Annotated in this window: 85 protein-coding genes and 1 tRNA gene (1 of these 86 cut by a window edge); 60 read left to right on the top strand and 26 right to left on the bottom strand. The window is 58.3% G+C overall.

The window, feature by feature from the left end; genetic code table 11:
- Positions 1-324 precede the first annotated feature (324 nt).
- The 3 genes from ispH to Q1A75_RS07960 form a co-directional block, all read right to left on the bottom strand.
- Positions 325-1,275, bottom strand: coding sequence for a 4-hydroxy-3-methylbut-2-enyl diphosphate reductase (gene ispH / locus Q1A75_RS07970; protein ID WP_299551883.1), 951 nt, complete (start codon positions 1,273-1,275; stop codon positions 325-327).
- Between the two features lie 60 nt (positions 1,276-1,335).
- Complete coding sequence (locus tag Q1A75_RS07965) at positions 1,336-2,076, bottom strand: LuxR family transcriptional regulator (RefSeq protein WP_299551886.1); 741 nt, start codon at positions 2,074-2,076, stop codon at positions 1,336-1,338.
- A 165-nt stretch (positions 2,077-2,241) separates the two neighbouring features.
- Positions 2,242-2,814 carry an NYN domain-containing protein gene (locus tag Q1A75_RS07960; protein WP_299551889.1) on the bottom strand — a complete coding sequence of 191 codons (573 nt, stop codon included), beginning with the start codon at positions 2,812-2,814 and terminating at the stop codon, positions 2,242-2,244.
- A 98-nt stretch (positions 2,815-2,912) separates the two neighbouring features.
- Between Q1A75_RS07960 and folK the strand changes: the two genes are divergently transcribed.
- The 13 genes from folK (at position 2,913) to recO (ending at position 12,438) form a co-directional block, all read left to right on the top strand.
- Positions 2,913-3,524: a 2-amino-4-hydroxy-6-hydroxymethyldihydropteridine diphosphokinase gene (gene folK / locus Q1A75_RS07955; RefSeq protein WP_366142186.1), complete on the top strand. Its 612-nt coding sequence runs from the start codon at positions 2,913-2,915 to the stop codon at positions 3,522-3,524.
- A 72-nt stretch (positions 3,525-3,596) separates the two neighbouring features.
- Complete coding sequence (gene rpoZ, locus Q1A75_RS07950; protein ID WP_299551895.1) at positions 3,597-3,950, top strand: DNA-directed RNA polymerase subunit omega; 354 nt, start codon at positions 3,597-3,599, stop codon at positions 3,948-3,950.
- A gap of 21 nt (positions 3,951-3,971) precedes the next feature.
- On the top strand, positions 3,972-6,113 hold the full coding sequence (locus tag Q1A75_RS07945; protein WP_299551898.1) for a bifunctional (p)ppGpp synthetase/guanosine-3',5'-bis(diphosphate) 3'-pyrophosphohydrolase: 2,142 nt from the start codon (positions 3,972-3,974) through the stop codon (positions 6,111-6,113).
- A 24-nt stretch (positions 6,114-6,137) separates the two neighbouring features.
- A complete protein-coding gene (locus Q1A75_RS07940; protein ID WP_299551901.1) occupies positions 6,138-6,797 on the top strand; it encodes a DUF2062 domain-containing protein in 660 nt (219 codons plus the stop codon).
- A gap of 91 nt (positions 6,798-6,888) precedes the next feature.
- A complete protein-coding gene (locus Q1A75_RS07935; protein WP_299551904.1) occupies positions 6,889-7,650 on the top strand; it encodes a pyridoxine 5'-phosphate synthase in 762 nt (253 codons plus the stop codon).
- A complete protein-coding gene (locus Q1A75_RS07930) occupies positions 7,650-8,093 on the top strand; it encodes a hypothetical protein (RefSeq protein WP_299551907.1) in 444 nt (147 codons plus the stop codon). Before Q1A75_RS07935 ends, Q1A75_RS07930 begins: the two co-directional genes overlap by 1 nt.
- A gap of 33 nt (positions 8,094-8,126) precedes the next feature.
- Positions 8,127-8,441 (top strand): Dabb family protein, encoded by a 315-nt coding sequence (locus Q1A75_RS07925; protein ID WP_299551910.1) that lies wholly within the window; start codon positions 8,127-8,129, stop codon positions 8,439-8,441.
- Positions 8,438-8,854 (top strand): holo-ACP synthase, encoded by a 417-nt coding sequence (gene acpS / locus Q1A75_RS07920; RefSeq protein WP_299551913.1) that lies wholly within the window; start codon positions 8,438-8,440, stop codon positions 8,852-8,854. The genes Q1A75_RS07925 and acpS overlap by 4 nt, the downstream gene beginning before the upstream one ends.
- Before the next feature lie 54 nt (positions 8,855-8,908).
- Positions 8,909-9,733, top strand: coding sequence for a signal peptidase I (gene lepB, locus Q1A75_RS07915; RefSeq protein ID WP_299551916.1), 825 nt, complete (start codon positions 8,909-8,911; stop codon positions 9,731-9,733).
- On the top strand, positions 9,730-10,416 hold the full coding sequence (gene rnc / locus Q1A75_RS07910) for a ribonuclease III (protein WP_299551920.1): 687 nt from the start codon (positions 9,730-9,732) through the stop codon (positions 10,414-10,416). The genes lepB and rnc overlap by 4 nt, the downstream gene beginning before the upstream one ends.
- Positions 10,413-11,321: a GTPase Era gene (era, locus tag Q1A75_RS07905; RefSeq protein ID WP_299551923.1), complete on the top strand. Its 909-nt coding sequence runs from the start codon at positions 10,413-10,415 to the stop codon at positions 11,319-11,321. The genes rnc and era overlap by 4 nt, the downstream gene beginning before the upstream one ends.
- A gap of 51 nt (positions 11,322-11,372) precedes the next feature.
- A complete protein-coding gene (locus Q1A75_RS07900; protein WP_299551926.1) occupies positions 11,373-11,711 on the top strand; it encodes a DUF1491 family protein in 339 nt (112 codons plus the stop codon).
- Between the two features lies 1 nt (position 11,712).
- A complete protein-coding gene (gene recO / locus Q1A75_RS07895; protein WP_299551929.1) occupies positions 11,713-12,438 on the top strand; it encodes a DNA repair protein RecO in 726 nt (241 codons plus the stop codon).
- Here the strand turns inward: recO and Q1A75_RS07890 are convergent.
- The 5 genes from Q1A75_RS07890 to Q1A75_RS07870 all read right to left on the bottom strand — a co-directional run bounded on the left by Q1A75_RS07890 (position 12,422) and on the right by Q1A75_RS07870 (position 16,585).
- Entirely contained in the window at positions 12,422-12,814 is a 393-nt protein-coding gene (locus Q1A75_RS07890) for an META domain-containing protein (RefSeq protein WP_299551932.1), read from the bottom strand. The two genes, recO and Q1A75_RS07890, sit on opposite strands and share 17 nt — an antisense overlap.
- Entirely contained in the window at positions 12,811-13,335 is a 525-nt protein-coding gene (locus Q1A75_RS07885) for a TetR/AcrR family transcriptional regulator (RefSeq protein WP_299551935.1), read from the bottom strand. Before Q1A75_RS07885 ends, Q1A75_RS07890 begins: the two co-directional genes overlap by 4 nt.
- A 131-nt stretch (positions 13,336-13,466) precedes the next feature.
- Positions 13,467-14,057, bottom strand: coding sequence for a LysE family translocator (locus Q1A75_RS07880; protein ID WP_299551938.1), 591 nt, complete (start codon positions 14,055-14,057; stop codon positions 13,467-13,469).
- 92 nt (positions 14,058-14,149) lie between these two features.
- The gene (locus Q1A75_RS07875; RefSeq protein ID WP_299551941.1) at positions 14,150-15,838 is read right to left on the bottom strand and encodes an acyl-CoA dehydrogenase family protein; all 1,689 of its coding nucleotides are present in this window, start codon (positions 15,836-15,838) and stop codon (positions 14,150-14,152) included.
- A 384-nt stretch (positions 15,839-16,222) separates the two neighbouring features.
- Positions 16,223-16,585 carry a helix-turn-helix transcriptional regulator gene (locus tag Q1A75_RS07870; RefSeq protein WP_299551944.1) on the bottom strand — a complete coding sequence of 121 codons (363 nt, stop codon included), beginning with the start codon at positions 16,583-16,585 and terminating at the stop codon, positions 16,223-16,225.
- Positions 16,586-16,739: 154 nt separating this feature from the next.
- Between Q1A75_RS07870 and Q1A75_RS07865 the strand changes: the two genes are divergently transcribed.
- Entirely contained in the window at positions 16,740-17,663 is a 924-nt protein-coding gene (locus Q1A75_RS07865) for a LysR family transcriptional regulator (protein ID WP_299551947.1), read from the top strand.
- 88 nt (positions 17,664-17,751) lie between these two features.
- Positions 17,752-18,468, top strand: coding sequence for a hypothetical protein (locus Q1A75_RS07860; protein ID WP_299551950.1), 717 nt, complete (start codon positions 17,752-17,754; stop codon positions 18,466-18,468).
- Positions 18,469-18,483: 15 nt separating this feature from the next.
- On the opposite strand, the gene Q1A75_RS07855 is transcribed toward Q1A75_RS07860, so the two are convergent.
- Positions 18,484-20,082, bottom strand: a complete 1,599-nt coding sequence (locus Q1A75_RS07855) for a phosphoenolpyruvate carboxykinase (RefSeq protein ID WP_299551953.1) — start codon at positions 20,080-20,082, stop codon at positions 18,484-18,486.
- A 347-nt stretch (positions 20,083-20,429) separates the two neighbouring features.
- Between Q1A75_RS07855 and Q1A75_RS07850 the strand changes: the two genes are divergently transcribed.
- The 7 genes from Q1A75_RS07850 to Q1A75_RS07820 all read left to right on the top strand — a co-directional run bounded on the left by Q1A75_RS07850 (position 20,430) and on the right by Q1A75_RS07820 (position 25,791).
- On the top strand, positions 20,430-21,131 hold the full coding sequence (locus Q1A75_RS07850) for a response regulator transcription factor (protein WP_299551956.1): 702 nt from the start codon (positions 20,430-20,432) through the stop codon (positions 21,129-21,131).
- Positions 21,132-21,179: 48 nt separating this feature from the next.
- A complete protein-coding gene (locus Q1A75_RS07845) occupies positions 21,180-22,871 on the top strand; it encodes a sensor histidine kinase (RefSeq protein ID WP_299551959.1) in 1,692 nt (563 codons plus the stop codon).
- A gap of 18 nt (positions 22,872-22,889) precedes the next feature.
- Positions 22,890-23,303, top strand: coding sequence for a serine kinase (locus Q1A75_RS07840; protein WP_299639441.1), 414 nt, complete (start codon positions 22,890-22,892; stop codon positions 23,301-23,303).
- Between the two features lie 8 nt (positions 23,304-23,311).
- Positions 23,312-24,193, top strand: coding sequence for an RNase adapter RapZ (gene rapZ / locus Q1A75_RS07835; RefSeq protein WP_299551965.1), 882 nt, complete (start codon positions 23,312-23,314; stop codon positions 24,191-24,193).
- Complete coding sequence (locus tag Q1A75_RS07830) at positions 24,190-24,585, top strand: PTS fructose transporter subunit IIA (protein WP_299551968.1); 396 nt, start codon at positions 24,190-24,192, stop codon at positions 24,583-24,585. Before rapZ ends, Q1A75_RS07830 begins: the two co-directional genes overlap by 4 nt.
- 2 nt (positions 24,586-24,587) lie before the next feature.
- Positions 24,588-24,857: an HPr family phosphocarrier protein gene (locus Q1A75_RS07825; RefSeq protein WP_299551971.1), complete on the top strand. Its 270-nt coding sequence runs from the start codon at positions 24,588-24,590 to the stop codon at positions 24,855-24,857.
- Between the two features lie 70 nt (positions 24,858-24,927).
- Complete coding sequence (locus tag Q1A75_RS07820; protein WP_299551973.1) at positions 24,928-25,791, top strand: lysophospholipid acyltransferase family protein; 864 nt, start codon at positions 24,928-24,930, stop codon at positions 25,789-25,791.
- Between the two features lie 49 nt (positions 25,792-25,840).
- On the opposite strand, the gene Q1A75_RS07815 is transcribed toward Q1A75_RS07820, so the two are convergent.
- Positions 25,841-26,716 (bottom strand): 3-hydroxybutyryl-CoA dehydrogenase, encoded by an 876-nt coding sequence (locus Q1A75_RS07815; RefSeq protein ID WP_299551976.1) that lies wholly within the window; start codon positions 26,714-26,716, stop codon positions 25,841-25,843.
- Between the two features lie 151 nt (positions 26,717-26,867).
- On the opposite strand from Q1A75_RS07815, the gene Q1A75_RS07810 reads away from it, so the two are divergent.
- Positions 26,868-27,680: a DUF6473 family protein gene (locus tag Q1A75_RS07810; RefSeq protein WP_299551979.1), complete on the top strand. Its 813-nt coding sequence runs from the start codon at positions 26,868-26,870 to the stop codon at positions 27,678-27,680.
- A 57-nt stretch (positions 27,681-27,737) separates the two neighbouring features.
- On the opposite strand, the gene Q1A75_RS07805 is transcribed toward Q1A75_RS07810, so the two are convergent.
- Together Q1A75_RS07805 and Q1A75_RS07800 are read right to left on the bottom strand one after the other, a co-directional pair.
- The gene (locus Q1A75_RS07805; protein ID WP_299551982.1) at positions 27,738-28,664 is read right to left on the bottom strand and encodes an FAD-binding protein; all 927 of its coding nucleotides are present in this window, start codon (positions 28,662-28,664) and stop codon (positions 27,738-27,740) included.
- Entirely contained in the window at positions 28,664-29,422 is a 759-nt protein-coding gene (locus Q1A75_RS07800) for an electron transfer flavoprotein subunit beta/FixA family protein (protein WP_299551985.1), read from the bottom strand. The genes Q1A75_RS07805 and Q1A75_RS07800 overlap by 1 nt, the downstream gene beginning before the upstream one ends.
- 186 nt (positions 29,423-29,608) lie before the next feature.
- Between Q1A75_RS07800 and Q1A75_RS07795 the strand changes: the two genes are divergently transcribed.
- Positions 29,609-29,974 carry a VOC family protein gene (locus Q1A75_RS07795; protein WP_299551988.1) on the top strand — a complete coding sequence of 122 codons (366 nt, stop codon included), beginning with the start codon at positions 29,609-29,611 and terminating at the stop codon, positions 29,972-29,974.
- Positions 29,975-30,039: 65 nt separating this feature from the next.
- On the opposite strand, the gene Q1A75_RS07790 is transcribed toward Q1A75_RS07795, so the two are convergent.
- The 4 genes from Q1A75_RS07790 to Q1A75_RS07775 all read right to left on the bottom strand — a co-directional run bounded on the left by Q1A75_RS07790 (position 30,040) and on the right by Q1A75_RS07775 (position 32,388).
- Positions 30,040-30,615, bottom strand: coding sequence for a cob(I)yrinic acid a,c-diamide adenosyltransferase (locus tag Q1A75_RS07790; protein WP_299551991.1), 576 nt, complete (start codon positions 30,613-30,615; stop codon positions 30,040-30,042).
- Positions 30,616-30,617: 2 nt separating this feature from the next.
- Positions 30,618-30,824: a twin transmembrane helix small protein gene (locus tag Q1A75_RS07785; RefSeq protein WP_299208286.1), complete on the bottom strand. Its 207-nt coding sequence runs from the start codon at positions 30,822-30,824 to the stop codon at positions 30,618-30,620.
- Positions 30,825-30,896: 72 nt separating this feature from the next.
- Positions 30,897-31,727 carry an SDR family oxidoreductase gene (locus Q1A75_RS07780; protein WP_299551994.1) on the bottom strand — a complete coding sequence of 277 codons (831 nt, stop codon included), beginning with the start codon at positions 31,725-31,727 and terminating at the stop codon, positions 30,897-30,899.
- 55 nt (positions 31,728-31,782) lie between these two features.
- Positions 31,783-32,388 carry an SH3 domain-containing protein gene (locus tag Q1A75_RS07775; RefSeq protein ID WP_299551997.1) on the bottom strand — a complete coding sequence of 202 codons (606 nt, stop codon included), beginning with the start codon at positions 32,386-32,388 and terminating at the stop codon, positions 31,783-31,785.
- 229 nt (positions 32,389-32,617) lie between these two features.
- On the opposite strand from Q1A75_RS07775, the gene Q1A75_RS07770 reads away from it, so the two are divergent.
- From Q1A75_RS07770 to Q1A75_RS07760, 3 genes are read left to right on the top strand one after another with little or no spacing between them, the layout of a single operon-like run.
- Positions 32,618-34,912 carry a DNA topoisomerase IV subunit A gene (locus tag Q1A75_RS07770; RefSeq protein ID WP_299552000.1) on the top strand — a complete coding sequence of 765 codons (2,295 nt, stop codon included), beginning with the start codon at positions 32,618-32,620 and terminating at the stop codon, positions 34,910-34,912.
- Positions 34,833-36,191, top strand: coding sequence for a DUF898 family protein (locus Q1A75_RS07765; protein ID WP_299552003.1), 1,359 nt, complete (start codon positions 34,833-34,835; stop codon positions 36,189-36,191). The genes Q1A75_RS07770 and Q1A75_RS07765 overlap by 80 nt, the downstream gene beginning before the upstream one ends.
- Positions 36,188-37,270 carry a M48 family metallopeptidase gene (locus Q1A75_RS07760; RefSeq protein ID WP_299552006.1) on the top strand — a complete coding sequence of 361 codons (1,083 nt, stop codon included), beginning with the start codon at positions 36,188-36,190 and terminating at the stop codon, positions 37,268-37,270. The genes Q1A75_RS07765 and Q1A75_RS07760 overlap by 4 nt, the downstream gene beginning before the upstream one ends.
- On the opposite strand, the gene Q1A75_RS07755 is transcribed toward Q1A75_RS07760, so the two are convergent.
- On the bottom strand, positions 37,252-38,631 hold the full coding sequence (locus tag Q1A75_RS07755; protein WP_299552010.1) for a cytochrome P450: 1,380 nt from the start codon (positions 38,629-38,631) through the stop codon (positions 37,252-37,254). The two genes, Q1A75_RS07760 and Q1A75_RS07755, sit on opposite strands and share 19 nt — an antisense overlap.
- A 110-nt stretch (positions 38,632-38,741) precedes the next feature.
- Between Q1A75_RS07755 and Q1A75_RS07750 the strand changes: the two genes are divergently transcribed.
- The 19 genes from Q1A75_RS07750 (at position 38,742) to rpoC (ending at position 64,577) form a co-directional block, all read left to right on the top strand.
- Entirely contained in the window at positions 38,742-39,356 is a 615-nt protein-coding gene (locus Q1A75_RS07750) for a hypothetical protein (protein ID WP_299552013.1), read from the top strand.
- A 33-nt stretch (positions 39,357-39,389) separates the two neighbouring features.
- A complete protein-coding gene (locus Q1A75_RS07745; RefSeq protein WP_299552016.1) occupies positions 39,390-39,923 on the top strand; it encodes a hypothetical protein in 534 nt (177 codons plus the stop codon).
- A gap of 92 nt (positions 39,924-40,015) precedes the next feature.
- Positions 40,016-41,191: an elongation factor Tu gene (tuf, locus tag Q1A75_RS07740; RefSeq protein ID WP_299591955.1), complete on the top strand. Its 1,176-nt coding sequence runs from the start codon at positions 40,016-40,018 to the stop codon at positions 41,189-41,191.
- A gap of 413 nt (positions 41,192-41,604) precedes the next feature.
- Entirely contained in the window at positions 41,605-42,444 is an 840-nt protein-coding gene (locus Q1A75_RS07735; protein WP_299591957.1) for a MaoC family dehydratase N-terminal domain-containing protein, read from the top strand.
- On the top strand, positions 42,441-43,679 hold the full coding sequence (locus Q1A75_RS07730; protein ID WP_299591959.1) for a CoA transferase: 1,239 nt from the start codon (positions 42,441-42,443) through the stop codon (positions 43,677-43,679). The genes Q1A75_RS07735 and Q1A75_RS07730 overlap by 4 nt, the downstream gene beginning before the upstream one ends.
- A 49-nt stretch (positions 43,680-43,728) precedes the next feature.
- Positions 43,729-43,804, top strand: a tRNA-Trp gene (locus Q1A75_RS07725).
- 438 nt (positions 43,805-44,242) lie between these two features.
- Positions 44,243-44,950, top strand: coding sequence for a hypothetical protein (locus Q1A75_RS07720; protein ID WP_299591961.1), 708 nt, complete (start codon positions 44,243-44,245; stop codon positions 44,948-44,950).
- Between the two features lie 103 nt (positions 44,951-45,053).
- Entirely contained in the window at positions 45,054-45,251 is a 198-nt protein-coding gene (gene secE, locus Q1A75_RS07715) for a preprotein translocase subunit SecE (protein WP_299591963.1), read from the top strand.
- 168 nt (positions 45,252-45,419) lie between these two features.
- On the top strand, positions 45,420-45,953 hold the full coding sequence (gene nusG, locus Q1A75_RS07710; RefSeq protein ID WP_299591965.1) for a transcription termination/antitermination protein NusG: 534 nt from the start codon (positions 45,420-45,422) through the stop codon (positions 45,951-45,953).
- 205 nt (positions 45,954-46,158) lie between these two features.
- Complete coding sequence (locus tag Q1A75_RS07705) at positions 46,159-47,337, top strand: OmpA family protein (protein ID WP_299591967.1); 1,179 nt, start codon at positions 46,159-46,161, stop codon at positions 47,335-47,337.
- Positions 47,338-47,524: 187 nt separating this feature from the next.
- Positions 47,525-47,950: a 50S ribosomal protein L11 gene (gene rplK, locus Q1A75_RS07700; protein WP_299591969.1), complete on the top strand. Its 426-nt coding sequence runs from the start codon at positions 47,525-47,527 to the stop codon at positions 47,948-47,950.
- Position 47,951: 1 nt separating this feature from the next.
- The gene (gene rplA / locus Q1A75_RS07695; protein ID WP_299591971.1) at positions 47,952-48,650 is read left to right on the top strand and encodes a 50S ribosomal protein L1; all 699 of its coding nucleotides are present in this window, start codon (positions 47,952-47,954) and stop codon (positions 48,648-48,650) included.
- A gap of 518 nt (positions 48,651-49,168) precedes the next feature.
- Positions 49,169-50,137, top strand: a complete 969-nt coding sequence (locus tag Q1A75_RS07690) for an LLM class oxidoreductase (protein WP_299591973.1) — start codon at positions 49,169-49,171, stop codon at positions 50,135-50,137.
- Positions 50,138-50,433: 296 nt separating this feature from the next.
- Positions 50,434-52,131, top strand: coding sequence for an AMP-binding protein (locus Q1A75_RS07685; RefSeq protein ID WP_299591975.1), 1,698 nt, complete (start codon positions 50,434-50,436; stop codon positions 52,129-52,131).
- 593 nt (positions 52,132-52,724) lie between these two features.
- Entirely contained in the window at positions 52,725-54,434 is a 1,710-nt protein-coding gene (locus Q1A75_RS07680) for a hypothetical protein (RefSeq protein WP_299591978.1), read from the top strand.
- A gap of 432 nt (positions 54,435-54,866) precedes the next feature.
- The gene (rplJ, locus tag Q1A75_RS07675; RefSeq protein WP_299211411.1) at positions 54,867-55,379 is read left to right on the top strand and encodes a 50S ribosomal protein L10; all 513 of its coding nucleotides are present in this window, start codon (positions 54,867-54,869) and stop codon (positions 55,377-55,379) included.
- Positions 55,380-55,448: 69 nt separating this feature from the next.
- On the top strand, positions 55,449-55,826 hold the full coding sequence (gene rplL / locus Q1A75_RS07670) for a 50S ribosomal protein L7/L12 (RefSeq protein WP_189371927.1): 378 nt from the start codon (positions 55,449-55,451) through the stop codon (positions 55,824-55,826).
- A 292-nt stretch (positions 55,827-56,118) separates the two neighbouring features.
- Positions 56,119-60,255 (top strand): DNA-directed RNA polymerase subunit beta, encoded by a 4,137-nt coding sequence (gene rpoB / locus Q1A75_RS07665; protein WP_299591981.1) that lies wholly within the window; start codon positions 56,119-56,121, stop codon positions 60,253-60,255.
- Positions 60,256-60,332: 77 nt separating this feature from the next.
- Positions 60,333-64,577: a DNA-directed RNA polymerase subunit beta' gene (gene rpoC / locus Q1A75_RS07660; RefSeq protein WP_299591983.1), complete on the top strand. Its 4,245-nt coding sequence runs from the start codon at positions 60,333-60,335 to the stop codon at positions 64,575-64,577.
- Between the two features lie 143 nt (positions 64,578-64,720).
- Here the strand turns inward: rpoC and Q1A75_RS07655 are convergent, their stop codons facing one another.
- The 6 genes from Q1A75_RS07655 to Q1A75_RS07630 form a co-directional block, all read right to left on the bottom strand.
- Complete coding sequence (locus Q1A75_RS07655; protein WP_299591985.1) at positions 64,721-65,857, bottom strand: aminodeoxychorismate synthase component I; 1,137 nt, start codon at positions 65,855-65,857, stop codon at positions 64,721-64,723.
- The gene (locus Q1A75_RS07650) at positions 65,858-66,241 is read right to left on the bottom strand and encodes a Dabb family protein (RefSeq protein ID WP_366142185.1); all 384 of its coding nucleotides are present in this window, start codon (positions 66,239-66,241) and stop codon (positions 65,858-65,860) included.
- 111 nt (positions 66,242-66,352) lie between these two features.
- Complete coding sequence (locus Q1A75_RS07645; RefSeq protein WP_299591989.1) at positions 66,353-67,303, bottom strand: glycine betaine ABC transporter substrate-binding protein; 951 nt, start codon at positions 67,301-67,303, stop codon at positions 66,353-66,355.
- A gap of 30 nt (positions 67,304-67,333) precedes the next feature.
- Entirely contained in the window at positions 67,334-68,920 is a 1,587-nt protein-coding gene (locus Q1A75_RS07640) for an ABC transporter permease subunit (RefSeq protein WP_299591991.1), read from the bottom strand.
- 1 nt (position 68,921) lies between these two features.
- Positions 68,922-69,980: a betaine/proline/choline family ABC transporter ATP-binding protein gene (locus tag Q1A75_RS07635; RefSeq protein ID WP_299591993.1), complete on the bottom strand. Its 1,059-nt coding sequence runs from the start codon at positions 69,978-69,980 to the stop codon at positions 68,922-68,924.
- A complete protein-coding gene (locus Q1A75_RS07630; RefSeq protein WP_299591995.1) occupies positions 69,977-72,301 on the bottom strand; it encodes an aminomethyltransferase family protein in 2,325 nt (774 codons plus the stop codon). The genes Q1A75_RS07635 and Q1A75_RS07630 overlap by 4 nt, the downstream gene beginning before the upstream one ends.
- A gap of 116 nt (positions 72,302-72,417) precedes the next feature.
- Between Q1A75_RS07630 and Q1A75_RS07625 the strand changes: the two genes are divergently transcribed.
- Complete coding sequence (locus tag Q1A75_RS07625) at positions 72,418-73,419, top strand: LacI family DNA-binding transcriptional regulator (RefSeq protein WP_299591997.1); 1,002 nt, start codon at positions 72,418-72,420, stop codon at positions 73,417-73,419.
- A gap of 23 nt (positions 73,420-73,442) precedes the next feature.
- Here the strand turns inward: Q1A75_RS07625 and Q1A75_RS07620 are convergent, their stop codons facing one another.
- Positions 73,443-74,750 carry an MFS transporter gene (locus Q1A75_RS07620; RefSeq protein ID WP_299639425.1) on the bottom strand — a complete coding sequence of 436 codons (1,308 nt, stop codon included), beginning with the start codon at positions 74,748-74,750 and terminating at the stop codon, positions 73,443-73,445.
- A gap of 237 nt (positions 74,751-74,987) precedes the next feature.
- Between Q1A75_RS07620 and Q1A75_RS07615 the strand changes: the two genes are divergently transcribed.
- Positions 74,988-75,854 carry a DMT family transporter gene (locus tag Q1A75_RS07615; protein ID WP_299592002.1) on the top strand — a complete coding sequence of 289 codons (867 nt, stop codon included), beginning with the start codon at positions 74,988-74,990 and terminating at the stop codon, positions 75,852-75,854.
- Here Q1A75_RS07615 and Q1A75_RS07610 read toward each other — a convergent pair.
- Positions 75,843-76,649: a putative rhamnosyl transferase gene (locus Q1A75_RS07610; protein WP_299592004.1), complete on the bottom strand. Its 807-nt coding sequence runs from the start codon at positions 76,647-76,649 to the stop codon at positions 75,843-75,845. The two genes, Q1A75_RS07615 and Q1A75_RS07610, sit on opposite strands and share 12 nt — an antisense overlap.
- A 336-nt stretch (positions 76,650-76,985) precedes the next feature.
- Here Q1A75_RS07610 and rpsL point away from each other — a divergent pair, with 336 nt between their 5' ends.
- The 8 genes from rpsL (at position 76,986) to Q1A75_RS07570 (ending at position 83,364) form a co-directional block, all read left to right on the top strand.
- Complete coding sequence (gene rpsL, locus Q1A75_RS07605; RefSeq protein ID WP_109385713.1) at positions 76,986-77,357, top strand: 30S ribosomal protein S12; 372 nt, start codon at positions 76,986-76,988, stop codon at positions 77,355-77,357.
- A 12-nt stretch (positions 77,358-77,369) separates the two neighbouring features.
- Positions 77,370-77,840 carry a 30S ribosomal protein S7 gene (gene rpsG, locus Q1A75_RS07600; protein ID WP_189371941.1) on the top strand — a complete coding sequence of 157 codons (471 nt, stop codon included), beginning with the start codon at positions 77,370-77,372 and terminating at the stop codon, positions 77,838-77,840.
- 26 nt (positions 77,841-77,866) lie between these two features.
- Positions 77,867-79,984 (top strand): elongation factor G, encoded by a 2,118-nt coding sequence (gene fusA / locus Q1A75_RS07595; RefSeq protein ID WP_299592007.1) that lies wholly within the window; start codon positions 77,867-77,869, stop codon positions 79,982-79,984.
- Between the two features lie 86 nt (positions 79,985-80,070).
- Complete coding sequence (gene tuf / locus Q1A75_RS07590; protein WP_299591955.1) at positions 80,071-81,246, top strand: elongation factor Tu; 1,176 nt, start codon at positions 80,071-80,073, stop codon at positions 81,244-81,246.
- Positions 81,247-81,400: 154 nt separating this feature from the next.
- Positions 81,401-81,715 carry a 30S ribosomal protein S10 gene (gene rpsJ / locus Q1A75_RS07585; protein ID WP_108838874.1) on the top strand — a complete coding sequence of 105 codons (315 nt, stop codon included), beginning with the start codon at positions 81,401-81,403 and terminating at the stop codon, positions 81,713-81,715.
- Between the two features lie 13 nt (positions 81,716-81,728).
- Positions 81,729-82,457, top strand: coding sequence for a 50S ribosomal protein L3 (gene rplC / locus Q1A75_RS07580; RefSeq protein ID WP_299548493.1), 729 nt, complete (start codon positions 81,729-81,731; stop codon positions 82,455-82,457).
- On the top strand, positions 82,454-83,071 hold the full coding sequence (gene rplD, locus Q1A75_RS07575; protein ID WP_299548496.1) for a 50S ribosomal protein L4: 618 nt from the start codon (positions 82,454-82,456) through the stop codon (positions 83,069-83,071). The genes rplC and rplD overlap by 4 nt, the downstream gene beginning before the upstream one ends.
- Positions 83,068-83,364, top strand: a complete 297-nt coding sequence (locus tag Q1A75_RS07570) for a 50S ribosomal protein L23 (RefSeq protein WP_223421331.1) — start codon at positions 83,068-83,070, stop codon at positions 83,362-83,364. Before rplD ends, Q1A75_RS07570 begins: the two co-directional genes overlap by 4 nt.
- 286 nt (positions 83,365-83,650) lie before the next feature.
- On the opposite strand, the gene Q1A75_RS07565 is transcribed toward Q1A75_RS07570, so the two are convergent.
- A complete protein-coding gene (locus Q1A75_RS07565) occupies positions 83,651-83,992 on the bottom strand; it encodes a phasin family protein (RefSeq protein WP_299548533.1) in 342 nt (113 codons plus the stop codon).
- Positions 83,993-84,644: 652 nt separating this feature from the next.
- Here Q1A75_RS07565 and Q1A75_RS07560 point away from each other — a divergent pair.
- The 4 genes from Q1A75_RS07560 to rplV form a co-directional block, all read left to right on the top strand.
- Positions 84,645-85,667 carry a hypothetical protein gene (locus tag Q1A75_RS07560; RefSeq protein WP_299548536.1) on the top strand — a complete coding sequence of 341 codons (1,023 nt, stop codon included), beginning with the start codon at positions 84,645-84,647 and terminating at the stop codon, positions 85,665-85,667.
- Positions 85,668-85,943: 276 nt separating this feature from the next.
- Positions 85,944-86,786: a 50S ribosomal protein L2 gene (gene rplB, locus Q1A75_RS07555; RefSeq protein WP_299210805.1), complete on the top strand. Its 843-nt coding sequence runs from the start codon at positions 85,944-85,946 to the stop codon at positions 86,784-86,786.
- A 3-nt stretch (positions 86,787-86,789) separates the two neighbouring features.
- Positions 86,790-87,068: a 30S ribosomal protein S19 gene (rpsS, locus tag Q1A75_RS07550; RefSeq protein WP_108838857.1), complete on the top strand. Its 279-nt coding sequence runs from the start codon at positions 86,790-86,792 to the stop codon at positions 87,066-87,068.
- Positions 87,065-87,377 carry the 5' portion of a 50S ribosomal protein L22 gene (rplV, locus tag Q1A75_RS07545; protein ID WP_299210808.1) on the top strand. 68 nt of this gene lie beyond the right edge of the window, so 313 of the gene's 381 nt are visible here — the first part of the coding sequence; the start codon lies at positions 87,065-87,067; its stop codon lies off the right edge, out of view. Before rpsS ends, rplV begins: the two co-directional genes overlap by 4 nt.

Here is an 87,377-nt window from a genome sequence, read left to right as displayed (position 1 = left end):
TTGGTGGCCACGATGAGCAACAAACCCTCTCTTAGCAAATACCGCTATTTGGACCCATAGGCGCTGACGTCAGACACATAGCCCGCAAAGCAGTTAGGAACCTGATCTGCGGATCCCATCCACTGCCCGGCAGGGCATTGCGCAGCAATGTCCCGAGAGGGAGGGCCAGCGGCCAGAGCCGCGCAAATAGGCCGGACACAAGACCGCTTCTGAAAAGGTACACGCAATCCCATTTAACCCTTGCTATGCGGGTGCCATCCACACAAGTCATATCGGTGATATTGCAGCATTCGACGCTTTGGGTCAAAAGCGGCCATTGGCTTGTTATGCAGGCTCTCGCAAAACCCGTGGCACTTTGAATTCCACATTCTCGACCGCTGTTTCGACCATCTCGACCGTCAAGTCATATCTGTCGCGGAAGGCGTTGATGACTTCGTTGATCAGCACTTCCGGCGCGGATGCGCCGGCTGTGATACCCATGCTTTTGATCCCGTCCAGTGCGCGCCAATCGATATCTGTCGCCCGTTGTACCAATTGCGCGTAGGTGCAGCCCGCGCGCGCGCCGACTTCGACCAGCCGTTTGGAATTTGACGAATTGGGGGCACCGACCACCAGCATCGCGTCGCATTTGGGGGCCATCGCCTTGACCGCGTCCTGCCGGTTGGTGGTGGCGTAGCAGATGTCTTCCTTGTGCGGACCAACGATGCTGGGAAAACGTGTTTGAAGGGCCGCGACGATATCGGCCGTGTCATCCACTGACAGGGTGGTTTGGGTCACGAAGGCCAGCTTTTCGGCGTCGCGGACGTGCACCTGCGCCACGTCTTTAACCGTTTCCACAAGCAGCACTTCACCGTCAGGCAGCTGGCCCATCGTCCCGACCGTTTCGGGGTGGCCCGCATGACCGATCATGATCATCTGCAGCCCATTGTCCGCATGCCGCTGTGCTTCGATGTGCACCTTGCTGACAAGCGGGCAGGTGGCGTCGACGAAGATCATCTCGCGGGCCCGGGCGGCCTGTGGGACCGACTTGGGCACGCCGTGCGCAGAAAAGATCACCGGTCGATCGTCCGGACAGTCCGTCAACTCTTCGACAAAGACGGCACCCTTGTCGCGCAGGCTGTCCACGACGAACTTGTTGTGCACGATCTCGTGCCTGACAAAAACGGGTGCCCCCCACTTGTCCAAAGCCATTTCAACGATCTTGATGGCGCGGTCCACGCCGGCGCAGAACCCGCGCGGAGCGGCGAGATATAGGGTCAATGCTGGCTTGGTCATGGCCGCTCCTGTTGTTGTCACAGACGTAAGCCCTGGAGGCGTTGTGGTAAAGAGCGTGAGCTAGACCACGCTATCGGTACTGCCAAAGACAAGGCGCGCTGCCTCGGCGCGGTTGTGGATGCCAAGCTTGCGATAGGCTGTCTTGGCGTATTCCGCGACGGTGTTCATGCTGATGCCGCACAGGCGCGCCGCCTCCTTTCGGCTCAGTCCGCGAGCGAGCATGTAGATGATCTCGGCCTCGCGAGGACTGAGCGCGCTGAGTGCGGTTGGCATGTTTGGTGCAATCAGGGCCGGGTCGTGATCGGTCTGTGCCCCCGAGAGCTCTTCGATCCTGCGGTGCACAAGCAGACAGAACAAGCGAAACTGCTCGGCCTGTGGCCACATACGCTCCATGAACGTTTCGCGATCCAGTTTGGTCCCAAGGTTGAAGCCACCGTAACGTTCTGCTCCGCGCAGACGGGTGGGAATGCCGAAACCGGTCAGGAAACCTTCGGCCCGGGCGGTTTTGATGAATGCTTTCGCCGCATCGGGAAGGTAGGCATGTTGCGGCAGAAACTCGGGACCGGTCGGAGTGATCTGATAGCTGTCGCAACAATGGCTGAGGAACGGGTCATTGTCCGGGTGAGCGTCGGCATAAAGGTCTGGACATGTCGTCAGGAGCCTGCTGGCCTGCGGTGGCGAACCTTCGGCTGTGATGTAGATAACGTGGTGAATTCCACGCGCACGCAACCTTTGGACAACACCGTCCCAAAGTGCATCTACCGTTGTCAAATGCTCCAGCGCTTCGGCGTCACGATACACAGTCAGATTCCCCCCCAAACAGGGGGATACTGGCACAGTGATTTTCGTTTTAAAACACTGTGGTGCGTTCTATCCAATGGCGCGCAGCACTATTTTAGAACCAAACACTTTATGAACGGACAGCCAGCGGCAGCACAATGCCGCTGGCCGTCTTTATCTGTGAGCTTAGCCTTGTGCCTGAACCCGCTCTTCGCGCTCGGGCATTGGTTCGCGCGGAGGGCGGCCTATGACATCTTTCAGTTCGTCCAACTCGATGAAGTTGTCTGCCTGACGACGCAGGTCGTCGGAAATCATCGGGGTTTGGCTGCGGATTGTCGATACGACGGAAACGCGAACGCCCTGCCGCTGAAGGCTTTCCACAAGTGGGCGAAAGTCGCCGTCGCCGGAAAACAGAACGATATGGTCGACACGCGGCGCAAGTTCCATGGCGTCCACCGCTAATTCGATGTCCATGTTCCCTTTTACCTTACGGCGCCCCATCGAGTCGGTGTATTCCTTGGCCGGCTTGGTCACCATGGTAAAACCGTTGTAGTTCAACCAATCGACCAAAGGCCGGATCGGCGAATACTCGTCATTTTCCAACAGCGCAGTGTAGTAGAAAGCGCGAAGCAACTTGCCTCGACGCATGAACTCCTGTCGCAGTAACTTGTAGTCGATATCGAACCCAAGCGCTTTGGCCGCAGCGTATAGGTTCGAACCGTCGATGAACAGCGCCAGCCGTTCGTCTTTGTAAAACATAAAATGTCCTTCCGAAAATTCGGGTACCGCCTGTGATTTCCGTGAGTGAGTGCGTAAAAACGCGAGCGACGGTTCTCGGAAAATAGGTGATTTTAAATATGTCGCAAGTCACTGATGGGCTCAAAATAAGCGAAACTATGCCTTATAATAGATCAAAGTTGCTAATTGCCCTAGGGTCAAACATGCAATCAGTGGTCGGATCACCGACCGAAACACTTCAAAACGCCATCGATTCGATTGAAAAAGCAGGTGCAGTGGTTCGCGCTCAAAGTCGCTTTTTCCGCACACCGGCAGTACCGGCCAACAGTGGTCCGGACTTTGTGAACGCCGCGATTGTCGTGAGCGCCCCTTGGTCATCGTCAGAAGCGATTGCCCGTTTGCACGAGATCGAAGCCAGTCTGGGGCGCCGTCGCAAAGCACGCTGGGAACAGCGCGCCATAGATCTGGATTTATTGGCACAGGACGATGTTATCCGCCCGAGTGTCGCGGTGTTGCGTACATGGATGGACTTGCCATTGGATAAGCAGAAGGAAATGGCCCCGGGGCAGTTGCTGTTGCCGCATCCCCGCATGCACGAGCGGGCCTTTGTGCTTGTGCCCTTGGCGGATGTCGCACCTGATTGGGTACATCCGATCACGCGCGAGTCCGTAACTCAGATGCGGGATGCCCTGTCGGCTGCTGATCTTGAGGCCATCGTGCCAATGGAATAGGCGCTTGTCATTCCCTGCAATCGGGCCTAGATAACACCCTTCTATCTAACCCGCCTGATCTGGAGCACACCCATGGCCCGCGTGACCGTTGAAGACTGCGTTGACAAGGTTCCGAACCGTTTCGAACTGGTAATGCTGGCTGCACATCGCGCCCGCGAGATTTCGTCAGGTGCACCCATTACCGTGGATCGTGACAACGACAAGAACCCCGTTGTGTCCCTGCGTGAGATTGCGGACGAGACCCAAAGTTCTGAGGAACTGCGCGAGCGTCTGATCGAATCGAACCAAAGTCAGATCGAAGTGGACGAGGCCGAAGAAGACGCAATGGCACTTCTTATGGGCGCCGAGCAGGACAAGCCGGAAGAAGACAGCATGTCCGAAGAGATGCTTCTGCGTCAGTTGATGGCCGCGCAAGGCCAGGGCTGACCCCAGTCAGGTGCGGACCGGATGATCTCTGACGACGATCTGATCGCGCTGGTCCGCAACTACAACCCCAAGACAAACGAAGACCTGATCCGCCGGGCCTATGCCTTTGGTGGGCAGATGCATGATGGCCAATTCCGCCATTCGGGCGAGCCGTATTTCACGCACCCTGTTGCCGTCGCTGCCATCCTGACCGAGCAGCAGCTGGACGATGCAACCATCGTCACCGCCCTTCTGCACGACACAATCGAGGACACCAAGGCGAGCTATGCCATGGTTGCGGAAGAGTTTGGGGATGAGGTCGCCAAGCTTGTTGATGGCGTCACCAAGTTGACCAATCTGCAGCTGTCATCGGTCGAGACCAAGCAGGCCGAGAATTTCCGCAAGCTGTTCATGGCCATGTCAAAAGACATGCGCGTTATCCTTGTCAAACTCAGTGACCGTCTGCACAACATGCGCACGATCAAGTCCATGCGGTCGGACAAGCAGGTTCAAAAGGCCCGCGAGACCATGGACATCTTTGCGCCGCTTGCCGGTCGCATGGGTATGCAGTGGATGCGTGAAGAGCTTGAGGATCTTGCGTTCAAGGTACTCAACCCAGAGGCCAGATCGTCTATCATTCGCCGCTTCATTACCATGCAACGTGAAACGGGCGATGTTATTCAGCGCATTACGGGAGATATGCGGTTCGAATTGGAAAAGGTGCACATTGAGGCCGAAGTATTTGGCCGCGCCAAGAAACCATATTCCATCTGGCGCAAGATGCAGGAAAAGGATCAATCCTTTTCCCGTCTGTCCGACATATACGGCTTCCGCGTCATCACTGGGTCTGAGGAAGACTGCTATCGCGCGCTCGGTGCCATTCATCAGCGCTGGCGTGCAGTGCCGGGGCGCTTCAAGGATTACATCAGCCAGCCGAAGACCAACGGATATCGGTCCATTCACACCACCGTGTCTGGGCGCGACGGCAAGCGGGTCGAGGTACAGATCCGCACACGCCAGATGCATGATGTGGCAGAAACTGGTGTGGCCGCCCACTGGTCCTATCGTGATGGCGTGCGGTCACAGAACCCGTTTGCAGTGGATCCGGCCAAGTGGATTTCCCAACTGACTGAGCAATTCGACAGTGAGGAAGATCACGAAGATTTCCTCGAAGCGGTAAAGCTCGAGATGTATTCGGACCAGGTGTTCTGCTTTACCCCCAAGGGTGAGGTGGTGAAATTGCCAAAAGGTGCCACACCCATCGATTTCGCCTATGCGATCCACACAAGGATCGGGAACGCCTGTGTCGGCGCCAAGGTGGATGGCATGCGCGTGCCGCTTTGGACTCGGGTCAAGAATGGTCAATCGGTCGAAATCATCACCGCCGAAGGTCAGACACCCCAGGCGACATGGCTGGAGATTGCCACGACCGGCAAGGCCAAGACGGCGATCCGTCGGTCCTTGCGCGAGGCGGATCGTGATCGCTTTATCACGTTGGGGCGCGAGTTGGCCCGCTCAGCATTTGCCCATGTGCGCAAGAAAGCCACGGACAAGGCATTGGATGCTGCAGCCAAGCGACTGCGTTTGAAGGATGCCGACGAAGTGCTGGCCCGCTTGGGGTCTGCGGAACTGACGGGACGCGAGGTGGTGCAAGCCATCTATCCCGATTTGACACCGAAATCCGGCAAGCAGGTTGATGCCCGCCGCGCCGTGATCGGCCTTTTGCCGGGCCAGTCGTTCAAACGCGCGACATGCTGCGAGCCTTTGCCGGGTGAGCGCATCGTCGGAATCACCTTTCGCGGGGAGGGTGTGGTTGTGCACGCCATTGATTGCGCGCGCCTTGCCGAATACGAAAACCAGCCCGACCGCTGGCTCGACCTGCACTGGCACGATGGCAGCCATCCGGCTGTGTACGGCGTGACGCTTGATCTGACCATCGGCAATGACGCGGGTGTCCTGGGACGTATTTGCACATTGATTGGTGAGAGCAGGGCCAATATTTCCAACCTGGAATTCATGGATCGTAAACCTGACTTTTTCAGACTTATGATCTACGTAGAGCTTCGGGATGCCCAGCATTTGCATACGCTGATGGGGGCGCTCCAGGCAGAAAGTGATGTGGCCGCCATCGACCGCTTCCGTCGTCCCGAGCCATCAGCCGGGCAAACGATGATCGCGGGCTAAGGCGCAACGAAGGGCGACAAGACATTGGTGTTCAAGCGCCGCGACCCCAAGCCATTTCTGCGCGCCGTGCTGGAATTTCTCTGGCCGCGCGGCGGATGGAGTCGTGCGTTTCAGTACGTCAAACACCGTGTTCGCAGGCTGCCCGACCGGCCAGAGAAGATCGCGCGTGGCATCTGGGCGGGGGTGTTCACCACCTTCACCCCATTCTATGGCCTGCATTTCGTCGTCGCCGCCTTTATCGCGACAGCGATGCGCGGGAATATCGTTGCATCCTTGATGGCGACCTTTTTTGGCAATCCTCTCACCTATGTCCCAATCGGTCTGGTGTCCCTGCAGACCGGGCACTGGTTGCTCGGGGCTGAAATGAAGGAAGAAACGGAACGGTCTTTTGGCGGCAAGTTCGTTGATGCGGGCGCTGACCTGTGGCTCAACCTGAAGCATGTGCTTATGGGTGAGCCACGCGACTGGACCAAGCTGAGCATTTTTTATGACGAGATTTTCTTTCCCTACCTTATCGGTGGGATCGTGCCTGGTGTCATCGCGGCCACCATTTGCTACTACGTCTCTGTACCGGTCATTCGCGCTTATCAGAAACGGCGCAAAGGTGCGATCAAGGCCAAGTTCGAGGCTTTGAAGGCCAAGGCCGCAAGCAAGGCCGCTGCGGCCAAGCAGAAAATCGACTAGGCTCTTGGTACAATTTTACGGCTTTGTCCGTATTTCCAGGCATTTGCATCCGCACTAGGTTGCGCGTGAAGACATTGGAAGGACAACCCCGATGACAGATCCCTTGGGAAGACTTCGCCTTGGTGTGAATATCGACCACGTCGCCACCGTGCGCAATGCACGCGGAGGCGACACCCCTGATCCTTTGCGGGCGGCAAAGCTTGCAGAAGCCGCCGGAGCCGACGGCATCACGGCGCATCTGAGGGAGGACCGCAGGCACATTTCCGATGCGGATATCGAGGGCTTGATGGACGTACTGTCAGTCCCCTTGAACTTTGAGATGGCAGCGACAGAAGAAATGCAGACCATTGCGCTGCGTCACAAACCTCATGCCGTGTGCATCGTTCCAGAAAAGCGTGAAGAGCGGACAACGGAAGGGGGCCTTGAGGTTGCACGGGAAGAAAATCGCCTGGCGCATTTCATTGCGCCGCTGCGTGAGGCCGGCTGCCGTGTGTCCATCTTCATAGCCGCGGACAAGCGTCAGATCGAGGCGGCCCACCGCATCGGGGCGCAGGTGATCGAACTGCACTCGGGTGCCTATTGCGATGCGCACCATGAGGGGCGCATCGCAGATCGCGATCGCGAGCTGGAAGCGATGCGCGACATGTCGAGCTTCGCGCATTCGCTGGGTCTTGAAGTGCATGTGGGCCATGGTTTGACATATGAGACCGTGTCACCTGTCGCGGCCTTTCCCGAGGTGATGGAGCTGAACATCGGGCATTTTCTGATAGGCGAGGCCGTCTTTCTTGGATTGGACCCGGCCATCCGGGAAATGCGCCGTCTGATGGATGAGGCACGGAAGGTATTGGCGTAATGCGTTTGGGGGCATTCATTCTGGCACTGGCCATCTCGGCATCGTCAACCACGGCGCAACAAGGTGCCTGGCCTGATCTGGACAGGCTGTTGTTCTCTACGTTGACGGCGTCCGGCACGGCTGAGGCCTCGTTCTGGTTGCCCGATCAAACGAATCCGGCGACGGCAACACGCGCGCTTGGTATCGTCTATGAATACGTTCCGGGTTCAGCCGGAAACACATCGATCGCCGTGGGAGTTTATCAGCGCACGACCGCCGGTTGGACGTTTGCGGGGCCGGTTGAAGGTCTCTTTGGTCAATCACCCCGTGATGCTTCGTTTGGTCCCGCCCATGTTGACCTGACGACAATCATGCTGGGGCCGGATGAACCGCGCTGCTGCCCGACAATGCCGGTGCGGTGGCGGGTCAGTCTTGCATCTCGGACGGCACAGCGATTGAATTGAACGAGTTTTGGCCAGAAGAGAGGGGACTCGTTGATGATCCGCCACTGTGTGTTTCTAAGTCTGTCACCCAAGGCTGATACAGCTGAACTGGACAAGATCATGCTGGATCTCGAGGACTTGGTACGCCGATTAGACGGCTGTTCAGGATTCCGGGCCGGTCCGAATCGCGACTACGAGGGAAAGACCCCCGATTACCCCTATGGCTTCACGCTTGATGCAGAGAATGCAAAGGCACTCGCGGCTTACGCTGTGGATCCCGAGCATCAAGCGTTGGGTGGGCGGCTCGTTGCGCTGTGCGAGGGCGGCGCGGACGGCATTATCGTCTATGATATCGAGGCCCCGGCATGATCCTTGGTGTTGGCACCGATCTGGCCAATATCGACCGGATCGCTGGCACGCTTGAACGGTTCGGAGACCGGTTCCGCAACCGCGTGTTCACTGACATCGAACAGGCCAAGGCCGAACGACGGGCCGATACGCCCGGCACCTATGCCAAGCGCTGGGCCGCGAAAGAGGCGTGCTCAAAAGCGCTGGGCACCGGATTGCGCATGGGGATCTCTTGGAAAGACATGGCCGTGACCAATCTGCGGACTGGTCAGCCCATTATGCATGTCACAGGTTGGGCGGAGGAACGCCTTGCCAGCATGACCCCCTCGGGGCATGAGGCGATCATCCACGTCACGCTGACCGATGACCACCCTTGGGCGCAAGCATTTGTGGTGATCGAGGCCCGCCCGCTTCAATCTGATCCTGCGCCTTGACACCCCCGGGCCGCGCCCGCATGTAGCCCTGAACCTACCCCGAAGGAGCGTGCGATGGCCGCCAAGGAAAAGTCCCAGAACGGCGTGATCGAGACGATCAAGACCATCGTGTATGCGCTGCTGATTGCCGGGGTGTTCCGCACGCTGTTCTTTCAACCGTTCTGGATTCCGTCCGGGTCGATGAAAGAAACACTGCTGATCGGTGATTTTCTGTTCGTGAACAAGATGGCGTACGGTTATTCCTATGCGTCCTGCCCGTCGATCCCGGCCATTGGTTTGAATGCGCAAAGGCTGTGTGGCTTCATTGATGGCGACAACACCCGCATCTGGGTGGGCGAGCCCGAGCGCGGTGACGTCGTGGTTTTCCGCCACCCCGTGTCCGGTGCCGATTTCATCAAGCGCGTTGTAGGCTTGCCCGGCGACACTGTTCAGGTCCGGAACGGTCAGATCATTCTGAATGGCGAACCGGTGTCACAAGAACCTGCCGGCACATTCTCGGAAGTGTTCGATCGCCAGGGGCCGCAGGGCTTGTTGCCGCGTTGCGAGAGCGGGGCTGTAGGGCAGGGGGCCGATTGCACAAAGTCCCGGTTCCTCGAGACGTTCCCCAACGGCGAACAGCACATCGTTCTCAATGTCGGGGTACAGCAATCGGACAACACGCCGATCTATCGGGTACCCGAAGGCCATTACTTCTTTATGGGTGACAACCGCGACAACTCGTCCGACAGTCGGTTGGCGCAGGTTGCAGGTGGCGTTGGATACGTGCCCTTCGAAAACCTCATCGGTCGTGCGGATCGCATCATGTTTTCGTCTGCCGGGCGATCGATGCTGTTTTTCTGGACGTGGCGTGGCGACCGCTACTTCAAGGGAATCGAGTGAAGCTGGGAGCAGAGCTGACGGCCTTCGAAGGCCGTATCGGGCACAGCTTTGCCGCGCCTGATCTGCTGGTCGAGGCGGTGACCCATGCGTCCATGTCTTCGTCCACCCGGTCCGACAATCAACGTTTGGAGTTTCTGGGTGACCGCGTGCTGGGGCTGGTGATGGCCCAGGCGCTGCTTGAGGCCGATCCCGGCGCCGCGGAAGGGGCGTTGGCCCCTCGGTTTAACGCCTTGGTGCGCAAGGAAACCTGTGCTGATGTGGCCCGTGATGTCGATCTGGGGGCTGTGTTGCGCCTTGGGCGGTCCGAGATGCTGTCAGGTGGTCGGCGAAAGCAGGCATTGTTGGGTGACGCGGTCGAGGCGGTCATCGCCGCCGTGTATCTGGATGGCGGGTTTGATGCGGCAAAGGCTTTGATCCTGCGCCTTTGGGGTGATCGGATCGCCCGTGTCGATGCTGATGCGCGCGACGCCAAGACAGCGCTGCAGGAATGGGCGCAGGCCCGGGGCCTTACCCCGCCGCAATATGTGGAAACGGCCCGTTCAGGCCCTGATCACCAACCGATTTTCACCATCGCCGCCCGTCTGTCGACGGGTGCAGAGGCAACTGCGACCGCCGGGTCGAAACGCGAAGCGCAGCAAGCGGCAGCGCAGGCGCTTTTGCAGGAACTGGAGGGACAGACATGACCACCCGCGCGGGCTTTGTCGCCCTGATCGGAGAACCCAATGCAGGCAAATCCACCCTGCTGAACACCATGGTGGGGGCCAAGGTCAGCATTGTCACCCACAAGGTGCAGACCACCCGCGCCCGCATTCGCGGTGTAGCGATGGAAGGGGACAGCCAGATCGTCTTTGTCGACACACCCGGCCTGTTCCAGCCGCGCCGTCGTCTGGATCGTGCGATGGTCGCCGCTGCGTGGGGCGGCGCTGCGGATGCTGATGTGGTTGTCCTTATGATTGAGGCGCATCGCGGCGTTACCGCCGGGGTGGAGCGCATTCTGGAAGGTATGGCCGAGATTGGGCAAGGCCGCACGGTGGCGCTTGCCATCAACAAGATCGACCGGGTCGAGGCGCCGGTTCTGTTGGGCCTGACCAAGGATCTGAACGAGCGGTTTGAGTTCGCTGAAACCTTCATGATCTCGGCCGAGAAAGGGCATGGCGTGGATGCGCTGCGCCAGTGGCTCGCAGTGCAGATGCCCGAGGGCCCGTGGCTTTACCCGGAGGACCAGATCGCTGACTTGCCGATGCGCATGATCGCAGCTGAGATGACCCGTGAAAAACTGACCCTGCGCCTGCATCAGGAATTGCCGTACCAGCTGACGGTCGAAACCGAGGCCTGGGAAGAGCGTAAGGACGGATCGGCCAAGGTGGACCAGATCATCTATGTCAGCCGAGACGGACACAAGGGTATCGTCCTTGGCCATCGGGGCGAGACGATCAAGGCGGTCAGCCGCGCGGCACGCGAGGAATTGACTGAGTTCCTTGGCCGAAAGGTGCATTTGTTCCTGCAGGTCAAAGTGCGCGAGAAATGGCTGGATGAAGCGGAGCGCTACGACCAGATGGGTCTGGATTTCAAAGATGGCAATGCCTGAGAGATTTGCCACCCGACCCTTCGGGGAGGATTTTTTTGAAACAGGGAAGGGATGGATGTGGCGCCCAAGCTGACCTCCCGGTTCTGGGTTGATGCCTATCTGGCGCGGCTGCGCTTTCAGGATATTCCCGGATTTGTTGTTGCCCATGGGGATGACACGGGTGGAGCGGTGCTGGTGAAGCTGAACACGTTGGATGGTCAGGCTGTGCTTTACCAACGATCCTTCGATCTGATGTCCGACACCCGTGTTTGGGCCGAGCTGTCGTCTGGTGCCGAGGGCGATGTGGACGCGGCGGTTGCCCGGCAACGTGGGTTTGATCCGGACCTTTGGGTGATTGAGGTGGAGGACCGTGCGGGACGCCATCTGCTGGATCAGGATGGGCTGACCTGAGATGGACTGGCGCGGCACGGGCATATTGCTGAGCGTGCGCCGTCATGGTGAAGCCAGTGCCATTATTGATGTTTTTACCGAAGATCGTGGGCGGCATGCGGGTGTTGTACGCGGCGGCACAAGCCGCAAGATTGCTCCGATCCTGCAACCGGGTGCTCAATTGGACGTGGCGTGGCGCGCGCGCCTTGAAGAGCATATCGGCACCTTCGCGGTCGAGCCCGTGCGCAGCCGTGCCGCCTTGGTCATGGGCAATCGGTTGGCCTTGGCTGGGTTGAATGCGGTCACGGGCCTGCTGGTCTTTTGCCTGCCAGAGCGCGAGGCACATGGTCCCCTGTATCGCCGGACCGAAGCGCTTCTTGACCTGCTGGGTCAGGATGACCTGTGGCCGTTGGCTTACCTGCAATGGGAGTTGGCGCTGTTACAAGAGATGGGCTTTGGTCTTGATCTCAGCACATGCGCAGTCACAGGTGCAACCGAAGGGTTGATCTATGTCTCGCCAAAATCCGGGCGCGCGGTGTCAAAGGAGGGCGCGGGTGAATGGGCGGATCGCCTGTTACCTCTTCCGGCTGTGCTGCGTCGCGAAGGGGACGCGCCGAATGCCGAGATCGCACAGGGCCTCGAGACCACTGGATACTTTCTGGCGCACCACCTGGCCCCCGATCGGGGTTCAAAACCGTTGCCAGAGGCGCGGGCGCGTTTTGTTGATGCGCTCAATCGGTTGTTGTGAACACCAGTTCCTCGTCTTCGTCGTTGCGTAAGAACAACGTGCCTTGGCGGACTTCGGACTGGGTCATCCGGGCCATCGCCTCCAGATAAGCCGCCTCGGACTCGAGGTCTGGACAGGCCGTGCGCGTGGCCGCGATGGGGGTGAGTTCAAACCAAGGATACGGAACCGTGTTGGTCGTTGTGAAGCGGTTGCACGGTGCGAAACCCGAGACGGGCCCGCCTGCCTCGAATTCCAGCGTTGCGCGCGCAGGAAATGCGGTGCCGTTTAGAGTTTGCAATTCCCACACGCGACCAGCGGCACCATAGCGTGCAACGGTTTCATCAGCCTGGCATGCCGGGATTGACGCCAAAAGCGTCAGCGCGGCGGCGCGGATCATTTAAGGGCCATCACCAAGTCAACAAGTGCCGCGAACGCCACCAAGGCATCGCCATCGTCCGAGTGCATTTGTTTCAAACCAACCAGGGAACCATAGGCCGCCTTTGAAAACTCCTCGTTCGTGACACCGATATCGGACATCAGATCGGTGAGGCGCGTCAGCCGTGTCTTGTCGACTTCGGACAATGCCTTTGCGACTGCTTTGTCCTGCTGTGCCCACGCGCGAAGCGCCGGGCCAGCGGCATCTTCCTGCACGCTCTGACCGAAGCGGATCATCTTGTCGGTTGCCGTGCCATTCTGGGCACTGTCTTCCCTCAAGGTGTGCAGGGCGCGAGATTTCCATTCAGCCAGTAAGGCCTTCTGAAAGGCTGGCACATCCTTGAAATGCCAATAAAATGAACCCTTTGACGTCTTTAAGTGGCGCGAAAGGGGCTCTGCTCGCAGGGCCAGTGGCCCTTGAGCGGTGAGCTGTTCCAGCCCGGCATCAATCCAGGCAGCGGGGGAGAGGGGAGCTTTTGCCATGGCCTTGCGATACGTCCGGGTATGCGGGGGTGCAAGCGAAAGCGGCCACAACTTGCGGTATGAGCGTTTTGCCGCACACGCCACGAAGAAATTTGCCTATCTTGCGAGCAAAGGCCTGTGAGGCGTCTGCGTCAAATCTCAGCGATTACAGCCAGTCCGACCACCAGCAGCATCGAGGCTGCCATGCCGTAGTTGACCCGCCGTTGCAGCTGTGCGGGCAAATCAAGCTGTTTCAATCGCACGCCGAACCAGACCCAGACGAAGTGGATCGGAACCCAGATTGCATTCACGATCAGCAGTTTCCAAACGGCTTCTGTCAGGACGGCGTCAGGCATCACTGCGAAGCCCGAGAAGAGGGCAGTGTTGACGGCATAGGCCTTGGGATTGATCGGTTGCAGCAGGATTCCGTTAAGCACGCCGGGTTCAGTTGTGGCAGGCGCGAAGGCAAGCTCTGATCCGGCAAAGGCGATCCGCAACGCCAAATAGAGAAGGTAGAATGTAGACAATGCAAAAAGCACGGTTCGGACAATCGGGTTCGCAAGGATCAGTGCGGCGAGGCCGGTGATCACCGCAAGGATGACGAGATTGTTGCCGATAAAAAGGCCGAGAACGTACCGCATGCCAGAACGTACGCCGTAGGCAGCCCCAACACCCGCCGCCGACAAAACGCCCGGGCCGGGTGTAATGATCAAGAAGAAAACGGCGGCAGCAAATGTGAGCATGCTGCCACCTTGAAGGTTTTGCACAGACGGTCAATCACGGCGACCCGAGATCAACACAGTTTCCGGTGTCGGTTTCTGCGTCGGAAAGCGGTCTACCCCAGAAGTCTGCGTGCAATGACCTGGGCCTGAATCTCGGCCGCGCCTTCAAAGATGTTAAGAATACGTGCGTCGCACAGAACCCTGGAAATTTTGTATTCCAGGGCAAAACCGTTGCCGCCATGGATTTGCAGCCCATTGTCGGCTGCAGCCCATGCGACACGCGCGCCAAGCAGTTTCGCCATGCCTGCTTCGACATCGCAGCGGCGGCCCTCGTCTTTCTCGAAGGCCGAGAAATATGTGAGCTGGCGGGCAATCATGATCTCAACTGCCATCATCGCCAGTTTATTTGCGACACGGGGGAAGTTGATCAGGGATTTGCCGAACTGCTTGCGGTCCTGCGCGTATTGCATCGAAATATCGAGCGCAGACTGTGCCACGCCGATGGCACGGGCCGCAGTCTGGATGCGCGCGGATTCGAAGGTCTCCATCAGCTGTTTGAAGCCTTTGCCTTCTTCGCCACCAAGCAGGTTTTCGCCCTTCACGTGGAAGTCGTCGAAGCCCAGCTCGTATTCCTTCATGCCGCGATAACCCAGCACTTCGATCTCACCACCGGTCATGCCATTCGTGGGGAAGGGGTTTTCATCGGTACCTGGTGTCTTTTCGGCCAGGAACATCGACAGGCCCTTGTAGTCCTTGGTGTTTGGGTCGGTGCGCGCAAGCAGTGTCATGATCTGCGTGCGCGTGGCATGCGTAATCCATGTCTTGTTGCCCGTGATCTTGTAGTCACCATTGTCGTCTTTGACCGCGCGCGTGCGCAGCGAGCCGAGGTCAGAACCGGTATTTGGTTCGGTAAACACCGCTGTGGGCAACGTTTCAGCGCTGGCCAATTGTGGCAGCCACTTCTGTTTCTGTTCCTCGGTGCCGCCCGCAATGATCAACTCAGCCGCAATTTCAGACCGCGTCCCAAGTGAACCGACGCCGATGTAACCACGGCTCAACTCTTCGGAAACCACGCACATGGACGCTTTCGACAGGCCAAAACCGCCATACTCCTCGGGGATGGTGAGGCCGAAGACGCCCATTTCGGCCAACTCTTCGATCACCTCCATAGGAATTAATTCGTCCTTGAGGTGCCAGTCGTGGGCAAAAGGTTCCACCTTCTCCACAGCGTACCGGCGGAATTGTTCCCGAATCATCTCCAGCTCTTCGTCGAGGCCAGAGGTGCCAACCGTGATCTCGGCACTGCGTTCCTGCATCAACTCGACAAGTCGGACGCGGGCCGCTTGGGTGTTTCCGCTTTGGGTCAGCGTCTGGATTGCGGGTTCCATCATTCCGCGCATGTCGTCTTGGGACAAACCAAGGTCTTGCAAGCGCAGAACCTCGCCCTGGTTCATTTGAATGCCGCCGTAGATCTGCCACAGGTATTCGCCAAAGGCGATTTGGTGGATCAGTGCTTCGACTTCGCCGAATTTGGACTGCGCGTGTACCGCTTCAGCCCATTTTTGCATTTGACGGAGGGCTTCGCTGTATGTCGCAAGCCAGGCAAGGCCATGTGCTGCAGTCTGGTGTTGTTCAACCAGGGCACCGGACACTCGCCCGTCAACACTCAGTTGATCGCGTAGGCGTGTCCGGGCCAGTTCAGTGATCTCTTCAACCGGCTTAATCGCAGCGCGGGTCAGCGCCAGCAAATCATCGAGTAGAATCGGCGTTGCCGTCCCCATATCCTGTCCGTCATGTGCCATGGCGTGGCTCCTCGTATTTTGCGTCGTCACCGCTTATCTAGTTTGCAGGTGCAGCGCAACAAATATTCATTTTGACACGGCTATTTGTTCAAATGTTGCGTGGCACTATACTGCAGTGCGGCGAGAGCTTGGCAAAAAATGTGATCAGGGTGAGCGTACTGATCGATAACAAAGCCTAACACTGATGATCGGACGACCAAAGCATCATCTATTTCCGCACTTTTGGGGCGAATCACACCGGGCCAAAAAGTGAAATTCTTGCGGATTGCGGCCTGCGCCGTGGATTTGCGGATCCAAAAAAAATTCGGACCGGCTGCCGCTAGGCAAGCCGGTCCGAGTAAAATACTAAAAATGTACTAGTAAATGGCTTTGTGAAATGCCGTGTTACGAAGCGCGGCGCGTGACCGTCAGTCCCGAAACATCTTCTATGAAGGTGACGATGCGCGACTTGATCTTGTCGTCTTCAATCGCTGCGAGAGCGTTGACGATATCAAGCCCACGATCGCTGCGGGGCGCTGTATTGCTTACCTCCGCAAGACCTTCGAAGAAATATGACGTAGGCACGTCGAGGATGCGCGAAAGTTCAAAAAGACGGCTCGCAGCGATTCGATTCGAACCGATTTCGTATTTCTGGATTTGTTGAAAAGAGAGCTCCAAACGCTTTGCCACATCTGTTTGTGACATCCGGCGCAAGGTGCGGATTTGTTTTAAGCGCTTACCAACGTGTACGTCGACAGGATGCGACATGACTGATTACCTCCGGTTGTTCTATGGAAGTGATCGCCCAGTACACGCTACGGTTCAATTGAGTAGATTTGTACCGTAAACCACACGTAAATGTTGCATTAATGTATGATTTGTTTAACGTAGATGTATTGTTGATCATCCATCAGGCTGAAATGTGAACGCACCTACGCCCAATCTGAGTGAATTGAACCAACCACTGTTGTTCGAGATGATCCGCTCGTTCACCACGTTGGCCGAAACACTGAACCTGTCCCACGCCGTGACCCAGCTGAACAGCACGCGTCAAACGGTTCGTCGGCATATCTCGCAACTTGAGGCGATGCGGGGCGAAGAGCTGTTTCGGACCAAGGATCGGCGGTACGAACTGACCGAGGCGGGAGAGGCCGCATTACCCGAGGCTCGCGAACTCCTCATGCACGCCCGGGTATGGTCGCGGGGTCAGACCGGCGTGCGCGGCGCGCTACAATATCTGCAGGCCCAAGAGGGAGATTGGGTCTTTTATCAACAGCAACGGCCGCTGGGAGATATCTGGCGGGACGAGTCGGTCCTTCTGCGTGAAACCTATCGCGCCTGGGTGATGGCGTCGGGTGAAATTGAAAGCTCTCATCTGTCTCACGTGCGTCCATATCTCATGGTTTATCGCAATTCTGATTCGGGTTGGATTTGCGTGGAGTTCGGAAATTGCTCGGCATACGTGAATTGGTTCGGTCAGGATTACGCCCGCTCCAGCATTGGTCGTCCGATTGCCCGCCTTCCGGCTGGCGAAGAATTTGGCCGGATGCTGGATCAATCGTTTCTGGATATTGAGACAACACAGATGGCGCGGCTTGATCACGTTTACACCCGTATGCCACAGCGCAGCGATCAGAAACAGGCGACGATGGCTTACCAACGCCTTATGATGGCAGGGTTTTTTCCAGATCGGTCCCCGGCGGTAATGACCCTTGTCGTCCCGACCATCAATGTGAAGATAGCCGCGCTTGATGAAGTGCAGCGGGCAGCAATGACGAACATCAATCAACCCGACTTCGATCCGGTCGACGCGAAGTTCGAAAGGATGGCCACAATGCCGACGTAAATCGACTTACACCTATTCGGCGAGTTTTTCGGGTATTTTGACATAAATTGTCTTAGCTTTGACGTAGTGCGTCAAAGGAGAGACTTTTATGACCATTCAATTCCCGGGTAACGCGGCGCCGTTCATTGCAACAAGTCGCGATATCTTGATCTCGCAAGGGATCACTCTGACGATCGGCACAGACTTTGACGAATACAAAGACATCGTTGCTGAAGAAAGGCCGATGCAGAAGCTCGGCGCACCCTTCGACCCCGAACTGCACGGGCTGAATCAGTCCAACGCATTCTGGCTGATTGGCCGAAACGAAGACGGGGAATTGATCCATACACAGGCCGCAAAGCGGGTCCGTCTTTCTGGGAAACCACTGAGCAGTTATCTGCTGCGCCAGTTCCGCGCTTTCCCCCCGCCGTTGAAGGGCGTGGACCTGACCCGGTCGCGTTTCCGAGCGACACCCGGCACGCACCGGATCGCTGGTATGGCCGCGTATCACGGAGAGTTCTGGGTCGCGCCCGAACGCGGCAAGTATCGCGGCGTGGGCCTTGCACCCGTACTGGGACGTACGGGTATGCTTGAGATGATGCAGCGCTGGGACCCGGACTGGATCTACGGCTTTATCCTCAACATCGTGGCATACAAGGGATTCGCGGCGCGAATCGGTTATCTGCACCTTGAGCCAAGCGTGCTTAAGTGGGTGGTGGATGGTCGTGACGCACCGATTGACACATTTCTCGCCTACAACAGTAGAGAGGACTTGGAGTACCTGCTTGATATTCCACTGGCAGAGGTTGTGCCCGAGGCCGCGTAAGCCCCGGGGCGGGCCCTAGCTGATGGCGGCGGCTTTCACGTCGTCGTCAATATACGGCAGGTATTGCTCGAAATTGTTCGAGAACATGTCGACCAGTTTGCTTGCCTGCGCGTCATACGCATCGACGTCGTCCCACGTGCGGCGCGGATCAAGCAGAATGTCTGCCACACCCGGCACAGCAACCGGAACGTCAAACCCGAAATTCGGATCCTTTCGGAACTCGCCTTTGGCCATGGTACCATCAAGTGCTGCGGTCAACAGGGCCCGCGTGGCGCGGATCGGCATTCTGCTGCCGGTTCCATACGCACCGCCTGTCCAGCCCGTGTTGACCAACCAGCACGTTGCGCCGTGCTTGGCGATCTTTTCTTGCAGCAACTTGCCGTAGGTTTCGGGCCGGCGCGGCATGAAAGGCGCACCGAAACAGGTCGAGAATGTGGGCTCGGGTTCGGTCACACCGCGTTCCGTGCCTGCAACCTTGGATGTGAAGCCCGACAGGAAGTGGTACATGGCCTGCGCAGGCGTCAAACGCGCGATGGGGGGCAGCACACCGAACGCGTCACATGTGAGCATAATGATGTTCTTCGGGTGACCGCCAAGTGCGCTGGAAGATGCGTTCGAGATGTAGTGGAGAGGATACGCGCAGCGCATGTTGGCCGTCAGGCTGTCATCTTCGAAATCCAAGTCCTTGGTGTCGGCATCAAACACCATGTTTTCGATGACGGTTCCGAATTTCTCGGTGGTTGCGTAGATCTCTGGCTCGGCTTCTTCGCTCAGATTGATGGTCTTGGCGTAACACCCGCCTTCAAAGTTGAAGGTGCCACGATCCGACCAGCCGTGCTCATCATCTCCGATCAATACGCGGCCTGGATCCGCGGACAGCGTTGTTTTGCCCGTGCCGGACAGTCCAAAGAAGATGGCTGTATCGACCGGGTTGCCCTGCGCGTGGTTGGCTGAGCAGTGCATCGGCATGACGCCACGCCCGGGCAGCAGGTAGTTCAGCAGCGTGAATACGGATTTCTTGTTTTCGCCGGCATATTCGGTGCCGCCGATCAGGATCATCTTGCGGTCGAAGTTCATCGCAATGACGGTTTCGGAGCGGCAGTTGTGACGCTCGGGATCCGCTTGGAAAGAGGGGCAGTTGATAACCGTAAAATCGGCAATGAAGTCTTTCAGGTCTTCTGCATCCGGCCGACGCAGCATGTGGCGGATGAACAGGCCATGCCAAGCAAGTTCGGTGATCATGCGCACGTTGATCGAATAGCTTGGGTCTGCGCCGCCCGTCAGGTCCTGCACGAAGTATTCGCGCCCCTTCATGTGCTCGAGCATGTCATTGTAAAGGGCATCGAAACCTTCCGGCGACATCGCAGCGTTGTTTTCCCACCAGATGCTGTCCGCCACGCTTTCGGTGTTGACCACGTGCTTGTCCTTGGGGGACCGGCCCGTGAACTTCCCGGTGGTGACAAGGAACGTGCCGCCCTTGCCAAGGGTGCCCTCTTTGCGTTCGAGGGCATGTTCGATCAGAACGGGCTCGATCAGGTTGTAATAGACATCGCCCAGCCCTTCGATCCCTTGATCTTCCAGGCGGAACTGCGGGTTTACCCGTCCAAATGTCATATGAGCTCTCCTGATGCCGTGCTGCGGCGTTATTGGGTCAGAGGATGCCAAAAGGCCCAGAACCGACGTCGCGCCGACCTGTTCCGGCGTCTTAACATGCAGATTCACTTGGTGAATAGGCCAACGGCTCAGGTTAGCGCCACCATCAGGGCCGGTTGCGCAAACAGTGACTCAACGACATGCACCCGACGCGGGAATGTGAGGCAATTTAGCCATTACTAACCACTTTCCGACCAGTCTGATGCCGAATTCACCCCCTGATTCGCACTTATGGATTGATTCGAAAGGCCAAAACCGAGACAATGTCCGAAAAAACAATGAGTACGAGCAGTATAAGGAAACAGGCAATGTCAAAGATTGCATTGGTGGATGACGACCGGAATATCCTGACGTCCGTCTCCATGACGCTCGAGGCTGAGGGGTTCGAGGTCGAAACATATAATGATGGTCAGGCGGCGCTTGATGCTTTTAACAAGCGCCTGCCGGACATGGCGGTTCTTGATATCAAGATGCCGCGCATGGACGGGATGGATCTACTGCAGCGGTTGCGCCAAAAAACAACCATGCCGGTGATCTTCCTGACGTCCAAGGATGATGAGATTGACGAGGTGCTGGGTCTGCGTATGGGGGCAGATGACTACGTCAAGAAACCGTTTTCGCAGCGTTTGTTGGTCGAACGAATTCGTGCACTTCTGCGCCGTCAGGATGCAGTTGCGGGCGATATCGTCGGCGATACAGAAGAAACCAAAGTCATGGAGCGCGGCGATCTTCGGATGGACCCGTTGCGTCATGCTGTAAGTTGGAGGGGCAAGGACGTGTCACTTACGGTGACAGAGTTCCTTTTGTTGCAAGCGCTTGCCCAACGCCCCGGATTTGTGAAGTCGCGCGACCAGCTTATGGACGTGGCCTATGACGATCAGGTCTATGTCGATGACCGCACGATCGACAGTCACATCAAACGCTTGCGCAAGAAAATGCGCAGCGCGGACAATGAGTTCTCGGCGATTGAGACGCTGTATGGCATCGGGTATCGTTACAACGAAGAATAAGAGGCGCGCCCAGAACAGGCGCAGGCCGAGAGGAAAAATGTGCGAGACATGAGCAACCCTCCGTCCCGGGACGGTGACGTCGTTCTCGGCGAAGACTGGGTCGCACCGGAAACCTCCGCTGCAACCGAGTTGCGAGACGGGCGTGCCCGCCGCGGTCTCATGTCTCTGCGCGCCTCACCTCTGGCCCGCAAGATCATCACGTTCAACCTGATTGCGCTCAATGTTCTTGTTGCAGGGATCCTGTATCTGAACTCAACGCGCGAAAGCTTGGCTGTGCAAAGGCTTTCCGGCTTGGTGGCGCAAGCCGAACTGGTGGCGGATGTGTTGGAAGCGCAATTGCCCGCAGACGCGCCAGTCAGTCTCGCCACGGGCGATGGTGCGAATGTTCCTGAAACACTTGCGCGCCTTGATCTGCGCGTTGGCCACCAAGTCTATGTGTTCGATGAGGCAGAGACACTGGTCGGCCAAAGCGAAGGCACACTTGCCCCCCTGTCAAATCAGACAACAGAAACAGAAAACGTTGCTGTCCTGACGGATGGTCTAAGCTGGCTTTGGGATCAGGTGTCGCGCCCGTTCTCCGGAGCCGACGCAACCGCACCTGTGCCGATCAAAGATCAGTTGCGTCCTTTGGTTGCGCGCAGCCTGACGGGTGACACGCAGATCAGTGAGAATCTGACAGTCGCGGGCGGCGCTGTGTTCAGCGTCGTCACACCAATCCAACACGCCGGTTCTGCCGTGGGCGTCATCGCGCTGACAAGCGCATCTGGCGAAATTGATGCTTTGGTCCGGGGGGAACGTGAGCGCGTTTTGCAGATGTTTGTTATTGCAACGCTCGTATCTATCGGCCTCAGCCTCGTATTGGCGTCGACCATTGCCAATCCGCTGGCCGACCTGGCTGCAGCCGCCGAACTGGGACGGGACAAGAATGCGCGCAAGGTGAATCCAGGGCGCATTCGCATTCCTGACCTGACCGCGCGGCCGGATGAAATTGGCCGTTTGTCAGGCGCATTGCGCGGTATGATCGCTGCGCTCTACAACCGGATTGATGGCAATGAACAGTTTGCCGCGGATGTCGCGCACGAGATCAAGAACCCGCTTGCGTCTCTTCGGTCAGCGGTGGGCACGTTGCGCATGATCAAACGCGATGATCAGCGCGAGAAGCTGCTGGATGTGATCGACCACGACGTCCGCCGCCTCGACCGTCTCGTGAGCGACATCTCGAACGCGTCGCGACTTGACAGTGAACTGGTCAAGGAAGAGGAAGAGGCGTTCAACCTCCTCCAGATGCTCGGAAATCTGAGCCAGTACCTTGGCGAAGACGCGCGCGGCAAGGGTATCGAATTCATTACAGATCTGCCGGCACATCCCATCGAAGTACAGGGGCTGGAAGCGCGGTTGGCACAGGTTTTCGTCAACCTGATCACGAACGCGATTTCCTTCTGCGAAGATGGCGACGCCATTCGCGTCTGGGCCCGCAAGCGCGAAAATCGCGTTCTCGTCGTGGTCGAGGATACCGGTCCGGGTATTCCGGATCAGGCGCTGACCAAGATTTTCAAACGCTTCTACTCGCAGCGCCCCGAAGAGCATTTTGGCAACAACTCGGGCCTTGGCCTTGCAATCTCGAAGCAGATTGTCGAAGCGCATGGCGGCGTCATCTGGGCAGAGAACATTCGCCCGACGGATGCCGACATCACTTCGGAACCGCTCGGAGCGCGTTTTGTTGTTGGTCTGCCGGTCTAGTCTCTGATGACAAAATCAATGCGCCTGCATGCAAACGCGGTGACCGCTCATGGGCGTGGTGTGCTGATCATCGGCGCATCCGGCAGTGGCAAGTCGGGTCTTGCGCTCCAGCTTATGGGATTGGGGGCGATGCTTGTATCGGATGATCAGACGAACCTCACACTGGTCAATGATGCGATCCAAATGACTGCACCGGACAGCATTGCCGGTCTTGTCGAGGCACGTGGTATCGGCATTCTGCGCGCCGATGTCACCGTCGCCTCGTTGCATCTTGTTATCGATATGGACCAAGTTGAAACCAACCGATTGCCGGACTTGCACACAAAGACCGTAATGGGGCAACCATTGCCATGCCTTCACAAAGTGAACAGCCCGGCTTGGCCCTCGGCAGTTATGCAATATTTGAAAGGCGGGCTTAGATATCCGGAATGACTGCTGCCATGACTGTTCCACGCCGCTTTGTACTTGTGACCGGTCCATCCGGCGCCGGACGATCCAGCGCCATCCGGGTGCTTGAGGACCTGGGATACGAGGCGATTGACAACATGCCGGTGCGCCTCATCCGGGCTTTGCTGAACGACCCGACGCCCGACAAACCTGTGGCGCTGGGAATTGATCCGCGCAACCGGGACTTTTCGAGCACGGCGATTACCGATGCGCTTGGACAGATTGCGGGCGTGCCAGGGTTGGTGCCTGAACTATTGTATCTGGATTGCCGGACAGACGTGTTGCTCAATCGGTTTTCCGAGACGCGCCGCCGACACCCTTTGGCAGAGGCCGATAGGGTTGAAGCGGGAATCCTTAGGGAAAAAGAACTTCTTGCACCGGTACGCGAACGCGCAGATGTCCTGTTGGACACATCTGACTTGAATGTGCACCAGCTGCGCGCTGAGGTGGAGCACTGGTTCTCGCCCGGTGAGCAAACCCAGCTGGCCGTGTCGGTTCAAAGTTTCAGCTATAAACGTGGTCTTCCACGGTCGGTCGACATGGTGTTCGACTGCCGTTTTCTAAAGAACCCGTATTGGGAACCGGCATTGCGCAGCAAGACGGGGCTTGATGCGGACGTCAAAACCCACATCTGGGCCGATCCGCGCGCGACCGAGTTTGAAGCGCGTTTGCGTGATCTCTTGTTGTGGCAATTGCCCAGTGTTCTTGAAGAGGGGAAATCTCATCTCTCGGTTGCATTCGGATGTACGGGCGGCCAACACCGATCCGTTGCGATTGCGGAAACCTTGGCGGCAGCCCTTGCAGAGGCAGGCTGGCAAGTGTCTGTTCGGCATCGGGAACTGGATCGCCGCAAACGCGAAGAGGCATCAGCTTGATCGGGATCGTGATTGTCGCACATGGCGGGCTCGCTGCTGAGTATTTGCGGGCGATTGAGCATGTCGTGGGTAAGCAGGCAGGGGTGCGTGCCATCGCGATTGAAGCCGACCACGACCGCAAGGCCAAGGAAAACGAAATCTGCGCTGCAGCAGACGAGGTTGATACCGGCGACGGCGTTGTCGTCGTGACCGATCTTTTCGGAGGATCGCCGTCAAACCTCAGCCTGCTTGCCTGCAAACCGCAAAATCGGCGCATCCTTTACGGCGCCAATTTGCCCATGCTGATCAAATTGGCAAAAAGCCGGAAAATGCACGTAACGGATGCCGTGCAGGCGGCTTTGAGTGCTGGTAAGAAGTACATCGATAGCCAAAATATAGGCGCAGATACTTGACGATGACTCAACGCAAACTGGAAATTGTGAACATAAAGGGACTGCACGCACGTGCATCTGCCAAACTGGTCGAAGTCGTCGAAGCCTTTGATGCGCGCGCCATGGTCACTCAGAATGGTATGTCTGCATCAGGCGACAGCATTATGGGTCTTTTGATGTTGGCAGCGCCAATGGGAAGTTTTATTGACGTTGAAACGTCCGGCCCGGATGCTGAGCCTTTGGCGGATGCCCTAAGCGCACTGATCGCGGACAAGTTCGGAGAAGAGGCCTGAGCCGATGAAGGTTTGAGAGGTCCACACGTCGAGAGAAGGTGACGCTCGTTTGGTCGATAGCACACATAACATGACGAAGGTCGCAAAGCCCGAGACGGAGAAAGTCTCCTTCAACACGTATGACCGTCGCAGCTTGTCCTATGCTTCGACTTTTGACGATCCGTGGAAGGCGACGTTCATCCGCGTGATGGAAGCCTTCACAGGCAAGCTGACGATCCTCCGTTTGATCCGGAAATTTGAACGGCAAGGTGCGCCATCGGGCCAAGCCTTTTGGCGGGCGTGTTTGGACGTGATGGGAATCGACCTTACGACCCCACAAAGACAGCTGGACCGTATCCCGAAAGAAGGCCCCGTTATCGTCGTCGCCAATCACCCGCACGGGATGGTGGACGGTATGATTTTTGCGGATCTCATCGGACGCGTGCGCCCGGATTATCGCATCCTGACGCGGTCCTTGCTCACGGTCATTGATGAGGTTGCAGGCAGCTATATGATACCGGTGCCTTTCCCGCACGATCCTGACGCGCAACGCAAAGGGGTTGAGATGCGCGCCAAGGCCATGGCCCATCTGAAAGAAGGCGGCGTGGTTGCATTGTTCCCATCCGGCGTCGTGGCCACATCCGAAACGTGGTGGGGGCCCGCGATCGAGGCCGAATGGAACGTCTTTACTGCACAGCTTATCCGCCGGTCCGGAGCCACCGTAGTACCAATGCGCTTCCCGGGTGCGAACAGTCGCGCATACCACATCGCTGACAAGGTGTCTCCGATGCTGCGGCAGGGCCTGCTGCTGCATGAAATCGTGCGATCCTGCAACAAACCGCAGGGCCCTGTTGTGGGACACCCGTTGGACCCTGATATCGTGACGGGCTTCAAGGATGATCCGCGTGGGTTCATGGCTTGGCTGCGCGAGCATACGATGGCCTTGAAAGGCTGACGTCGCCGGAAGGTATGAAATTCAGGTTCGGTTGCTGTGTGAGAAGACGCTACCGCGTTGGAACTGGTGTATCACCACGATAGTCATAGAAGCCGCGCTGCGTCTTGCGGCCCAGCCATCCGGCCTCAACGTATTTCGTCAGAAGTGGGCAGGGCCGGTACTTGGTGTCTGCCAGCCCGTCATGCAGTACGTTCATGATGGCGAGGCACGTATCCAATCCGATGAAATCTGCGAGTTCCAGTGGGCCCATCGGATGATTGGCTCCCAGTTTCATCGATGAGTCTATGGATTTGACCGATCCGACCCCTTCATACAGGGTATAAACCGCCTCGTTGATCATGGGCATCAGAATGCGGTTGACGATAAAGGCCGGGAAATCCTCTGCCGTGGCCGCTGTCTTGCCAAGCTTGTCCACCACGGCGGCACAGGCTTCGAATGTCTCGGCGTCCGTTGCGATTCCCCGGATCAGTTCGACGAGCTGCATCACGGGAACCGGGTTCATGAAGTGGAAACCCATGAACTTTTCAGGCCGGTCCGTGCGGCTGGCCAGCCGTGTGATGGAAATGGAAGAAGTGTTCGACGTCAGGATGGTATGCGGTTGCAGATGCGGCAGCAGGTCCTCGAAGATGGCCTGTTTGACCGTTTCGCGTTCGGTCGCCGCTTCGATCACCAGGTCGGTCTGACCCAGATCAGTCAGGGTTTGCGTCGTTTGAATGCGGGCAATCGCCGCTAACTTGTCATCAACACTGATCTTTTCGCGGCTGACCTGCCGTTCCAAGTTCCGGTCAATGGTTGCCATGGCTGCAGCCAATGCATCGCCCGAGATATCGTTGAGCATGACATCGTAACCCGCAAGCGACATCACGTGTGCGATGCCGTTTCCCATTTGCCCCGCACCAACAATTCCGACTGTCTTGATGACCATTTCCGACCTCATGCCACGCCATCGCACCATATGGTCACGGGGCTGCCGGGGGCAAGGGGACGCGATGCCTTAATGATGCCCATGCGCGTTAGGGGTTCTTCAATAAACTGCTGTCAGTGTTGTAGCGGGTAAATTAGTGAGAGTGGGTCTCATGAGTATTGAATCGTTGGGTCCTGGCGGGCTCGATTACTTGCCGTGTAGATACGGCAATTCCAAAGTGTTGTTTCGTGGGCCAAGGCGGTGTCTGGATGGTCCGTTCATTGCCTTTTTTGGTGGGTCGATCACATATGGAAAGTTCGTACCAACGCCGTTTCCGGATCTGATCGAACAGTCGGTCGGGATGGTATGTGTGAACTTCGGATCGCTCAACGGCGGCGTGGATGTTTTTGCGACAGATCCCTACCTCCGAAAGGTGTCTGGCATGGCGCAAACAACGGTGATCCAGATCACCAGCCCGCGCAACATGTCCAATCGGTTTTACCGGGTGCATCCTCGCCGCAATGACCGTTTTGTCGAGGCATCATCACTTTTGCGCGCAATCTATCGCGAGGTCGACTTTGCCGAGTTCAATTTTACCAACCACATGTTGAATCGGCTGTACCTTGTGTCACCCGATCGCTTCGAAGCGGTGGTGGAAGAGTTACAAACCGCGTGGATTGCGCGGATGCGGCTGGTGCTCAGCCAGATACCGGGTCGGACGGTGTTGTTGTGGGCTGGTCGTCAAACGCCTGAGGATTCGGCGAATGATCTTGATGCAGACCTTGCCCTGGTGTCGAGGCGGATGATCGAAAAGGTGTCCGAGTTGGCGACCGAGTATGTCGAGGTGGTTATTTCGGAAGAGGCCGTTCAAGCCGGAACAGAAGGCATGGTGTTCAATGAACTGGATGCGCCAGCGGCGCGTACCATGCCGGGGCCAGTGGCACATCTTGAAATCGCCCAAGCGCTTGTGCCGATCCTGACTTGAAACAAGAAAGCCCGCCGCGTGGGCGCGGCGGGCTTTTGATCTTTCAGAAAATGCTGCTTACAGCTTTTCGATCATCTCAGGTACGGCGTCGAACAGGTCGGCGACCAGTCCGAAATCTGCAACCTGGAAGATTGGCGCTTCTTCGTCCTTGTTGATGGCAACGATGACCTTGGAGTCTTTCATGCCAGCCAGGTGCTGGATCGCACCCGAGATGCCGACCGCGACATAAAGGTCCGGGGCAACAACCTTGCCCGTTTGACCGACCTGCCAGTCGTTCGGCGCGTAGCCCGAGTCGACCGCAGCGCGCGATGCACCAACGGCAGCGCCCAGCTTGTCGGCAAGTTTCTCGATCAGCGCAAAATCGTCTTCGGAGCCAACACCACGGCCACCGGACACAACAACGCCAGCCGATGTCAGTTCGGGGCGGTCGCTTGCGGCAACCTTGTCTTCGACCCAGCTGGATAGAGCCGGATCAGCCGCAGCGCCGATGTTCTCGACCGATGCTGAACCGCCTGTGCCCGCCGCGTCAAAGGTCGACGTGCGGAAGGTGATGACTTTCTTGCCGTCGGCCGCTTTCACGGTCTGGATCGCGTTACCGGCATAGATGGGGCGTTCGAACGTGCTTCCGTCGACAACGGCTGTTGCGTCCGAAATCACCATGGCGTCCAGCAGGGCTGCAACGCGGGGCATGATGTTCTTGGCGTCGGTTGTGGCGGGGGCGACGATGTGCTCGTAGTCGCCAGCCAGCGACACGATCAGGTCGGCCACGGGCTCGGCCAGACGCTTGCCGTACAGCGCATCCTCGGCGCATAGCACCTTGGCAACACCGTCGATGGTGGCTGCGGTGGCGGCTGCGTCGGCGCAGGTTGCACCGGTTGCAAGAACGGTGACGTCACCCAGCGCCTTGGCGGCGGTCACGGCCTTGGCCGTGGCGTCCATCGCCAGTTCGCCATCATTGATCTCTGCGAGAAGAAGAACAGCCATTACACAGCCCCCGCTTCTTTGAGTTTCGCCACAAGCTCTTCGACCGAGCTCACCTTAATGCCTGCAGCACGCGCTTCGGGCTCTGCCGTGCTCACGATCTCGAGCCGCGGTGCGGTGTCGACGCCGTAGTCAGCGGCTGTCTTTTCATCCAGCGGCTTCTTCTTGGCTTTCATGATGTTGGGCAGCGACGCATAGCGCGGCTCGTTCAGGCGCAGGTCGACCGAGATGACGGTCGGCATGCTCACTTCGATGGTCTGCAGACCACCATCGACTTCGCGTGTGACCTTGGCTTTGTCACCGGCAATCTCGACTTCTGATGCGAAGGTCGCCTGGCTCCAGCCCATCAGGGCCGACAGCATTTGGCCGGTGGCGTTCATGTCGTTGTCGATGGCCTGCTTGCCGCACAGGACCAGACCGGGTTGCTCTTCCTCGACCACTTTGGCGAGGATTTTGGCAACCGTCAGCGGCTCGATGTCCGTGTGGACGTCATCAGCTGCAATGACGAGGATTGCGCGATCCGCGCCCATCGCCAGCGCTGTACGCAGTGTTTCCTGAGCTTGCTTGACGCCGATGGAGACAGCAACGACTTCTTCAGCCTGGCCCGCTTCTTTCAGGCGGATGGCCTGTTCGACGGCAATCTCGTCAAACGGGTTCATCGACATTTTCACATTGGCGAGATCCACACCCGATCCGTCCGCTTTCACGCGTACCTTCACGTTGTAGTCGATCACGCGTTTGACGGGCACAAGCACCTTCATGAGCGTTCCTCTCCTTCAAATAACGACTCAGCTTCGATAGCCGAGATAGTTGGTCCCGAGTGGTTTACCCAAGACGCCGCCACGGAAACAGGACAAAATCGTCACGTCACGGCAAATGAACGCCGCGTTTTCAGTGCGATGCGGTGGAACGGAAACTTTGATACACTGTGGGAAAGGGGGATTGCCATGGAACGTGTTCAAGGCTTCGGCGGGTTTTTCTTCCGGTCCAAGGATCCGGCTGCACTGTCCGCATGGTATCGTGACAGGCTTGGGATCGATCTGGTGCCGACCGCTGCGGATCAAACACCGTGGATGGCCGACGGGGGTGCAACCGTTTTTGCCCCCTTTGCCGCCGATACCGACTATTTTGCCGCTGATAAGAGCTTTATGCTGAACTTCCGCGTCAGTAACCTCGATGCGATGGTGGCACAGCTTGAGGATGCCGGTGTCTCAGTGAAGATGGTTGGGGACATGCCCGGGATCGGGCGCTTCGCGCATCTTTCCGATCCCGAGGGGACACCGATCGAGTTGTGGGAACCCGAGCCGGGCTGAGTGCGAGTGGACAACCGGGGGCTCCACCCTTCCGATAGCCAAACCTTCCACCTGAGGTTTGGCCGCTAGTCGCGGTTCGCCCCCGGAACCCAAAGCACGTCATCCTTACCGCCATCGTTGGCAATGCGCGCCGCGACAAAGAACCAGTCGCTGAGACGGTTCAGGTATTTGACAGCCGCAGGGTTCACCGCCTCCATGGTTGCCAGTTCTACCGCCAAGCGCTCGGCACGCCGCGCCACGGTTCGGCAGACGTGCAGATGCGCGGACAAGGTTGAACCGCCGGGCAGAATGAAGCTGCGCAAGGGTTCAAGATTGCCGTTCATGGCATCAATCTCTGCTTCCAGTCGCGTCACCTGAGCATCGGTCATGCGCAGCGGTGGGTATTCGGAGTCGGCATCCTTTTCCATATCCCGCCGACACAGGTCTGCGCCCAGATCAAAAAGATCGTTCTGGATGCGGCTCAGGGCAGTATCGGCGTCGCCGGTCGCTGCCAACCGGGCCACACCCAGAAACGCATTCAACTCGTCGGCTGTGCCATAGGCGGTGACACGCATCGCGTGTTTGGCCACTCGCGCACCATTGCCAAGGGCCGTTTCGCCCGCATCACCCGTCTTTGTGTAAATCTTGTTCAGAACAACCATGTTCAGTTCCCCGTTCCACGCAATGCGACATAGACAAGTATTAAAAGGACAGCCACGAACTGCGCACCGATCCGGTAGCGCATCAGGCGGTTCGAGTTGTTCTTGGCCCAGCCAGACCCCTTAGCGAAACCACCAAGGCCCAGCATCAGCACCACAACGACCGCCAGACAAGCCAGAACGATCAAGATGAATAACGGGTCAAAGCCCATGTTCTTTTGTCCCTTTTCCTAACGCTTGAACCATGTAGGCTACACACGCGCAAAAGCGAACGCGTCGTTCGGTCACCCGCGGGATAAAATCCGATCCAGACCGCGTGTTGTTAGTATCCTTCGGAACGCCGCCATGAGGAATGTAGGTGTCGTGACCATGTAAACAGGACGTGGTTTGCGGGCCTCCAAGGCATGCTTCAGTTTCTTGGCCACCGCCTCTGCTGGCAGTTCAAAGGTGTCGGGGCCGTTGTCCTGATACAGCCTCTTGCGCAGCTTTGTGCGGTAATGCTCAACACGCGCAGAGTTTTCCCAATCGATCCACTTTTCGAAATGCGGGATCGAGTTGGCGCGGATCTTGCTGGTGATCGGTCCGGGTTCGATCAGGATTACGTCGATCGGGGTGTCGCGCATCTCGATCCGGAGTGTATGGGTTAGCCCCTCAAGGGCGAACTTGGTCGAATTGTAGGCACCGCGCCAGGGCATGGTCACAAATCCCAGCACGGACGAACACTGCACGATCCGTCCGTGTCCCTGCTTACGCATCGCGGGGATGACTTGGCGCGTCAAGTCATGCCAGCCAAAAAAGTTGGCTTCAAAGATGGCGCGCAGTGCATCCGTCGGCAAATCTTCGACCGCGCCCGGTGTGCCGAACGCACCATTGTTGAACAGCGCATCAAGCGTGCCACCGGTGGCCTCGAATACCTCTTTCAGACCATTCGTGATGGTGGTCGTGTCGGCATAGTCGATCAGCGGGCTTTCGAAGCCTTCGCCTTGCAGTCGTGCGCAGTCTTCGAGCTTGCGGCAAGAGGCAAAAACGCGCCAGCCCGTATCACGCAAACCATGTGCGGATGCGTATCCGATACCGGACGAACAGCCGGTAATTAGAATTGATTTTTGCGCCATGCTTTGCCCCGCTCTGCCTCCGGCGGGACAATAGTGTGTTCAACGCCTTGCGCAATCAGCCTTCGCCCAGCAGGTAGTCTGCCATCCAACCAATCTGAGTGCCATTGAGAGGGCGGAGTTTGACCCAGCCATTTCCGGGGTCCTCCAGGACTTCAACCTTGTCACCGCGCGCCAAGCGATTGACGACCGAATAATCCGTGCCAGGGCCACCGCGCACGTTCACGCTGCGGGCAGACACGGCGCGCACGTCAAAAGGTGTTTCATCGGTTGTGTCAGGTGCATTGAAATCGACAGGTGTAATGATGGCATTGTCAACAATAAGGCTGGGAAGAATGATCGTTGGCTCTTCCTCGTTCAAGGCGATGTCCGTTTCACTTTCCGGCTCAACGGCGCGGAGTCGTGCTGCGGTTGTCCGAACAGTCCGCTGCGGACGCAGGACATCACTCACGCTGTTGAGATTCAATGAAACGCGGGTCACATTTTCCGGCAGCGTCTCAGCGGCGGGGGCTGCTGCGACATCCACCAGTGGTTCCTCTTCGACGGGTGCGGGTAGCTCGATACGCGACAAACGTGTCTGTTCCGGATCAAAGTCCGCGCCTCCGCTCATCTCGTAAAAGGCGAAAGCTAGAAAACCAAATGCAATGATAATGAACCGCATCATACTATGCGTCTCCCCCAACGTACTTTGTGTGCCACTCCAGCAGCTTGATGACACATGACAAACATTAACAAATGGAGTGATTCCCAGCACGGGTAAAAGCGGGCCAGTCTTCCCCGTACTGTCGCGCTGTGGTGTCGCGGCAACGCAGCACGGGCATCAAGCTTTCCCGAACGGAAGATCGCGCACCTGACCGCTTGTTCCCGGCAAGGTGGGCGGCTACACATCATCTATGTCAGATCAGACCGATAACCCCAATATGAACCTGTCCGAACCGCTGCGCCGTGCGCTGGGCGAAAGGTATCTGACCTATGCCCTGTCCACTATCATGCACCGTGCGCTTCCCGATGCGCGGGATGGTCTGAAACCGGTGCACCGCAGGATTCTGTTCGCTATGCGGGAATTGCGGCTGTCGTCCTCGGGTGGATTCCGCAAGTCGGCCAAGATCTCGGGCGACGTGATGGGCAACTATCACCCCCACGGGGACGCCGCGATCTACGATGCGATGGCCCGCCTCGCGCAGGATTTCAACGTGCGCTACCCGCTGGTCGATGGGCAGGGGAACTTCGGCAACATCGACGGCGATAACCCTGCTGCTTCGCGCTACACCGAGGCGCGGATGACCGCCGTAGCCGAAGCGCTGCTTGAGGGGCTCAACGAGAACGCAGTCGATTTCCGCGAAAACTACGACGGCACCCTGACCGAACCTGTCGTGCTGCCTGCCCAGTTTCCGAACCTGCTGGCCAATGGCTCCTCCGGGATTGCCGTGGGCATGGCCACAAATATCCCGCCCCATAACATTGCCGAGCTGTGCGACGCCTGCCTGCACCTGATCAAGACACCGGACGCTCGCGACGATACGCTTCTTAATTACGTGCCCGGCCCCGACTTCCCGACAGGCGGTATCATTGTCGAACCGCCCGAGGCGATCGCGCAAGCCTACCGCACGGGCAAGGGTGGGTTCCGCCTGCGCTGCCGTTACGAGGTCGAGGATCTGGGTCGTGGTCAGTGGCAGATCGTCGTCACCGAAATTCCCTACCAGGTCCAGAAATCCAAACTGATCGAGAAACTGGCCGAGGTCATCCAGACCAAGAAAGTTCCGATCCTCGCCGATGTGCGGGACGAATCCGCCGACGACATCCGCCTGATCCTCGAACCCCGGTCCAAGAATGTGGACCCGGACGTACTGATGGGGATGCTTTACCGCAATTCCGATCTCGAAGTGCGGTTCTCGCTCAACATGAACGTGCTGATCGAAGGGGTCACGCCCAAGGTTTGCTCAATGAAGGAAGTGCTGCGCGCCTTCCTTGATTTCCGGCGCGAGGTGCTGATCCGCCGCAGCCAGCACCGTATGGAAAAGATCGACCACCGGCTCGAGGTGCTCGAGGGTCTGATCGTTGCCTTCCTCAACCTTGATCGTGTGATAGACATCATCCGCTATGATGACGATCCCAAGGCCGCGCTGATGCGCGAGGACTGGGGCAAGGATCATCCCCGCGCGATGACCGAGGCCGACTATGTCTCGCCACCCGCGGGCGATGGTGAACTGAGCGAAGTTCAGGTCGAAGCGATCCTGAACATGCGCCTGCGGTCTCTGCGCCGTCTCGAAGAGATGGAACTGTTGCGCGAGCAATCCGAACTGATGGAAGAGCGTGCCGGGCTCGAAGACCTGCTCGAAAGCGAAGATCTGCAATGGCAGGCCATCTCTGACCAGATGCGCGAGACCAGGAAGAAATTCGGCAAGGACTATGAGGGTGGCGCGCGCCGCACCACGTTCGCAGAAGCAGGTCAGATCGAGGATGTGCCGCTTGAGGCGATGATCGACCGCGAACCGATCACTGTCGTGTGCAGTCAAATGGGCTGGATCCGCGCCATGACGGGCCATATCGATCTGAGCCGCGAGCTGAAATTCAAGGACGGTGATGGTCCGCGCTTTATCTTCCACGCGGAAACCACGGATCGTCTGGTGGTGGTCGGGTCAAATGGGCGGTTCTACACACTGTCCGCATCGAACCTGCCGGGCGGGCGTGGCATGGGCGAGCCGTTGCGCCTGATGGTCGATCTGCCGAACGAAGTGCAGATTCATTCGCTGCTGACCCATAAACCGGGCCGTAATCTTTTGGTCGCATCCTCGGCGGGGGACGGTTTTATCGTGCCCGAGGACGAAGTGATCGCGCAGACCCGGACGGGCAAACAGGTGCTGAATGTGCGCGGCGATGTCACTTTGGCAGTGTGCAAGCCCGCCGAAGGCGACTGCGTTGCCGTTGTCGGTGAGAACCGCAAGGTTCTGGTCTTTGGCCTTGAAGAGCTGCCAGAGATGGCGCGTGGCAAAGGCGTGCGCCTGCAAAAGTACAAGGACGGGGGCCTGAGCGATGCAACCACCTTCACCCTGGCAGACGGGCTCAGCTGGCTCGACCCCGCAGGACGAACAAGAACAGAAACCGACCTTGCCGAGTGGCGCGGAAAACGCGCAGGGGCAGGGCGGATGGCCCCCCGCGGCTTCCCAAGAGACAACAAGTTCACCTGACGGCGCGCTCACGGTCGGCTTTGTCGGTCGTCGTGGTGCGGTCTTTTGGCTGGCTTTGACGACCGGGTTCTGGTCGATCCTGACGCTGGGCTTCTATCGCTTCTGGATGAAGACCCGACTGCGCCGCTATTTCTGGGGTTCGATCCGGCCGGGTGGGCACCCGATGGAATATGTGGGCGACCCTTGGGAAAAGCTGCTGGGCTTCTTCATCGCCGTTGTGATCCTGACGTTCTACATCGGCGTGGTGAACTTGCTGTTGATGTTCGCCAGCTTCACCCTGTTTGACGGCAACGTGGCGGGGTATTTCCTCAGTTTCCTGGGTGTGATCCCGCTGTGGTTCTATGCCCGATATCGTGCCCGCCGGTATGTTCTGGGACGCACGCGCTGGCGCGGTGTACGCTTCGGGCTGGAACCCGGCGCATGGGGCTACGCCTGGCGCGCGTGCTTACACTGGTTGGTGACGATCTGTAGCCTTGGCATTCTCTGGCCGCGCATGACGTTCTATCTTGAAAAATACCGCACCGACCGCACGTTTTTCGGCTCATCCAGGCTGACACAGGGCGGTACATGGACAATGCTCTACCGCGCCGCCGTGCCGCTGATCGTTGCCCTGGTGCTTTGCGGCCTATGGACGCTCTGGGTCATCGTGCTGCAACCGCTCGGGCCCGCGCTCGATCTCTTTGCCCGCGGTGTCGTGGCTGGCGCCACCGGCATTGAACTCGACACATCAGGGGTCGAGGGCCGCCAAACAATGGCGCTTTGGCGGATGTGGCTCCTTATCCCGCTGATGCTCTCTGTGTACTACGGTGTGGTGCACTACATCTTCGGCGCGCGCCGTGCGATGGCGAACCACAAGACCGCGCCGGGCGTCACCTTTGCCTCGCAGCTAAGAACGGGGCGTGTTGCCTGGATCTACGCGGGTGGTACCGTGCTTGCCTATCTGGTGCTGACCCTTGGGATCGTGCTGATTGGTCTTGTCCTCTTGCCTGTCTTTGGCTTTGATCTCCTGACCGACATGGTCGGCGCGGATCGGGACCTGACATTCGATGTACCCCGCTGGTTTTCCATCGCTGCGTCGGTCATTCTGTATTTCGCCGTCTTCCTGCTCTGGTCTGTTGTCTACAACACCTTCGTGACGTTCCCGCTGATGCGGCACATGGCAACAACCACCGTGTTGCAAGAACACGCAGGCCTGCAGCGCGTCAGCCAGGCCGCGCGTGATGAGTTTGCCGAGGCAGAAGGGTTCGCCGAGGCGCTTGATCTGGGGGCAGCGATATGACCCACGCGTCTTACTTCGATGGCGAAACGCCAACCCCGGTTCCGGTCTATGTCACGCCAAGCGATGACGGTGCGCACATCATTCTCACGCGTCAGAATGCGGATGACGTGATATGGCGGGCGTCTGACATTCGAACGGTCTCGGATCTGCCCAGCGGAATTGATGCGGTTTTGCGGCTGACGGGCGATCCGATTGCACGGCTGTACGTTCCCAATGCAGAAGCGTTGCCAAGGCTGCCACAGCTCACCCGGCGCGCACCGCCCAAGGGGCGTGGACGCCTCGCCTTGTGGGCGGCCGGTGCTGTCGCGGCGGTTGCGTTACAGATCGGAATCCTGATCCCGCTGATGGCCGACCAGCTTGCTAATTTCATCCCACCCCGCGCCGAACGCGCGCTGGGCGAGGCAACATTTGAACAGATCCGTGGTGCGCTGGGCAGTGACACTCTGGGCCCGCTGCGGGTCTGCGAAAATCCGGAGGGACGGGCGGCACTGAATGAAATGGCCGCGACCTTTGCCCCGTCGATGCCAGACAACGCCGAAGTATCCGTGTTCGTTCTGAACCATCCCATGATCAACGCCTTTGCCTTGCCGGGTGGATATGTCGTGTTCTTCCGTGGCCTGATCGACGCCGCCGAAAAGCCCGAGGAAGTGGCAGCCGTCTTCGCGCATGAACTTGGCCATGTCGCCAGCCGCGATCCAACGCGCCACGCCCTCCGGTCCGCAGGCAGCATCGGCGTTCTGGGTCTGCTCTTTGGTGATTTTGCCGGCGGCGCTGTCGTCCTGTTCCTGACGGAACGTCTGATAGATGCGAACTACACCCAAGCCGCCGAAGAGGCTGCGGACACCTTCGCGCACAAGGTGCTTGAGCAGGCCGGGGTATCTCCCGCCGCTCTCGGTGACATGTTTGAACGGTTGCGCAAGAAACATGGGGACAATGACGGTGTCATCTCACACTTCCTGTCCCATCCGACACTGTCCGATCGGATTGGAAAGGCGCGGGCGGCAGCCCCCGACAATGGCGATTGGTCCCCGGTACTCACCGAACAGCAGTGGGTTGACCTTCAGGCCATCTGTGGCTGAACAGGTTCCGCCATCAGCCACACACCGCCCTCGGGGCGCAGCGTCAGGATCATCACCGGTTCCGGTTCTTTCCCCGGAACGGGCGAGAACTTGAACCGGCTGAGCATCGTGGCAAGGATGATGACGGCCTCTTGCAAGGCGAAAGAGGCGCCAATGCAGATCCGTGGGCCGTCGCCAAAAGGCAGATATGCATAGCGATCCACCGATTTGCGGTCGGCAAAACGGTCGGGGCGGAACGTATCCGGATCATCCCACAAAAGCTTGGATCGGTGGACGGCATAGATCGGGATGATGCAGGTGTCGCCCTTCCTGATCTCGCGTCCGCACAGCACGTCATCTGCCATGGCCGTGCGCGACACCATCCCGGCGGGCGGGTAAAGACGCAGCGCCTCGTCAATGATCTGACGAATGAAAGGCAGATTCCGAATATCGTCCCCGCAGGCCGGACGGCCTTGCAGGACCGAGTGCGCTTCGGCCCGTGCGCGATCCTGCACGGCCGGGTCGAATGCAACGAGGTACATGGACCACGCCAATGTCAGCGCCGTGGTTTCATGCCCTGCCACGATGAAGGTCAGCAGGTTGTCCCGCAATTCTGCCGTGGTCATCTTGCGCCCGGTCTCCGGGTCTTCGCCCGCCATCAACAGATCCAGCAGATCCGGCACGCCGTCATGGGGCCGTGCGGCGCGGGCTTCGATGGCCCGGTCAGCAATTGCCTTGGTGTCGCGCATGGCCGCGCCCTGCACGATGCGCCCGGGGCGGGGCACCCAATCCGGTGCGCCCATGATATCAAAAAGAGAGATTTTTCCAGCATTTGAGATATAGTCATCGATCGCGCGGTGGATAGACGACCGGTCAAATGTCCCATCGCCGGAAAAGGTGACATCGGCAATGATGTCAAAGGTCGTGCTCACCATCTCGTCCAGCAGGTTTACGGCTCTTGGTCCTGCTGCCGAAATGCGGTTTGCGCAGCGTTCCGCGGCGGCGGTCATGATCGGGGCCAGGTTCATCATGTTGCGGTGGGTGAACACCGGGGCAGCCGTGCGGCGCTGCCAACGCCAGTTCGCCCCTTCTGCAATGAACAGGGACTCGCCAATGGCAGGCTGCAACAGGTTCTTTGTGACGATGGATTTGGGGTAGGTGTCCAGACGGTCCAGCAGCATCTGCCGAATGCCACCCGGATCCATGATCATGTGCCACCGCTTGCCCGTTTTGCCCGACACGATGGGCAGTGTCGTGGCAACCTCGGGGATAATGGCCAGCACGTTCTTGCGCGCCATCTGCAGGCTTTTCCAGATGCCGGTTTCTTCTCGCACCAGCGGAACGCGCACTGGCAGCGCCTCGGACAGGGCCGTGTTAGACATGTCATCCTCCGTGGATACGTTATGATATATGCGCCGCTTCGCACCCGACAATTGCGCCGTCGTCGCAGCTGGGGTATCCGATATGCAATAAAAACGGGGAGAGTGCAGGAATGATACGTTGGGTTTTGGGCCTTGTGTTGCTGGCTGGACTGTCGGCATGCGCCAGCAGTCGCGATCTCGGTGATGCTCCGGTGCCGCTGGGGGACTTCCGGCTCGAGCATAACATCGTGATTGCCGACAAGGCACAGCGTGGGCCGCTGAGTCGTGAAGCAACCGATGAACAGCTTGCCGCGGCAGTCAAAGACGCGATGGCGGAACGTTTCGGGCGCTATGACGGGCCAAGCCGCTATCACTTCGGCATTTCCGTCGAAGGGTACGTCCTTGCCCAACCGGGAATCCCGCTTGTTCTGGCGCCCAAGTCCGCGCTGATCTTGAATGTCACGGTCTGGGATGATGCCGCCGGGGACAAGCTGAACGACGAACCCGAACAGATCACGGTGCTGGAAACATTTGGAACCGCGCCGGTCATCGGGACAGGCTACACAATGACAGCCGAAGAACAACTCAAGGAATTGAGCCAGAACGCCGCCAAGGCCGTCGAGCGTTACCTGGTAAAACAGCGGAATGAGGAGGGTTGGTTTGCGCCGGACGCTCCGTCGACAGACGCGCTTGATTCTGAAGAAAACGCAATAATCGAAAATACGGACGTCCCCACCGAGGCTTAGGATGGCGCATCACAATGAGAGGAGTGCGCTACAATGAAACGGGTCTTACATCTTGCCTTCTGTCTGAACGTAGCCTTTGCCTTGGCTGCGTGCATGACCACGGCACCGGCAACTGGATCGCGCGTCGGCCCTGCTGATATTGTGGCCAATGTGGTTCGGGTGGATACCTCATCGTTTATTGGTGTCGAAGGGCGAACACTGGATATCCCACCAGAGAAAATCGCCAGCGATATCATGCGTGCGCTGGGGCGTCGCATGGGGGCAGGCGGGCCGTCCAATGCGAACATCGACATAGCTTTGCAGCGTGTGCGTTTGACCTCTCCCGGATCAGCTTTTGCATTTGGGGGTCCCAGCTCGATCAAGGCCGAGGTGGCGGTGACGGATGCGCAAACAGGTACATTGCTGTTCGGACCCGAAGTGGTTCTGGGGACATCCGAGTTTGTACGTCTGCCCGGCGTGATCGGCGTTGCGACCAGCCCGTCGCCGGAACGGGACTATGACCAGACGGTCGAGGGTTTTGCCGTTGCGGTCACCGCCGCCATCAAAGGACCCGCGAACGGCGCCTAACCCCGCTTGATTTTCCTGCTCATTCACAATACATGCCGCGCGGAGTGAACCACGGGTTCCGACCCACAACTTAACAAAGGGCGTCTTGAGAGATGGCAAAGGAAAAGTTTGAACGTACGAAGCCGCACGTTAACATTGGCACGATTGGTCACGTTGACCACGGCAAGACGACGCTGACGGCGGCGATCACGAAGTATTTCGGTGATTTCCAGGCGTATGACCAGATTGACGGGGCGCCCGAAGAGAAAGCGCGCGGGATCACGATCTCGACCGCGCACGTGGAATACGAGACCGACGCGCGCCACTACGCCCACGTCGACTGCCCCGGCCACGCCGACTACGTCAAGAACATGATCACCGGTGCCGCTCAGATGGACGGCGCGATCCTGGTTGTGAACGCGGCTGACGGCCCGATGCCCCAGACGCGCGAGCACATCTTGCTGGGCCGCCAGGTTGGCATCCCGAAGATCGTCGTGTTCATGAACAAGGTGGACCAGGTCGACGACGAAGAGCTGCTGGAACTGGTGGAAATGGAAGTCCGCGAACTGCTGGACACCTATGAATACCCCGGCGACGACACGCCCATCATCGCGGGTTCCGCGCTGGCGGCGATGGAAGGCCGTGACAACGCGATCGGCGAGGACAAGATCCGCGAACTGATGGCGGCTGTGGACGAATACATCCCGACGCCCGAGCGTGCGATTGACCAGCCCTTCCTGATGCCAGTCGAGGACGTGTTCTCGATCTCCGGCCGTGGTACGGTTGTGACCGGTCGTGTCGAGCGTGGCGTGATCAACGTGGGCGACGAGATCGAGATCGTCGGCATCAAGGACACCCAGAAAACGACCTGCACGGGCGTGGAAATGTTCCGCAAGCTCTTGGATCGTGGTGAAGCGGGCGACAACATCGGCGCGCTGCTGCGTGGTATCGACCGTGAAGCGGTTGAGCGCGGCCAGGTGCTGTGCAAGCCCGGTTCGGTGAACCCGCACACGAAGTTCGAGGCCGAAGCCTACATCCTGACCAAGGACGAGGGTGGCCGTCACACGCCGTTCTTTGCGAACTACCGTCCGCAATTCTACTTCCGGACGACGGATGTGACGGGCACGGTTCAGCTGGCCGAGGGCACCGAGATGGTGATGCCGGGCGACAACGTGTCGTTTGGGGTTGAGCTGATCGCGCCGATCGCGATGGAGCAGGGCCTGCGGTTCGCGATCCGCGAAGGCGGCCGCACCGTCGGCGCCGGCGTCGTGTCCAAGATCACTGATTAAAATCAGCGGCAGGGGCGGAAGGTTCATACTGGATGCCACCAGCCTGAGGCTTTGAAAGGGGCGGCCACATGGTCGCCCTTTTTCACGCAGTACCACGCGCCGATGGTTTCCAAGCGGGGGGAATCATTTTGGTTTGATCGACGCTGATACGCGTGTCTCGATTGCCGTGAGGTTCGGCGGGTGCGAGACATTAAGTTACAAATTTCCCGCCCTGGACGAAATTTTTTGGATGCCGGCATCTCGGTGCTGCATCAGCAAACTCAACCGTAAACCCCTTGATATTGCACAATCCTCCAAATGCTGCGTCTGCGAAGATGCCGCTTTGGTATACGACGGTATTCATCTAAGTCATTAAAATATATTGATTTTTTCTTCCATCTCTCCACCCTTAGTGAAGAGCAAGGGAGGGCATCATGGACCAGGTGAACGTAGATGCGTGGGTCGGACGAAGCCTGTCGGACGTTGGCGGCATCGACCAATCGATGGCCGCAAAGCTGCACGCCACACTTGGCAGGTCCGATGACCTATTACCCCGTGCCGGTGATCTGCTTCCCGCCCTCTGGCACTGGAGTGCTTTCGTGCCCGTGGCCCATACGGACCATCTCGGCGCTGACGGGCATCCTGCGCCAGGCGCATTGCTGCCGCCGCTTGGTCTGCCGCGCAGGATGTGGGCTGGGGGTGCTCTGAGCTTCCACGCACCGATCCGCGTGGGCGACATATTGCACCGGCATACGGCCGTTAGTTCGGTAGATACAAAAACCACGGCGTCCGGTCCCATGGCGTTCGTGACCCTCGATCACAGAATTGTCGGGCCGCAAGGATTGGCCATCGAAGAACGTCAGGACATCGTGTATCTGCCAATGCCCGAGCGCTTCACGCCACCAAAGAAGCGACCAATGCCCGCGGAAACGACCGAACGTGCCGACATGTCTGCGACGCTGCTGTTCCGGTACTCGGCCGTCACCTTCAACGCGCACCGGATCCACTATGATCTGGACTATGCCCGGTCTGTCGAAAAGTACCCCGGTCTGGTCATTCATGGCCCGTTGCAAGCCGCGCTGCTGATGCGGCACGCCATCGAGACAAGACAGCGCCCACCAAGTTACTTCGACTTCCGGGCCGTGCACCCCCTGTTTGTGGGCACGTCGCTCGACATCTGCACAACAGAAGAAGATGGCGTTCTGTCCCTCTTCACAGGCCAGCGCGGGCATCAGGGCATGCAAGCCACCGCGATGTGGGAGGACACGCAATGACAATCTTGTCCGGTATGCGCGTTGTCGAACACTCCGCCTTCGTGGCGGTACCACTCGCGGGCATGACGTTGGCCCAAATGGGGGCCGAGGTGATCCGGGTCGACCGGATCGGCGGTGGTCTCGATGCAGGGCGCTGGCCTCTTGCGCCCTCTGGCCAAAGCCTGTTCTGGGCTGGTCTGAACAAGGGTAAGAAATCCATTGCCGTCGACACCCGCCACCCCAGCGGCCGCGAATTGGTGCAGCAGCTGGTTGCTGCACCGGAGGATGACGCGGGGCTGTTTCTCACCAACCTGCCTGCGCACGGCTGGCTGGATCATGATACGCTGCGCGGCCTTCGGGATGATATTGTCACGGTCACCCTGTCCGGGGATCGGCACGGCAGGCCTCAGGTCGATTACACCGTCAACCCGGCACTTGGTGTGCCACATATGACCGGGCCGGAAGGGTCACATGACCCGGTGGCGCATGCCTTGCCCGCATGGGATTTGATCGCTGGCAACATGTGCGTGTCTGCCTTGCTGGCCTCTGAACGGCATCGTTTGCGGGGCGGGGGTGGGCAGCAGGTTCGGCTTGCACTCAAGGATGTTGCTGCAGCCGCGATCGGCCATCTTGGCATGATCGGCGATGCAGCCCTGAACCCCTGCGACCGCACAAGGGCGGGCAATGCGCTGTACGGAGCCTATGGCCAGGATTTCGTCTGCGCCGATGGCCGCCGTGTCATGGTGATCGGGCTGACTGACCGGCAATGGCGTGGTTTGGTCAAGGCCACCGGCACGCAGAATGCCATGGACGCGCTGGAACGCCGCTATGGTGTGTCGCTGCAGAATGAGGGCGAGCGGTGGCGGCGACGGGCAGAGATCACCGACATCTTACGCCCATGGTTCGCTGCGCGGCGGGTGTCGGACTTCCGTGATAACTTCGACCGTGCAGGGCTGACATGGTCCGAATTCCGCACGGTCCGCGAAGCCTTGGCCGAGGATCCCGACCTCGGACCGGACAATCCGATGTTCGAAATGCTGAACCAGCCGGGCCTTGGCCGCTTCCCGGTGCCCAGGCACCCTGCCAGCTTCGGCGTGATGGAACGACACCCGGCGGTGCCGGCACCAGCCCTCGGGGCACATACCGAAGAGTTGCTGGGTGACGTGGCCCGCCTGTCGGACACGGAAATCGCCCATCTCTTCGATGCCGGCATCGTCCAATCCAGCCGTTACCATACTTCGCGAACAGCAGCCTGAATTCACCCTTGCAAACCGCGAACGTGCCGCGTAATTCAGTCCAGCGCGAAGGGGTATAGCTCAGCTGGTAGAGCGACGGTCTCCAAAACCGTAGGTCGCGGGTTCGAACCCTGCTGCCCCTGCCACCACAACACACTCTTCCACCACTCACAGGAAAACGTCCCCAGGATCGTGTGTTTTTCGCATGGTATGCTTGGCTGTTGCCGGGGCAGCCTGTTCTGAGACCACGCGCCATGGCCCTGCCAATACCCCAACGTCCGACCGGGATACGATTGTGGCGCGCGGTTCGGACCTGAAACCGACTCACCTAAATGCGCCCAAACTGTGGTCGAGGTGTGAAAACACCGACGCTGTAGGGCGCGTTTCAGAAACAGTCAGGGCTGCGAAACAGCGTTGTTCCGGTTCCCGCCCCAGTGCCTTTTTTCGCCACATCTCTGACACGTGCGCCGCACATTCCAGCCCTAGCTTTGCCTCATCCGCACCGCGCGGATTAGTAAAAAATGCCCGATCTGCCCGGGCTGATAAATGGAGCCCCAATTGGTGTCGGGGCAAGGAAGCTGTCGATGAAATACACGTTGATCCCCGGTCAACCTCACACCGCAAGTGAGGAAGAGACGATGTCGATGATCCGTTCGGTCCTGACGGACGAAGGTGGCCCATCCAAGCCGCAGCCGCGCAAGACCAAAGCGATACAAAAGGTGGCGCAGCGCGGCGGTATAGGCCAGCACGCCGCCGATCGGACAGACGCGCCACGTGCATTTGACCAGCGTGCATCGGAAGCTGCACCGCACCGTCGTGCAACAGATCTGCCAGAATTGGCACCCGACGTGCAGGTCCAGAAACGTGCGCGCATATTCCGCCCCTTGGCAAACGTGATCGCGCAGGTTCGTGGATTTCAGCCCAGAACACGCCACGTCGCGCTTGCCAGCGCCGCATTGCTTTTTGTTCTGCGTCCGCACTGGTTCGTGATCGGAGCCGCCATTGCCCTTGCCCTGGTTGCGGGGGCGTTCCTCACCTTGGGGACAGATCGTATCTGGACTGCTATCATGGGCTGGCTGAACCAGGTCGAGGCAAAAGACACGGCACGTGCTGAAGAATTGCGCGTGAAACTCGATGCATTTGCCTATCGTTGGGACAGCGTGCTTGATCTGTTCCCGGACGGTATGGTTGACGGCCTCTATATGCCTGACTTCCAGGCCCTGCAGATGGCCGAGGCCGAGCATCAGGAAGTTGTGGCCGACCGTTTGCATAGGATGGCACAGGAAAGCTGACACCGCGCAACACGCGTGGTCGGGCAAGGCGGGCGCAATCCCGCCTTGAATTCATTCTTGACTGCCGTTACATGCGGTCCATCCGCAGCAAAGGACATGATCCATGGCCACAACCAACCCACTTCAGTTCATCCAGCAGGTTCGCTCGGAAGTCGCGAAAGTGGTGTGGCCGACCCGGCGCGAGGTACTCCTGACCACTGTCATGGTCTTTATTCTCGCGGCTCTGACGGCTGTGTTTTTCGCCCTTGTTGACATCTTGATCCGTGGTGGGCTCGAGATGGTGTTGACGACCTTCGGGTAACGCGTAACCCGCGCGACCCTCTTGCACTTTGATATGGTGCGGAGTATTTCCCGATCCTGATCTGAAACAGGCGCGCGGCGATTCGAGCCCCGCGCCGCTTTTTATTCAGGGCGGTGGCACGAGCTGCTGCACGACACGTAACAAATCGGGCGAGGGGCCAGAAACAAAATGGCGAAACGGTGGTATTCGGTCAGTGTTCTTTCGAATTTCGAAAAGAAGATTGCCGAGCAAATCCGAACCTCGGTCGAGGAAAACGGCCTTGAGGATCAGATCGACGAAGTGCTGGTCCCGACCGAAGAGGTGATCGAAATCCGTCGCGGCAAGAAAGTGACGACCGAACGCCGCTTCATGCCCGGCTATGTGCTCGTGCACATGGAAATGTCGGACCAAGGGTATCACCTGATCAACTCGATCAACCGCGTCACCGGCTTTCTGGGTCCGCAGGGCCGTCCGATGCCGATGCGCGACGCCGAAGTGAACCAGATTCTGAACCGTGTTCAGGAAGGTGAAGAAGCGCCGAAGCTGATGATCAGCTTCGAGGTGGGCGAAAAGGTCAAGGTCAACGATGGTCCGTTCGAGGATTTCGACGGCATGGTCGAAGAGGTCGACGAGGACAACCAGCGCCTGAAAGTTACCGTTTCGATCTTTGGCCGCGAAACGCCAGTCGAACTTGAATACACGCAAGTCACCAAACAGATCTGACCGGATCGCTGAACTATTTGAAAGGGCGCACGCAAGGGCGCCTTTTTTGATTCTGTGCATGAAAAAATTCAGAAATTGAAAATTATCCACAGGATAATCCACAGGCCCTGTTGACGAAGGTGGCGGATTGTCGCCTACTGGTTGATGCAGACACACGATGTAGATGTGCCATTGAAGGCCGAGCAGCGTATCTGGGGGATATTCTATGGCATTGACGTATTTGCGGGACAGCCTGCCGTGGCTGGTCCCATCTGCCGCAATTGTGTTTGCAGCATCCGGATTTCTGGAACTGGGCGGAGGGGATGCTGACGCGCCGATAGGTGAACAGACATTTACAAGCGCAGCAGCTACATCGGCTGTGCAGCCCCAATCCACGCAAACCACCGCCGTGTTGCCCGCGGCCGTGACCGAGGTAGAAGAGGTTGTTGCGCGTCAGGCCGGACCCGAAGCAACACTGACCACCGTCGGCACATCCAGTGCCCAGGCACAGCCTCTGGCCGGGGCAACATTCCCTCAGTCTGCGCCTGCCGTGCAAGCGGTGCCCCAGCGGACTGCCGCATTGGCCCCGGCCCCGGCTGCCCCGTTCTTCAATGCCAACACGTTTGGGGTAGGGGCGCAGCAGCAGTGCATGGAGGATCTGCGAACCATGGCTGGTCAGGCGCGCGTCTACTTCCCAAGTGGTGGTTTGAACGCGGACCAAGGAGGGATCGAGCAGGGCCGCCTTTTGGGTCTGATCGCACAAACCTGCCCGGGCGTGCAGATTCAGGTTGAAGGACATTCGGATCCGTCTGGTGATCCGGCCGCGAACCTGCGTCTCAGCCGGGCCCGCGCGGAGCAGGTCATCAAACTGATCGGTGCGTCCGGTATCGACACCAGCATGTTCGTTGCGGAAGGTCTCGGGGATCGCCAGCCGTCGGGCGTTGTTGGGGCACAGCCCAGCTCTTACTACGATCGCCGTGTCGAGTTCTCGATTGTTGACAACGTCACCCGGGTTGCGGTGCGCACGCCTGCGGTCAGGCAACCCTGGGCGACCGCATCCTGCGTGACAGAGTTGCAGCGCGCCGTTGACAGCACCACGCTGTTCTATGCGCCACGCTCCGTCTCGCTTGGGTCGGGTGATCTGGACACTGCCATGGGGCTGGCCACCCTGGCCATGGAATGTCCGCATGCCCGCCTGCGCGTGATTGGCCACCATGCAGGTGATCTGCAAGCCGGTGAGGGTGTGGCAACAGGCCTGCTGCGTGCCAAGGCGCTGATGGCAATGCTGGTGGGCCGTGGGGTCGCTGCGGAAGAGATCATCATCGCCGCACCGTCCCGCCCCCTGAACGACGCCGGTCTGCCCGGTAGCCGCGTGCGCTTCGACGTGATCCTCGAAGAGGGCTGACAGCCTGTCCCCGCGGCGACAAACGTGAAAACACACTTGTAATTTGGACAGGAGCGCTGTACCCGGCGCTCTTGTTGCATTTGCAGCATCCCATGTGGGAGGCGCGGCGGTCGCGACCGCCAGACCAGACCACATCAACATAGGCCAAGGAACGCGTTCTGCGGCTGTTTGAAAAGGAGATTGGCACATGGCCAAGAAACTTGCCGGCACCATGAAATTGCAGGTGCCCGCCGGTCAGGCAAACCCATCCCCGCCGGTTGGTCCGGCCCTGGGTCAGCGCGGCATCAACATCATGGAATTCTGCAAGGCGTTCAACGCCAAGACCGCAGATCTGGAGCCCGGTGCGCCGTGCCCGACCGTGATCACCTACTACCAGGACAAATCCTTCGCCATGGATATCAAGACGCCCCCGGCGTCCTACTATCTGAAAAGGGCGGCCAAGGTGAAATCTGGCGCGAACAACCCGTCGCGTGAAACCGTGGGCACCGTGACAGCGGCCCAGGTCAAGGAAATCGCCGAAGCGAAAATGAAAGATCTGAACGCCAACGACATCGAAGGCGCAATGCAGATCATCCTGGGCTCCGCCCGCTCCATGGGCATCGAGGTGAAGTAAGATGGCAAAGCTTGGAAAACGCACAACAGCGGCCCGCGAAGCCTTCGCCGGCAAAGAGAACCTGACCGTCGAAGACGCGGTGGCCCTGGTCAAAGGCAACGCCAAGGCAAAGTTCGACGAGACCATTGAAATCTCGATGAACCTGGGCGTCGATCCCCGCCACGCGGACCAGATGGTGCGCGGCGTGGTTGGCCTGCCCAACGGCACGGGCAAAGATGTCCGCGTCGCTGTCTTCGCCCGCGGCCCCAAGGCCGAGGAAGCGCAAGCAGCCGGTGCAGATATCGTCGGCGCCGAGGATTTGATGGAAACCGTCCAGGGCGGCACCATCGACTTTGATCGATGCATCGCGACCCCTGACATGATGCCCATCGTGGGTCGTCTGGGTAAAGTGCTGGGCCCCCGTAACCTGATGCCGAACCCCAAGGTTGGCACCGTGACCATGGACGTCGCAGACGCCGTGAAAGCGGCCAAAGGTGGCGAAGTTCAGTTCAAGGCCGAGAAGGCTGGCGTCGTGCACGCAGGTGTTGGCAAAGCGTCCTTTGACGAAGCCAAACTGGTCGAAAACATCCGCGCCTTTGTTGGTGCCGTGGCCAAGGCAAAGCCTGCCGGTGCCAAGGGGACTTACATGATGAAAGTCTCGCTCAGCTCGACCATGGGTCCGGGCGTAAGCGTCGATGTTGAGAACGCCGTTACCGAGTAATCGGACGGAAAGATGATGTGGAATGGCGCGTACCCGGTGGGTGCGCGCCATTTTTCTTGTGTTTGTCCCCGCGGGGACAAACCCTTCGGCCAAGTCACTGAATATTAGTGATTTTGCAAAAGCCCCAGACGATCAGAGGCTTGACCCACCGGACGGTGCCTTTGCCGGATTTTTACCACTTGCGAGGTAGCCTGCCCCCCGAAACGGGGCGGCTTCGGGGTTCCGTGCAAACATCATGTGCTGCTCAGGCTGCCGTCGATGCGAAGACGCGTCTTTGAATACCCGGTTTTGAGCCCGCAATATCGATGGCTGCGCGTGGCATGAATGTCAGTGCAGCGCGGAAGGCGGACTTTGAAACCGCCCAGGTATGTTTGGTTCATCTTCTTGTTGCCCGGGCAACAGGACATTGCTTCACAGTCATTGCGTCCAGCGTAGTAACGACCTGCCGTGCCAATTGGGTTTCCTTGCTCAGCGATTTGTGACCATCTGTGGGACAACAAGTTCGATGACACAGTAAGATGCACGGAAGTACCCACACCAAACCCCCTTTCCCACAATTCAACCGGGCTTATGCCTCTGCCTTCCAGCCGGGGCGGTTGACTATCGGACTGATCACGCCTCTGGAAGCCTGTCTGGATGGGGACGTCCCCACACTTGAGCGTCATATCGAGCGTGTCAAGATGGCCGAGGCATTGGGGTTTTCTGCGCTCTGGCTTCGGGATGTGCCGTTTCACGTTCCGTCTTTCGGCGATGTCGGACAGATGCTGGACCCGTTTGTCTATCTCGGAACCCTGGCGGCGATGACCAATACCATTGGGTTGGGTATCGCCAGCACAATCCTGCCACTGCGCCACCCCGCACATGTTGCCAAGGGTGCGGCATCCGTGGACGTTCTATCGAATGGGCGCATGCTGCTTGGGGTGGCCTCTGGCGACAGGCCCGAGGAGTATCCGGCGCTGGCCATGGATTACGATACCCGCGGGGCGCGGTTCAGGGACAGCGTGGATTATATCCGCGCGACCTTTGACAGCTTTCCGAACCATGAAAGTGGACAGGGACGACTGAACGGACACATGGACATGCTGCCCAAACCGACCTCGGGCCGTGTCCCGATGTTCATCACCGGCGGCGCGCAGCAATCCCCGGTGTGGGGGGCGGAAAATGGCGATGGGTGGATCACCTATCCCCGCAAGCTAGAGGCACAAGAGCGCGCCGTGGCCGAATATCGCGACCGCGTCTCGGCTGTCTGCGATGTGAGTAAACCCGTCATTCAATCGCTTTATGTCGACGTGATGGCCAAATCCACGATGCCTGCGCGGCCCATCGCGCTTGGATACGCTGCAGGCACGGATTTCCTACGTGACCACTTGAAGGCGCTTGAGGCGATCGGCGTGAACCATGTCGCGCTGAACCTGCGTTACAACAACGCCGATATCGAACAGACGCTCGAACAGATCGCCAAGGAAATTCTGCCTGCTTTTGCATAGGAACAGCTGCCGCAGCGCCACTATGACGCCAGACAAGCTGACGTGGTTCGATTGAGAAAAAGCGTTGCGTCTCGGGCGCGAGGTTCCTTTCTATCCTGTAGAGATGAGACACGAAAAGCGGCCGTTCATCCGAAAGGTGTATGGGCTGTGTTGCGCGTTTGACCCCGTGCAAAAAGAACTTTGCACCGGGGCGCGAGCGGCGCCTTTGGGCCGGCGGATCGCGTATCTCTATGCTGGTTGTACATTTGGCGTATAGTGGCCTGACATCACCTTAAGACGGCGGCTATGGGGGACATATGACAGAACCAATGCAACACCCGTTCGGAAAGCAGGCAGCAGGCTTTGCGCTTGACCAGCTTGAGATTGGAACGTTGGCCGACGCGCTGGATCGGGCGGTGGAGACGTATGGCACCAGGCCCGCGTTGACCACGATCCTGCCCACGGGGGCAGAGACCACCGTTACCTTTGCTGAGTTGAAGGCGCAGGCGGAGGCCTTTGCCGTTTATCTGCGGGAAGAGTTGGGGCTGTCGGGCGGGGACACCGTGGCGATCATGTCGCCCAACTGCATCGGGTTTTGTGTGGCGTCGCTGGGCATCGCGAAAGCCGGGTGTATCGGTACAAATGTGAACCCGCTTTATACCCCGCACGAGTTGGAGCACCAGCTGACCCACAGCAAGGCCAAGGCGATCGTCATCATCGATCTGTTTGGCGACAAGCTGGACGAGGTTGTGGCCCGCACGGGCGTGCAGCATGTGATCACGTTGTCCGTCGCCGATTTCTTTCCAACGCTCAAGAAAACCCTGCTGAAATTCGTGCTGAAGCGCGTGCGCAAGGTGATCCCGAACATGACCACCCCCGCGACGCCGATGGCTGCCGCGCTGGCCAAGGGGCGCGGGCACATGCCGTCTGCGGATATCCCGGCCTATACGCGTGATGTCACCCGGGCTTCTCCTGCGCTGTATCAATACACCAGCGGCACCACGGGACGGAGCAAGGGGGCCGTCCTGTCCCATCAGGCGATCCTGTCCAATGCCGAACAGGGGCGCTTGATGACTGTGGGTCTGTTCCGAGACGGAGAAGAGGTCGCGCTGGTCGCTTTGCCCCTGTATCACATCACCGCGTTCAGTCTTATCTTTGTCTCTGGCATGACCGTGGGCGCGCACGGCATTCTGGCGCCCAGCCCGCGCCCGCCCTCGAACCTGAAGGTGGCGTTCGAGAAGTACAGGATCACGTGGTTCACCGGGATCAACACGCTGTTTGCGGCCCTCATGGCCGAGCCGTGGTTCGACAAGTCCCTGTTCTCGGGCATCCGGTTCTGTGGTTCCGGCGGGGCGGCACAGCAGACGGGGGTTGCACAGAAGTGGCAGGAGATGACCGGGGTCGAGATATTGCAAGGCTACGGCATGACCGAGGTGTCGGGTATTCTGACCTTCAACCCGCCGGGATCAAACCGACTTGGCATGGTGGGCGTGCCTGCACCCGGCGCGGAAGTGCGGATCGTGGATGATGAGGGCAATGATGTCCCTGCGGGGTCGCCGGGCGAGGTGATCGGGCGCAGTCCGGGCATGATGGATGGATATCTTGACAACACCGAGGCCACGGACGACGCCATTCGGGATGGCTGGTACCATTCTGGTGACATCGGGGTGATGGACGCCGACGGCTATCTGGAGATCGTGGACCGCAAGAAGGACATGATCCTTGTGTCGGGCTTCAACGTGTCCCCGAACGAGATCGAGGACGCCATCTCGACCGTGCCGGGGGTGGTGCAGGTGGGGGTCATCGGGATCAAGGATGACAAGACTGCCGAAGCGCCTGCGGCCTTTGTGGTCCGGTCGGATGACAGCGTGGGCGAAGAGGATGTCCTTGAGGCGTGCCGGACGCGGTTGACCAATTACAAGGTGCCCAAGGTGGTGCGCTTTGTGGATGACGTGCCGGTGACTTTGTCGGGCAAGGTGCTGCGGCGGCAGTTGCGCGAGGACTATGTGGTTTGAGACTGGGCCTCGCCCGGTTTGTCCCTGCGAGGACAGGTCGTTCGATGGGGTTGCGAGATTTTTAAGGGACTATGAAATACGTGGAAGATCAGTGGGTAGTCCGTCTCATGATCGGTTTTTTGGGTTTTAATGGGTTGGGTCGTGGCCTGCCTCTCGAAGCGGGGCCGGTCTCTTGATTTTGCGCTGGGTCGGCCATGTGTCCAACGGTGAATGGTGGGGAGATTGCCCACTCTATGGGCGGTGTAATGGGTGTCATTGGAGCGCCATTGGTCTGGGCGGCAATGGCGACGTGGCTTCATCCCAGACTGCTACCTTTTGCCTGTGGCTATCAACTACATTTATGTGACAGCAAATGTCGTTCGAGCGCGTGTGCTGCCGATACAAGTTCGCGACACACCCAGGTAGTACATGTCAACGCCTGTTGTGCCAAACTGATGACGCACCACTCGCCGAGATACATACGTGCTTCTGAGGTTTTGCAGCCAAAGGCGCAACTTGCAACTCAGTGCAACGCTTCTCACTTGTGACCCCAAATACCATATGTTAGGCACCCGGCAGTAGTGATCTCAACGATGGGTAGAGTGACCTAAGCGGTGTCTGTAGCAATTGCTTTCATGTTTAAGCCGGGGCATTCACTGGAATGGCAAAGCCTTGTGCTAGCGTCATCAGTGCGGAACTTTCTGAATCCCGATGTTGCGCTTTATGCTTTTATTGATCCGTCAGACGCTGACCACATGTCGCAAGAGCACGAGCATTTTTTCCAAACCCTAAGAGTAAGGCTTAGAAATCTCCCCGATCAGAGTTTCTTTGAAACACCTTACCCGCACGGAAACAAGATACTGATCTGTAATCAAGAATTTGGTGAGGATCGCGTAATTTTTCTGGACAGTGACATGCTGTTCCTGAGGGAAACGAGCTTGGATCCCGTAGTTCAAGATCCGGTTGTCTTGACGTATTCACTTGGGCAGGATTGGGGCAATTTATCTCAGTGGGAGCAGGTATACCAACTTTTTGGGGCAACTCAGGCCGATATTCCCCATATTGAGCTGAGCGAGCTACGGACAGTGCCAGCATACTACAATGCGGGCATGGTATCATTTTCCAAAGATTCCGGGTTTGGACAAGCGTGGCTGAAAGCGGCGCAAACCATCGACCGAGCGACCAATATTGAAAATAAACGACCCTGGCTTGATCAGGTGGCACTGCCCTTAACTCCGTTTGCCGGGGGACCGCAGATTTCCAAACCCACTGAACGTGGCTTTAATGTACGACCGCGCCGGGGGTATATGGAGCATGTCGTACTTGCGCACTATACGCCTAAATATTTATATTTAAGTGGCGCAAGCCGCATTGCTAACCAAGTGCTTTTCAAACAGTTAGGCGTTAACTTACAATATCTGCAATGTCAGGCCATTGTGAATGAACTGCGGATCCGACGATCCCGGCTTGACGGACGCAAGAAGCCTTTTGTTAAGATTTACGGCGAGCGGAACACTGGCACAAACCTTCTGCGAGGAGTAATTAAATCTAATTATGATGCTCGGGTTTTGAATTCCGCAAACGATTTGAATTCTGCGAAATCTCAGATATACGATGCTCTTGGAAAATTTAAGAGAAAAACAAAGAATACGGTAGTTGATATTTCCGACTCTATTATTCTACAAAATGGATTGGGCTGGGAGCATGGTGCGCCGGCTTTTGACATAATTTCACAGTCGCCTTACGTCGGCAATACACTGTTTCTTTGCATTTATAAAGACCCGTATTTCTGGCTTAAGTCTTACTTTAAGGGAGGGAATAATCCAGTCAAATTGTTTGACAGCAATAACGACTTTGGTGAATTTCTATCTCGGCCTATGGGTGTATCTGTTCGCGACAGGGTTGTGGCGCCATTTGATACCGGTCCACTGGAAATCTACCAAATGAAGATGCGTAGTTATCTTCGGCTTAGGTCAATATATGGCGATGACGTCATGTTCGTATCCTATGAGGATTTGTTGCGAAATGAGGAGAAATTCCTGGACCTCTTGTCGGCGCGGCTTCAAAAAATCGAAAATGCACCCGGGTTTCCCGAACATGCTGTCGAGTCACGGGGGCAATCGGAGCTTACCACGGAAGATTACCGTGCAAAATATAGATTAGAGAATCGTACAAGCGATCTATCAAGTGAAGAGATTGCATTTATTGAAGGCCGGCTTGATCACCAACTTTGGAGAGAAGTTAACTGGCAAAATGCTCTCTACAGCCCGAGCATGGGCGCCCGGATAAAGAGAGCGGTCCGTATATTGCTTCGAAGAAACTAATTTGTCTCTGTGCGTGGCTGCGATAACTTCCGCCCTTCAGTTTCGTTAACGGATTCGGGGCCCGTGCAGTTTAATTGTTCGCTGATTGTAGGGGGTAAATTCTGCAGTCTCGGCCGGTGTTTTGTCCGGTAGGCGTGATCACCGTGTCGCCTCTTCTACCCTTACCCCCTTGGCATTCCGGCCCAAACCGACTAACCAACTCGCGAGGGCTTCCGTGTGATTCGGCAAGCCCTCATTTCGTCCGAGACGGTGGGTGACTGGGATAGGCCAGTCATAATTCCTGCCTGAGGCGGGAACAGGCCACGTTAGGCTCAGATGCTCTGTCGAGCCTCGGGCGGCTTTGGACCCGTGTATTTCGAGGACCAAACCGCCGGAGTGATCCGGTGCAAACTGAGCCGGGGACCATCAAGGCCCCCAAATTTGGAGAAAGCTGTGGATAGAGCCCAGAAAGAGAAAGTGGTCGAGGAACTCGGCCAGATCTTTGAAAGCTCTGGCGTCGTCGTGGTTGCCCACTACGCCGGTCTGACAGTCGCCGAAATGCAGGACCTGCGCGCACGTGCCCGTGACGCGGAAGCTTCTGTTCGGGTTGCAAAAAACAGGCTCGCCAAGATCGCCCTGGATGGGAAGCCATGCGAAAGCATCGGTGATTACCTGACGGGCATGACCGTTCTGACCTTTTCCGAAGACCCCGTGGCAGCCGCCAAGGTGTCCGAGGACTTTGCCAAGGAAAACGACAAGTTCGTGATCCTTGGTGGTGCCATGGGTGAGAACGCGTTGGACCGGGCCGGTGTGACGGCTGTGTCGAAGATGCCTTCGCGCGAGGAGCTTATCAGCACCATCGCGGGCATGCTTGGCGCACCTGCATCGAACATCGCCGGGGCCATTGGCGCACCTGCAAGCAACATCGCCTCCGTTCTCTCGACCATCGAGGAAAAGGCGGCCTAAGGCATTGTCTGATTGGCGTGCGGATATCACGCGCGTTGGAACACACTGTAAACGGAAAGAGCTGATAAAATGGCTGATCTGAAGAAACTGGCAGAAGAGATCGTTGGTCTGACCCTGCTGGAAGCACAAGAACTGAAAACCATCCTCAAGGACGAGTACGGCATCGAGCCCGCCGCTGGCGGCGCAGTGATGATGGCTGGCCCTGCAGGCGACGCCGGTGGCGCAGCTGAGGAAGAGAAGTCGGAATTCGACGTCGTCCTGAAAAACGCTGGCGCTTCCAAGATCAACGTGATCAAGGAAGTACGCGGCATCACCGGTCTGGGCCTGAAAGAAGCCAAGGACCTGGTCGAAGCCGGTGGCAAGATCAAGGAAGGCTGCGGCAAAGACGAAGCCGAAGAGATCAAAGGCAAGCTGGAAGCAGCTGGCGCCGAGGTCGAACTGGCCTAAGTCCTTTAGGGACGGGGGGCCTTTGTGTATCAAGGGCGACGGGAATTCTTGCCGAATTCCACACCCCCACTTGAAAATCATGGGCTGGATGCGCATATCGCGCGTCCGGCCCGACCCGTCTTGGTAAGGGCTTTCCTGAAAAGTCTTTTCCAAGATGCGGTTTGCAAGGTCGGGAGGCTGCCGGTGGGACGGCGGCCATGAATTGACCTGAAACCCATCGTCTCACGGGTGCAGCGTGCCGGAGCCCGACGGCATTGCAGTGTCCAGAGAAACGCTGAAAGGTGACTTAAGTATGGCGCAAACGTTCCTTGGCCAGAAACGTCTTCGTAAATATTATGGCAAAATCCGCGAAGTGCTGGATATGCCCAACCTCATCGAGGTTCAAAAATCCTCGTATGACCTGTTCCTGAATTCCGGTGATGAGCCCACGCCCATGGACGGCGAAGGCATCATGGGTGTGTTCCAGTCGGTGTTTCCGATCAAGGACTTCAACGAAACCTCTGTGTTGGAATACGTCAAGTACGAGCTGGAAAAGCCGAAATACGACGTTGAGGAATGCCAGCAGCGCGACATGACCTACAGCGCGCCGCTGAAGGTTACCTTGCGTCTGATCGTATTTGATATCGACGAGGACACGGGCGCGAAGTCCGTCAAGGACATCAAGGAACAGGACGTGTTCATGGGCGACATGCCCCTGATGACCCCGAACGGGACGTTCATCGTGAACGGCACCGAGCGTGTGATCGTGTCCCAGATGCACCGATCGCCCGGTGTGTTCTTTGATCACGACAAGGGCAAGACCCATTCATCCGGTAAACTGCTGTTCGCCTGCCGCATCATTCCCTATCGCGGCAGCTGGCTGGACTTCGAGTTCGACGCCAAGGACATCGTGTTTGCCCGGATCGACCGTCGCCGCAAATTGCCGGTGACCACGCTCCTGTACGCTCTTGGCCTGGACCAGGAAGCGATCATGGACGCCTACTACAACACCGTCAGCTACAAGCTGAAGAAGAACAAGGGCTGGGTCACACCGTTCTTCCCCGAGCGCGTGCGCGGTACCCGTCCCACGTATGATCTGGTCGATGCCAAAACCGGCGAAGTGATTGCTGAAGCGGGCAAAAAAGTCACCCCGCGCGCCGTCAAGAAATTGATGGACGAGGGCAACGTCACCGAGCTGATGGTCCCTTATGAGCATATCGTTGGAAAATTCGTCGCCAAGGACATCATCAATGAAGAAAACGGCGCGATCTATGTTGAAGCCGGTGATGAGCTGACCCTGGAATACGACAAGGACGGTGATCTGATCGGCGGCACGGTCAAGGAACTGGTGGATGCGGGTATCACCGACATTCCGGTTCTGGACATCGATAACGTCAATGTCGGCCCATACATGCGCAACACCATGGCCACCGACAAGAACATGAACCGCGAAACTGCGCTCATGGACATCTACCGCGTCATGCGTCCGGGCGAGCCGCCCACCGTTGATGCGGCAAGCGCCCTGTTTGACACGCTGTTCTTTGATAGCGAGCGCTATGACCTCAGCGCCGTTGGCCGGGTCAAGATGAACATGCGTCTGGCCCTGGACGCCGAAGACACGCAGCGCACCCTGCGCCGCGAAGATATCGTGTCCTGCATCAAGGCGTTGGTCGAACTGCGTGACGGCAAGGGCGACGTGGACGATATCGACCACCTCGGCAACCGTCGTGTCCGCTCTGTCGGCGAGCTGATGGAGAACCAGTACCGTGTTGGTCTGCTGCGTATGGAGCGTGCGATCAAGGAGCGCATGTCGTCGGTGGAAATTGACACGGTCATGCCGCAGGACCTGATCAACGCGAAACCTGCAGCCGCCGCTGTGCGCGAGTTCTTTGGCTCGTCGCAGCTGTCGCAGTTTATGGACCAAACCAACCCGCTGTCCGAAGTGACGCACAAACGCCGCCTGTCGGCGCTTGGGCCGGGTGGTCTGACCCGTGAGCGCGCTGGCTTTGAGGTGCGCGACGTACACCCGACCCACTATGGTCGGATGTGTCCGATTGAAACGCCGGAAGGGCCGAATATCGGTCTGATCAACTCGCTGGCGACCTTCGCCCGCGTGAACAAGTACGGCTTCATCGAAACACCCTACCGCGTGGTGAACGAAGGTCAGGTGACGGACGAAGTGCACTACATGTCCGCGACCGAAGAAATGCGGCACACCGTAGCTCAGGCGAACGCCTCGCTGGATGCCGAAGGGCGCTTCAACAACGAGATGGTGAACACCCGTCAATCCGGTGACTACACGCTGGCGCCCGTGGATCAGGTTGACCTGATCGACGTGTCGCCGAAGCAGTTGGTGTCGGTCGCGGCTTCGTTGATCCCGTTCCTTGAAAATGACGACGCCAACCGCGCCCTGATGGGGTCGAACATGCAACGTCAGGCGGTTCCGCTTCTGCAAGCCGAGGCGCCGCTCGTTGGCACCGGCATCGAGGAAGTTGTGGCGCGCGATTCTGGTGCGGCCATCATGGCGAAACGTGCCGGTATCATCGACCAGGTGGATGCCACCCGGATCGTGATCCGTGCCACGCATGACCTCGAGCTGGGCGACGCGGGTGTGGACATCTACCGCATGCGCAAGTTCCAGCGTTCGAACCAGAACACCTGCATAAACCAGCGTCCGCTGGTGAAGGTGGGTGACACGGTTCAGAAGGGCGAAGTGATTGCCGATGGTCCGTCCACCGATATGGGTGAACTGGCGCTGGGCAAGAACGTGGTTGTCGCGTTCATGCCGTGGAACGGCTATAACTACGAAGACTCGATCCTGATCTCGGAACGTGTGTCGCGCGATGACGTCTTTACCTCGATCCACATCGAGGAATTCGAAGTCGCCGCCCGTGACACCAAGCTGGGGCCGGAAGAGATCACCCGCGATATCCCGAACGTCGGTGAGGAAGCCCTGCGCAACCTCGACGAAGCGGGCATCGTTTATATCGGTGCGGACGTTGAGCCGGGCGATATCCTGGTGGGCAAGATCACTCCGAAGGGCGAAAGCCCGATGACGCCGGAAGAGAAGCTTCTGCGCGCCATCTTTGGTGAGAAAGCCTCGGACGTGCGCGACACGTCGCTGCGTGTGAAGCCCGGTGATTTCGGCACGGTCGTTGAGGTGCGCGTCTTTAACCGCCACGGTGTGGAAAAAGACGAACGTGCCTTGCAGATCGAGCGTGAGGAAGTTGAACGCCTTGCCCGTGACCGCGACGACGAGCTGACCATTCTGGACCGCAACATCTATGCCCGTCTGGGCGACATGCTGTTGGGCAAAGAGATCGCCAAGGGGCCGAAAGGCGTCAAGGCAGGCTCGAACGTTGATGCGGATCTGCTGGAAGCTTTCCCACGGTCCGTATGGTGGCAGATTGCCCTGAAGGACGAGCAATCGGCGCAAGTGGTCGAGGCCCTGAACGAGCAATACGAGGCGCAGAAGCGTGCCCTGGATGCCCGTTTTGAAGACAAGGTCGAGAAGGTGCGCCGTGGTGACGATCTGCCCCCGGGCGTGATGAAGATGGTCAAGGTGTTCGTGGCGGTGAAGCGCAAGCTGCAACCGGGCGACAAGATGGCCGGTCGTCACGGCAACAAGGGTGTGATTTCGAAAGTGGTGCCGATGGAGGACATGCCGTTCCTCGCGGATGGTACGCCGGTTGATTTCTGTCTGAACCCGCTGGGTGTTCCGTCGCGTATGAACGTCGGTCAGATCCTTGAGACACACATGGGCTGGGCCGCACGCGGTCTGGGTGTGAACGTGGACGAGGCGCTGCAAGAGTACCGTCGTTCGGGTGATCTGACGCCGGTGCGTGAAGCGATGCAACTCGCCTATGGTGGTGATGTCTACGAAGAGGGCATCTCGGGCATGGACGAAGAGCGGATGGTCGAAGCCGCTGGCAACGTCACACGCGGTGTTCCGATCGCCACGCCCGTCTTTGACGGTGCGAAAGAGGCGGACGTGAACGACGCTCTGGAGCGTGCGGGCTTCTCGACGTCGGGTCAGTCGGTACTGTTCGACGGTCGTACAGGCGAGCAATTTGCCCGCCCTGTGACCGTGGGCATCAAATACCTGCTGAAGCTGCACCACCTTGTGGACGACAAGATCCACGCCCGTTCGACTGGTCCGTACTCGCTTGTTACGCAGCAGCCGCTGGGTGGTAAGGCACAGTTCGGTGGTCAGCGCTTTGGTGAGATGGAGGTCTGGGCTCTGGAAGCTTACGGCGCCGCCTACACCCTGCAAGAGATGCTGACGGTGAAGTCGGATGACGTGGCAGGCCGGACCAAGGTCTATGAAAGCATCGTCAAGGGCGAGGACAACTTCGAAGCCGGCGTGCCGGAATCGTTCAACGTTCTGGTCAAGGAGGTCCGCGGTCTGGGCCTCAACATGGAACTCCTGGATGCGGAGGAAGATGAATAGCGGCGCAATCGTAAGGCGGGGTTAACCCCGCCCTACAGCTCCAATCTTCCCTCCGCTCCCCTTTCAAGGATTTGAAAATGAACCAGGAACTGACAAACAACCCGTTCAACCCGTTGACGCCGCCCAAGGTCTTTGACGAGATCAAGGTGAGCTTGGCGTCGCCCGAACGCATCCTCTCGTGGTCATTTGGCGAGATCAAGAAGCCCGAGACCATCAACTACCGCACGTTCAAACCCGAGCGTGACGGCCTGTTCTGTGCACGTATCTTTGGCCCGATCAAAGATTACGAATGCCTGTGCGGCAAATACAAGCGCATGAAATATCGCGGCGTTGTCTGCGAGAAATGCGGTGTGGAAGTCACGCTGCAAAAGGTCCGCCGCGAGCGCATGGGCCACATCGAACTGGCGGCCCCGGTCGCGCATATCTGGTTCCTGAAATCGCTGCCGTCCCGCATTGGTCTGATGCTGGACATGACGCTGCGCGATCTGGAGCGTGTGCTGTACTTCGAAAACTACGTGGTGACCGAGCCGGGTCTGACCGACCTGTCCTACGGCCAGATGTTGTCGGAAGAAGAGTTCATGGACGCGCAGGACGCGTTCGGTATGGACGCCTTCACCGCGAATATCGGTGCCGAAGCGATCCGCGAGATGCTGTCCCAGATCGACCTTGAGCAAGAGGCCGAGACCCTGCGCGCCGATCTGAAAGAGGCGACAGGTGAGCTGAAGCCCAAGAAGATCATCAAGCGTCTGAAAGTGGTGGAGTCGTTCCTCGAGTCCGGCAACCGCCCGGAGTGGATGGTTCTGACCGTGATCCCCGTGATCCCGCCGGAACTGCGCCCTCTGGTGCCGCTGGATGGGGGTCGTTTCGCGACGTCCGACCTGAACGATCTGTATCGCCGGGTCATCAACCGGAACAACCGTCTGAAGCGTCTGATCGAACTGCGCGCGCCTGACATTATCGTGCGCAACGAAAAGCGGATGTTGCAGGAATCTGTCGATGCGCTCTTCGACAACGGCCGTCGTGGCCGTGTCATCACGGGTGCCAACAAGCGCCCGCTGAAATCGCTGTCGGACATGCTGAAAGGTAAGCAGGGTCGTTTCCGTCAGAACCTTTTGGGTAAGCGGGTCGACTTCTCGGGCCGTTCGGTCATCGTGACCGGGCCAGAACTGAAGCTGCATCAATGTGGTCTTCCGAAGAAGATGGCGCTCGAACTGTTCAAGCCGTTCATCTATTCGCGGCTTGAGGCGAAGGGGCTGTCGTCCACGGTTAAGCAAGCCAAGAAACTGGTCGAGAAAGAGCGTCCCGAAGTTTGGGATATCCTTGACGAGGTGATCCGCGAACACCCTGTCATGCTGAACCGTGCGCCCACGCTGCACCGTCTTGGCATTCAGGCGTTCGAGCCCGTGCTGATCGAAGGCAAAGCCATCCAGCTGCACCCGCTCGTTTGTTCGGCTTTTAACGCCGACTTCGACGGTGACCAGATGGCTGTGCACGTCCCGCTGAGCCTTGAGGCGCAGTTGGAAGCACGCGTTCTGATGATGTCCACGAACAACGTTCTGTCGCCTGCAAACGGTGCGCCGATCATTGTTCCTTCGCAGGATATGATCCTGGGTCTCTATTATGTGACCCTGGAACGCGAAGGCATGAAGGGCGAAGGCATGGTCTTTGGTTCGATCGAGGAAGTGCAACACGCCCTCGACGCTGGTGTTGTGCACCTGCACTCCAAGATCACCGCTCGTATTCCGCAAATCAATCCCGAAGGGCTTGAGGTGATGGAACGGTTCGAAACGACTCCCGGTCGTGTCCTGTTGGGTGCGCTTCTGCCGCTCAACAACAAGGCACCGTTTGCACTGGTGAACCGTCTTCTGCGGAAGAAGGAAGTGCAGCAGGTGATCGACACGGTGTATCGCTATTGTGGTCAGAAAGAGTCGGTCATCTTCTGTGACCAGATCATGACCATGGGCTTCCGTCACGCGTTCAAGGCGGGCATCTCGTTCGGCAAGGACGACATGCTGATCCCCGACACCAAGTGGTCCATCGTGGACGAAACGCGTGAGCAGGTGAAGGACTTTGAACAGCAGTACATGGATGGCCTGATCACTCAGGGCGAGAAGTACAACAAGGTGGTCGATGCCTGGTCGAAATGTAACGACAAGGTCACCGATGCCATGATGGGCTCCATCTCGGCCGAGAAGACGGATGAGAGCGGCGCTGAAATGGAACCGAACTCGGTCTACATGATGGCGCACTCCGGTGCCCGTGGCTCGGTCACGCAGATGAAGCAGTTGGGCGGGATGCGCGGCCTGATGGCGAAGCCGAACGGCGACATCATCGAGACGCCGATCATCTCGAACTTCAAGGAAGGTCTGACCGTTCTTGAATACTTCAACTCGACCCACGGCGCGCGGAAAGGTCTGTCGGACACCGCCTTGAAGACGGCGAACTCGGGTTACCTGACCCGTCGTCTGGTGGACGTGGCGCAGGACTGCATCGTGCGTGACAACGATTGCGGCACCGAAAACGCCATCACAGCCGAAGCGGCTGTGAATGACGGTGAGGTGGTTGCATCGCTGGCCGAGCGTGTGTTGGGCCGTGTGGCTGCGGATGACGTTCTCAAGCCGGGCACCGATGAGGTTATTCTTGCTGCGGGCACTCTGATCGACGAGCGCATGTCAGACATGATCGAAGAGATGGGCGTGCAATCCATGCGCATCCGGTCGCCGCTGACCTGTGAGGCAGAAGAGGGCGTTTGCGCCACGTGCTACGGTCGTGACCTCGCACGCGGGACCAAGGTGAATACTGGCGAAGCGGTTGGCATCATTGCTGCCCAATCCATCGGTGAACCTGGTACACAGTTGACGATGCGGACCTTCCACATCGGCGGTGTTGCCCAAGGTGGTCAGCAGTCGTTCCTGGAAGCAAGCCAAGAGGGCAAGATCGTCTTTGAGAACCCCCAGACCCTGACCAATGCCGCAGGGCAGGTTATGGTCATGGGCCGGAACATGAAGATGGTGATCCAGGACGAGAATGGCGACGAGCGCGCGAACCACAAGCTGGGCTACGGCACGACATTGTTCGTGACCGATGGTCAGGATGTGAAACGCGGCGACAAGCTGTTTGAGTGGGACCCCTACACGCTGCCTATCATCGCGGAAAAGGCCGGTACAGCCAAGTATGTCGATCTTGTCAGCGGCCTTGCCGTGCGCGACGAGACCGATGAGGCGACCGGCATGACCCAGAAGATCGTGATCGACTGGCGGACCGCACCCAAGGGCAACGAGCTGAAACCGGAAATCATCCTGGTGGGTGAAGATGGGGAACCCGTGCGCAACGATGCGGGCAACCCGATCACTTACGCCATGTCCGTGGACGCGGTTCTGTCGGTGGAAGACGGTCAGGAGGTCGCCGCCGGTGACGTCGTGGCCCGCATTCCACGTGAAGGTGCCAAGACCAAGGACATTACCGGTGGTCTGCCACGTGTGGCTGAACTGTTCGAAGCCCGTCGTCCCAAGGACCACGCGATCATCGCGGAAATCGATGGTTATGTGCGCTTTGGCAAGGACTACAAGAACAAGCGCCGCATTGCGATTGAGCCCAGTGACGAGACCATGGAGAAGGTCGAGTACATGGTGCCCAAGGGCAAGCACATCCCGGTGGCCGAGGGCGACTTCATCCAGAAGGGTGACTACATCATGGACGGCAACCCCGCCCCCCATGACATCCTTGCCATCATGGGCGTCGAGGCTTTGGCCGACTACATGATCAACGAGGTGCAGGAGGTCTATCGTCTGCAGGGCGTGAAGATCAACGACAAGCACATTGAGGTCATCGTGCGTCAGATGCTCCAGAAATGGGAGATTGAGGACTCGGGCGACACCACGCTGCTGAAAGGCGAGCACGTGGACAAGCAGGAGTTCGACGCCGCGAACGAAAAAGCGCTGTCGAAAGGCGGCCGTCCGGCTCAGGGTGGTCCGATCCTCTTGGGCATCACCAAGGCGTCGCTGCAGACACGGTCGTTTATCTCGGCTGCGTCCTTCCAGGAAACGACCCGCGTGCTGACCGAGGCGTCTGTGCAGGGCAAGAAGGACAAGCTGGTTGGTCTGAAAGAGAACGTGATCGTGGGCCGTCTGATCCCTGCCGGGACAGGTGGTGCGACGCAAGCTGTGCGCAAGATCGCATCGGATCGCGATAACGTCGTCATCGAAGCCCGCCGGGAAGAAGCGGAAGCGGCCGCTGCCTTGGCGGCCCCGAGCGCCGACGATGTGGTGGGTGGCGATGTGTTCGATACGGTCATCGACCACTCGGAAGACAGCCGCGACTGACCCGGTTCTCTGAATTGAAAATCGAAACCCCCGCTGGAAACGGCGGGGGTTTTCTTTTTGAACCGGATTGCAATTAACATTGGTTCAGAGACATGGAATGTATTGTCAGTCTGACGGGCAGAGCCCCCACCCGAGCGATCGGGTCAATCACAGAGTTTTGCAAACAAGGCTTTCAATTTTGCTTCGTGATACTCGCCAGCGGCCGTGCTGTCGTAAACGATCCCGCCGCCGACATTCAGGGTGACTTGGCCCGATGGCTCGCAGATCAGAGTGCGTATGGCCACGTTGAACTCCATCGTGCCGTCCGGTGCGATCCACCCGATGGTTCCGCAATAACTTCCTCGCGGGGTTGTTTCCACATTTGCAAGGATATCCATCGCGCGGATTTTTGGAGCGCCTGTGATGGAACCGCAGGGAAAGAGCGCCGTGAAAATGTCCATAAGACTGCGGTTGGGCAGTATCTGAGAAACCACCTCTGATATCATCTGGTGAACCGTTGTGTAACTTTCGATTTCGAATAGCTTGGGCACTGATACGCTTCCGACCTCGGAAATGCGACTCAGGTCATTCCTCAGGAGATCCGTGATCATCAGGTTCTCGGCCCGATCCTTTTCCGAATGTGCCAGACAGTGCTTTAAATCCTCATCTTCTGTCTGCATCGGGCTGCGGCGAATGGTTCCCTTCATAGGGCGGGTTCGCAATTCGCCCATTTGTGAAAGCGAAAAAAAGAGCTCTGGTGAACGGGACAGTAGCTTTGCGCCACCCAAATCAACCAATGCGCCATAAGGAACGGGTTGTTTGCGTTTCAGCGCCTCGTAGAGGCTGTGGGGGCAACCCTCAAGCACGGCAGACATGGGAAACGTCAGATTGGCCTGATAGATGTCTCCGCTTTTAAGATAGTTGTGCACAGTGCCAAATGCTCGCCGATATGTGTCAAAACTCCAAGCGGGCGTGAAAGGCCCAAGATTGACCTCAGCTGTTGGGGTTGTTCTTGGGGGGGTGTCTGGTCCGTCGAAAATGCCGAATTGCATTAACGGCTGACTGCGGATTGCAGGTGTTCTGGAGGAGATTTTGGGTATCAGCGTGTATCCCAATTCGTAGGATGCGCAGCCCGCAATCCATTTTCCTTCACTGCGCGCCGCTTCCAGTTTGTCAAAACTGACCTCGATGTCCCGTGGGTGCCAAGCTTCGACAATGTCAATCGGTTCTCGGAACAGTGAGCCTGTCCGAAGCGGTCCTGTATCGAACAGGACCGACCCGCCTGCGGCACGCTCTGTCATTCAAAAGTCCGCGGCGAGGCGCAGTTCTCGAAGAGGTCTGACTACCTCGATGCATTTTTGGTAGATCGGATGAGCGCGGTAGGCCTCCAGCGCGGCGGCATCCTCAAATTCTGCATATACAATAACGTCAACTTCGTTGGAGTAGTGGTCCTCATTCCGGTTCCGGGACACTTCGAAATGGCTGACAGTCGGTATTTTGGCCAGCATTGACAGGCCATTGATCATCGGTTCGATGTTGTCCGGGTGCTTGCTGCTAAACAAGACGACATGACGGATTGGTCGACGGTTTGACACTTGTTCGCTCACGCAAAGACCCTTTTCAAAGCAATGAATAAGAGGTGTTTGGCCGAATGAGATTTGGATTCGGCTGTCACTTTGGATCAAGGTCTGAAGAATAGTTTGCGTCGCAGCAAGGGGTCAAATTGGCCCGCCCTTGGGCAAAGAAAAACCCGGCGCGAAGTGCACTCGCGCCGGGTCTTTTTCACAGTGCGCAGCTTAGTTGATCCAGCTGTTCACGATGTCCATGTTTTCTGCCACCCATTCTTCGGCGACGTCCTGCGGGTCCATTTCGTCACGACCGATTTTCAGGATCCAGCCGTTCACGACCGCAGGGTCCAGTTGAATCTGGCTCAGGAACTTGGCCGCAGGCGGGTTCCGTTCTTCCAATGACTTGGAGTAGCTGACGAAGATCGATGCATCCGGAGTCTTGCAGCCCGCTTCGGACACTTCCAGCCAGTCTTCGCCATCCAGTTGCAGGTTCATGCAGCCTTCGCTGTGCTCGGGTTCGGCCAAGGGCGCGATGTCATAGGCGGCGTGGATCCATTCTGGTGTCCAGTAGTAGAACAGGATCGGCTTCTGGTTGCCGTAGGACGATTTCAGTTGAGCCTTGAAGGTCGCGTCCGAAATGATCTCGGGTTCCCATAGTTCGGTCAGGCCATAGGACTTCATCTTGACCTGCCAGATTTTCGTGGATTTCCACGACGCGTCACCGGCCCAGTATTCGCCTTTGCCGTTGCCGTCTTTGTCAAACATTGCGGCCACGGCTGGATCTTTCAGATCCTCGAACGAGCTGATTTGATCGGACATGTAGGCAGGCACATACATCTGCTGGGTGCCGGCATAGGGCTGGTTGTGCGCCACTGTGCCCGCGTCTTCGATGTATTTGTCCCATGGACCCTGCTGGTTCGGCATCCACATATCCGTCCAGACGTCGGCCGAGCCGTCGCCCTTGTCCATGCCCGCACCGATGATGGCCTGGTCGGACAGACCCTCGACGATTTCTGCTTCGGAGTTCAGCGGCCCTTCGATCACGGTCTTGATGACATGCGCGATGGCTTTCGCACCGGTCCAGTTGAGGTCCGAGATCGCCACCTTCTCCTGCGCGGACGCGCTGACGGCGGCAATTGAAAGTGCACCTGCAGCGGTGAGCGTTGTCATGAGTTTCATTTGTGTCTCCCTTTTTGAACTCATTCTTGGTTAGTTTTTCATTGTGTTGGCTCTCTGAACGACGCGGTCGATCATCATCGCCAGAAGCGCGATGCCGATCCCGGCCAGAATGCCTGCACCTGTTCGGGTGTTTGCGAGGGCTTCGGTCACAATGAAGCCCATGCCACCCGCGCCGATCAGTGCCGCAACCACGACCATGGAAAGCGCCATCATCACGACCTGGTTCACCCCGGCCATGATGGAGGGCAGCGCCTGTGGCAGTTCCACCTTCATCAGCAACTGCCGCGGGTTTGCACCAAACGCGAGTGCCGCTTCCTTGGTGTTCTCGGGCACGTGCCTGATCCCCAGCGCAGTTAGGCGCACCATGGGTGGCATCGCAAAGATCACCGTGGCAAGGATGCCTGGCGGTTTACCAATCGAGAAGAAGGCGACGGCAGGCAGTAGATACACGAAGGACGGGATCGTCTGCATGATATCCAGGATTGGTGTGATGATCGCCTGTCCCCTGGTGGATTTGCCCACCCAGATGCCCAAGGGTAATCCGAACACCACACAGATGATCGACGCGGCAACCACCAGGCTCATGGTGTCCATCGCCGTCTGCCAGAAACCAAAGAGGGCGAGATACCCCAGGGACGCGGCGACGAATATGGTTATTCGGGCCCCTGCCATGGAGTAACTGATTGCCAGAATTGCCCCCATCGCAATGATCCACGGGGTGCCGACAAAAACCGCCGTGATGGCCGACAGCATCGATCGAAGGAAGGTGGTGATCCCGTCGAAGAAGAAGCCGTAGAAGGCGGTCAGGTAGCCGATCCCGTCATCGATTAGTTGGGCGGTGTACTTGTTCAGGTTGACCGGGGGCAAGCCTTCACGCGGAGCCTCGCGCCGGACAAAACGGTTGCCATCATCGTCGCGTGGATAGGTCACCTCGTCGCGCCGGTTGAGCCAGACGATCGTGGGGAATTCACCAATCACGAGGCAGTCGAACTGGTCCTTGAACGCGACTTCTTCTCCTTCGGCCAGTGCACGCGTTTGCTTGATGCAGGTGCGTTCCTCGGGTGGGAATTGCGAGGCACGGTAGAGCATCAGCGGGGCAATCATGGCAACGATAACCGCCGCCCAGACCAGCCGTTTCATGTCCCAACCTGACGGTTTGTTGTGGTCCACGCGCCAGACATTGTATTGTCGGAAGTAGATACGGTCAGCCAACCAGCCGAACACAAGTCGGCCGAGGATGAAGATGATCACGGCGGCCCACAGGCTGGACATCGTCCAATCCTCGTAACGCACCACAAGGAAGTCCTTGCCGTCGATCACAGCCTGTTCCGCGGCACGCGAGAATTTCCAGACCTGCATCAGGTACACTGCAGCCACCAGATCGATCAGGAATCCGATCCAGAACAACACCTTGTTCGCGCGTATCGCGGCCCACGGAAAGCCTGCGATGACCGCCATCCAGTTGATGTGGCTGGTGGGCAGTTTGGCCTTTTGGATCGCCAGGAACGTCTGGGCGAAGTAGCCGCCTGACTTATCAGCAAAATCGGCAAAGGGTTTGGTTTCGTCATTGGCTGCCGCCGCCGCGCCGCCGAACTCATCGGGTGTGATGTCGGTCATCTTATGCCTCCCCCTGAACGCCGTGCAGGATTGCATCTTTGGACACGACGCCCACGACGTTGCCGTCGTCCTTGATCAGGATCGGATGATCCTGGTCCACGCTAAGCGCGATCAGCTTATCGAGGTCGTCATCGGGTTGCGCCACCGGCGCGTCAGCCTGTTTCACGGCGCCGCGCCGCGCCTCGTAGGCTTCGAGCGGCTCCATTACCGTGTGGGCGTAGAGCAGCTTGAGCTTGGAAATCCCGGCCACAAAGTCGGCCACATAGGCGTCGGCCGGGTTGGTCACGATGTCCTCGGGTGTACCGGTCTGCACGATCTCTCCGTCCTTCATGATGGCGATGCGGCTGCCCATACGGATCGCCTCGTCCAGATCGTGTGTGATGAAGAGCGTCGTTTTTTTCATCGTCTTCGACAGTTCAAGGAATTCGTCCTGCAAGCCGCGCCGGATCAGCGGGTCGAGGGCGGAAAATGGTTCGTCCATCAGCAGGATGTCCGGGTCTGCGGCCATGGCGCGGGCGAGGCCCACGCGTTGCTGCATTCCGCCCGACAATTCGTTGGGGAATCTGTCGCCGTAGCCTTGCAGGCTGACGAGGTCGATCACCCGGTCGGCCACCTGTGCCCGTGTGTAGGCATCGATATTGCGCAGCTCCAGAGAGAAGGCGACGTTGTCGCGTACCGTGCGGTGCGGTAGCAATGCCATGTTCTGGAACACCATGCCGATCTTGTCGGCGCGCATGGCCCGCAGCTCTTCGGCGTTCAGCTTGCCGACATTCGCGCCGTTGATCAGGATATCGCCCCCTGTGGGTTCGATCAGCCGGTTGATGTGTCGCACGAGGGTGGATTTGCCCGATCCCGACAGTCCCATGATGCAGAAAATCTCGCCTTCTTCGACCGATATGGAGACATCCTTGACCCCCACAACCGCGCCGAACTGCTCCAGCACTTCGGCCTTGGACAGGTTGTCCCGGCGGACGGTTTCCATGGCCTCGCCGGCACGATCGCCAAAGATTTTCCAGACGTTGCGGGTGACGACCACCCCTTCTTCTGTGTTTTCAGTCACGCGCGTGCTTTCTCTCGTTTCGGGTCCAGGAAGGGCAGGTCGACAAGCGTTGCGCCGAGGCGCTTCATATGTCCGTCCAGTTTGCCCACTTCCAGTTCTGTGCCGGCGGTGGCGTTTTCGATGGCGACACGTGCCATGCCGATTGCATGGCCAAGCGCGGGGGAGTTGCAGGCACTGGTGACCACCCCAACCTGTTCACGGCCGACAAAGATGCCATCACCATGGCTTGGAGCTTCGTTGCCGGCCATGTGCAGCCCCACCAGTTTGCGCCGCGGTGCCGTGCTGTTGCGTTCCAGCGCGGCCCGTCCAATGAAGTCGGGCTTTGCCAAATCAACGGCGAACCCCAACCCGGATTCGAACGCATCGGTGTCGGGACCAAATTCAGCGCCCGAGATCATCAAACCCGCCTCGATCCGCAGCATTTCGAGTGCGTCGCTGCCCATGGGGACCAGCCCATGCGGAGCGCCCGCCTTGATCAATGCATCCCAGATGGCAACGGCGTCAGCGCTGTCACAGAAAATCTCGTATCCCAGCTCGCCCGTGAAACCAGTGCGGCACAGCATGAACATGGGCCCGTCCCGGTCGTGCAAACGTGCGACGGTAAAGCCGAACCATTTGAGGTTGTCGAGCGTCGGTCGGGACGGCTGTGTGAAGACGATTTGGCGCAGGATGTCCCACGATCCTGGTCCTTGCAGCGCAAGGTTCTGCATCTTGCTGCCGTGGCTCAGGACGCGAGCATTAAGCCCGTGGGCCTCTGCCTGTTCGCGCAAATGCAGACCCGAGTTGTCCGACCCACAGCACCAGCGAAATGCGGTGTCTTCCAGCCGAAACAATGTCCCGTCATCCAGCACGGAGCCCCGTTGATCACACATCAGCGCATAGAGCCCGCGATGGGCCGACAGCTTGGCCACGTTTCGAGTCATGCAGCGCTGTAGCAGCTCTTCCGCATCTGGGCCGATGATGTCGAACTTCCTGAGCCCGGACATGTCCTGCAGCGTCGCCGCGCCCTTGCACGCCCAATATTCGGCGATGGACCCCGTGGCATCGTATTGTGTGGGCACCCAGAGATGCCGGGCGACGTGGTAGCTGCTTGTCAGCTTGGAAATGCGCGGGTGAAAGGCGGAATGGGTCGTCATCTGCGCGGCGTCCTCGGGGTTTGATCGCCACGACACCGCGTGTTGGATATTGCTGCCTTCTTCGTAAATACGCACATGAATATCCGTTGGGTTCCAGCCGTTGATGGGATCCACATCGTCGGGACAGGCAGTGGAAACGCAGACCAGATCGGTCAGTGCCTGCATGGCCACGTAGTCCCCCGGGCGCGACCATGCCTCGTCCGTAGCGATGTGATGGTCTTGCCAGTTGATCCAAGAGTTGAAAAAGAAGTTGATCGCAGGCCAGGCGCGCCGCGATTGAATGCCGTAGGGGTCAAATGCTCCGCTTATGTTGTCGGAACAGTTGATATGGCCGGGAAATCCGCGTTCTTCATAGCCACGCGCCGTGCAGGCAAGCGCAAAGGTATCGTGTCGTCCGACGGTATCCTGGCGCACCGCCAGCAACGGTTTCATGTCCTGATCAAAGAACTTGTCGTGCAGGCCAGGCAAGGGGTAGGCGCCGCGCGCCATTGTGCGGGAAACGGCGCTGTCGATGTATCGCTCGGTGCCTTGGTCCAGCGCGTCGCTGCGCATCGCCATGAAATCCGAGCATTGCTGCCCTTCCACGTCGATGATCTGGACGAATTGTCCTTTCTTCAGGGTATACGCATGCGCCGTGCCGCGGCTGACCCGCCATTCATCCACGATCCGGCCCATAGGGTCCGGCAGCGATGCTTCGATGATCTTGCCTGCGGGTGGTTGGATGGACAGGGCGACCTGCCCACCACCCCCAACGCTCAGATAGTTCTCGGACATTGGTAGAATGCAGAACAAGTCCACATCCTTGGTCACCTTTGCGATGTGGGTGTCGCCCGCCATATCCGATGCGGAGAAGATGCGCAGGCCGCGTCCGCGGCTCAAGTCGCTGTCGCGGCTGCGCGCGATGGACTGCATTTGCATTGTGTCGAAACCGTCATCTGGCAGCGCGTGGTCGGCGGTGCCAACTTGCGCGAATGCGGCGAGATCGAAGTCGCGCGCGGTATCCGCTAGTGCCGTCAGCCAAACATCGCAGCCGCCGTCGACATTTGTGATCGATACAACCGATCCCGCCCGCACCCGCACGCGTTCCATTTCGCCATAGCTGATGTCGCGGCGCAGGGTCGTCGCATCTTTCAAACCCTGATACCGCGCACGAACAGGCGTGTAGGTATCGCTTTTTCGCAACACGTGGTTTTCCCCGTTTGGTTCAAGCGTCAATTGATTGGTGCGCTGTGTAACCGGTTACATTTGAACACTTGCGAATCGGTTTGGTCAGGCATCTGGTGGGTGGAGGAGGGATTGTCGTGAGCAGGCTTGGGGCAAGCATACGGGATGTGGCACGGGAAACGGGGCTGTCGACTGCCACGATCTCGCGCGTTGTAAATGGCGGTACAAGGGTCAGCGAAGAGACCCGGAAGCGGGTGCTTGATGCCTGTGCTCGCCTTGATTACTTGCCCAATCCGGCTGCCCGAGCCCTGTCGACACGCAGATCCAAAGTGGTGGCGGCCATCATCCCGACAATTGAGCATTCTGTCTTTGCCAAGTTCATCGCAGCCATTGAGCGGACGCTTGGCCTACGTGGCTATTCCTTGGTTCTTGCGATCTCCAACTCAGATGAAGCCGAGGAACTGGCGGCGGCTCGCAAACTACTGGGGATGGGCGCCGATGCGTTCATACTCAGCGGTCAGACGCATTCCGGAGCGCTTTTGAACATGTTGGCCAAGCGACAGGTGCCGTACGCCCATACGTCAGTCTGGGATCCGGACAGCACCTGTCCCACGGTGGGATATGACAATGCCGGGCTTGCAAAGGAAGCTGTGAAGCATTTGCATTCCCACGGGCACAGGAACGTGGCGATCGTGCATGGTCCGTTGGTTGAAAGTGACAGGACACAGGCCCGCTGCGATGGTGCCAGATCATTGCATGGCCTGTTCGATACGTTGGATTTCTTTGAAACACCGCTCAGCGTGGCGGGCGGCAAGGCGTGCGTTGGTCGCACGCTGGCGGACGGAGGGGGCTATTCGGCGTATTTATGTTTTTCAGATGTGCTGGCTCTGGGCGCTTACTTTGCTTGCGCAGATGCAGGTAAGCGTATCCCGCAAGACGTGTCTGTAATGGGGTTTGACAACCTTGATTGGGCGGCCGAAGTGGTGCCCCCGCTAACAACTATAGACCTGCCCGCATTTGGCATGGGTGAGGCGGTTGGTGCTCAAATCGTAGAATGCCTTGAAACCAACGCACCGCTGCAAAGCCAATTGCTGCCTGCGCGGATTATCCAGCGTGGGTCTGTCGCCAGGCTGACCTAATGGCTTTCGGGTCTCGGACATTGCTATTTGGGTTGCCGTAACGGTTGAAAGCCGCGCTCCAATGGTCGCCATGCGCACAAGGTAAGCAGTGCGGCCCCCGCGGCGGCGGCGACAAAAGGCGACATGAGCGCGAATGTGCGTGGTAATACTCCTTCGACAGCGGTGACGATCAGGCCAGAGAGCAGTAACCCGAGGGGCATCATGCCCCAAGCCAGCAAGCGATAGATACTGTTCACCCGTCCAAGCAAGGCATCGGGAATGAACCGCTGGCGATAGGACACAGAGACCGTGTTCCAGATCAGGCCGGTAAATTCGAACAGGGCCAGAACCAGCGCCAGAGCGTAGCCGTTTGGCGCGAACGGGATGACTGCAAAGGCCACGGCCGAAGCCAGAGTCATCCACTGAGCTGCCTTGTTCTGGCCCATAGCCTTGACCACGCGGTCGGCCACGAGCCCACCGGCGATACCACCGACCGCGCCTGCCGCAAGGATCAACCCATAGCCTTGCGCCCCAATCCCGAGGTTCTCCTGGACATGCAGCACAAGCGCGATCACGACCATCTGGTGCAAAAGGTTCCAAACACCCGTGATCACAGCGAGCACTTGCAAAAAGGGTGCCGCGCGCAGAAATACCAGTCCCTCGACCAAGTCAGCGCGCACCGAACTCTGTGTTGTGCGCGTTGGTCTGAAATTGCCTGGAAGTGTCAGGATGAGCAGCGCGGCAAGTACAAACATGACGGCGTTCATCGAAAACGGTGCCCATAGGACCGCAGCGATCAGGAATGCGCCAAGCGCGGGCCCAAGAAGGGAATTGCCCACCAACTCAACACTCCAGAGCCGCCCGTTGGCCTTTTCGAGCTCCTCGTGCGGGACAAGGGCGGGCAGCATGGTTTGAGCGGCGTTGTCCCGAAACACCTCGGCCGTGCCGACCAGCAAGGCGCAGGTCAGAAGGGCATAAAACAGGGTGGGGTCTGAGGTGCCATTGTCGGGGGCAGGAGCGAGCGGAATGGCCGCCCAAACGAGGATCGCTGCCATTGCAAATGCCACGGCTCGCAAGACATCCATGCCCAAGATGAGCCGCCTGCGATCCACACGATCCGTAACCACACCGGCGGGCAGGGCAAACAGAAACCAAGGCAGCCGCAGCGCAATTGGCATAAGCGCAATCAAAAGTGGGTCGCGGCTGAGCAGCGAGGCAATCCACGCCCACACCACCACGGCAATCCCGTCGGCGAGGTTGGTCATGCCGCTGGCGGCGATGAAGCGGGGCAGGTGGCTGGATTGGGACATTGTCACCTCGTTGGCTGCGGTGGTCCATCTGTAGGGTTTCAAGCCGACTTGAGGTCAAGCACGAAAATACGCCGCTTGTACTTTGGTTGATCTGCCTCCTGCGTGATGCGCGCGCATTGTTCACATCGGGCGCGGATCGTCAGGCCTTGTGCGCTGCCAAAGGCCTGTTGCGGGTAGAGTTTAGGTCCTTTGCGAAGGTGTATTGATCTGTCTTCACCCGCTCTGGTCATTGCGTTTGCGTGCAACTAGCTTGTCACCGAACTGATCCGGCAGGTCTAAATGTCTCCCAATACAATTGGTGCGTTCTTGATGATGGCGTCCATGGCGTCGTTTACGATCAATGACACGTTGATCAAATTAACGGATGGACACGTGCCGCTGATGCAACTGCTGGTCATCCGGGGTATACTGTCGTCGCTATTGATCGCGTCCCTTGCACGGTGGTTGGGAGCTATTCATTTTCGCATCGGGGCCCGTAACTGGGCACTGATTGCTGTGCGATCCCTTGCTGAGGTGGGTGCCGCATACTTCTTCATCACGGCGCTGCTGAACATGCCGCTCGCGAATGTGACAGCCATTCTGCAGGTTCTGCCCCTGACAGTGGCAATGGGGGCGGCCCTGTTCCTTCGTGAACCAATAGGATGGCGCCGTATGTCCGCCATCCTTTTGGGGTTCATGGGAATGCTGCTGATCGTGCGGCCCGGGGCGGACGGCTTTTCGCTTTGGTCCGCATATGCGTTGATTGCGGTGCTCTGTGTCACGGTGCGCGATCTGGCAACACGTCGTTTGTCGCCCGATGTTCCTTCCATGACGGTCACGTGGGTCGCGGCATTGACCGTCACCGCCTTTGCAGGCGTTGCATCAACAGCCACGGAATGGGTGCCGATCGATATGCGTCTTGCCCTGCTGATCGGCGGAGCGTCGGTGTTTATCATCGGCGGCTATTTCTTTTCCGTGCAGGTGATGCGGGTGGGTGAAATCAGCTTTATCGCGCCTTTCCGTTATACTGGCCTTGTCTGGGCCCTGGTTTTGGGGTGGTTGGTTTTTGGTGATTGGCCGTCATCCCTTACCCTGGTCGGTGCCGCCATCGTTGTGGCAACCGGCCTTTTCACTCTCTATCGCGAGCGGGGTGTGTCAGGGGGCTGAGAACACGTTTCGCACCAGATCAATATCCACTGCGAAACGGTCGTGGAACAGCTGCACCTGCTCGGTCGTCAACGGCTTGACTGGGACTTGCTTCACCTTTTTCTGGCGGCTGTCGTTGTATCCGTTGTGGGTGCGTACAAACATGTCGGGATCCGAATATGTCACGCAGGGCATGAATTGCGGAATGCGTTCATGCATGAAGTTGTGAATTGTCATCTTGCAATTGCCCTGGATATGCATACCCAGGGCCGAGACATAGAAGGCGCGATGGATCTGCGTCGCGGAAATACCATGTGAGCCGACCTCGGCGACGTAACCTTGGTTCCAGTCCAGTCCAACCGCCTTGTGTTTTTTCGTCAGCGGTTGTGCATCTGTGGCGGCCTCGCGCAACTTTTCGATGAAGTCCACCGCGCATGCGTCATCATCATCGTGGCGGAACTGAATGCAGGGCTTGGACGGATCGCGGCGCGCATTATTCAGCAATGCCTTGGACATCTCGCGGCTGGGACGGGGTGGTTCGGCGATGATCTGCACTTGCGTCATGTTGGATGTCAGATCGTGCAGGCGGTCGCGGTGTTCCTTTGGAAACTGATCGCCGATCAGGATCAGAAGGTCAAAGTCCTGATCAGTTTGCGCACGCAGGCAGGGCAAGGCCATAGTTTCCAGCAGTCGGAACCTTTCCTCCAGACGCTCATGGGCCCATAGGTAGGTCATCCGATCCTCAATGCTCTCGTGACCGACCTGAAAACCTCCGATGGCAGGGTAGGAAAAGCGACATAACCCGATGATCTGCATGAGGGTTCGCCTCTTGTTTTTTACCTGTGTTGCGGGCAACTGTGCCCTACGTATTGAGGGCCTTGCAAGCCGCGTGTGGCTGTTGACACCCCTTCCGACTCCCCCTATACGCGCGCTATCTCGGCAAGGGGGTCGCCCCGGCACCGAAATCAAAACTTAAGTGGACACGATCCGGCCCCTGCATTGGCCCGATCCTCTGGAAACCCACCGCGTCGCCCCGAAAACCGGAGCGATTGCGGTTTTTGCGCTGTTGTGGACGCACGGCAGCGATGAAATTGAAACCGCGGGGTAGACCCGCATGACACATGTGTTGATGAGACGGGGAAAGAACCTGCAATGCCAACGATCCAACAGCTGATCCGCAAGCCGCGGCAGCCCAAAGTAAAACGCTCGAAGTCGCTTCACCTTGAGGGCAATCCTCAAAAGCGCGGCGTGTGCACACGCGTATATACAACGACACCTAAGAAGCCGAACTCGGCTATGCGGAAGGTTGCCAAGGTGCGCCTGACCAACGGTTACGAGGTCATCAGCTACATCCCCGGCGAGAGCCACAACCTGCAAGAGCACTCGGTTGTGTTGATCCGCGGCGGTCGTGTCAAAGACCTTCCCGGTGTGCGTTATCACATCCTGCGCGGTGTTCTGGATACCCAGGGCGTCAAAGATCGTAAGCAACGCCGTTCGAAATACGGCGCCAAGCGCCCCAAATAAGGAGAGCAGCAGATGTCACGTCGTCACGCCGCCGAGAAACGCGAAGTCCTGCCCGACGCCAAGTATGGTGATAAGGTGCTGACCAAATTCATGAACAACATGATGCTGGACGGAAAGAAATCGACCGCCGAGCGTATTGTCTACAACGCGCTTGATCGCGTTGAGAGCAAAATCAAGCGCGCACCCGTGGAAGTGTTCCACGAAGCGCTGGATAACATCAAACCGTCCGTCGAAGTGCGTTCGCGCCGCGTCGGTGGTGCCACCTACCAGGTGCCTGTTGAAGTTCGTCCCGAGCGCCGCGAAGCGCTGGCCATCCGCTGGTTGATCACCGCCAGCCGCGGCCGCAACGAAAACACGATGGAAGAACGCCTCGCCGGTGAACTGCTCGACGCTGTACAGTCGCGCGGTACTGCCGTGAAGAAGCGTGAAGACACGCACAAGATGGCCGACGCCAACAAAGCGTTCAGCCACTACCGTTGGTAATCCAGACACCCTGAGGAAGCAGCCCCATGGCACGCGAATATCCGCTCGACCGCTACCGCAACTTCGGCATCATGGCTCACATCGATGCTGGCAAGACCACATGTTCGGAACGCATCCTGTACTACACAGGCAAGTCCCACAACATCGGTGAGGTGCACGATGGTGCGGCCACCATGGACTGGATGGAGCAAGAGCAGGAACGCGGCATCACCATCACGTCGGCTGCGACCACCACGTTCTGGGAGCGCACCGAAGACGGCCAGACCGCCGAAACTGAAAAGCATCGACTGAACATCATCGACACCCCTGGCCACGTGGACTTCACCATTGAAGTTGAACGTTCGCTGGCGGTTCTTGATGGAGCTGTCTGTGTTCTGGACGCCAACGCCGGTGTTGAGCCGCAGACCGAAACCGTGTGGCGTCAGGCTGACCGCTACAAGGTGCCGCGCATGGTCTTTGTCAACAAGATGGACAAGATCGGCGCCGACTTCTTCAACTGCGTGAACATGATTGAAGACCGTACCGGCGCCCGCGCCGTGCCCGTCGGTATCCCGATCGGTGCAGAGACCGAGCTGGAAGGTCTGATCGACCTCGTGACCATGGAAGAGTGGCTGTGGCAGGGCGAAGACCTGGGTGCGTCCTGGATCAAAGCGCCCATCCGCGCTGATCTGGCCGACATGGCTGCCGAATGGCGCGAGAAGATGATCGAAGCCGCCGTCGAGCAAGACGACGACGCGATGGAAGCCTACCTTGAAGGCAATGAACCCGATGTTCCAACTCTGCGTGCGTTGCTGCGCAAGGGAACACTGGCGCTGGACTTTGTTCCTGTGCTGGGTGGCTCGGCGTTCAAGAACAAAGGTGTGCAGCCACTGCTGAACGCTGTGATCGACTATCTGCCTAGCCCGCTGGACGTTGTTGATTACATGGGCTTCAAACCCGGTGACGAAACTGAAGAGCGTAACATTGCCCGTCGTGCGGACGATGATATGGCGTTCTCGGGCCTCGCGTTCAAAATCATGAACGACCCCTTCGTGGGCTCGCTGACCTTTGTCCGCGTCTATTCGGGGACCCTGAACAAGGGCGACTCGATGCTGAACTCGACCAAGGGCAATAACGAGCGCGTTGGTCGTATGATGATGATGCACTCGAACGACCGGGACGAGATCACCGAAGCCTTTGCTGGTGACATCATCGCGCTGGGTGGTCTGAAGAACACCACAACCGGTGACACGCTGTGCGACAAGAATGATCCCGTCATTCTGGAAACGATGAACTTCCCCGATCCGGTGATCGAGATCGCGGTTGAGCCCAAGACCAAGGGTGACCAAGAGAAGATGTCTCAGGGTCTGGCCCGTCTGGCTGCCGAAGATCCGTCCTTCCGTGTGGAAACTGACCTCGAAAGCGGTCAGACCATCATGAAAGGTATGGGCGAACTTCACCTCGACATCCTCGTTGATCGTCTGAAGCGCGAATTCAAGGTTGAGGCGAATATCGGTGCCCCACAGGTGGCCTACCGCGAGACCATCGGTCACGAGGTCGAACATACCTACACCCACAAGAAACAGTCGGGTGGTTCCGGTCAGTTTGCCGAGGTGAAGATGATCATCACCCCGACAGAGCCGGGCGAAGGCTACTCGTTCGAGAGCCGCATCGTTGGCGGTGCCGTGCCCAAGGAATACATCCCGGGTGTTGAAAAAGGCATCAACTCTGTCATGGACAGCGGTCCGCTGGCAGGCTTCCCCGTCATCGACTTCAAGGTGGCCCTGATCGACGGTAAATTCCACGACGTTGACTCCAGCGTTCTGGCCTTTGAAATCGCGGCCCGCATGGGCATGCGCGAAGGCATGAAGAAAGCTGGCGCCAAGCTGCTGGAACCGATCATGAAGGTCGAGGTCATCACGCCTGAAGAATATACCGGTGGTATCATCGGTGACCTGACATCGCGTCGGGGTCAGGTGTCGGGCCAGGAGAACCGTGGCAACGCCATCGCCATCGATGCGATGGTGCCGCTGGCCAACATGTTCGGCTACATCAACACGCTGCGTTCGATGTCGTCGGGCCGCGCCCAGTTCACCATGCAATTCGACCACTACGATCCCGTCCCGCAGAACATCAGCGACGAGATCCAGGCGAAATACGCGTAATCGGGAAGGCGGGGTGAACCCCGCCCTACCACCCACTGTAGGGCGGGGTTCACCCCGCCACCCTTGAGACAAAGAGGAGCCTTAAGATGGCAAAGGAAAAGTTTGAACGTACGAAGCCGCACGTTAACATTGGCACGATTGGTCACGTTGACCACGGCAAGACGACGCTGACGGCGGCGATCACGAAGTATTTCGGTGATTTCCAGGCGTATGACCAGATTGACGGGGCGCCCGAAGAGAAAGCGCGCGGGATCACGATCTCGACCGCGCACGTGGAATACGAGACCGACGCGCGCCACTACGCCCACGTCGACTGCCCCGGCCACGCCGACTACGTCAAGAACATGATCACCGGTGCCGCTCAGATGGACGGCGCGATCCTGGTTGTGAACGCGGCTGACGGCCCGATGCCCCAGACGCGCGAGCACATCTTGCTGGGCCGCCAGGTTGGCATCCCGAAGATCGTCGTGTTCATGAACAAGGTGGACCAGGTCGACGACGAAGAGCTGCTGGAACTGGTGGAAATGGAAGTCCGCGAACTGCTGGACACCTATGAATACCCCGGCGACGACACGCCCATCATCGCGGGTTCCGCGCTGGCGGCGATGGAAGGCCGTGACAACGCGATCGGCGAGGACAAGATCCGCGAACTGATGGCGGCTGTGGACGAATACATCCCGACGCCCGAGCGTGCGATTGACCAGCCCTTCCTGATGCCAGTCGAGGACGTGTTCTCGATCTCCGGCCGTGGTACGGTTGTGACCGGTCGTGTCGAGCGTGGCGTGATCAACGTGGGCGACGAGATCGAGATCGTCGGCATCAAGGACACCCAGAAAACGACCTGCACGGGCGTGGAAATGTTCCGCAAGCTCTTGGATCGTGGTGAAGCGGGCGACAACATCGGCGCGCTGCTGCGTGGTATCGACCGTGAAGCGGTTGAGCGCGGCCAGGTGCTGTGCAAGCCCGGTTCGGTGAACCCGCACACGAAGTTCGAGGCCGAAGCCTACATCCTGACCAAGGACGAGGGTGGCCGTCACACGCCGTTCTTTGCGAACTACCGTCCGCAATTCTACTTCCGGACGACGGATGTGACGGGCACGGTTCAGCTGGCCGAGGGCACCGAGATGGTGATGCCGGGCGACAACGTGTCGTTTGGGGTTGAGCTGATCGCGCCGATCGCGATGGAGCAGGGCCTGCGGTTCGCGATCCGCGAAGGCGGCCGCACCGTCGGCGCCGGCGTCGTGTCCAAGATCACTGACTAAAATCAGCGGCAGGGCTAACCCTGCCGGTCACCCCGTTCAATGTGGGATCAAACCCACCTTGCGGGAAATGAAAAACAAGACGCGACGAGGGGTGTCGGTGGTCGATGCTCCTCCTCTCCGTTGGAAGCCCGAGTAAGGGAACACGAAAATGGCCATTCAAAGCCAAAACATTCGCATTCGGCTGAAGGCGTTTGACTATCGTGTGCTGGACGCGTCCACACAGGAAATCGTCAACACCGCCAAACGCACCGGTGCGTCCGTGCGCGGCCCTATTCCGCTGCCGAACAAGATCGAAAAGTTCACTGTTCTGCGCGGTCCGCACGTTGACAAGAAATCCCGTGACCAGTTCGAGATCCGCACGCACAAGCGTCTGCTCGACATTGTTGATCCGACCCCCCAGACCGTGGACGCGCTGATGAAGCTCGATCTCGCAGCTGGTGTGGATGTCGAGATCAAGCTGCAATCGTAAGGAGGGTATGAATATGCGCTCTGGAATTCTCGCAAAGAAAGTCGGCATGACCCGGCTGTTCATGGAAGACGGCAAGCAGATCCCTGTGACCGTCCTTCAACTGGACGGTCTGCAGGTGGTAGGCAACCGGACCTCTGACAAGGATGGCTACACGGCCGTGACCCTTGGTGCCGGCAGCCCCAAAGTAAAGCGCGTCTCGAAGGCGATGCGTGGTCACTTTTCAGCCCAGAAAGTCGAACCAAAGCGGAAGCTCGTTGAGTTTCGCGTGACCGAAGACAACCTTATTGGTGTGGGCGAGGAAATCTCGGCAGAGCACTTCCTGGAAGGTCAGAAGGTCGACGTGTCCGGCACATCCATCGGCAAAGGCTTTGCCGGTGCCATGAAACGCCACAACTTCGGTGGTCTGCGCGCCTCGCACGGTGTGTCGATCAGCCACCGTTCGCACGGTTCGACTGGCCAATGTCAGGACCCCGGCAAGGTGTTCAAAGGCAAGAAGATGGCTGGCCATATGGGTGCGGCCCGCGTGACCACTCAGAACCTGGAAGTCGTGAAGACGGATGCAGATCGCGGCCTGATCATGATCAAGGGCGCTGTGCCTGGCTCCAAAGGTGGCTGGGTGACCGTCAAGGACGCCGTGAAGAAGAAGCTGCCCGATGGCGTGCCGTTCCCGGCCGCTCTGAAATCGGCAGCTGTAACCGAAGCACCGGCGGAAGAAGCACCCGCGGAAGGTGGTGAAGCATGAAACTTGACGTGATCAAACTGGACGGCGGCAAAGCCGGGTCTGTCGAGCTGAGTGAGGACCTGTTCGGTCTCGAGCCACGCGCCGACATCCTGCACCGCATGGTCCGCTGGCAGCGCAACAACGCACAGGCCGGCACCCACAAGGTCAAGACACGCTCGGAAACCAGCTACTCGACCAAGAAGATCTATCGCCAAAAGGGCACCGGCGGCGCGCGCCACGGTGACCGCAATGCGCCGATCTTCCGCAAGGGTGGTATCTACAAAGGTCCGACGCCACGTTCGCACGGCCACGACCTGCCCAAGAAGTTCCGCAAGCTTGGTCTCAAGCACGCGCTGTCGGCCAAGGCCAAAGCAGGCGAGCTGGTGATCATCGAAGATGCGGCTTCGGCTGGCAAAACCGCCGCTCTGGCCAAGCAGGTCAAGGACCTGGGCTGGAAGCGTGCGCTGGTGATTGACGGGGCTTCGGTCAACGAAGACTTCCTGAAAGCATCGCGCAACATCGAAGGTCTGGATATCCTGCCGACGATGGGTGCAAACGTATATGACATCCTCAAGCGTGACACCCTGGTGATCACGAAGGCGGGTGTCGAAGCACTGGAGGCTCGTTTGAAATGAGTGCCAAGGCAGAACATTACGACGTGATCCGCAAGCCGATCATCACGGAAAAGGCAACCATGACGTCCGAGAACGGCGCGGTGGTCTTCGAAGTGGCGATTGACAGCAACAAGCCGATGATCAAGGAGGCCGTTGAGGCGCTCTTTGGTGTGAAGGTGAAGGCCGTGAATACGACCATCACCAAGGGCAAGGTCAAGCGTTTCCGCGGCCAGTTGGGCAAGCGGAAAGACGTGAAAAAGGCCTACGTGACGCTGGAAGAAGGCAACACGATCGACGTATCGACCGGTCTTTGATCGGGGTGGCGGGAAACCCCCGCCCTACGGAAAAAATGGGAACCCCGGCTGCGTGAGCGGTCGGGGTTTTTTCGTGTCCCATGCCGGGACGGGACGTGGGTGACACGAAATCAATGGGTTACAGCGGCGGATTAGGGGAGTGTTAAGAGTTTGGGGCTGGACGCAGGGGGCTGCGGACACCTCAGTGATTGACGTCCGATGGAGCATTGGCCCGGGCGAGGCGGGGTGAACCCCGCCCTATGGCGCAGGGGAACGTGCGGGCCTTGGGGCAGGCGGGGGCCTGATCTCAGAGCGGGATGTCGTCATATTTGCGGGAGGTGGGGGAGGCGATGCCTTCGGTCACCTGTGCGGTGGCCCTGGTCATCATTTCGACCATTCGGGTGGCCTGATCCGCGTATTCCTGTGCCGCGTCCCGGCAATAGCTGGATTGCAGTGTCATCAGTTCGGTGGGGGACGTGCAGGCCATCATGGCACGCTGCGCGGAGAAGTCCTTTTGCACCCGGTCCATGGCAAAGCGGGTGCATTCGGTTGTGATCTCCATCCACGCTTGGGCTGTGGCAGGGTTGAAGGCCGTCAAGGCGGCGGCCATGGGGGCGGGGCTGATCTTGGGCGGTATTGATTTGGGCATAGGGTGTCCTTTGCTGCAAGGTATGGGCACAGTTTAGCGGGCTTTGGGGGTGGGTGAATTGATCTGGATCGTACCATTTAGAGGAGTTGCGCGGTCAATTGGGCATGCAGAAGGACGTGGAACAGGCTTATGTAATACTCGAAGAAGACGTGACCAAACGGCCTTTGATCCGGGCTTTTCAGAGACTTGAGCACCCCGCTCTGCCAAGCGAGCTTTGTTGGCACAAGACGGCCAATGAGCCTTCTCCGGAGGATACAGCGCGTCATGGACCAGTTTTGAGCGACCAAACAGATGCTGCACTAACCAGAAATTGCCGCTACTGACCAGGCCGCTATGACTACACCCACATCTGCATTGGTATGTTGTGGAGCTGGAAACGGGCGCGCTTCCTCAACAATCAACCACAGGCTTGCTACGCCAATCCTTTGTTACTACACCCGGCGCGCAACGCGACATGAGAGACCTGAGGCATACTTTGTACAAAAACCAATCAGTCTATTCGCAAATACAGGACTTTCGACAGTTTCGAAAAAACCGAAGGCGTAAGCTTGCCAAGTTTCAACGACAGCGAACGGCGGAACATAGCTGGCATGTGCGAGAGGACGTAAATGGACCGTCTACAGTTATTAGATATGGTCCCCACCGTCTTTGCATGGGCGCGTTGAACGGCGTCGCTGAACTGCCGCAAATCCGGGATCATACGGCGCTAGCTATGGCAGCGATTTCAATGTCGTTAAACGTACATCTAATCTACGATGGTGCGGTGTCACGATCTATGGCTGATCGAATTGACGGAATTGCAGACGCATATCGGCTTTGGACGGTATATGGTTTGGCGCCGCTTCGGCTGACTTTGAGCAACGTCGTGGAAGACACTGAGCCAATGACCAAAACCGCGGAGACTGGCTTGATTTGCTTGAGCGGCGGACTTGACTCGATGCATGCCGCGGTTGAGGCGACGGAGGCGGGTGAAGTCCACCATGCGTTGTTTGTAGCAGGTCTTGATTATGCCTCAGATACTGCGCCAGGCTTTGTGGAACGACGTTCACGCGTCGAGAAAATCGCCGAAAGCCTTGAACTTGACATGCTGCACGCACGATCAAACATCAAAGATGTCGGCCTCAATTGGAGCCAAATGCACGGTCTCAATCTCGGCGTTTGCCTCAATCTATTCGCAGACAATTTTGGGTTTGGCGTGTTTGCGCAAGACAATGCCTCTTTCCAGGATCTTCACCGACATCCTTGGGGTAACCACGGTGTACTTGATCAATTCATGTCAACGAAGCGATTGCCGATGATCACCTACGGTCGCGACACGGATCGGGTGGAGAAGCTGCGCAGAATTCTGGAAGCAGAAGAGCGTGTCATTGGCCACTTATCTGTATGCTATGAAGGAAGTAGTGCTGGTGGAAATTGCGGTTACTGCAAAAAATGCTGTCAGATGCGTGCAACCTTTTCAGCGGTCGGCGCGAGCGACGCTGGCATCTTCGACGAATACCCGGATCTCGCAGCGCGTTTTCGCGATATGACGATACCCGAAAGGGCCGCAGACCTGCGTGGCTTGATGTGCCGGACCAGTGAATTGGCCGCGGCTCTGCCAGAGGGTGAGCTTCGCGACGCCGTTGTAGAATATGAGACGAAATTGCAAACCGCGTTTATTGCGGCGTCCGACTAGGAACCATATGGCTTCCGAGTGTAGCATATCGGGTGCAACTCAGACGGAGAGGTCAGAAGTGCGCACGCCGGTGTTCCACACGCTCTTGACCCTCGCCACCACGTGGCCTAAACGACCCCATCTGCAAGGCCCCGGATTCGTCCGGGGCTTTGCTGTTGTTCGTTTGGCAGGCTGAAGCCCACCCTGCGGGCAGACTATCCGGGCACCTTCGGGGGCCTATAACCATAGGCGGTGGCTTTGAGCCGACCGTCGTTTAGCAAAACGGAAGACAGTAACATGGCACTCAAGTCGTATAAGCCGACGACGCCGGGCCAGCGTGGGCTGGTTCTGATCGACCGTTCGGAGCTGTGGAAGGGGCGCCCCGTCAAGGCGCTGACCGAAGGTCTCACCAAGAATGGTGGCCGCAACAACACCGGACGGATCACGATGCGCCGCAAAGGCGGGGGCGCAAAGCGTCTGTATCGGATCGTCGATTTTCGTCGGAACAAGATGGATGTGGCGGCCACGGTCGAACGCATCGAATATGACCCCAACCGGACCGCGTTCATCGCGCTGGTGAAATACGAAGACGGCGAGCAGGCATATGTTCTCGCTCCGCAGCGTCTGGCCGTCGGGGACAAGATCATCTCGAGCATGAAGGCAGACATCAAGCCCGGCAACACCATGCCGTTCTCGGGTATGCCCATCGGGACAATCGTACACAACATCGAACTGAAGCCCGGCAAGGGTGGTCAGATCGCGCGTGCCGCTGGTACCTATGCCCAGTTCGTGGGCCGCGATGGTGGTTATGCTCAGATCCGCCTGTCCTCGGGCGAGCTGCGTCTGGTCCGCCAGGAGTGCAAGGCCACCGTTGGTGCCGTGTCGAACCCCGACAACAGCAACCAGAACTACGGTAAAGCGGGCCGCATGCGTCACAAGGGCATTCGCCCGTCTGTGCGTGGTGTCGTTATGAACCCGATCGATCACCCCCATGGTGGTGGTGAAGGTCGGACCTCGGGTGGTCGTCACCCTGTGTCCCCATGGGGCAAGCCGACCAAGGGTGCCCGTACCCGCAACAAGAACAAAGCGTCGCAAAAGCTGATCATCCGCTCGCGTCACGCCAAGAAGAAGGGGCGTTAAGATATGTCTCGTTCAGTCTGGAAAGGCCCGTTTGTCGACAGCTATGTGCTGAAGAAAGCGGAAGCGGCACGCGAGAGCGGCCGCAACGAAGTCATCAAGATCTGGTCCCGTCGGTCCACCATCCTGCCCCAGTTCGTGGGTCTGACCTTTGGTGTGTACAACGGCCACAAGCATATTCCCGTGAACGTGTCCGAAGAAATGATCGGCCAGAAGTTCGGGGAATATTCGCCCACGCGGACCTATTACGGTCACGCGGCTGACAAGAAGGCGAAACGCAAATGAGCAAGGATAAGAATCCACGCCGCGTGGCGGACAACGAGGCGATGGCGAAGACGCGCATGCTGCGCACGTCTCCGCAAAAGCTGAACCTGGTTGCCCAGATGATCCGTGGCAAGAAAGTCGACAAGGCCCTGACGGACCTGACCTTCTCGAAAAAGCGGATCGCGCAGGACGTCAAGAAATGCCTGCAATCGGCCATCGCCAATGCTGAAAACAACCACAACCTGGACGTTGACGAACTGATCGTCGCGGAAGCCTGGGTTGGCAAGAACCTGACCATGAAGCGTGGGCGCCCCCGGGCGCGCGGCCGTT

It is taken from the genome of uncultured Tateyamaria sp. (assembly GCF_947504105.1).
Classification (GTDB): domain Bacteria; phylum Pseudomonadota; class Alphaproteobacteria; order Rhodobacterales; family Rhodobacteraceae; genus Tateyamaria.
This window is presented reverse-complemented; position numbering and strand designations above follow the sequence as displayed.

Bases quoted from the DNA above. Each gene is read 5' to 3' on its own strand.
- ispH (WP_299551883.1), bottom strand. From the start codon at position 1,275: ATGACCAAGCCAGCATTGACCCTATATCTCGCCGCTCCGCGCGGGTTC.
- Q1A75_RS07960 (WP_299551889.1), bottom strand. From the start codon at position 2,814: ATGTTTTACAAAGACGAACGGCTGGCGCTGTTCATCGACGGTTCGAAC.
- folK (WP_366142186.1), top strand. From the start codon at position 2,913: ATGTCGCAAGTCACTGATGGGCTCAAAATAAGCGAAACTATGCCTTAT.
- rpoZ (WP_299551895.1), top strand. From the start codon at position 3,597: ATGGCCCGCGTGACCGTTGAAGACTGCGTTGACAAGGTTCCGAACCGT.
- Q1A75_RS07945 (WP_299551898.1), top strand. From the start codon at position 3,972: ATGATCTCTGACGACGATCTGATCGCGCTGGTCCGCAACTACAACCCC.
- Q1A75_RS07935 (WP_299551904.1), top strand. From the start codon at position 6,889: ATGACAGATCCCTTGGGAAGACTTCGCCTTGGTGTGAATATCGACCAC.
- Q1A75_RS07930 (WP_299551907.1), top strand. From the start codon at position 7,650: ATGCGTTTGGGGGCATTCATTCTGGCACTGGCCATCTCGGCATCGTCA.
- Q1A75_RS07925 (WP_299551910.1), top strand. From the start codon at position 8,127: ATGATCCGCCACTGTGTGTTTCTAAGTCTGTCACCCAAGGCTGATACA.
- acpS (WP_299551913.1), top strand. From the start codon at position 8,438: ATGATCCTTGGTGTTGGCACCGATCTGGCCAATATCGACCGGATCGCT.
- lepB (WP_299551916.1), top strand. From the start codon at position 8,909: ATGGCCGCCAAGGAAAAGTCCCAGAACGGCGTGATCGAGACGATCAAG.
- era (WP_299551923.1), top strand. From the start codon at position 10,413: ATGACCACCCGCGCGGGCTTTGTCGCCCTGATCGGAGAACCCAATGCA.
- Q1A75_RS07900 (WP_299551926.1), top strand. From the start codon at position 11,373: ATGGATGTGGCGCCCAAGCTGACCTCCCGGTTCTGGGTTGATGCCTAT.
- recO (WP_299551929.1), top strand. From the start codon at position 11,713: ATGGACTGGCGCGGCACGGGCATATTGCTGAGCGTGCGCCGTCATGGT.
- Q1A75_RS07890 (WP_299551932.1), bottom strand. From the start codon at position 12,814: ATGATCCGCGCCGCCGCGCTGACGCTTTTGGCGTCAATCCCGGCATGC.
- Q1A75_RS07885 (WP_299551935.1), bottom strand. From the start codon at position 13,335: ATGGCAAAAGCTCCCCTCTCCCCCGCTGCCTGGATTGATGCCGGGCTG.
- Q1A75_RS07880 (WP_299551938.1), bottom strand. From the start codon at position 14,057: ATGCTCACATTTGCTGCCGCCGTTTTCTTCTTGATCATTACACCCGGC.
- Q1A75_RS07875 (WP_299551941.1), bottom strand. From the start codon at position 15,838: ATGGCACATGACGGACAGGATATGGGGACGGCAACGCCGATTCTACTC.
- Q1A75_RS07870 (WP_299551944.1), bottom strand. From the start codon at position 16,585: ATGTCGCATCCTGTCGACGTACACGTTGGTAAGCGCTTAAAACAAATC.
- Q1A75_RS07860 (WP_299551950.1), top strand. From the start codon at position 17,752: ATGACCATTCAATTCCCGGGTAACGCGGCGCCGTTCATTGCAACAAGT.
- Q1A75_RS07855 (WP_299551953.1), bottom strand. From the start codon at position 20,082: ATGACATTTGGACGGGTAAACCCGCAGTTCCGCCTGGAAGATCAAGGG.
- Q1A75_RS07850 (WP_299551956.1), top strand. From the start codon at position 20,430: ATGTCAAAGATTGCATTGGTGGATGACGACCGGAATATCCTGACGTCC.
- Q1A75_RS07845 (WP_299551959.1), top strand. From the start codon at position 21,180: ATGAGCAACCCTCCGTCCCGGGACGGTGACGTCGTTCTCGGCGAAGAC.
- Q1A75_RS07840 (WP_299639441.1), top strand. From the start codon at position 22,890: ATGCGCCTGCATGCAAACGCGGTGACCGCTCATGGGCGTGGTGTGCTG.
- rapZ (WP_299551965.1), top strand. From the start codon at position 23,312: ATGACTGTTCCACGCCGCTTTGTACTTGTGACCGGTCCATCCGGCGCC.
- Q1A75_RS07825 (WP_299551971.1), top strand. From the start codon at position 24,588: ATGACTCAACGCAAACTGGAAATTGTGAACATAAAGGGACTGCACGCA.
- Q1A75_RS07820 (WP_299551973.1), top strand. From the start codon at position 24,928: ATGACGAAGGTCGCAAAGCCCGAGACGGAGAAAGTCTCCTTCAACACG.
- Q1A75_RS07815 (WP_299551976.1), bottom strand. From the start codon at position 26,716: ATGGTCATCAAGACAGTCGGAATTGTTGGTGCGGGGCAAATGGGAAAC.
- Q1A75_RS07810 (WP_299551979.1), top strand. From the start codon at position 26,868: ATGAGTATTGAATCGTTGGGTCCTGGCGGGCTCGATTACTTGCCGTGT.
- Q1A75_RS07805 (WP_299551982.1), bottom strand. From the start codon at position 28,664: ATGGCTGTTCTTCTTCTCGCAGAGATCAATGATGGCGAACTGGCGATG.
- Q1A75_RS07800 (WP_299551985.1), bottom strand. From the start codon at position 29,422: ATGAAGGTGCTTGTGCCCGTCAAACGCGTGATCGACTACAACGTGAAG.
- Q1A75_RS07795 (WP_299551988.1), top strand. From the start codon at position 29,609: ATGGAACGTGTTCAAGGCTTCGGCGGGTTTTTCTTCCGGTCCAAGGAT.
- Q1A75_RS07790 (WP_299551991.1), bottom strand. From the start codon at position 30,615: ATGGTTGTTCTGAACAAGATTTACACAAAGACGGGTGATGCGGGCGAA.
- Q1A75_RS07785 (WP_299208286.1), bottom strand. From the start codon at position 30,824: ATGGGCTTTGACCCGTTATTCATCTTGATCGTTCTGGCTTGTCTGGCG.
- Q1A75_RS07780 (WP_299551994.1), bottom strand. From the start codon at position 31,727: ATGGCGCAAAAATCAATTCTAATTACCGGCTGTTCGTCCGGTATCGGA.
- Q1A75_RS07775 (WP_299551997.1), bottom strand. From the start codon at position 32,388: ATGATGCGGTTCATTATCATTGCATTTGGTTTTCTAGCTTTCGCCTTT.
- Q1A75_RS07770 (WP_299552000.1), top strand. From the start codon at position 32,618: ATGTCAGATCAGACCGATAACCCCAATATGAACCTGTCCGAACCGCTG.
- Q1A75_RS07760 (WP_299552006.1), top strand. From the start codon at position 36,188: ATGACCCACGCGTCTTACTTCGATGGCGAAACGCCAACCCCGGTTCCG.
- Q1A75_RS07755 (WP_299552010.1), bottom strand. From the start codon at position 38,631: ATGTCTAACACGGCCCTGTCCGAGGCGCTGCCAGTGCGCGTTCCGCTG.
- Q1A75_RS07750 (WP_299552013.1), top strand. From the start codon at position 38,742: ATGATACGTTGGGTTTTGGGCCTTGTGTTGCTGGCTGGACTGTCGGCA.
- Q1A75_RS07745 (WP_299552016.1), top strand. From the start codon at position 39,390: ATGAAACGGGTCTTACATCTTGCCTTCTGTCTGAACGTAGCCTTTGCC.
- tuf (WP_299591955.1), top strand. From the start codon at position 40,016: ATGGCAAAGGAAAAGTTTGAACGTACGAAGCCGCACGTTAACATTGGC.
- Q1A75_RS07735 (WP_299591957.1), top strand. From the start codon at position 41,605: ATGGACCAGGTGAACGTAGATGCGTGGGTCGGACGAAGCCTGTCGGAC.
- Q1A75_RS07730 (WP_299591959.1), top strand. From the start codon at position 42,441: ATGACAATCTTGTCCGGTATGCGCGTTGTCGAACACTCCGCCTTCGTG.
- Q1A75_RS07720 (WP_299591961.1), top strand. From the start codon at position 44,243: ATGAAATACACGTTGATCCCCGGTCAACCTCACACCGCAAGTGAGGAA.
- secE (WP_299591963.1), top strand. From the start codon at position 45,054: ATGGCCACAACCAACCCACTTCAGTTCATCCAGCAGGTTCGCTCGGAA.
- nusG (WP_299591965.1), top strand. From the start codon at position 45,420: ATGGCGAAACGGTGGTATTCGGTCAGTGTTCTTTCGAATTTCGAAAAG.
- Q1A75_RS07705 (WP_299591967.1), top strand. From the start codon at position 46,159: ATGGCATTGACGTATTTGCGGGACAGCCTGCCGTGGCTGGTCCCATCT.
- rplK (WP_299591969.1), top strand. From the start codon at position 47,525: ATGGCCAAGAAACTTGCCGGCACCATGAAATTGCAGGTGCCCGCCGGT.
- rplA (WP_299591971.1), top strand. From the start codon at position 47,952: ATGGCAAAGCTTGGAAAACGCACAACAGCGGCCCGCGAAGCCTTCGCC.
- Q1A75_RS07690 (WP_299591973.1), top strand. From the start codon at position 49,169: ATGCACGGAAGTACCCACACCAAACCCCCTTTCCCACAATTCAACCGG.
- Q1A75_RS07685 (WP_299591975.1), top strand. From the start codon at position 50,434: ATGACAGAACCAATGCAACACCCGTTCGGAAAGCAGGCAGCAGGCTTT.
- rplL (WP_189371927.1), top strand. From the start codon at position 55,449: ATGGCTGATCTGAAGAAACTGGCAGAAGAGATCGTTGGTCTGACCCTG.
- rpoB (WP_299591981.1), top strand. From the start codon at position 56,119: ATGGCGCAAACGTTCCTTGGCCAGAAACGTCTTCGTAAATATTATGGC.
- rpoC (WP_299591983.1), top strand. From the start codon at position 60,333: ATGAACCAGGAACTGACAAACAACCCGTTCAACCCGTTGACGCCGCCC.
- Q1A75_RS07655 (WP_299591985.1), bottom strand. From the start codon at position 65,857: ATGACAGAGCGTGCCGCAGGCGGGTCGGTCCTGTTCGATACAGGACCG.
- Q1A75_RS07645 (WP_299591989.1), bottom strand. From the start codon at position 67,303: ATGAAACTCATGACAACGCTCACCGCTGCAGGTGCACTTTCAATTGCC.
- Q1A75_RS07640 (WP_299591991.1), bottom strand. From the start codon at position 68,920: ATGACCGACATCACACCCGATGAGTTCGGCGGCGCGGCGGCGGCAGCC.
- Q1A75_RS07615 (WP_299592002.1), top strand. From the start codon at position 74,988: ATGTCTCCCAATACAATTGGTGCGTTCTTGATGATGGCGTCCATGGCG.
- Q1A75_RS07610 (WP_299592004.1), bottom strand. From the start codon at position 76,649: ATGCAGATCATCGGGTTATGTCGCTTTTCCTACCCTGCCATCGGAGGT.
- rpsL (WP_109385713.1), top strand. From the start codon at position 76,986: ATGCCAACGATCCAACAGCTGATCCGCAAGCCGCGGCAGCCCAAAGTA.
- rpsG (WP_189371941.1), top strand. From the start codon at position 77,370: ATGTCACGTCGTCACGCCGCCGAGAAACGCGAAGTCCTGCCCGACGCC.
- fusA (WP_299592007.1), top strand. From the start codon at position 77,867: ATGGCACGCGAATATCCGCTCGACCGCTACCGCAACTTCGGCATCATG.
- tuf (WP_299591955.1), top strand. From the start codon at position 80,071: ATGGCAAAGGAAAAGTTTGAACGTACGAAGCCGCACGTTAACATTGGC.
- rplC (WP_299548493.1), top strand. From the start codon at position 81,729: ATGCGCTCTGGAATTCTCGCAAAGAAAGTCGGCATGACCCGGCTGTTC.
- rplD (WP_299548496.1), top strand. From the start codon at position 82,454: ATGAAACTTGACGTGATCAAACTGGACGGCGGCAAAGCCGGGTCTGTC.
- Q1A75_RS07570 (WP_223421331.1), top strand. From the start codon at position 83,068: ATGAGTGCCAAGGCAGAACATTACGACGTGATCCGCAAGCCGATCATC.
- Q1A75_RS07565 (WP_299548533.1), bottom strand. From the start codon at position 83,992: ATGCCCAAATCAATACCGCCCAAGATCAGCCCCGCCCCCATGGCCGCC.
- Q1A75_RS07560 (WP_299548536.1), top strand. From the start codon at position 84,645: ATGGGCGCGTTGAACGGCGTCGCTGAACTGCCGCAAATCCGGGATCAT.
- rplB (WP_299210805.1), top strand. From the start codon at position 85,944: ATGGCACTCAAGTCGTATAAGCCGACGACGCCGGGCCAGCGTGGGCTG.
- rpsS (WP_108838857.1), top strand. From the start codon at position 86,790: ATGTCTCGTTCAGTCTGGAAAGGCCCGTTTGTCGACAGCTATGTGCTG.